The organism is Arthrobacter gengyunqii (assembly GCF_023022985.1).
GTDB classification, from domain to species: domain Bacteria; phylum Actinomycetota; class Actinomycetes; order Actinomycetales; family Micrococcaceae; genus Arthrobacter_B; species Arthrobacter_B gengyunqii.
The window spans coordinates 2,963,188-3,075,539 of sequence record NZ_CP095461.1; the positions used below are offsets into that span (position 1 = coordinate 2,963,188).

Below are 112,352 nucleotides of genomic sequence, written 5' to 3' on the forward strand. Positions count from 1 at the left end.
CGCGCAGCACCTCAGGGTACAGCCCGGCACCGGCGCCGTAGACGGGCAGCTCGGGGACCTGCGCGGGGTCACTTACGAACGGACCGGCCAGGAGTTCGGGCTTCCCTCCGGTGCTGCGGTAGTGCGCCCAGTAGACTTCCTTGCGCCGTGCGTCGGTGGCCACGACAAATTCATCGATGCCCAGCCGCCAGGCGTCCAGCGCGGCGTCCACAGCGATGGCGTCCAGGCTCATGACGCCATGCACGGGCTTGTTCCAGGCGAAGCCAAGGGTGCGGGCGGTTGCGATGCCGGAGCGCAGACCGGTGAACGGCCCGGGACCAACCCCCACCACGACGGCGTCGATGTCAGCAGCCGTGATGTCAGCGGCTTCCATCAGGTTCCGGATACCGGGTGCCAGTACTTCGGCATGGGAACGGGTGTCCTGCGTGGCAAACTCGGCCAGGGTCTCCCCTTCCCCGGTCAGCAGCGCCGCACTGGCAATGGCGGATGTATCTATGGAGAGAATAAGCACGGTGCCTATTTTACGTCTCCCCGGGGACCTGCGTTTTCGCGGCTGTTGCCGAGCACGTCAGGACAGCCTGTTGTCCTTCCACCGCGGTCCGTAGGCCGCGAACCTGATGACGCGTTCTTCGTCGGGGTCGTCGTCGTACTCGAAGCTCAGTCCGGCGGTTCCTTCAGGCTGCCCTTCCCCCTGTGCCCCCGCAGCGCCGGCACCCGTGGGACGCAGCAGCGTCACCTCCAGCCGGCTCTCCGAAAGGTGCTCCACGAGCCCACGCCCCCACTCGACCACGGTGACCGAAGTATCCATCGTGTTTTCCAGATCGATGTCATCAATCTCACCACTGGAACCGAGGCGATACGCATCAACATGCACCAGATCGGGTCCGTCAGTGAGGCTGGGATGGATGCGCACCAGCACGAAGGTCGGAGATATGATTCCCGGCCGGACACCGAGCCCGCGGCCCAGGCCCTGGGTGAAGGTGGTTTTCCCGGCACCGAGTTCACCGGTCAGCAGCAGGAGATCACCTGCAGCCAGCCGCCGTCCCAGCCGCTCGGCGACAGCCTGTGTCTGCAGGGCGTCCGTGGTGCGGATTTCTTCTTCCCACACGGGTTCGGCCGCAGCGCCGCCCGTCATATCTCCGTTCATTCTCCGGCCGCCTCGGAGTCGGTGTACTTCCGTTGCACGCGGGAGCTGATCCGGGTGATGATCTCGTAGTTGATGCTGCCGCAGGCATCCGCCCACTCATCCACTGAGGGCATCCCCACGCCGCCGAAGAGCACCGCTTCCCGGCCCACAAGGTCCTTCCCCGTTCCCGCAATGCCGGTGGCGTTGAGGTCGATGACCATTTGGTCCATGGCAATCCGGCCCACGACCGGATAGACGTTGCCGTCCACCCACACCGGACCGCCCGTGCCAACCCGGGGGACGCCGTCGGCATAGCCCAGCGGAACCAGCGCAAGCGTGGTGGGCTCCTGCGTGGTGTAGCGCAGCCCATAGGAAACGCCCTGCCCGGCAGGAACCTCCTTGCAGTTGGCGATGGTGGTCTTCAGTGTCATGGCCGGGCGCAGGCCCAGCTCGTCCGGGGACTGTCCGGGGAAGGGTGAGAGTCCGTACATGCCCAGACCCACCCGCACCATGTCGAAATGGGAATCAGGGCGGGAAAGTGCTGCGGGAGTGTTCGCGATGTGCCGCACTTCATGATCCACACCGGCATCTTCGGCAACAGCCACGGCAGTGCGGAACTTCGCCAGCTGCTTGTCGGTCTCCGGCCGGTCTGGTTCATCCGCCGCGGAGAAATGGGAGAAAATCCCGACAACGCGCAGGAGCCCTTCTTCCTGGTACGCAAGGGCGCGGCCCACGAAGGCCTCCCACTTGTCCTCCGGGCAGCCGTTGCGGCCCAGTCCGGTGTCGATTTTCAGGTGCACCCGTGCCGGAACCTGCAGTTCACGGGCAGCTGCCACGACGGATTCCAGTTCCCATCCCGACAATCCCAGGTCAACGTTTGCGGCCACTGCCTCGGCAAAGGGGCTGTCCACGGTATGCAGCCAGGCCAGGACCGGGGCTGAGATGCCGGCCCTTCGCAGCGCGAGTGCTTCGGTGATGTGGGCGACGCCGAGCCAGGAAGCTCCGGCTTCCAGTGCCGCGCGTGCCACCTGTTCCGCGCCGTGCCCGTAGGCATCAGCCTTGACGATTGCCATCACGCGGGCCGGGCTGGTGAGCCGTACGAAATGACGGACGTTGTGCCGCACGGCGGCCAGATCTATGAGGGCTAGGCGTTCTGCGGCGGGAGGTGCTTGTTGGTCGTTCACCAGACCATTCTTTCATTTCCCGCGCTGTACCGGCGCCGGTTGGTGTGCCTGGGGCTGCACCCGGTTGAACCGGGCGCAGCCCCACCCGTCAGGCGTCCAGGGCGGAGGCCCACAAATTAATGTTGGAATCCACCGCGTACTCGTCGATGCTTGCCAATTCCTCGGGGGTAAAGTCGAGGCGGTTTACTGCGGCAAGGCTGTCCTCAAGCTGCCGGACGCTGGAAGCGCCCACCAAGGCTGACGTGATGGCTCCGCCGCCGGCCTGCGGGCGCAGCACCCAGGCGATGGCCATCTGGGCCAGGGTCTGGCCACGGGATTCGGCTAGATCATTGAGAGCCCGGACCCGCCGGAGGTTGTCCTCCGACAGCTGGGACTTCTCCAGCGATTTTCCTGCTGCCGCCCGGGAATCTTCCGGCACACCGTTCAGGTACTTGCTGGTGAGCAGACCCTGCGCCAGCGGGCTGAAGGCGATGGAACCTGCTCCAACCTCTTCCAATGCGGAGAACAGGTTGGGATCCCCCTGCTCGACCCAGCGGTTCAGCATCGAGTAGGAGGGCTGGTGGATCAGCAGCGGAGTTCCCATTTCGCGCAGGATCCGCGCTGCTTCAACGGTCTTCTCCGGCGAGTAGGACGAGATGCCGGCGTACAGGGCACGTCCCGAGCGCACTGCGGTGTCCAGGGCGCCCATGGTCTCTTCCAGCGGCGTCTCGGGATCGGGACGGTGGCTGTAGAAAATGTCGACGTAGTCCAGCCCCATGCGTTCCAGGGACTGGTCCAAGCTCGCCAGCAGGTACTTGCGGGATCCCCAGTTGCCGTACGGCCCCGGCCACATGTCGTAGCCGGCCTTGGAAGAGATCACCAGTTCATCCCGGTAAGGCCGGAAATCGTCCTTGAAGTGGCGTCCAAAGTTGGTTTCGGCTGAACCGTACGGCGGGCCGTAATTGTTGGCCAGATCGAAATGGGTGACGCCCAGGTCGAAGGCCCGGCGCAGGATGGCACGCTGGACTTCGAAACTCTTGTCATCACCGAAGTTGTGCCAGAGGCCCAGGGACACAGCGGGCAGCTGCAGTCCGCTGCGCCCAACACGGCGGTAAGGCATCGAATCGTAGCGGGTTTCCGCGGCAATATAGGTCATGGGTTACATCCTGCCATTCGTTGCCGCCAGCACTGCAGCCCCGTAGGCCGGCAGCTGCACGCCGTCTTCATACAACTCCACGGGTGCCGTCTCCAGCAGCAGCTGCGGAGAGCTGATCGGAAGAGGAATCTCGCGGGAATCACCCGCGAAATTCAGGACGACGACGGTTTCTCCCCGCTGCAGGACCAGCCACCGTCCCACTTCATCGAAGTCCACGTTTACCTTGCGAAGGTCCGGATCCATGAGGTCGGGGCGGTCACGTCGAAGCGCCAGGAGCTGCCGGTAGAGGTCATGGAGCTTTGCATGGTCGCCTTCCCCCGCCTCGGACCAGTCCAGCTTTGAGTTGGTGAAGGTTGACGGATCCTGCGGGTTGGGCACCGTGTCCGGGTCCCAGCCCATGCGTTCGAACTCCCGCAACCGTCCTTCCGCTGTGGCCTTGCCCAGCTCCGGCTCGGGATGGGAGGTGAAGAACTGCCAAGGTGTGGATGCGCCGAACTCCTCGCCCATGAAGATCATCGGCGTAAACGGGGACATCAGGTTCAGCACTGCGCCAAGCGCCAGCTGCGGATAGCCCAGGCTCGCAGTGAGTCTGTCCCCTGCTGCACGGTTGCCGATCTGGTCGTGGTTTTGAATGCAGGTCACAAGCTGACTCGCGTTCACAGCCTCCTTGTTGAGCGGACGGCCATGGGCACGGCCCCGGAAGGAAGAGAACGTGCCGTCGTGGAAGAATCCGTCCCGAAGCACTTTCGCCAGCGCCGCCAGGGAATCGAAGTCCTCGTAGTACCCGCCGTTCTCGCCCGTGAGATTGGTATGTGCGGCATGGTGGAAGTCGTCCGACCACTGGCCGTCCAGGCCGTAGCCGTTCAGGCTCCGCGGGCTGATCAGCCTGGGATCGTTCAGGTCCGATTCGGCGATCAGGAACAGGGGCTTACCGAGTTCGCGCGCGCACTTTTCCGTCTCCTCCGCGATCTCTTCCAGGATGTGGACGGCCCGCTCGTCGTGCAGTGCATGCACGGCATCCAGGCGCAGTCCGTCCACGTGGTAGTCGCGGAACCACATCAGGACGTTGTCCACGATGTACTGCCGGACGGTGTCGGAAAGCGGCCCGTCCAGGTTCACCGAGTCGCCCCAGGTGTTGGCTTTTCCTTCGGTCAGGTACGGACCGAACAGCGGCAGGTAATTGCCGCTGGGCCCGAGGTGGTTGTAGACGACGTCCTGGATCACGCCAAGGCCGGCCTGGTGCGCAGCATCGACAAACCGCTGGTAGGCCTCGGGCCCGCCGTACGATTCCTGGACCGCGTACCAGAGCACACCGTCATAACCCCAGTTGTGGGTTCCGTTGAAAGCGTTCACCGGCAACAGCTCCACGAAGCGCACGCCCAGGTCCACCAGGTAGTCCAGCTTCCCGATGGCGGCGTCCAGCGTCCCCTCGGGCGTGAACGTGCCAATGTGCAGCTCGTAGATGGCACCGCCGTCCAGTCCGGGGGATTTCCAGTCCGCATCGTGCCACTGGTATTCGTCAGGGTCGAAAGTGCGCGACAACGCGTGGACACCCTCGGGCTGCCGCCGGGACCGGGGATCCGGAACCGGCGTCTGCGCGTCGTCGATGAGGTACCCATAGTCGATGTCACCGGTGAGTTCGGCGTGCTGGGCGTGCCACCAACCGTTTTCGCCGCGGGTCATGGACAGTTTGCGGCCGTCTGCCAGCAGGGTCATGGTGCTGGCTTTGGGCGCCCACACCTCGAAATTGGTCCTCATTCGCCGTCCTCCCGAACAAGCAGTGCCACCGGATAGGTGTCAAACAGATCAGCAGCAGCCAGCCGGCCGGTGCTCGTGCGGGTACGGCCCGTGAGCACGTCACGGTAGGTTCCGGCATCGAGCACGACGGCGGTGTCCCGCCATCCGCCCGCACGCTCGAGACCCACCGGAAGCCGGGTTACCGCGGTAACCGCTCCGCCCCGGTCGAAGGCGAAGAGGTGCTCTGCAGCCGGGCCCTCCGCCGCTGCCGGGACGTAGCCGCTGAACAGCTCCGGGCGCCCGCGTTTGAGCTGCAGCGCCCGCATGGTGACAAGCAGCTTGGCGGCCGCGTCTTCGTCAGCGTCCGGCGCTTCCGCTCCAGTGCCGTCCGTAAATGCCGCCGCCGTCTCCCGGCGCCGTGCGTAATCCACCTCGCGCCGGTTATCCGGATCCACCAGCGAACGGTCCCAGAATTCGGTTCCCTGATAAACGTCCGGTACCCCCGGCATGGTCAGCTGCAGGAGCTTGGCGGACAGCGAGTTCGAGTATCCGGCGTGACGGATCCGGTCCACCAGGGAAGTAATCAGGGCGTTCACTTCCGGGTTGTCGAACGCGGCGTCGACGGCAGCGTGCATCCTCGTCTCGAACTCGGTGTTGGGTGCAGTCCAGGTGGTGCTGCTTGACGCTTCCCGTGAAGCCTTCTCGGCGTAGGCGTGGGCCCGTTCCCGGCTGAGCGGCCAGGCACCGATGATCGCCTGCCAGAGCAGGTTGGCCATCGGCGCGTCTCCCATGGGGGCCAGTGCCTCCAGGGCAGTGAAGGCGTCACTCCACTCGTCGGGTATCTCCGAGAGGACCGAAATCCGGGCGCGGGTGTCTTCGCTGCGCTTGGTGTCATGCGTCGTCAGCGCGGTCATGGCGGCCGGCTGCTCCAGCTGCCGGCGGAGAAGCTTCGTATGAAGGTCAAACGGTGCCACGGCGAAATGCGCCGGGTCGGCACCCACTTCGTTCAGCGATGTCAGGCGGGAAAAGCGGTAGAACGCGGTGTCTTCCACGCCCTTGGCCATCACCATGCCGGAAGTCTGCTGGAAGCGCACCGCCAGCTCGCCAAGGTCCTGGAGCGAGACGGCGTCAGTTCCACCGGATTCCAACGGATTCAGCAGCTTGTGCAGGGTTGCCAGGGCAGCCGCCAGATCGGGCCGGCGGACCGTGGCAGCAATGACGGCATCGGTCAGATAATCCGCCCCTTCGGGGAGGTAGCTGCGGTAGACCGGAAAGCAGGCCAGGAGCTCGGCGAGCGCATCCGCGGCGGTCTGCGGGTCAAGTCCGGAGTCCGCCGGCAGCAGCCGCACCAGGCGCTGGACCTCGGAGTGCAGCAGGTGGTCGGCGATGCCGCGCTTGGTGCCGTGGATCATGTCCGCATACGGCTCCGTGGGCACCAGGGCGGTGAGCTGTTGCTCGCCGGCCGAATCCACGAAGAGGCGGTCAACGTCGGCCAGCGCGTCGTATCCGGTGGTTCCTTCTGTTTCCCAGTCCGCCGGCAGCTTTTCGCCGGGTTCCAGAATCTTTTCGACCAAGATGTACGCGCCGTTTGCGAGCTCGCGCAGCCGGGACAGGTAGCCCTTGGGATCAGCCAGCCCGTCCGGGTGGTCGATCCGCAGCCCGTCCACGAGTCCTTCATCAAACCAGCGCCGAACCTCGGCATGGGATTCGTCGAAGACCCAGGGCTCCTCCACCCGGATGCCGGCAAGGGTGTTCACGCCGAAGAAGCGGCGGTAGTTCAACTCGTTGTCCGCCCGCCGCCAGTTCACCAGTTCGTAGTGCTGGCGGGCGTGGACGTCCACGGCAGAATCGCCCTCGGACGCCGTTCCCGGCGCCACCGGGTATCGGTTGTCGTAGTAGTGCAGCTCGTCGTTGACCAGCTTCAGCTGCTCCAGTTCGTTGTCGCCGTCGCCCAGGACGGGCAGGCGCAGTTTTCCGCCTGCCGCATCCCAGTCGACGTCGAAAGCGTCGGCATAACGCGAGCGGCGCCCTTCCAGCAGAAGCGACCACCACCAGGCATTGCGCGACGGAGTGGCGACACCCATGTGGTTGGGCACGATGTCCACCAGCACGCCCATGCCGGCGGCGTGAGCGGCATCGGAGAGTGCTTTCAGCCCCTCGGCGCCGCCGCGGGCCGGATCCACCGCCGTCGGGTCAACCACGTCGTAGCCGTGGTCCGACCCCGGCTCAGCGGTCAGGATCGGTGAGAGGTACACCCAGTCGGCCCCCAGGTCCTTGAGGTACGGGACCAGTTCGGCGGCGTCAAACAGGGTGAATGACGGCCGAATCTGCAGGCGGTAGGTGGAAAGCGGGGTCCTCATACGGCCGCCTCGCCGCTGTGCTGCTTGGATCCGGCCAGGGCCGCGAGGGACGCTGCCACGGAGTGGTCGTGCTCCTCCTCCGCTTCATGTGCGCGCAGGACCACCATGGACTTGGCTGCGATGGTGATCTTTGCGTCTGCCGGAATGGAACCGGAATCGGCGAATTCACCGGCAGTGTCTATGACCTCGTCCCACATGGGGGCATACTCGCGCGGCGGAACGCTGACCTTGACTGCCTCGTCGTGGGCGTTGAAGTACAGCAGGAAGTTCACATCCGTGATCCGCTCTCCGCGGGCGTTGCGTCCGCGGATTCCCTGCCCGTTCAGGAACACTCCCAGGGAGCGGCTCACGGGGGCGTCCCAATCGTCCTGGGTCATCGGACTTCCGTCTTCGGCCAGCCAGACGATATCCGGCAGCGCTTCGCCTTCACCGCGGCGCACCGGCCTGCCGTCGAAGAAGCGGCGGCGCCGGAACGTGGGGTGCTCGGCGCGCAGGGTGTTGACCGCGGCTGTGAATTCGAGCAGCGGAGTGTCCATGTTCTCCCAGTCGATCCAGCTCAGCTCGGAGTCCTGGGCATAGGTGTTGTTGTTGCCCTCCTGGGTGCGGCCCAGCTCATCACCGTGCGCAATCATGGGAACTCCCTGCGAGAGCAGGAGCGTGGCAAGGAAGTTGCGCTGCTGTCGGGCGCGCAGGGACAGCACCTCGGGATCATCCGTGGGGCCTTCCACCCCGCAGTTCCACGAGCGGTTGTGTGATTCGCCGTCGTTGTTGTCTTCGCCGTTGGCCTCGTTGTGCTTCTCGTTGTAGGAGACAAGGTCGCGCAGCGTGAAGCCGTCGTGGGCGGTGACAAAGTTGATGGACGCCACCGGGCGGCGGGCCGAGGACTCGTAAAGGTCCGCGGATCCGGTGATGCGGGACGCAAACTCACCCAGGGTGGAGGGCTCGCCGCGCCAGAAATCGCGCACCGTGTCGCGGTACTTGCCGTTCCATTCAGTCCATTGCGGCGGGAAGTTGCCCACCTGATAACCGCCGGGTCCGATGTCCCAGGGCTCGGCTATCAGCTTCACCTGAGAAACCACCGGGTCCTGCTGCACCAGTTCGAAGAAGGTGGAGAGCTTGTCCACGTCGTAGAACTCGCGGGCCAGGGTGGACGCGAGGTCAAAGCGGAAACCGTCAACGTGCATTTCGGTGACCCAGTACCGCAGCGAATCCATGAGCAGCTGCAGCGAGTGCGGGTTTCCCACGTTCAGGGAGTTGCCGGTGCCCGTGTAGTCCATGTAGTAGCGCTTGTCGTCTTCGACAAGGCGGTAGTACGCCTGGTTGTCGATGCCGCGGAAGGACAGCGTGGGGCCCATGTGGTTGCCCTCTGCTGTGTGGTTGTAGACCACGTCGAGGATGACTTCGATACCGGCCAGGTGCAGGGCACGAACCATGCCCTTGAACTCCTGGACCTGCTGGCCGTCGTCACCGGTGGCGCTGTAGGTGTTCTGGGGCGCGAAGAATCCGATGGTGTTGTAACCCCAGTAGTTCGACAGACCCTTGTCCTGCAGGGTGGAGTCGTTGACGAACTGGTGCACCGGCATCAGTTCGATGGCGGTGACGCCCAGCTTCTGCAGGTGTGCAATCACGGCGGGGTGCGCGACGCCGGCATAGGTGCCGCGCTGTTCCTCGGGAACCTCGGGGTGACGCTCGGTGAGGCCCTTGACGTGGGCTTCATAGATGACCGACTGGTGGTACGGGATCTTGGGCTTGCGGTCGCCGTCCCAGTCGAAGAAGGGGTTGATGACGACACCCATCATCATGTGCGGCGCGGAGTCTTCGTCATTGCGTGAGTTTTCGTCGCCGAAGTTGTAGCCGAACAGCGCCTGGTCCCAGTCAATCTCGCCGGCTACGGCCTTCGCGTAGGGGTCCAGCAGCAGCTTGTTCGGGTTGCAGCGGTTGCCGTTCTCCGGATCATTGGGCCCGTCAACGCGGTAGCCGTACTTCTGCCCCGGCATGACCTGCGGCAGGTAGCAGTGCCACACATAAGCGTCCACCTCGGTGAGGCGCACGCAGGTCTCGGCGCCGTCGTCGTCGAACAGACACAGCGTGACGGACTCCGCCACCTCGCTGTACAACGCAAAGTTGGTGCCGTTTCCGTCGTAGGTAGCGCCCAGCGGATAGGCGTCTCCCGGCCAAACTTCCATGTAGAGCTCCTGACTAGTTCCAGATGACACAAGCAAAAAGTAGTATGTCTACTTACTTTTCTACCCCAGACCGGGCCAAGCATTAAACGGAGTCGATTACCACACCCTTTTTCAGCTCGCCGATCACGGTCCGGATGGCGGCCGGAAGCATTGAGGGTTCGACCGGCCCCGACTGTGCGGTGAGTGTTCCCGCCCTTCCATGGATGCTGGTTGCAGCTGCGGCCAGTTCGGCATAGTGGCCCGGCGCCGGCTCAGACGCGGTGTCCCGGCCGGACCGGTCGGTGGCCAGCAGGGAGCCCAGGATGCCTGAAAGCGTGTCCCCGGAACCGGCGGCGGCCAGCCAGGGAGTGGCCTCGGCCTGGCTGTAGGTTTCTCCCGTGGGTGCGGCGGTGATCGTGGCCCAGCCCTTGAGCAGCACGGTGGCTCCGGTCAGTTCTGCTGCGCGCCGGGCATATCGCAGCGGGTCGGCTTCAATTTGCTCCCGGGTGGCTGTTTCCCCCAGGCGGCCCAGGAGCGCCGTGAGCTCTCCGGCATGCGGGGTCAGGATCACCTGCGGTCCGAGGCCCGGTTCCACATGGGAAATGGCGTCCGCATCGATGACCGCGGGCAGTCCGGAAGCCATGGCCTCGAGCGCCCGGCGCCGCTGGTCTTCATCCGCTCCCGCTCCGGGGCCCGCCAGCCATGCCTGCACATGGACCAGGGATACGGTGCCGGTGGCGCAGACGGCTTCGGGATGGGAAGCATTGATCAACCGGCAGACGGATTCCGGGCCGAGGTAGCGGACCATGCCGACGCCGGTGGCCAGGGCCGCCCCAGTTGCCAGTACTGCGGCGCCGGGGTACGTTGCGGATCCCGCTGCTATGCCCAGAACCCCGCGGCTGTACTTCTGGTCCGTTTTCCGCGGAACCGGCAGCAGCTGCGCAACGTCGGCGGATTCGAGCCGGTAGAGGGCGGGCCCAGGAAGGGAACCCAGGCCAATGTCGATGCATTCAATGCGGCCCGCGGCCACCGCGCCGGGGCCGGCCATCAGTCCGGTTTTCACCGCCCCGAAGGTTACCGTGAGGTCCGCCGTGAAGTGCTCGCCGTCGGCCTGGCCCGTGTCTGCGTCCACACCGCTGGGGAGGTCGCAGGCAATCACCAGCGGCCGGCGGTCGATGCCGGATGCGCGGCCTGAGATGCGGCCGGTGAACGCCCGGGCCAGTTCCGCCGCGGGACCCCGCAGTCCGCCTTTGCCTCCTGTGCCCAGGATGCCGTCAATCACCAGATCGGACTCAGCACAAAGCCGTGCGCACTCGGCAACGGCCCGGGAAAGTTGGATGGTTCTGCCGCCGCGGGCGCGAAAGGCAGCCAAGGCTTCCGGATGGGGAGCCTCCGAGGTGAGGACAGCCGTGATTCCGGCGCCGCGGCCGGCCAGCCGCGCCCCGGCATAGAGGGCGTCACCGCCGTTGTTGCCGGATCCGGCCAGCACCGTGACGCGCGCTCCGTAGAGGGAACCGCGCCTGGCCAGCACCTCCCGGGCGCAGGCAGCGTACAGCCCGTACGCCGCCCGCTGCATCAGAGCGGGACCGAGGCCGGCGTCCAACAGCGGTTTTTCAGCGGCCCGCACAGCGGCGCCGGGGTAGGCACTGATCATGCCTACAGACTAACTCTCAGCAACCACCATGGCTGTGGCAACATCGCCGTCGTGGCTCAGCGACAGGTGCCAAACCCGCACGCCCTTGGCCTCGGCGGCCGCAGCCACCGTGCCCCGTACGCTCACGGCGGGGGCACCGGCGGCATCGAGATCCACCTGGCAGTCCTGCCAGTTCATCCCGGCCGGTGCTCCAAGGGCCTTGGCGACCGCTTCCTTGGCGGCGAAGCGCGCCGCCAGCGACCGCAGGTTCAGTTCGCGTTCGGCCGGGACAAACAGCCGGGCGCGCAGGCCCGGGGTCCGTTCCAGCTGGCGGCCGAAGCGCGGCACGTCCACAACGTCCACGCCGATGCCGATAATCACGGGTTATTCGACCGTGACGGACTTGGCGAGGTTGCGCGGCTGGTCAACGTCGTAGCCCTTGGCCGTGGCCAGGGCGCAGGCGAAGATCTGCAGCGGAACGGTGGTCAGCAGCGGCGCCAGCAGCGGCGGCGTCTCCGGCACATAGAAAACGTGCTCGGCGTACGCCTTCACGGCGTCGTCGCCCTCTTCGGCAATCACGATGGTCTTCGCGCCGCGGGCACGGATTTCCTGGATGTTGGAAACGACCTTGGCATGCAGCGAATCGCGGCCGCGCGGCGAGGGGACCACCACAAAGACCGGCTGGCCTTCTTCGATCAAGGCGATCGGGCCGTGCTTCAGCTCGCCTGCCGCGAAACCTTCAGCGTGGATGTACGCCAGTTCCTTCAGCTTCAGGGCACCTTCCATGGCCACCGGGAAGCCGACGTGGCGGCCCAGGAACAGCACCGACTTGGTGTCGGCCATGAGCTCGGCCAGTTCCTTGATCTGTCCTGAGTTGTCCAGCACCTGCTGGATCTTGGCGGGAACCTTGGCCAGGTCGGTCAGCAGGTCCTTGATCTCGCCCTGGAACTTGTCTCCGCGCAGCTGGGCAAGATACAGGCCCAGGAGATAGGCGGCGGTGATCTGCGCCAGGAAGGCTTTGGTGGAGGCGACGGCAATCTCGGGGCCGGCGTGCGTGTAAAGCACCGCATCGGACTCGCGCGGGATCGTAGAGCCGTTGGTGTTGCAGATGGCCAGCACCTTGGCGCCCTGCTCCTTGGCGTACCGCACGGCCATCAGCGTGTCCATGGTCTCGCCGGACTGGGAGATGGCCACGATGAGGGTGTGGTTGTCCACGATGGGATCGCGGTAGCGGAACTCGTGGCTGAGCTCCACCTCCACGGGGATCCGGCACCAGTGCTCAATGGCGTACTTGGCAACCTGGCCGGCGTACGCGGAGGTACCGCAGGCCAGCACCATGATCTTGTTGATGGCCTTGAGCTCTTCAGGATCGATGCGCAGCTCGTCCAGCGTCAGGCGGCCCTCGACATCGGAGCGGCCCAGGAGGGTGTCCCCCACAGCCTGCGGCTGATCGTTGATTTCCTTCTCCATGAAGGAGGGGTATCCGCCCTTTTCCGCGGCGGCGGCATCCCAGTTGACCTCGAATTCCGTGCCGGTGGCCGGGTTGCCGTAGAAGTCGGTGATTTCCACCGATTCCGGGGTGATGGTGACGATCTGGTCCTGTCCCAGTTCCACGGCACGGCGGGTGAAGTCGATGAAACCCGAAACGTCCGAGCCCAGGAAGTTTTCACCGTCACCGAGCCCAACGACGAGCGGGGAGTTGCGGCGCGCTGCGACAACGACGTCGGGCGAGTCAGCGTGGATGGCCAGAAGGGTGAAGGCACCTTCCAGACGGCGGCAGGCCAGCTGCATGGAAAGAGCCAGGTCTCCCCCGCCTTCACCGCGGTAAATGAGGGCCAGCAGCGCTGCAGCCACCTCGGTGTCGGTCTCGGAGAGGAAAACAGCTCCGGCATCGAGCAGTTCAGCCTTGAGTTCCGCGAAGTTCTCAATGATGCCGTTGTGGATCAGCGCTAGGCGGCCGTCATCAGCCAAGTGCGGGTGTGCGTTCTCATCGGTGGGTCCGCCGTGGGTTGCCCAGCGGGTGTGGCCGATGCCGGTGGTCGCCGCAGGCAGCGGTGCCGCTGCCAGTTCAGCGGTCAGGTTCGCAAGCTTGCCCGACTTTTTGCGGGAGTCGATCCCGTTGTCGGTCAGTACTGCCACACCGGCGGAATCGTAGCCGCGGTACTCCAGACGGCGCAGGCCTTCCATGACCACATCAAGGGCTCCGTGCCCATGGCTCTTGACCTGCTCTGCGGCGGCGGCACTGGGGCGGCGGCCTGCATATCCAACGATTCCACACATACGGCTAAGAGTACCGGGAAGTACGCCCACAACGCCAAAAACGGCTCAGGGCGCAGCGGCAGCGCGGCGGCTGCCCGGCGGCTGCCCGGCGGCACGGTCAACAGGGGCGGCACGGCCGCCCCGGACTCCGTTTTGGATTGGCTGCGCGGCAGGGCAGAATCATAAAGTGAGCGACCGTACATCAAACACAGGTCTGAATCCATCAACCAAGGGCTCTTCCGGGAACGGAGGAGACACCGGCTTCACGCCGTTCGTGGAACTGGACCGGCAGACTTGGTCCAGGCTTTCCAACGAGATCCGGTCGCCGTTGAACCAGGACGACATCCTGCGGCTGAGCGGTCTGGGCGAGAAACTCAACCTTGACGAAGTGCGCGAGGTATACCTGCCGCTGTCACGCCTGCTCAACCTCTACGTTGCAGCAGCCGGACGCCTGCACAGCGCCACCACCACCTTCCTGGGCGAAAAGACCACCCGGACTCCCTTTGTCATCGGGGTGGCCGGATCCGTGGCTGTTGGCAAGTCCACCACGGCACGCGTACTCCGGGAGATGCTTCGGCGCTGGCCGGACACACCGAATGTAGAGCTCATTACCACCGACGGTTTCCTGTACCCCAATGCTGAGCTCAAGAGGCGCGGGCTCATGGACCGCAAGGGTTTCCCCGAATCCTATGACCGGCGTGCGCTCCTGCGCTTTGTCAGCGCCATCAAGAGCGGGGCCGAGGAAGTGCGGGCACCGCGCTACTCACACCTGACCTACGACATCGTTCCGGGCGAGGAGATTGTTGTCCGCCGGCCGGACGTGCTGATTGTTGAGGGACTGAACGTTCTTGCACCGGCCCGGACACGTGCTGATGGCCGGGCAGGCCTTGCGCTGAGCGACTTTTTCGATTTCTCGATCTACGTCGACGCCCGGACTTCCTACATCGAAGAGTGGTACGTCCAGCGTTTCCAGTCTCTGCGCGGCGGAGCTTTTGCGGACCCGGAATCCTATTTCCACCGATACGCCGGTCTGACCGATGATGAGGCCCGGGCGACCGCCCTGGATATCTGGAAGCGGATCAACGAGCCGAACCTCATCACCAATGTGCTGCCAACGCGCGGACGCGCGCAGCTGGTGCTCACGAAGGATGCGGACCATTCGGTGACCCGCATGCTCCTGCGCAAGACCTAAGCGCGCGCGAACGGCTCCAGGGAGAGATTGTTCTCGACCGTTTCTGCGAGTTTGGCGGCAACTGAGGCGGCCGTTTCCATGTCGGCTGCTTCCACCATTACCCGTACCAGGGGCTCGGTGCCCGAGGGACGCAGCAGCACCCGGCCCGTTTCGCCAAGGACTGCCTGAGCGTCCACGATGGCCTGCCGAACCGTCTCGTTGCTGGACACGGCGGCTTTATCTACGCCCTTAACGTTGATCAGGACCTGGGGAAGCTTGGTCATGATGCCGGCAAGTTCCTTGAGCGTGCGGCCGGTCCGCTTTACCTGTGCGGCGAGCTGGAGGCCCGTCAGGACGCCGTCGCCCGTGGTTGCGTACTCGGAAAAGATAACGTGCCCGGACTGCTCGCCGCCCAGGCTGTAACCGCCGTCGCGCATGCCTTCCAGGACGTACCGGTCCCCCACGCCTGTCTCGCGGACGCTGATGCCTGCCTCACGCAGCGCAAGCTTCAGGCCAAGGTTGCTCATGACCGTCGCCACCAGGGTGTCATCCTTGAGCTTGCCCGCAGCCTTAAAGGCGACCGCCATGATGGCCATGATCTGGTCGCCGTCCACAACGATGCCCTCATGATCAACGGCAAGGCAGCGGTCTGCGTCGCCGTCGTGGGCAACGCCCAGATCCGCGCCGTGCTCCAGCACTGCCGCCTGAAGCTTCTCCAGGTGAGTGGACCCGCAGCCGTCGTTGATGTTGATGCCGTCGGGTTCGGCGCCGATAACAACCACTTCGGCGCCGGCGTCCGCAAAGACCTGCGGCGAGCAGCCGCTGGCGGCACCGTTGGCGCAGTCCAGCACCACCTTCAGGCCATCGAGCCGGTTTGGGAGTGTCTGCAGCAGGTGGATGACATAGCGGTCTTCGGCATCGGCGAAACGGTGGATACGCCCCACTTCGGCTCCGGTGGGACGCAGGTTCGGCTTGCCCATCTCGATTTCGATGGCGTCTTCGGCAGCGTCGTCGAGCTTCTGTCCGCCGCGTGCCAGGAACTTAATGCCGTTGTCCGGGGCCGCGTTGTGCGATGCGGAAATCATGACGCCAAAGTCTGCGTCCAGGTCTGCGATCAGGAAGGCAGCCGCCGGGGTGGGAAGCACACCGGCGTCAAAGACGTCCACGCCTGAGCTTGCCAGTCCGGCTTCCACTGCCGCCGAGATAAAGTCGCCGCTGATGCGCGGGTCCCGGGCCACTACCGCCACCGGCCGGCGCCCGCCCTCCACCCGCCTGTGCCCCAAAACGACGGCGGCCGCCTGTGCCAGGCCCAGGGCCACTTCGGCAGTGATCAGGCCATTGGCCAGGCCACGGACGCCGTCGGTTCCAAACAATCTAGTCATCGCACATAATCCTCAAGCAGGGGGCAGGGCAGGAGGCCTCCGTACAGGAGGCCCACTGGGCTATTGTGCCACTCCGCGGGCGTGCTCGACTAAGCAGGTACGCGTACATGGCAAGTAAGTAGGTGGTTTCCGCGTTGAAGATCACGCCGAAAACGACCAAAGGCCGCCCGCAGATGCGGACGGCCTTTGGAACAAACGCCTGTTAGCGCTTGTGGACCCAAGCGCCAAAAGACGCCGAGGGCCCCTGGCTGCTGACGCGCAGCGGCAGCAGCCAGGGTAGGCGCTTTTTTAGCGCTTGGAGTACTGCGGTGCCTTGCGGGCCTTCTTGAGACCGGCCTTCTTGCGCTCGATGACGCGTGCGTCACGAGTCAGGAAGCCAGCCTTCTTCAGGGTCGCGCGGTTGTTGTCGCGGTCGATCTCGTTCAGCGAGCGGGCTACGCCAAGGCGCAGTGCGCCGGCCTGGCCGGAGGCGCCGCCGCCGTGGATGCGGGCGATAACGTCGTAGGCGCCGTCGAGATCAAGGATCTTGAACGGTTCGTTGACGTCCTGCTGGTGCAGCTTGTTCGGGAAGTAAGCGGCCAGGTCGCGGCCGTTTACCAGCCACTTGCCGGAACCGGGAACAACGCGCACGCGGGCAATAGCCTGCTTGCGGCGGCCGACAGCCGAACCGGCGACGGTCAGTGCCGGGCGTTCCTTGACGGCAGCCTCAGCTGCGTCAGGGGTTTCCGAGGTGTAGCTGGAAAGCTCCTCGGTTGTTTCATTGAGCTCTTCAGTGTTCTGAGCCACGATTCTCCTTGAATTAATTCTTTAGTTAGGCGGGGCCAGAACTACTGGGCGACCTGGGTGATTTCGAAGGTCTTGGGCTGCTGGGCTCCATGCGGGTGCTCTGCACCGCGGTAGACCTTGAGCTTGCTGATCTGCTGGGCAGCCAGGGAGTTCTTGGGCAGCATGCCGCGGATGGCCTTCTCAACTGCACGTACCGGATTCGACTCCAGCAGTTCTGCGTAGTTGACGGAGGACAGGCCGCCCGGGTAACCCGAGTGGCGGTAGGCACGCTTCTGTTCGAGCTTGGCGCCGGTGAGGGCAACCTTCTCAGCGTTGATGATGATGACGAAATCGCCCATATCCATGTGGGGAGCGAAGGTCGGCTTGTGCTTTCCGCGCAGCAGTGTTGCGGTCTGGCTGGCAAGACGGCCTAGGACAACGTCGGTGGCGTCAATGACGTGCCACTGGCGGTTGATGTCGCCGGGCTTCGGGGTGTACGTACGCACGGTGTTTGCCTTCGTTTCTTCTTCTTAGGTGGCGCGGCTCATATGGATGCCATATGTGCCACAGCTTCTCTATGCGTTTACCGGATGGTCAGGTGAGGACTGATGTAACCAGTGGTCCTGATGTACTCGGCTATTTCCCCGGGGCCAGGTGGCTCTGCAACTGAGCCGCTCCCGTGGGCATAGACCTATCGAGGTAGGACACGCACAACGACTATAAACAATAGCTTGCTTCCTGGGCCAGGTCAAAAGCTAGGGGCGGTGCGCTTGGCACGTGTGTTCTCGGCCCGCCGCTCCATTTCCCCGTCCGGCGGATACCGAACTTCTTCGAGGATGAGCGGATGCGGCGAGGCCAGCAGCGAGTCGGAGTCCCTGACCCTTGCCTGGAGTCTGGTGCCCAGCCATTCGGGGGTCCGCTCCCCCGCTCCCACGAGGATAGCCCCGCCCACGAGGGACCGGACCATGTTGTGGCAGAAGGCATCAGCACGCAGATGCGCCTCGATCACGCCGTCCGGCCGCCGGAGGAAGGAAAACTCCTGAAGCTCCCGGACCGTGGTGGCACCGGTGCGTGGTTTGCAGAAGGAAAGGAAGTCCTTCACTCCCAGAACCGCATCGGCAGCGGAATTCATCCGGTGCACGTCGAGGGCGAAGTCATGCCACAGGGTTACCCCCCTGGTCAACGGATCCCGGCTGGCTTCCCGGTCTGCGATTCGGTAGCTGTAGCGCCGCCAAAGGGCGGAAAACCGCGCATCGAAGCCGGAGGGTGCCAAGGAAGCCGAATGGACCGTAATGGCCCCCTCCATGGCGTGGATGACCCGCTTCGGGGCTTTCGCCTTGCGCAGGGGCATGGTGAGGTCCTTGTTCAGGATTCCCCGCATGCGCCGGATCAGTGCCTCTTCCGGCGTGAGTGCGGCTCCGCGTGACAATCCGTTCCATTCCGGACCCGTCAGGTCGAAATGGACCACCTGGCCGCGGGCATGGACGCCGGAATCCGTCCGGCCGGCGACCGTCAGCCGCACGGGCCGCCTAATCAGGACTTCCAGGGCCGCCTCGAGGCTGCCCTGGATCGTGGGCAGATCATCCTGGCATGCCCAGCCGTAGAACGGAGCCCCGTCGTAGGACAGATCCATCCGGACACGAAAAAGCCCGCCGTCCGGTGAAGGTACGGCGGGCCTCTCGTTACTCATGCCCTCAATATTAAGGGACTAAGTGCAGAAGAGAAAATTACTTCTTCTCTTCGGTTTCCACTGCTTCGTCAGCGGAATCAGCCGAGTCGGCAGACTCAGCGGAATCGGCGGACTCAGCGGAGTCGGCCGATTCGGCGGACTCTGCAGATTCAGCGGACTCGACCGGAGCGGAAACAGCGGCAGCGGTCTCAGCCTCGGCCACTACGGCCTGCTTGGCGGAGAGCGGTTCAAGAACCAGCTCGATGACAGCCATGGGAGCGTTGTCGCCCTTGCGGTTGCCAATCTTGGTGATGCGGGTGTAGCCGCCGTCGCGCTTCTCGACTGCCGGAGCAATGTCGGTGAAGAGCTCGTGGACAATACCCTTGTCCGAGATCAGGCCCAGGACGCGGCGGCGGGAAGACAGGTCTCCGCGCTTTGCGAACGTGATCAGACGCTCGGCGTAGGGACGCAGGCGCTTGGCCTTCGTCACCGTGGTGGTGATCTGCTTGTGCTCGAACAGCTGGGCAGCCAGGTTCGCCAGCATCAGGCGCTGGTGGGCCGGGCTGCCTCCGAGGCGCTTACCCTTGGTGGGTGTAGGCATTACATTTTCTCCTCAAACGGTGCCGCACGGAGCTCTTATGGCCCGGACGGCAATATTTTGCGTGTGTTAGAGCTCGTCGTCCGAGTATTCGGACTCGTCCTCTTCAATAGCTGCGGCACGGGCGGCCAGATCAAACCCGGGAGGGGAATCCTTCAGGGACAGACCCAGCTCGACCAGCTTTGCCTTTACCTCATCAATGGACTTTGCACCGAAGTTGCGAATGTCCATCAGGTCAGCCTCGGAGCGGGCAACGAGTTCACCCACAGTGTGGATGCCTTCACGCTTGAGGCAGTTGTAGGAACGCACGGTCAGCTCAAGGTCTTCGATCGGCAGAGCCATGTCGGCGGCCAGTGCGGCATCCGTGGGGCTCGGGCCGATTTCAATACCTTCAGCAGCGCTGTTCAGTTCACGGGCCAGGCCGAACAGTTCAACCAGGGTGGTACCGGCAGAGGCGACGGCGTCGCGCGGTGCAATGGCATCCTTGGTTTCAACGTCAACGATCAGGCGATCGAAGTCGGTGCGCTGTTCAACACGGGTGGCCTCCACGCGGAAGGTCACCTTCAGAACCGGCGAGTAGATGGAGTCAACCGGGATACGGCCGATCTCCTGGTCACCGGACTTGTTCTGGCTGGCGGAAACGTAGCCGCGTCCGCGTTCGATGGTGAGTTCGAGTTCGAACTTGCCCTTCGAATTCAGAGTGGCAATGTGCAGATCCGGGTTGTGGAACTCCACGCCGGCCGGCGGAGCAATGTCCGCAGCCGTCACGACGCCGGGACCCTGCTTGCGCAGGTAGGCGACAACGGGCTCGTCGTGCTCGGAGGAGACCGACAGGTTCTTGACGTTCAGGATGATCTCGGTGACATCTTCCTTCACGCCCGGAACCGTGGTGAACTCGTGCAGCACGCCGTCGATCCGAATGCTGGTTACTGCAGCACCGGGGATCGAGGACAGGAGCGTACGACGGAGGGAGTTACCCAGGGTGTAGCCGAAACCGGGTTCCAGCGGCTCGATGATGAACCGTGAACGGTTGTCGGCTACGACTTCTTCGGTGAGGGTGGGGCGCTGTGCAATGAGCACTTGCATTTCCTTTCAGCGAGCGTCCGCTATATGACGCAACACAAATGGTGGAAACGACGACGACGGGTCTTCCGCGGGCGTCTTGGACGGCTTAACAGCCACGTGCCCGGAGCCGGAGGCGTCCGATGGGCGGCCCGCCCCAAAGGGTGGACCGCCCGCCGGATATTACCGGAACCGCAAGTGCTGCTTAGACGCGGCGGCGCTTCGGGGGACGGCAGCCGTTGTGCGCGCTCGGGGTGACATCCGAAATGGAGCCAACCTCCAGGCCGGTGGCCTGGAGCGAGCGGATAGCGGTTTCGCGGCCGGATCCCGGACCCTTAACGAAGACGTCGACCTTGCGGACGCCGTGCTCCTGGGCGCGCTTTGCAGCAGCTTCGGCAGCCATCTGTGCAGCGAACGGGGTGGACTTGCGAGAGCCCTTGAAGCCAACCTCACCGGCGGAAGCCCATGAGATAACAGCACCGGACGGGTCCGTGATGGACACGATGGTGTTGTTGAACGTGCTCTTGATATGCGCCTGGCCCAGCGCGATATTCTTCTTATCCTTGCGACGCGGTTTGCGGACCGCTCCACGAGTCTTCGGGGGCATTGCTTCTCCTACAAAGAGTTTGGTTTTGGTGGCCCGCTAAGGGGCCGTGGCCTCACACCGCCAGGTTTAGCGGGCGGCCTTCTTCTTACCGGCAACCGTACGCTTCGGGCCCTTGCGGGTGCGAGCGTTGGTCTTCGTGCGCTGGCCGTGAACGGGCATGCCACGACGGTGGCGGATACCCTGGTAGCTGCCGATTTCAACCTTGCGGCGAATGTCAGCGGCTACCTCGCGGCGGAGGTCACCCTCAACCTTGAAGTTGCCCTCGATGTAGTCACGCAGCTGAACGAGTTCAGCATCCGTGAGGTCCTTGACGCGAGTGTCCGGGCTGATGCCGGTCTCTGCCAGGGTCTGGTCTGCACGGGTCTTGCCCACGCCGTAGATATAGGTAAGCGCAATCACTACCCGCTTTTCGCGGGGAATGTCAACGCCAGCGAGACGTGCCATATCGGCGGTTCTCCTCTTGTTTCACCGGAGGTCTGAAGCAGTGCGTCCCTGTTGCCAGGTCCCCGGCCTCCGTGCCGGGGGTATGCGTTACGCGTATCAACGCTGCACTGCCATATTCAAAGTACTACTACTACGCGTGGGCCGTCCCTGAGAGCAGGAAATTAGCCCTGGCGCTGCTTGTGGCGCGGGTTCTCGCAGATCACCATGACTCGACCATTACGGCGAATCACCTTGCACTTATCGCAGATCTGCTTGACGCTCGGCTGGACCTTCATGGTTATCCTTTGCGTGGTTGCAGGGTTTGGCCGCTGGCGGCGGGCATTCCAACTGTCCGGAACGCCTGCTGTCTGCGGCGGTTTTTACTTGTAGCGGTAGACGATACGGCCCCGGGTGAGGTCGTACGGGCTAAGTTCCACCACAACGCGGTCTCCGGGGAGGATGCGAATGTAGTGTTGACGCATCTTTCCCGAGATGTGTGCGAGCACAATGTGGCCGTTGGCCAGCTCAACGCGGAACATCGCGTTGGGCAGGGCTTCGTTGACCGAGCCCTCAATCTCAATGACGCCGTCTTTCTTGGCCATATCCTCCGCTAACGTCTGTGTCCGTGCGCATACACGCAGGACGGTTTATGTCTTTGGTTCCCTCACCGGTGCTTCCTGCCCCGCCAACTGGCGGAGTCCGCGTCACAGACAGTTTGAGACTGCCTGTGTGCTCAGAAAAGGGCACGAAGGTAGAGACAACCAACAGATAACTCTACTCGACAAGGCGGATTAAGTTAAATCCCCTGCCGGCTGCCGCCCGAGGTCCCCACAACTAGGGCCCGGGCCGTGCAGTCAGTTTTCGGGGATCGGCACCGGTGTCACACCCAGCGGAGCCAGCTTTGCGGCTCCCCCGTCGGGCGAGGTCAGGACCCAGATCCCCTTGTCATGGATTGCCACGGAATGCTCCCACTGCGAGGCGCGGGACTTATCAGTGGTGACCACCGTCCAGTCGTCCTCGAGGGTAACGGTCTCGATCTGTCCGCGGACCAGCATCGGCTCAATCGCCAGGCACAGCCCGGGGCGCAGTTTGGGACCGTTGTGCGACGTCCGGTAGTTGAGGACGTCCGGAGCCTGGTGCATTTCGGTGCCGATGCCGTGACCAACGTAGTCCTCCAGGATTCCGAGCGGCTTGCCAGGAACCGAGGACACGTAGTCGTCGATGGCTGCACCGATGTCACCAACGAACCGGCCCTTGGCAGCAGCAGCGATGCCGTGCCACATGGCCTGCTCGGTGACGTCGGACAGCCTCTGGTCTTCGGGATCCGCAGTGCCCACGATGACGGTGCGCGCCGAGTCCGAATGCCACCCGTTCACCACGGCTCCGCCGTCGATGGACAGAATGTCCCCGTCTGCCAGGACCCTCTCCCCCGGGATGCCGTGGACAACTTCTTCATTCACCGACACGCAAACGGTTGCCGGGTAGCCGTGGTAGCCAAGGAAGTTCGAGGTTGCCCCCGCATCCTTCAGCACCGCGGCAAACGCGGCGTCGATGTCTGCGGTGGTTGCCCCCGGCACCGCAGACCCGACAGCCGCATCGAGTGCCCGGATCAGCACGAGGCCGGCCTCGCGCATGGTGCGCATCTGCGCATTGGTTTTGTATTGAATCCTGGGCTGGCCAAACATATCTCTTCTAACTCTTTAGCGAATATCCTTGAGGGCTTCCATGACGCGCTCGGTGACATCGTCGATGCCGCCAAGCCCGTCCACCCGTGCCACGATGCCGCGGTTGTCGTAGCTGGCAACGACGTCGGCTGTCTGGGCCTTGTAGAGGTCCAGGCGGTGCCGGATGACGTCCTCGTTGTCGTCGGCGCGGCCTTCAAGTTCAGCGCGCTTGAGCAGGCGCTGAACCAGCTCCTCGTCGTCGGCCGTCAGCTGCAGGACGACGTCGAGCTTCTGGCCTTTCCCGGCCAGGATGTCGTCCAGCTCTTCAACCTGCGCAGCGGTGCGCGGGTAGCCGTCCAGCAGGAATCCGTCGGTTACGTCGTCTTCCTGCAGCCGCGCCCGGACCATTTCATTCGTGACGGAGTCGGGAACAAAGTTGCCGGCGTCGATGTACTTCTTGGCTTCGACGCCAAGGGGCGTTTCATTCTTGACGTTGGCGCGGAAGATGTCGCCGGTGGAGATTGCAGTGACTCCAAGCCGCTCCGAGATCCGGGCCGCCTGTGTGCCTTTGCCGGCGCCGGGAGGACCGATAATGAGCATTCTTGTCATCGCAATAACCCTTCGTAGTGACGCTGCTGGAGCTGCGCGTCAATTTGTTTGACTGTTTCGAGTCCCACACCAACCATGATGAGGATCGAGGTTCCGCCGAACGGGAAGTTCGCGTTGGCTCCGACCAGCACCAGAGCAATCAGCGGAATAAGGGCAACAAAACCCAGGTAGAGGGCGCCGGGCAGCGTGATGCGCGAGAGCACGTACTGCAGGTATTCGGCGGTGGGACGGCCGGCCCGGATGCCGGGGATGAAGCCGCCGTACTTCTTCATGTTTTCCGAGACTTCCTCCGGGTTGAAGGTGATCGACACGTAGAAGTAGGTGAAGAACACGATCAGCAGGAAGTAGACGGCCATGTAGAACGGATGGTCGCCGCTGGTGAGGTAATTGTTGATCCAGACGACCCACTCCGGCGGCGCACCTGAGGCGGGGGTGTTGAACTGGGCAATCAGCGACGGCAGGTACAGCATGGAGGACGCGAAGATCACGGGGATCACGCCGGCCATGTTCACCTTGATGGGAATGTAGGTGTTCGTTCCGCCGACGGTGCGGCGGCCCACCATGCGCTTGGCGTACTGCACCGGTATGCGGCGCTGTGACTGCTCCACGAAGATGACAAGGGCAACCACTACGACGCCGACGGCGAGGACACCCAGGAAGACCGTCCAGCCCTGCGCGTTGAGGATGGCTCCGAGCGAGCTCGGGAAGCCGGCGGCAATCGAGGTGAAGATCAGGAGGGACATGCCGTTGCCGACACCCTTTTCCGTGACCAGTTCACCCATCCACATGATGAGGCCGGTGCCGGCCGTCAGCGTGATGATCAGCAGCAGGATGGTGATGATGTTGTCATCGGGGATGATCGGCACGGAGCAGGCGTTGTTGAACAGCGCTCCGGTGCGGGCCAGGGAAACAACTGTCGTGGCGTTGAGCAGGCCCAGGGCGATGGTCAGGTAACGCGTGTACTGCGTCAGCTTCGACTGTCCCTGTGCGCCTTCCTCATAGAGCGCCTGGAAGTGCGGAATCACAACGCGCAGCAGCTGAACAATGATGCTGGCGGTGATGTACGGCATGATGCCCAGGGCAAAGATAGAGACCTGCAGCAGGGCGCCGCCGCTAAAAAGGTTAACGAATTCGTAGAGGCCACCCGAAGTGGCACCCAAAGCCAAGCACTGCTGCACATTGCCGTAGTCAACACCCGGGGCCGGGATAAAAGCACCCATGCGGAAGATAGTGATGATTCCCAGCGTAAACAACAGCTTGCGTCGCAGGTCTGGCGTCCGGAAAGCCCGGCCAATAGCGCTAAGCAAGCGTCCTCCTGAATGAGATCTGAAGTAGATGAAGTCCAATTGGACTGGTAACAAAAACAGAGTCTATCCGCTCATGCCCCGTAGAACGTTAACGAGGCCCGCGGCGTTGCAGTGCCTTAAACAAAACTAAACCCCCGGCGGGCCGCAGGGCGGCCCGCCAAGAGTTTAGTCGTAGTCCTGCCAACCGCACAGACGACGGCCGGTGGCCGGTTTCCCGGCCACCCGACGTCGCTTGTGCGAAATGGACACAGTGCTTAGAGCGCCGTGATCGATCCGCCTGCAGCAGCAATCTTCTCTGCCGCACTGGCGGAGAAGGCATCTGCCGTGACATTTACCTTGACGGTGATGTCGCCGGAGCCCAGGACCTTGACGGGCTGGTTCTTGCGAACGGCGCCCTTGGCAACCAGATCAGCAACCGTGATCTCGCCGCCTTCGGGGAACAGTTCCGAGATCTTGTCCAGGTTTACAACCTGGAACTCGACGCGGAACGGGTTCTTGAAGCCGCGCAGCTTCGGCAGACGCATGTGCAGCGGCAGCTGCCCGCCAGCGAAACCGGCCTTGACCTGGTAACGGGCCTTGGTGCCCTTCATACCGCGGCCTGCGGTCTTACCCTTGGAACCTTCACCGCGGCCAACACGGGTCTTGGCCGTCTTGGCACCGGGTGCCGGACGCAGGTGGTGAACCTTGAGCGCGTGCTCGTTGTTGTTTTCTTCGGCCATGTTAATTCGCCTCCTCAACCTTCACGAGGTGCGGAACCGTGTTGATCATGCCAACGGTCACGGCGTCTGCGGTACGAACGGTGGTAGCACCGATGTGTCGCAGGCCCAATGAGCGCAGCGTGTCCTTCTGATTCTGCTTACCACCGATGGTGGACTTGATCTGAGTAATCTTCAGTGTTGCCGTGCTGACGGCAACGTTCTTCGGAGTAGTCATCAGGCACCTGCCTTCTGCATATTGCGGAGCATCGCAGCAGGCACAACCTCGTCCAGCGGCAGGCCGCGGCGGGCTGCCACTGCCTGAGGCTCTTCGAGGCGCTTCAGTGCATCAACCGTGGCGTGCACGATGTTGATGGCGTTGGAGGACCCGAGCGACTTGGACAGTACGTCGTGGATGCCGGCGCATTCGAGAATGGCGCGGACCGGACCACCGGCGATAACACCGGTACCCGGGGAAGCCGGACGCAGCAGGACAACGCCTGCAGCTGCTTCACCCTGGACGAGGTGGGGAATGGTTCCACCGATGCGCGGGACGCGGAAGAAAGTCTTCTTGGCTTCTTCAACGGCCTTCGCGATAGCAGAGGGAACTTCCTTGGCCTTGCCGTAACCAACACCGACCATGCCGTTGCCGTCACCGACAACAACCAGAGCGGTGAAGCTGAAGCGACGACCACCCTTGACAACCTTGGCAACGCGGTTGATGGTCACGACGCGTTCAATGAACTTGTCCTTCTCATCGTTGCGTCCGCCGTCGCGGCCACCGCGGCCACCGCGTTCGCCGCGGCCTCCACGGTCGGAGCGCTGCTCGCCCTTGCGGCCGCCGCGGCGGTCGTCAGTGGCGGGAGCTGCGGCGTCCTTGGTCTCAGTTGCCTCAGCAGCTGTAGCTTCAGTCACCTGATTTTCCTTTTCCTTGTTAACCTCGGTCACAGTGACAGCCCACCTTCGCGTGCGCCGTCTGCAACGGCCGCAATGCGGCCGTGGTAGCGGTTGCCACCGCGGTCGAAGACAACGGCTTCAACGCCGGCAGCCTTGGCACGCTCGGCAACGAGCTCACCGACGCGCTTGGACTTGGCGGTCTTGTCGCCCTCCAGTGCACGCAGGTCAGCTTCCATGGTGGAAGCCGAAGCCACGGTTACGCCGCGGGTGTCATCGACAACCTGGACGAATACGTGGCGGGCCGAGCGGTTAACCACCAGGCGCGGACGAGCCGCGGTTCCGGAGATCCGCTTGCGGATGCGCAGCTGGCGGCGGTTACGCGCAGCCGACTTGCTCTTGGAATTGCGCTTCTTATTAATGCTGATGGCCATGGTTACTTACCAGCCTTTCCGACCTTGCGGCGGACAATTTCGCCGGCATAACGTATACCCTTGCCCTTGTAGGGATCGGGCTTGCGCAGCTTGCGGATGTTGGCCGAAACCTCGCCCACCTGCTGCTTGTCGATGCCGGACACTGTGACCTTCGTGGGGCCCACGACGGTAAGCGTGATGCCCTCGGGTGCCGTGACCGGAACCGGGTGGCTGTAGCCCAGGGCGAACTCGAGGTCCGAGCCCTTGGCCACTACGCGGTAACCGGTACCGACGATTTCCAGGTCCTTCTTGTAGCCTTCGGTCACACCGGTGATCATGTTGGCGATCAGGGTGCGGGTCAGGCCGTGAAGGGCACGGGATTCGCGCTCGTCGTTCGGGCGGGCAACGGTGATGGTGCTGTCGTCCAGAGTGACGGTGATCGGGCTGGGCACAGTGTGGCTCAGCTCGCCCTTGGCACCCTTGACGGATACCAAGTTGCCGTCAACGGAAATTTCAACTCCGGCAGGAACCGGGATGGGCAGACGTCCAATACGTGACATTTTTCTTTCCCTTCCCTGCTACCAGACGTAGGCGAGGACTTCCCCACCTACGCCCTTCTTGGCGGCCTGGCGGTCGGTCAGGAGACCTGACGACGTCGACAGGATTGCGATTCCCAGACCACCGAGAACACGCGGCAGGTTGGTGGACTTTGCGTATACGCGCAGACCGGGCTTGGAGATACGACGCACGCCGGCGATGGAACGCTCGCGGTTCGGACCGAATTTGAGATCAAGGGTCAGCTTCTTGCCGACGACGGCCTCTTCTTCCTTCCAGCCGGCGATGTAGCCCTCGGCCTTCAGGATGTCAGCAACGCGTGCCTTGAGCTTGCTGTAAGGCATGGACACGGAATCGTGATATGCCGAGTTTGCATTGCGCAGACGCGTAAGCATGTCTGCGACAGGATCTGTCATTGTCATTGGGCTCTTGCCCTCCCTCGTAACGGTTTCCTGCGGAATTCCAGCTCAGGCGCACCTGGCCGGGGGTCCGTCGGACCTGTTACGTAGTAATTAATCTTCGGATGTAAACGGGAAGCCGAGCGCCTTCAGCAGCGCGCGTCCCTCGTCATCGGTCTTTGCGGTGGTAACCACGGTGATGTCCATGCCGCGTACGCGGTCGATCTTGTCCTGATCGATTTCGTGGAACATCGACTGTTCGGTCAGACCGAACGTGTAGTTGCCGTTGCCGTCGAACTGCTTGCCGTTCAGGCCGCGGAAGTCGCGGATACGCGGCAGGGCCAGGGTAACCAGGCGGTCAACGAATTCCCACATGCGGTCTCCACGCAGAGTTGCGTGGCAGCCGATGGGCATGCCTTCGCGCAGCTTGAACTGTGCGATCGACTTGCGGGCCTTCGTAACCTGCGGCTTCTGACCCGTGATCTGGGTCAGGTCCTTGACTGCACCGTCAATGAGCTTGGAGTCCTTGGCGGCATCTCCAACACCCATGTTCACAACCACCTTGACGAGGCGGGGAACCTGGTTGACGTTTGCGTAGCTGAACTCGTCCTGCAGGGTCTGCTTGATCTCCGCTGCGTAGCGGGTCTTCAGACGGGGGACGGTCTTGGTGACGGTCTCAGTCATTAGAGGTCCTTCCCAGAGCCCTTGGCGACGCGGATACGCACAGTGCGCTCACGGCCGTCTTTTTCGACGATTTCCTGGCGGTAGCCAACGCGGGTCGGCTTCTTCGTTTCCGGGTCAACGACTGCGACGTTGGAAACGTGGATGGGAGCCTCAACAGTTTCGATGCCACCGGTCTTGGAGCCCTTGGAGGACTGTCCAACCTTGGTGTGCTTCTTGACAGTGTTGATTCCTTCAACCAGAACGCGGTTGGTGTCGGTGTAAACCTTCAGAACCTTGCCCTGCTTGCCGCGGTCGCCGCCGCGGTCAGCCTTTGCACCGGTGATGACCTGAACCAGGTCACCCTTTTTGATTTTTGCCATGGACTACAGCACCTCCGGAGCCAGCGAAATGATCTTCATGAACTTCTTGTCGCGAAGCTCGCGGCCGACCGGGCCGAAGATGCGGGTACCGCGGGGGTCTCCGTCATTCTTCAAGATCACTGCAGCGTTCTCATCGAACTTGATGTAGGAACCGTCCTGGCGGCGGCGTTCCTTCTTGGTACGAACGATGACGGCCTTGACCACATCGCCCTTCTTGACGTTGCCGCCGGGAATTGCATCCTTGACGGTGGCAACAATGGTGTCGCCAATGCCTGCGTAGCGACGGCCGGATCCACCGAGAACGCGGATGGTCAAGATTTCCTTGGCACCCGTGTTGTCGGCGACCTTCAGTCGCGACTCCTGCTGAATCACTTATTACTCCTGTCGTCGCGCCGGTTCTCAAACTGAGCCTTGCGGAACGGATATGGGTGGACCCCGTAATACTGGTACTCAGCACTTCCCCGCCAGGGGTGCACCGCGGCTGGGCCGCGGCAAAGTGCCGAACAAGATTATCGGGCTTTTGTCTCATACGGCGGTGAGGAAACTCCGTCCAAAACTGGACACACTTCCGCACCGCACAGACAAGATTTCAAGTTTACCGCGAAAGGGCCCCGGAAGCGAAATCGAATGAGATCGCGGCCGGGGCCCTGTCGCCGGATGGCGGTTGCCGGCGGGCTCATCCCCAGGGGATCAGTCCACCGGCGGCCGGCCGGATGTACTTCTTTTGTTACTTGGCCTTTTCGAGGATCTCGACCAGGCGCCACCGCTTCGTAGCGGAGAGCGGCCGGGTTTCCGAGACCAGCACGAGGTCTCCAACGCCGGCAGCATTCTGCTCGTCGTGGGCCTTGAGCTTCGAAGTGCGGCGAAGCACCTTGCCGTACAGTGCGTGCTTCACACGGTCTTCAACCTGGACAACGATGGTCTTATCCATCTTGTCCGAGACCACGTAGCCGCGTGCGGTCTTCCGGTACCCGCGGGCATCGGCTCCGTTTGCGTCAGTTGTCACTGCTGCCTCATTCTTGTTTTCACTCATTTGGCATCATCCTCAGCGACCTCGGCCGGAGCTTCAGACTCAGTAGCCTTCTTCTTGGACTTCTTCGCTGCCTTTTCAGGGGCTGCTTCCTCAACCGGAGCAACAACCTCGGGACGAATCCCCAGCTCGCGCTCACGCAGCACGGTGTAGATGCGTGCAATGTCGCGCTTCACTACGCGCAGACGGCCGTGGCTTTCCAGCTGACCGGTTGCGGACTGGAAGCGGAGGTTGAACAGCTCTTCCTTGGCCTTGCGAAGTTCCTCGACGAGACGGTCCTTGTCGAAGCCGTCAAGCTGCTTCGATGCCAGTTCCTTTGAACCAATTGCCATTTCTATTCACCACCCTCGCGACGCACAATGCGTGCCTTCAACGGCAGCTTATGGATCGCCAGGCGCAGTGCCTCACGAGCTACCTCTTCATTAACACCGGAGATCTCAAAGAGAACCCGACCCGGCTTCACGTTTGCGACCCACCACTCCGGAGAACCCTTACCGGAACCCATGCGGGTTTCGGCCGGCTTCTTCGTCAACGGACGGTCAGGGTAGATGTTGATCCAGACCTTACCGCCGCGCTTGATGTGGCGCGTCATGGCAATACGTGCAGCTTCGATCTGACGGTTGGTGACGTATGCAGGCGTCAGAGCCTGAATACCCCACTCGCCAAAGCTGACTGCGGTGCCGCCGGTTGCAGCGCCGGAACGACCCGGGTGGTGCTGCTTGCGGAACTTGACTCGACGTGGGATAAGCATTTAAGCCTGTCCTCCTTCTGCTGCGGGAGCGGCTGCCTCAGCGGCCGGAGCCTCTGCAGCAGCAGGCGCGGCGGCCTTGTCGGCACGCTCGGGACGACGACGGCGGTCGCCGCCACGGTCTCCGCGATCGGCCGGGCCGCGGCCCGGACGGTCGCTGGAACGTCCGCGGGACGGTGCAGCAGCCTGCTGTGCAGCCAGTTCCTTGGCGGTAACGTCACCCTTGTAGATCCAAACCTTCACACCGATACGGCCGAAGGTGGTCTTGGCTTCGAAGAAGCCGTAGTCGATCTGCGCGCGGAGGGTGTGCAGGGGCACACGGCCTTCGCGGTAGAACTCCGAACGGCTCATTTCAGCGCCGCCCAGACGGCCGGAGCACTGGATACGGATACCCTTTGCACCTGCACGCTGTGCGGACTGGATAGCCTTCTTCATTGCACGGCGGAATGCCACGCGGGAAGAGAGCTGCTCAGCAACGCCCTGGGCAACAAGCTGTGCTTCCATCTCGGGGTTCTTGACCTCGAGGATGTTCAGCTGAACCTGCTTGCCCGTGAGCTTCTCCAGCTCGCCGCGGATGCGGTCTGCTTCGGCGCCGCGGCGACCGATCACGATACCGGGACGAGCCGTGTGGATATCCACGCGGACACGGTCACGGGTGCGCTCGATCTCAACCTTGGCGATGCCGGCGCGGTCCATGCCGGTGGACATCAGCTGACGGATCTTGATGTCCTCGCGGACGAAGTCCTTGTAGCGCTGTCCCGGCTTGTTGCTGTCAGCAAACCAGTGCGATACATGGTCAGTGGTAATGCCGAGTCGGAACCCGTGCGGGTTAACCTTCTGTCCCACTTAGCGTTCCTCCTCGATTTTGGGGGTTGCGACAACCACAGTGACGTGGCTGGTCCGCTTGTTGATGCGGTACGCGCGGCCCTGTGCACGGGGCTGGAACCGCTTCATGGTGGGCCCTTCGTCAACGAATGCTTCGCTGATGAAGAGGTCACCCTCGTCGAAGGCCACACCGTCACGGTCCGCGAGGACACGTGCGTTGGCCATGGCCGACTGAACTACCTTGAATACCGGCTCCGAAGCTGCCTGGGGGGCAAACTTCAGAATTGCCAGAGCCTCATTCGCTTGCTTGCCACGAACAAGGTTGACGACGCGCCGGGCCTTCATAGGCGTTACGCGGATATGACGCGCAATTGCCTTGGCTTCCATTGCTTTCCTTCTCTCGTCTTCTGCCGAAAAGAGCAGCGCCTAGCGGCGCTTGCCCTTGCGGTCGTCCTTCACATGGCCGCGGAATGTCCGCGTCAGAGCGAATTCGCCGAGCTTGTGCCCGACCATCGACTCGGTGACAAACACCGGAATGTGCTTACGTCCATCGTGTACGGCGATCGTGTGCCCGAGCATGTCGGGGATGATCATCGAACGACGGGACCACGTCTTGATGACGTTCTTGGTGCCCTTTTCGTTTTCGGCCGCTACCTTAAGGAACAGGTGCTGGTCGACGAAGGGGCCTTTCTTCAGGCTGCGTGGCATGTTTCCAGGCTCCTATCGCTTGTTCTTGCCGGAACGACGGCGACGCACAATGAGGTTGTCGCTCTCTTTATTGGGGCGGCGTGTGCGGCCTTCGCGCTTACCGTTCGGGTTGACCGGGTGGCGTCCACCGGAGGTCTTACCTTCACCACCACCGTGCGGGTGGTCGACCGGGTTCATGGCGACACCGCGGACGGTCGGGCGTACGCCCTTCCAGCGCATACGGCCGGCCTTACCCCAGTTGATGTTGGACTGCTCGGCGTTGCCGACCTCGCCGACCGTTGCGCGGCAACGGGCGTCGACGTTGCGGATTTCGCCGGAAGGCAGACGCAGCTGGGCGAAGCGGCCTTCCTTGGCAACAAGCTGAACCGATGCACCGGCGGAGCGGGCCATCTTGGCACCGCCGCCCGGACGCAGCTCAACTGCGTGGATGGTGGTACCCACGGGGATGTTGCGCAGGGGCAGGTTGTTGCCGGGCTTGATATCAGCGCCGGCGCCGGCCTCTACGTGGTCGCCCTGCTTGAGCTTGTTCGGAGCAATGATGTAACGCTTGGTGCCATCAACGTAGTGCAGCAGCGCAATGCGGGCGGTACGGTTCGGATCGTATTCGATCTCGGCAACGCGAGCGTCGACGCCGTCCTTGTCGTGGCGGCGGAAGTCGATCAGACGGTACTGACGCTTGTGCCCACCACCCTTGTGCCTGGTCGTGATCTTACCGGTGTTGTTACGACCGCCCTTTTTGGGCAGCGGGCGTACCAACGACTTTTCCGGCGTCGACCGCGTGATTTCGGTGAAGTCGGCTACGCTCGAGCCGCGACGGCCCGGGGTAGTCGGCTTGTATTTACGGATTCCCATTATTTATTCCTCGTTAAAGTGGTCTCCGCCCTAGCTGAGCGGACCGCCGAAGATGTCGATTGTGCCGTCCTTCAGGGTGACAATGGCGCGCTTGGTGTTCTTGCGCTGTCCCCATCCGAACTTGGTCCGCTTGCGCTTACCGGCACGGTTGATGGTGTTGATCGAGTCGACCTTGACGGAGAAGATTTTCTCCACGGCCAGCTTGATCTCGGTCTTGTTGGAGCGGGGGTCGACCAGGAAGGTGTACTTACCTTCGTCGATCAGGCCGTAGCTCTTTTCCGAAACGACGGGTGCAAGCACTACGTCGCGAGGGTCCTTAGCGGTGGTCGCGCTCATTTGGCGTCCTCCTTGACAGTGTTCTTGCCGACGAACTCGTCGTAGGCAGCCTTGGTGAAGACCACGTCGTCGGCAACCAGCACGTCGTACGTGTTCAGCTGATCTACATAGATCACGTGAACAGCGGTGAGGTTGCGCACGGACAGTGCAGCAACATCGTTGGCGCGCTCGATAACAACGAGCATGTTCTTGCGTTCGGTCAGCGAACGCAGGGACTCACGCGCGGCCTTGGTGGACGGCGTGTCGCCGGCTACCAGGGTTTCCAGCACGTGGATGCGGCCGTTGCGTGCCCGGTCCGAGAGTGCACCGCGGAGTGCGGCGGCAATCATCTTCTTGGGGGTGCGCTGGCTGTAGTCGCGGGGCGTCGGTCCGTGAACCACGCCACCACCGGTCATGTGAGGAGCACGGATGGAACCCTGACGGGCGCGGCCGGTACCCTTCTGCTTGAACGGCTTGCGGCCTGCACCGGAGACCTCTGCGCGGGTCTTCGTCTTGTGCGTACCCTGGCGGGCAGCTGCAAGCTGAGCCACTACAACCTGGTGCAGAAGCGGAACGTTCGTCTGAACGTCGAAGAGTGCTGCGGGGAATTCAACAGTGGTTTCGTTAGCCATGAGACTAAGCTCCCTTCACGGCGGTGCGTACGAGGACGACCTGGCCGCGGGCGCCGGGAATGGCACCCTTGATCAGCAGGAGCGACTTCTCGGCGTCCACACCGTGAACCGTGAGGTTCATCGTGGTGTGGCGGACAGCGCCCATGCGGCCTGCCATCCGAACGCCCTTGAAGACGCGGCCCGGGGTGGATGCGCCACCGATGGAACCGGGCTTACGGTGGTTCTTGTGTGCACCGTGGGAGGCACCGACGCCGTGGAAGCCGTGACGCTTCATAACACCGGCGAAGCCCTTGCCCTTGGAGGTTCCGGTGACGTCGACCTTCTGGCCGGCTTCGAAAATCTCAACAGAGAGTTCCTGGCCCAGCTCGTAGGTGTCGGCGTCTGCGGTGCGCAGTTCAACAACGTGGCGGCGAGGCGTGACGCCTGCCTTTTCAAAGTGGCCGGCCAGCGGCTTGGTCACCTTGCGCGGGTCGATCTGGCCGTAGCCGATCTGAACGGCGGTGTAGCCGTCCTTATCCGCGTTGCGCAGCTGCGTAACAACGTTTGAGTCAGCCTGGACAACGGTCACGGGGATGAGCTTGTTGTTCTCGTCCCAGACCTGAGTCATGCCCAGCTTGGTGCCCAGAAGGCCCTTGACCTGGCGTGTAAGTGAAGTAGACATATGTATCTGCTCCCCCCCTACAGCTTGATTTCGATGTTCACGTCTGCAGGCAGGTCAAGACGCATCAGCGAGTCAACGGCCTTAGGCGTGGGGTCAATGATGTCGATCAGACGCTTGTGCGTGCGCATTTCAAAGTGCTCGCGGCTGTCCTTGTACTTGTGCGGCGAACGGATAACGCAGTACACGTTCTTCTCCGTGGGCAGCGGCACGGGGCCTACTACCGTTGCGCCTGCACGCGTGACCGTCTCAACGATCTTCCGTGCTGATACGTCGATGACCTCATGGTCATACGACTTCAGCCGGATGCGGATTTTTTGTCCCGCCATGGCGTCGTGCCTCTTTCTTCGAGTATTGCTCTCTGTACAGTTTTTGTACCTAGCTGCCTTTACGGCCTGGCACTCCTCCAACAGACTGAATCCGGATAAATCCGGGTTCCTCACCCTGCCGAGGCTCCGACCCCCGCGCTCGGGCGTGTCGCGGATGTTGCATCTGCGACGCCCTGGCAAGAATGGGGGCGGGTTATATATGGGCTTTTCCCTAAAGGACTCGACCCTGCATCAGGCATTATCCTGATCGGGACGCAATCTCATCACGCACTTCCACAGATCTCTTCAGACCGGACGGGCGCATGCGGGTATAAAAGCGCTTGAACAACTTCTCCAGTCTGCCAGAACGGCGGCGAATGCGCCAATCGGAGCGTCCGCTGCCCGACAGACCTGCCGCGATCCTCCGCGGCCCCTTTTGCAAGTCAACGTTCCCCAGTTTAGCGCAGGCCGGGGCCGGCAAAAAACCCGGGCTCAGGGCTTGCGGTTGGAACGGCGGATGCGCTTGCCCCGGTCGATTTCGCGGCGGAACGTGCGGCGGCCCCATGCGACGCCGCCGACGACGGCCACAACAACGGCAAGGATTATCAGTAGTTCCATCTGTCGATACTAAACCAGCCGGGGCCAGCCCCCTAGGGAACCGACCCGCCCGCTGTGTCCGATCGCACCCGGTTCAGCCTCCAAACGGCGAGGGCGATCAGAGCCGCGGCCAGCAGCGCAAGCAGCAGGAATGTGTAGCCGCGCAGGTACCACAGCACGGCAACGGCCACTCCGGCGGCACCCCAGACTGTGAACAGCCTCCGGCTGGCCAGGACGCCGAAGGCAAGCAGGCCGGCATGTGCCACCAGCGCCCACACCTGCTCTGCAACGTCCGCGCTGACTACTGTGGTCAGGCCCGTGCAGGACAGCAGCGCCGCGGAGGCTGACAGGACAATGCCTCCTCGCCGGCCGCGCTGTCGATAGAACTCGTAGGCGGCCAGCACTGCCAGGACCACCACCCAAAATTGCACCGACCAGAACCACGCGGTGTCATCTGCGAAGAACCAGATGATGCGCTGCAGAGCCAGCGCAGCCACGAGGGCAGCGGCTTCGCCCGCATCCTCCCGCCGCGTGGGCGGTACCTCAAAGACTGCGGCCGCCAGTGCACAGATGAGGACCACGGAACCGTACACCGCCGAGGCATTGTCGGTGGACATGGCAGCAACGCCCGCCCCTGCGGCGATGACGGACGCGCTGGAACCGAAAATGCGCTGGCGCAGCTCGGCGTCGGGATTCCGCGGCAGGACGGAGGACATCCAGCGCATCGCATACAGCGCCAGGGCCGCTGCAAAGCCCGGCCACAGCTGCGCGGCGCCGGGCATGGAAGCGGTCTCCAGAATGTCGCGGAGGATCCATCCGTAGAGCAGAAAGGAAGCGGCCAGGACCGCCGCGGATGTTGCAGCAGCGAGCCACGGAAGCGTCCGGGTGAAAGAAACGCAGAGAAGCCCCGCGGCCAGCAGCAACAGAGCCAACCCGCCAAACAACCTCAGGCCCTCCCACGCGGCCATCGCCAACACCAGCACGGAATATCCGTCGGCTGCAACAAGGAAGGGATTGCGGACACTGAGCCCGGCATCTTTGCGGCACTCGCCGAAGAGCGCTGCTGCTCCCAGCACCAAGAGGGTCACGCAGGCGCCGGCCAGTGAAAGGGGTGACTCTGCGGCACCGGGCCCTCCGCCCAGGATTCCCCCGCTGCTGAACCCCAAAACAGGGGCGAGCACAACGGGCAGCACTCCGAGGGCATAGACGCCGGCGTAGAGTGCGCTGCCGTTCCGGTACTTGCTGTAGGCCGCCAGGGACACGCTGAGGAGCAGCACCAGCGAGAGCGCCACAACGTGCCGCTGAATCCCTCTGCCGGCCATCAGGTAGTAGGCGAGGGGCAGCAGGGCCAGCACCGCGACACTCCCCCACTGAGCCGCCAACACCAGCTGACCCAATCCAACACCGGCGAATCGGTCCTGGAACACCGTTCGCGCCAGCTGCTGAACGGCCACCGAAACAGCCACGGCAACAAACACGCCATGCACACTCAAATCCAGGTCCGCAACGATCAACGCCGTCAGGACAGTCAGCAGCACCTGAGCTGCCAGCACGTACCGCCCCCGCATTTCGACCCGCGCCCAGCGCAGCGCCATAAACCCGCAGTACAGCAAAGCCGCGCCAACCAGCACCTCGTACCCGCGCAGGCCCAGCAACCCGGCACCGATCACGGCAGCAGCGGCAAACCCACCAGGGCCAACCCATTCCAACCAGGACCTGGAGGCAAAGAACCCCCGCAGCACCACGGACGTCAGCACATTCACTGCCAGCGCAGCGAACAACACGCACAACGTGAGCACGGTCCCCGGCTCCTCCACGAACCGCAGCCACACCGTGAGTACCGGCACCAACCCGAAGGCAACACCCAGCGTGGCACCCGCAAACCGAACCGGACGGCCGGCAACCAGCCCAGTCCCCGTTGCTGCCTGCACGAAGAGCGCCATCCCCACTGCGATTCCTATCAGCAGCAGGTAGGTGGCGGTTTGGCGCGGCACCGCAATTTGGGCGTAGGCGAGGGGCAGCAGGGCCAGCACCGCGACACTCCCCCACTGAGCCGCCAGCACCAGCTGACCCAATCCAACACCGGCAAACCGGTCCTGGAACACCGTTCGCGCCAGCTGCTGAACGGCCACCGAAACAGCCACGGCAACAAACACGCCATGCACACTCAAATCCAGGTCCGCAACGATCAACGCCGTCAGGACAGTCAGCAGCACCTGAGCTGCCAGCACGTAGCGGCCCCGCATTTCGACCCGTGCCCAGCGCAGCGCCATAAACCCGCAGTACAGCAAAGCCGCGCCAACCAGCACCTCGTACCCGCGCAGGCCCAGCAACCCGGCACCGATCACGGCAGCAGCGGCAAACCCACCAGGGCCAACCCATTCCAACCAGGACCTGGAGGCAAAGAACCCCCGCAGCACCACGGACGTCAGCACATTCACTGCCGGCGCAGCGAACAACACGCACAACGTGAGCACGGTCCCCGGCTCCTCCACGAACCGCAGCCACACCGTGAGTACCGGCACCAACCCGAAGGCAACACCCAGCGTGGCACCCGCAAACCGAACCGGACGGCCGGCAACCAGCTGGACCACGGACAGCATCTGGTTCACCAGCACAGCGGCCGCGGACAATGCCAGGGCCCAGGTCCAGACGGTCTGTGCCCCCAGTCCGGCGGCTTCCATTGCTGCAACGGAAAGCACGGGCACCAGGCCAGTGGCGGCAAGCCGTCCGCCGAGGATAAAGTCCTGCCGCGCCCCTCCGGTTGCAGAGACGGCGCGTACTGCGAGGAAGGCAACGAGGAGGACGCCCAGCAGGACAGCCGTCCACAGCGATCCACTCTCAGGATCAAACATCCGGGGAATAAAGCCGGGAAGGACCACGGCTGCGACGGTTACGGCTGGAACGAACTGCACCTTCACGACCGCGGCCATGAAAGTCATCAGAACCAGCACGGCCGTGATGGTGAATACGGCCAAGCCGGCGGCGTCCCCCGAGACGGACGCCTCGATTCCGGCAGCAACCCCGGCCGCTGCCTGAAGGCACAGCAGGAGAATCAGGTCCGCGCCGAAGAATCGCTTTCCTCCGACAGCGTCATAATGGCGGCGCCACGCCAGCAGCCCGGCTGTTTGGAACAGGAGGAGCAGGGAAACGACAAGGATCGAGATTCCGGCATCATCGCTGAGTTTGTAGCCCAGCACGGCCAGGCCCGCCGTGGCCGAGATCCGGAACCCGTAGCTGTTCATCAGGCGTTCCCGCCGCGGACTCTGCAGGAACACAACAGCGTAGTAGCCGGCGAAGGACAGGAACAGGATGGAGAACTGCCACCCGCCCAGTTCGGCGGCGGTGACGACAGCCACGGCTCCCGTGGCCGGAACCAGGAAACGGTGGGAGCGGACGAAGGCATCGAGGTACAGGTTGTTCAGCCACGAAGGGCGGCGAATGGCCAGCAGCGAAATCCCTGTTGCCAGCAGGACGGTGCAGAGGAAGTACCAGACAATTCCGGAGCGCAGGGCTGCCCCGGAGGCCAGCGCCGTGGAGAGCAGGAAGGTCATGGACAGATAGGCAACAACCCTGCTGTCCAGCTTCGCAGCTGCGTAGGCAAACGCTGCGGTTCCGACAATGGACGTCGCCAGCCAGGCCAGAGGCCCATCGCGGAGCACAAAGTTGTTCAGCGCCAGACCCACCACGGGAATGAGAGCCAAACCGGTCCCGGTAAAGGCAACACCGGCGGGCCGCAGCCGGCGGATGCGCGCATGCACTGCCAGCCCTCCGGCGTAGAAAATGCCTGCAACCGCTGTTACGCCCGCAAATCGTGCCGTCTCGGGTATCGCAAGGCCGATGAACAGTGAGGCGGCGGCAAGCAGGAGCAGGCACGCAGCGTAGAGGGTGATGTTGATGTTGCGCAGATCCCGGCGTTGTTTGCCGGCTTCTTCAGCGGCCCTCAGAACCGCTAGTTCCTGGGGGTCCGAGGGCACACCGGCAGGAATCACGGGCTCCGCGTGGGTGGGCCGCGCCGACAGGGGGCGGGCGGGATGCGTTGGCAGGGGGCGGGCGGGCTCCGCGACGGCTGACGGCGATGCGAACTCCGGGGAAAGCACCGGCTGGCTGGAAACGCGCTCTGATTCAGGCGGCGGCCCGGGCAGGCGGGGCGTCCGCGGTGGTTCGGCGGTCCCCGGGGCTGCTGAACTCCGGAGGGCGTCAGCGCCGGCTTCGCAGGCCGCCGGCTCGGGCACGGAAGCAACCGGAGGCTGAAAACCGCCGCGGCAGAACCAACCCAGGGCGAAGCCCATGCCCAGGAGCGCCAGAGCCGCCCCGACAACTAATACCATTGCTCGTCAACCCCCATTAAGCGATGCAAATCTGCTTCACATCATAGGGCCGCGGCGACTGACTCCGGACATCCGCGACTCGCGGCTGGGATAACCGTCTCCTCCGCACCGGCTCTGTGACCGGTTTTAAAGCAAGATGTCCCCGCTGCCTGGGCAGCGGGGACATCTTTTCAGTTCGTATCCATGCCCGGAGGCAGGATCCTCACCGAAGATTCAGCAAGTAAGGAAATTACTTGATGATCTTGGTGACACGGCCTGAACCAACGGTGCGGCCGCCTTCGCGGATAGCGAAGCCGAGGCCTTCTTCCATGGCGATGGGCTGGATGAGCTCAACGGTCATCTCAGTGTTGTCGCCGGGCATAACCATTTCCGTGCCCTCAGGCAGGGTGATAACGCCGGTTACGTCCGTGGTGCGGAAGTAGAACTGCGGGCGGTAGTTCGAGTAGAACGGGTTGTGGCGTCCGCCTTCATCCTTGGACAGGATGTAGACGTTGGCCTCGAAGTCGGTGTGCGGGGTAATGGAACCCGGCTTCACGATGACCTGGCCGCGCTCTACGTCTTCGCGCTTGATGCCGCGGAGCAGGAGACCACAGTTCTCGCCTGCCCATGCTTCGTCAAGCTGCTTGTGGAACATCTCGATACCGGTAACCGTGGTCTTCTGGACCGGACGGATGCCGACGATCTCGACCTCGGAGTTGATGGCAAGGGTACCGCGCTCGGCGCGGCCCGTGACAACAGTTCCACGACCGGTGATCGTGAAGACGTCCTCGATCGGCATCAGGAACGGCTTGTCCTTGTCGCGGATCGGGTCCGGCACGTTGTTGTCAACGGCATCCATGAGCTCTTCGACGGAAGCAACCCACTTCGGGTCGCCTTCCAGAGCCTTGAGGCCGGAGACGCGCACGACGGGAGCGTTGTCCCCGTCGAATTCCTGGGAGCTCAGCAGTTCGCGAACTTCCATTTCAACGAGGTCCAGCAGTTCCTCATCGTCGACCATGTCGGACTTGTTCAGTGCGACCAGCAGGTAGGGAACGCCAACCTGGCGGGCGAGCAGAACGTGCTCGCGGGTCTGGGCCATCGGACCGTCGGTAGCGGCAACCACGAGGATTGCGCCGTCCATCTGAGCTGCACCGGTGATCATGTTCTTGATGTAGTCAGCGTGACCGGGGGCGTCTACGTGTGCGTAGTGGCGCTTCTCGGTCTGGTACTCGATGTGCGAGATGTTGATGGTGATACCGCGCTGGCGCTCTTCAGGTGCAGAGTCGATAGCAGCGAAATCGCGCTTTTCATTCAGATCAGGGTACTTGTCAGCAAGCACCTTCGAAATGGCAGCGGTCAACGTCGTCTTTCCATGGTCAACGTGACCAATGGTGCCGATGTTGACGTGCGGCTTAGTCCGCTCGAACTTTGCCTTCGCCACGGGTTCCTCCTAGAAAGGTTGAAGACTCAATCTCCAACAGCGCTTCTCGCTGCTGAAACTGATGTAAGTCTACTGGGGGCTGTTTATTTGATGAAATTGCCGTATATCCGCAGCAGCCTGGCGAGGCCGCTCAGTCTGGCTATGCAGCGGGCTTCCGGCCGGAGCCTTGGCCCGCTGCACACAGCTGGTGTTCCGAAGTTGCCCCCGGAACACCAACCAGGGTTTTATTCGCCGCGCACCTTCTGGATGATCTCGTCGGCTACTGCCTTCGGGACCTCTGCGTAGCTGTTGAACGACATGGAGTACACGGCGCGGCCCTGCGTCTTGGAACGCAGGTCGCCGATGTACCCGAACATGCCGGACAGCGGCACGTGGGCGCGGATGACCTTGACGCCTGCGGCGTCTTCCATGGACTGCATCTGCCCGCGGCGGGAGTTGATGTCACCGATAACTTCACCCATGTATTCCTCAGGGGTGCGGACTTCAACATCCATCAGCGGTTCGAGCAGTACAGGGTTCGCCAGGCGGGCGGCTTCCTTGAAAGCCTGTCGTCCGGCGATCTTGAACGCCATTTCCGAGGAGTCAACATCGTGGTAGGCACCGTCAAGCAGGCTTGCCTTGACACCGACCACGGGGTAACCGGCGAGCACACCTTCGGTGAGGGCGCTCTGGATACCCTGGTCAACGCTGGGGATGTATTCGCGGGGAATACGGCCACCGGTGACCTTATTGTCGAACTCGTAGAACACGCCTTCCGACGTATCCATCGGCTCGATCGCGATCTGGACCTTTGCGAACTGGCCCGAACCACCGGTCTGCTTCTTGTGCGTGTAGTCATGCTTGGCCACAGCGCGCTTGATGGTTTCGCGGTAGGCAACCTGGGGCTTGCCCACGTTTGCCTCGACGCGGAATTCGCGGCGCATGCGGTCAACCAGGATGTCCAGGTGCAGCTCGCCCATACCGGCGATGATCGTCTGGTTGGTGTCTTCGTCGAGGGAGACCTGGAAGGTCGGATCCTCTTCGGAGAGCTTCTGGATGGCCGTGGAGAGCTTCTCCTGGTCACCCTTGGTCTTCGGTTCGATGGCCACGGAAATCACGGGCTCCGGGAAGCTCATGGATTCCAGCACGATCGGGTTCTGAAGGTCGCACAGGGTGTCACCCGTGGTGGTGTCCTTCAGGCCGATGGCAGCGTAGATGTGACCGGTGGTGATCTCGTCTACCGGGTTTTCCTTGTTGGCGTGCATCTGGAAGAGCTTTCCGATGCGCTCCTTCTTCTGCTTGGTCGCATTCATGACCTGGGCGCCGGAAGCAGCGTGACCGGAGTACACGCGGATGTAGGTCAGACGGCCGAAGAACGGGTGCGTCACAACCTTGAACGCCAGTGCCGAGAACGGGGCGTTGGCATCAGCGGCGCGTTCGAGGATGACCTCTTCGTCGCGGATGTCGTGGCCCTTGATGTTCGGGACGTCAAGCGGGTTCGGCAGGTACGCGACGACGGCGTCAAGCATCGGCTGGACGCCGCGGTTCTTGAACGCGGAACCGCACAGCACCGGGTAGACCAGCGAGTTGATGGTCAGGTGGCGGATGCCGGCCTTGATTTCCTCGGTGGTGAATTCTTCACCCTCGAGGTACTTGTTCATCATTTCGTCGCTGGCTTCAGCAACGGTTTCGATGAGCGCAGCACGGTACTCTTCGGCCTTTTCGGCCAGATCGGCCGGGATGGGCTCGACCTCGTACTTGGCGCCCATGGTGACATCACCCTTGGAGTCGCCGCGCCACGTCAGTGCACGCATTTCGACGAGGTCGACAACGCCTTCGAACTCGCTCTCGGCACCGATGGGCAGCTGGATAACCAGCGGCTTGGCACCAAGGCGGTTGATGATGGTGTCCACTGTGAAGTAGAAGTCAGCGCCGAGCTTGTCCATCTTGTTGACGAAGCAGATGCGCGGAACGTTGTACTTGTCAGCCTGGCGCCAAACAGTCTCGGACTGCGGCTCCACGCCTTCCTTGCCGTCGAAGACGGCTACTGCGCCGTCAAGCACGCGCAGGGACCGCTCAACCTCGACAGTGAAGTCCACGTGACCCGGGGTGTCAATGATGTTGATCTGGTTGTTGTCCCAGTAGCAGGTGGTGGCTGCGGAGGTGATGGTGATGCCCCGCTCCTGCTCCTGTGCCATCCAGTCCATGGTGGAGGCGCCGTCGTGCGTCTCACCAATCTTGTGGTTGACACCCGTGTAGAACAGGATGCGCTCGGTGGTGGTTGTCTTACCGGCATCAATGTGGGCCATGATGCCGATGTTGCGGACCTTGTTCAGGTCGGTAAGCACGTCAAGTGCCACGGTTTCTCCCTTTGTTGGTTTTTTGCCGGTTCGACTGCGTTTATCTGCTTCGGGCCCTGCACCCCGCCGGAGCGGGATACAGGGCCTTCAGGAGTGGCCGCCGTCGGCCTGGCTTATTACCAGCGGTAGTGTGCGAAGGCCTTGTTGGATTCGGCCATCTTGTGGGTGTCTTCGCGGCGCTTGACTGCTGCACCGAGACCGTTGGACGCGTCCAGGATCTCGTTGCGCAGACGCTCGGTCATGGTCTTCTCGCGGCGGGCCTTGGAGTAGCCAACCAGCCAGCGCAGAGCCAGTGCGGTTGCACGGCCCGGCTTGACCTCAACGGGAACCTGGTAGGTGGCGCCGCCGACGCGGCGGGACTTGACCTCAAGGCTCGGCTTGATGTTGTCCATGGCCTTCTTCAGGGCTGCAACGGGGTCTCCCCCGGTCTTCTCCTGAGCGCCTGCGAGTGCACCGTAAACAATGCGCTCTGCGGTGGACTTCTTGCCGTCAACGAGAACCTTGTTGATCAGCTGAGTGACCAACGGGGAGCCGTAAACGGGATCCAGTACGAGCGGCCGCTTGGGGGCCGGACCCTTGCGGGGCATATTACTTCTTCTCCATCTTCGCGCCGTAACGGCTGCGAGCCTGCTTGCGGTTCTTGACACCCTGGGTGTCAAGTGCGCCGCGAACGATCTTGTAACGAACACCGGGCAGGTCCTTCACACGACCACCGCGAACGAGGACGATGGAGTGTTCCTGCAGGTTGTGACCCACACCGGGGATGTAGGCCGTAACCTCGATGCCGCCGTTGAGGCGCACGCGGGCAACCTTACGGAGCGCAGAGTTCGGCTTCTTCGGGGTGGTGGTGTAAACGCGGGTGCAAACACCACGGCGCATCGGGCTGCCCTGGAGGGCAGGAGCCTTGGTCTTGGAGACCTTGGGTGACCGGCCCTTGCGGACCAGCTGCTGAATCGTAGGCACTTTCGTGTTCTCCGTTTTTTCTCGAGATAAGTTCTCTTGGTTGCTCCGCCCCGCTGTCAGCTGTGACAACAGCCGAGGCGACGCGCTTTAAGTCGTCATTTCCGCAATGCCTCGAGAAGCTCCGATTTTCTCGCGAAAGCGACCGTAGGCGTGCAAAAGTGTGGCATTCGTTGCACAGGAACCCTGCAACCCGGAAACAGGCCCGCTACGCTGAGCGTCCTTCATCCACTGCCACACAAACAATTGATTATTAGTCTAACAGACTTAAGCTTCCCTGCCCGACGGTGCGGCAGGAATCACATCTTTGATGCCGGCTTCCGCACCCGGGCGCTAACTTCCGGCGACCAGGGCGGCGGTAATCTTCGCCGACGTCTGCTGCAGATGCGGCAGCACGGCCGCAACGGCTTCCTCCAGCGTACTCCCGCCGGCCCCCAGTGCCTGCATGGACGTGTTGATGGCGGCAATCACTTCTCCGTCCGGGCCAAAGACCGGAACGGCAACGGAACGCAGCCCCGCTTCCAGTTCCTGGTCCACCACTGCCCAGCCCGCTTCACGCACCCGGCTGATCTCTTCGCGGAGGGCGGGGACTGTGGTGACGGTCCGCTCCGTCAGCGGCTCCGGCCGTACGTCGGCCAGGTACTGATCCAGTGCAGGGACCGGCAGTCCTGCCAGCAGAACCCGTCCCATGGACGTGGCATAGGCCGGGAAGCGGGTGCCGACGGCGATGCCCACCCGCATCAGCCTCCGGGTGTGAATCCTGGCGACATAGACAATTTCCTGTCCGTCAAGGATGGACGCGGACGTTGACTCCGAGATGGTGCGGGACAGGTCTTCCAGCAGGGGCTGCGCCAGCTGCGGCAGCGTCTGACCCGAGAGATAGGAGTACCCCAGGGCCAGCACCAGGGCGGTTAGCTCAAAGTTGCGGCCGTCGGTGCGCATGTACCCCAAATCCACCAGTGTCAGCAGAAACCGGCGGGCAGTGGCGCGGGTCAGTCCGGTCCGGCGGGAGACCTCGCTCAGCGTCATGCTGACGTGGTCGGCGTCAAAGGCGCGGATCACGCTCAGGCCGCGCGCCAGCGACTGGACGTGCTGGCCGCTGGCAGCGGAGGTCTCGCTCATGTCTCCCTTACGGATAACGGTCCCGGCTTAGCCTCAGTTGCAGGCCGGATCACGGATCAGCGGAACATCCATCACGGCTGCCAGCTCCTCAAAGCGGATGCCGTGGGTTTCACGCACGTGCACGCCGTCCTCCTTCAGCAGGAAGACCGCTTCATTAGTGTAGACGCGGGTTACGCATCCCACTCCCGTCAGGGGGTAAGTGCACTCCCGGACGAGTTTGCTCATCCCCTCCCGGGTGAACAGGGACATCATGACGTAGACGTCCTTGGCCCCCGTTGCCAGATCCATGGCTCCGCCCACGGCAGGGATCGCATCGGCTGCGCCGGTGTGCCAGTTGGCCAGGTCGCCGGAGGCTGAGACCTGGAATGCGCCCAGCACGCAGACGTCCAGATGCCCGCCGCGCATCATGGCGAAGGAGTCTGCGTGATGGAAGTACGCTGCCCCGGGCAGCTCCGTGACCGGGATCTTTCCGGCGTTGATGAGGTCGCCGTCAATCTCGCTCCCCTGCGCTTCCGGACCCATCCCCAGCATTCCGTTTTCCGTGTGCAGGGTGATTTTCTGGTCCGGCACCAGATAGTTGGACACCAGGGTGGGCTGGCCGATCCCCAGATTGACGTAGGAGCCGGGTGCGATATCCCCCGCCACCAGTTCCGCGAGCTGAAATTTATCCAAGCGTGCACCGGTGTCCGTTACGACTGCCGTGCCTTCAGTTGCCCGGTCTCCCGTTGATGTGTTCATGCTGCTGCCGGCTCCTGTTCCTGTTCCACGCGCACCACGGTGTTGACGTAAATGCCCGGTGTGACAACGTTCTCGGGATCGATGTCCCCTGCGTCCACGACCTCGCGCACCTGGACAATGGCGTTGGCCGCCGCGGCGGCCATGATGGGACCGAAGTTACGGGCGGTCTTGCGGTAGACGAGGTTCCCTTCCCGGTCGGCACGCAGTGCCTTGACCAGCGCAAAGTCCGCGGAGAGCGGGGATTCGAAAACGTAGCCCCGGCCGTCGATGATCCGGGTCTCCTTGCCCTCAGCGAGCATCGTTCCGTACCCGGTTGGCGTGAAGAACCCGCCGATGCCCGCCCCGGCGGCACGGATCCGCTCTGCAAGGTTGCCCTGCGGCACCAGCTCGAGTTCGATGTCCCCGGCCCGGAACTTCGCGTCGAAGATCTGCGAATCAGACTGGCGCGGGAAGGAACAGATGATCTTCTTCACCCTGCCTGCGCCAATAAGGGCGGCCAGGCCGTGTTCGCCGTTGCCTGCGTTGTTGTTCACCACCGTCAGGTCCGAAGCTCCCTGGCGGAGCAGCGCCTCGATCAGCTCCACCGGTTGTCCGGCCCTGCCGAATCCGCCGATCATTACGGTGGCCCCGTCGGTGATGGGCGCAACGGCCTCGTCGACGTCCTGCACAATGTTGAGCACAGTTTTCCCCTAGTTCCCGGTGTTGGTTGAGTTTTCGAGCACTACGGCCAGGCCCTGCCCGACGCCGATGCAGATCGCGGCAACACCCCATCGCTCTCCGGAGGCTTGGAGCCGGCGTGCCAGCGTCCCCAGAATCCGGGTGCCGGAGGCACCGAGGGGGTGCCCGATGGACACTGCCCCGCCCCACGCGTTGACGATGTCCGGGTCAATGTCCCAGGCATCGAGGCAGGCCAGGGACTGGGCCGCGAAGGCTTCGTTGAGTTCCACGGCGCCGACATCTCCCCAGCCGATCCCGGCACGCTTGAGGGCCAGGTTGGCGGCTTCGACCGGCGCATAGCCGAAGTACTGCGGTTCGTTGGCGGCGGCGCCGCGCCCGGCGATGCGGGCCAGCGGAGGCAGCCCCAGAAGGCCTTCGGCTGCCTCGCTCCCCAGCCAGGCCGCCGAAGCGCCGTCGTTCAGCGGCGAAGCATTGCCCGCGGTTACCGTGCCGCCCGCGGCGTCGTCTCCGGCGGGGCGGAACACGGTGGCGAGGGTGGACAGTTTCTCCACCGTCGACCCGGCACGGATGGATTCATCCCGGTCCAGGACAACACCGTCGACGGCGACGGTCAGGTTGGCGTAGTTGCCTTCGTCCCAGGCCTTGGCGGCCAGCACATGGGACTTTGCCGCAAACTCGTCCTGGCGGTCCCGGGTGATGTTGTACTTTTCGCGCAGCTGCTCGGTCGCTTCGCCCAGCGACACGGTCCATTCCGCGGGCATGGCGGGGTTCACGAGCCGCCAGCCCAGCGTGGTGGAGGCGAGCGTCTGGTTCCCTGCGGGATAGGCCTTCTCGTTTTTCGGGAGCACCCAGGGCGCACGGCTCATGGACTCCACGCCGCCGACGAGCATTAGGTCAGCTTCCCCGGTGTTGATCTGCCGGGACGCGATGATCGCGGCATCAAGGGAAGAGCCGCAGAGCCGGTTCACCGTGGTTCCCGGGACCGACGTGGGCAGGGAAGCCAGCAGCGACGACATCCTGGCGACGTTGCGGTTCTCCTCGCCGGCGCCGTTGGCGTTGCCGAACACCACTTCGTCGACGGCCGCAGGGTCCAGGCCGGGGGCGCGGTCGACGGCGGCACGGATGACCTGCGCTCCCAGGTCATCCGGCCGGACTCCGGCCAGCGCTCCGCCGAACTTTCCGAACGGCGTGCGGACTGCGTCGTATATGTATGCCTGATTCATCGGATCTCCACCCCGTCGAGCTCTGCGAATACCTGCTGCGCCGTTTTGAAGGCGGAGTTGGCGGCGGGAACGCCGCAATAGATGGCGGACTGCAGGATGATCTCCTTGATTTCGTCCCGGGTCAGCCCGTTGGTCAGGGCCGACCGGACATGCATGGCGAACTCCTCCAGGTGCCCGTGGGCGATCAGCGCGGTGAGCGTGATCGCACTGCGCATGGTCCGGGGCAGGCCGGGCCTGGTCCAGATGCTCCCCCATGCGTATTTGGTGATCAGATCCTGGAAGTCAGCCGTGAACTCGTCCTTGGCGGCGTTCGCCCGGTCCACATGGGCCGCGCCGAGCACCTCGCGGCGGACGGCCATCCCCTCGTCATAAACATCCTGCTGGGTCTTGCCTGCATCCTCGATCACGGGTTCTACAGTCCTTCCTGATATGCCGCGCCAAAGAAGCGGCGCAGCAGTTCTGCGGTTTCTTTCGGCTTCTCGGCCGGAAGCAGGTGGGCCGCTCCGTCAACGGCGGCGCTGGTGCCGTTGGGGGTGCGTACGGCAATGAATTCAGCGTCCGACGGCGGGGTGACCGCGTCCTGTTCGCCCGCCAGGGCGAGCAGGGGCAGGGTGATGTCGCCGAGGCGTTCCCTCACATCGAATCCGGCCAGGGCCTCGCAGCAGAAGGCGTAGGAGAACCGGTCCGCGTCCTGGAGGGAGTGCAGCAGTGCAGTCGCGGCGGCCGGTTCCCGCTCGATGAAGCCGGGTGCAAACCAGCGTTCGGCGGAGCCGCTCAGCACCGCCGGAGTTCCTTGGTTCCGCACCGTTTCGGCGCGTTCGGCCCAGCCTTCGGGGCTGCCGACCTTAGCGCCGGAGCACAGGATCGACAGTCCCTCGAAGTCCGAAGCGTGGTCCAGTCCCAGCTGCAGTCCAACGGCGCCGCCCAGGGAGACTCCGGCGTAGTACACGCTCTGCTGGTCGGTGATGTCTCCTCCGGCACGTGCTGCGGCGACGAGGCCCGCAACGGAGTCCCCCAGATCCGAAATGCTGAACGCCTCAGTGGCCGCGGGGCTGACTCCGTGTCCGGGCAGATCCCAGGCGATCACGGTGAAGTGCTCCAGGGCCGCTGCTGCGGCGGACCACAGTGCTGCGGCCGAGGTGCCCAGCGACGGTCCGGCAATCAGGACGGGAGCATCCGGGCCGGCATCACTGAGCAGGCTGGCTTTGAGTACGGGCTGGCTCACCGGGAGCTCCTTACGGGATAGGCGGCAACAACGGGATAGGCGGCAACAATGCGGTCAATCAGGGCGGACGCCTCGCCCACGTAATTGGCCGGATCCAGCTGGGCTGAAAGCTCGGCATCGGACATGACGTCAGCAGGCAGTGCCTGCCGCAGCAGTTCTGCCAGGGAGTTTCCCGTGGCCAGCGAGGTGGAGACGAGCTCCTGCAGGCGGGTTTTCCCGGTGCCGGGTCCGCCGTCGGCGTCCAGCAGCGGAGCGACGGTGGACATCAGGCGTTCGCTGACCACCAGCGGCCCTGCGGCATCGAGGTTTTCGCGCAGCGTGCCGGTGTTCACGGTGAGGCCTTCGGTCAGTTCGGCAAGTTTCGCTGCTGCGCCGGAGGCCAGCCGCAGCAGGGAACGCAGCGCCTGCCACTCGGTGTGCCACGAGCCGCCGGGGCGCTCGTCATCGGCGGCGCCGGCGGCCGTCTGGAGCTGCACTCCGTAACCGGGGCCGGCCAGGGCTGCGCTGCGGATCAGCACGGACAGCACCGGGTTCCGTTTCTGCGGCATCGCCGAGGAACCCCCGCGCCCGGCGGCACGGGGTTCGGACACCTCGCCCACCTCGGGCCGGCTCATCAGCAGGATGTCGTTGGCGATCTTGCCGGCAGCGGACAGCAGGTCCTGCAGCGCGGCACCGACTGCCGTGACGGGCAGCCGGTTTCCCTGCCACGGTGCAGGGGGTGCAGCCAGTCCCAGCCGGGCGGCCAGTTGATCGGCAAGATCCAGGGGCGCAGCCGCTGATCCGCTGGCATCCACAACGTTGCGCAGGGCCGCAAGCGTTCCCGAGCCGCCGCCCCATTGCAGGGGCAGGCGGGCTGCAGCGGCCTCCAGGGCTTCAGCCGCCTGGCCAACCCCGTGCAGCCACTGGGCGGCGCGGAGTCCGAACGTCGAAGGAAGGGAATGCTGGGTGAGGGTCCGGGCCACGCACAGGGTGCCCCGGTGCTCGACGGCGAGGCCGGCCAGTGCTGCCATTGTGCGCCCGGCGTCGGCGGCAATGCCTGCCAGGGTGTCCGCGGTGACCAGCATCAGCGCCGTGTCCAGGATGTCCTGGCTGGTGGCGGCAGTGTGCACAGCGTCCGCCGCGGCGGGTGCGGTTTCGCGCACCTTGGCGCGCAGGTCCGACAGCAGGGGGATCACCGGGTTGCCGCCGCCGGCGGACCGGGCGGCCAGGGACGCCGGGTCGTAAAGGTCCGCTTGGCAGGCCGGTGCGGCGTCGCCGGGCACCTGCGGCGCTATCACGCCTGCGTCGGCGAGGACCCGCAGCCAGGCCAGTTCGACGTCGAGCAGTGCTTGGATAATCCGGCGGTCTCCGGTTTGCGCCGCGCCGTCCGTGCCGGCCCACACCGGTGACAGCAGCCCGTAATCGGCTGCATCAGTGAATTCAGCCATCCGCTAGGCCCCGGGGAAGGACAGGAACACGGTTTCGTTCGCCCCCTGCAGCGAGATGTCGAACCGCAGTCCTCCGTCGGCTTCGCGCTCCGCGATCAGGGTGGAGCGGCGCTCCGGCGGAAGGGATGCCAGCAGCCGGTCGCGGGCCAGCGCATCTTCGTTCTCCGGGAGGTAGATCCGGGTGTGCAGCTTGTTCGTGAGTCCGCGCCCGAAGATCAGCAGTGAAATGAACGGCGCTGCCCCTTCCTCGGTGGCGCCGGGATTGACGGTGGTAAACGTGTAGTTCCCTGCTCCGTCAACGGCGGCGCGGCCCCATCCGGTGAAGGTGTAGCCGTCGCGCACCAGTGACCCCGGCTCCTGCGGAACGTTGCCGGCGGCATCAGCCTGCCAGATTTCCAGGAGGGCGTCCGGGATCGGTTCCCCGTCGCCGTCGCGCACCGTGCCGTGCAGGCGGATGGTCCCGGGCAGCCCGGGAGCCAGCAGCTGGCTGTCCCTGTCAAAGGGCAGGGCGTACCCGTAGAACGGACCGATGGTCTGGGCCGGGGTGGGCTGGAGTTTCTGCTCGGGTGTCACTCTGCGTCCTCGTCTTCCATCCAGGTGCGGTTGCTGCCGCTGAGCACAATGTCCCAGGTGTAGCCGGTGGCCCATTCGTGGGCTGTCACGCTGTGGTCGTAGGTGGCGACGAGCGCGTCCCGTGCCCTGGCATCGGTGATCGTTTGATAGATCGGATCCAGGGAGAAGAGAGGATCCCCGGGGAAGTACATCTGGGTCACCAGGCGCTGCGTGAAATCCGTGCCGAACAGGGAAAAGTGGATGTGGGCCGGACGCCAGGCGTTGTAGTGGTTCTTCCAGGGATACGGTCCGGGCTTGATGGTGGTGAACTCGTAGCTGCCGTCATCAGAGGTAAGGCAGCGGCCGACGCCGGTGAAATTCGGGTCGATCGGTGCGGGGTGCTGGTCCCGCTTGTGGATGTACCGGCCTGCGGAGTTGGCCTGCCAGATTTCCACGAGCTGGTTGCGCACGGGGCGGCCGGCGCCGTCCAGGACGCGACCCTTCACGATGATGCGCTCTCCCAGCGGTTCGCCGTTGTGCTGGATGGTGAGGTCGCTTTCCAGCGCGTGGACGTCCTGGTGCCCGAAGGCCGGGGACCAGAGCTCAATGGTCTCCGGATCCGCGTGGTGCAGGTCCTTGGTCGGATGGCGCAGGATCGAGCTCCGGTAGGGAGCGAAGTCCCGCCGCGGCTGCGTTTCCTGCGGCAGGCCGTCCTCGATGCCCTTGCGGTAGGAGGAATGAATCTCCCGAATCTCAGACGAGATTTCATCCTGGGAAGCCTGGGCGGAGTCCGGGCCCTCGATGACGTGGCTGTCCTGGAACAGGCCTTCTTCCATTTCCATGGTTCTCCCTTGTCGAATGTTCCTGATCTGCCCGTACCGCTGCTGAGCATCCCGAGAATGAAACCACCCTACTCGAATGTTCACCTAGAGTACAGGTGTTCACTATGCGAACTTAACTTGGCCATCCCGTGTAGCCCTCCGCCAAATAGGCGCTTCCGTGCCGGGAGGCGACGACGCCGGCCAGCTCCCCCAGGGCGCGTTTGCGCTCGAAGGGGCCTGCGTCCGCACGGGTGTGGAGCATGGAGGTCATCCAATAGGAAAAGTTCTGCGCCCGCCAGACCCGCGCCAGCGCCTGGTCGCTGTATCCATCCAGCAGGTCCTTCTCGGAAGTGGCATAGAACGATTCAATGGCTTCAAACAGAACCTGGACATCAGCCAGCGCGAGGTTCAGCCCCTTGGCCCCGGTGGGCGGCACGGTGTGCCCTGCATCGCCGGCGAGAAACAGGCCGCCGTAGCGCAGCGGCTCACAGACATAGCTGCGGAACTTCAGCAGGGTTTTTTCGAAGATCGGGCCGCGTTTGAGCTCAAAACCGTCGGGGCCGTCCACCCGCAGCTGGAGCTCCTCCCAGATTTGCTCCTCGGTCCAGTCGTCGGGATTCTCGGTCGGGTCGGCCTGGAAATACATCCGCTGGATGGTGTCGTTGCGCTGGCTGATCAGGGCGAATCCGCGGTCGGAATTGGCGTAAACCAGCTCAGGGGCGCTCGGCGGCGCCTCGGTGAGGATGCCGAACCATGCGAAGGGGTACTCAATGAAGTTTTCCCGGCGCTGTTCTGCGGGAATCGCACGCCGGCAGACGCCCTGCGAGCCGTCCGCTCCCACAAGGATGTCGCAGTGGATCTCGATACCGGCACCTTCAGCATCAGTGAAGCGGATTTTGGGAGTGTCGGTGGTGAGGTCCAGGACCTCGGTGCCTGACACTGCCCACCGGACGTCGCCGCCGTCGCGCGCCCTGGCAGCAGCAAGGTCCACGAACACCTCATTCTGCGGATAGAGCCAGACGGACTCCCCCACCAGGTCCTGGAAATCTATCCGGTGGCTGATGCCCCCGAAGCGCAGGTCAATCCCTTCATGCCGGTGCCCGTCGGTGAGGACCCGGTTGCTGACGCCGCCGTCGGTGAGCATCTTCACCGAACCATGCTCCAGGATGCCGGCGCGGTGAGTAGTGCGGATGGTCTCGTAGTCCCGCTTCTCCACCACGATGCTCTCGATGCCTGCTCCCGCCAGCAGATGCGAGAGCATCAGTCCCGCGGGACCGCCGCCCACAATGCCGACCTTGGTTTTCAGAACGGTGCGCGCTGCGCCCATGCGGTACTCCTTGACAGCTGTTGCAGGTATAACGTGCCTCCAGTGTGGTCCGGATCACCCGATGGCAGCCAAGCGATTCTCATTGAATGGGAAAGCAGACCTCCGGCTTTGCGCCCAGGCCGCGGGAGATCCCGCGTGCCGCCGTCATCAGTGCCGGGACCGTAGCCGCGGGATTTTCGGACCCGGTGGGAACCACCACCCCAATGGCGGCGGCGGCGGACCCGGACGCGTCGAAAATCGGCACCGCGATGCCCGTGGTCTCGGCAACGACGGTTCCGGGAAGGCTCGCGAAACCGGACTGCCGCATGTGGGCCCACTGCCGCCGCAGATCCTCCGCAGCGGGCCGGTCAATGCCTGAGGACTGCTCTGCACGGGCCAGGAAGGCAGCCTGCACGTGGTGGGGCGAGTGTGCCATCAGAACCATTCCGGAAGAGGAAACGTGCAGCGGCAGCCGGCCAGCCACCTTGGCGTGGTTCAGGACGGAACCTCGGCTGGAAAGCCGTTCGATGAAAAGCACCTCGTCATCCTGGAGCACCGACAGCTGGGTGTGCTGGCGGACCACGGCTTGGAGATCCTCCATGAAGGGCATGGCAACGGATTTGAGGTCCAGGGCGGCCGAGCTGCGGCTGGCCAGTTCCCACAGGCGCAGTCCCAGCCGGATTTCTCCGCTGCGGTCGCGCTGCAGCAGCCCGTGCCCCGCGAGTTCCGCCACCAGGCGGTGGGTCGTGGACAGCGGGAGGTTCGCCCGGCGTGCCAGCGCTGCCACAGGCAGTGAAGGGCGGGTTTCATCGAAGGCACTGATGATTCGCACGATCCGGCTGGTCATCGTGTCTCCCGAGCGGGAATTGGCCATTCCCAGAGTCTGGCACAAACGCGAAAGGTCCCGCACCAAACGGTGCGGGACCTTTCCTTACTGCGGCATGCCGTGTGGCGGGCCGCAGCGTTGCAGGTTAGCGGAAGTCGCTGCCCATGTCGTAGTCATCCAGCGGGATGGCATGGAACTCGGGGCTCAGGCCGCCGTCCACTCCGGCGTAGTCGAAGTCGCTGAAGGCGCTCGGGCCGGTAAACAGGTTGGCCTTTGCTTCTTCGGTCGGCTCGACGGTGACCTCGGTGTAACGGGGAAGGCCCGTTCCGGCCGGGATCAGCTTACCGATGATGACGTTTTCCTTGAGGCCGAGCAGCGGATCGCTCTTGCCTTCCATGGCCGCCTGCGTCAGGACGCGGGTGGTTTCCTGGAAGGAAGCAGCGGACAGCCAGGACTCGGTTGCCAGCGACGCCTTGGTGATACCCATGAGCTCGGGACGGCCGGAGGCCGGCTTCTTGCCCTCGGATACCACGCGGCGGTTCTCGTTCTCGAAGCGGCGGCGCTCGGCCAGCTCACCCGGGAGCAGATCCGAATCGCCGGACTCGATCACGGTCACGCGGCGCAGCATCTGGCGGACGATGACTTCCACGTGCTTGTCGTGGATGCCTACACCCTGGCTGCGGTACACGCGCTGGACTTCGTCCACCAGGAATTCCTGTGCCTTGCGCGGGCCGAGGATACGGAGGATCTGCTTGGGATCCACCGCACCGAAGACCAGCTGCTGGCCAACCTCAACGTGGTCGCCGTCGGCAACCAGCAGGCGGGCACGGCGCAGGACCGGGTACGCGATTTCTTCGGAGCCGTCATCGGGAGTGACAACCAGACGCATCTGGCGGTCGGTCTCTTCGATGGTGACCCGACCCGCGGTCTCGGAGATCGGAGCAACACCCTTGGGGGTACGTGCTTCGAAGAGCTCCTGGATACGGGGCAGACCCTGGGTGATATCTTCCGCGGAAGCAACACCACCGGTGTGGAAGGTACGCATGGTCAGCTGGGTACCCGGCTCACCAATGGACTGTGCGGCGATGATGCCCACGGCCTCGCCGATGTCCACGGTCTTACCCGTGGCCAGGGAGCGGCCGTAGCAGAGTGCACAGGTACCGACGGCGGACTCACAGGTGAGTACGGAGCGGACCTTGATGTCGGTGACACCGGCTTCGAACAGCTTCGCGATGAGGACGTCGCCCACATCGTCGCCGCCCTTGGCCAGGACATTGCCCTGGGGGTCGACGACGTCGGTGGCCAGCGTACGTGCGTACGCCGAGTTCTCGACCTCTTCGTGCAGCTGCAGTTCGCCCTTGGAGTCCGGCACTGCGATGGTGACGTTCAGGCCGCGCTCGGTGCCGCAGTCTTCCTCGCGGACAATGACGTCCTGGGAGACGTCCACCAGACGACGGGTCAGGTAACCCGAGTTGGCGGTACGCAGAGCGGTATCGGCAAGACCCTTACGGGCACCGTGGGTGGCGATGAAGTATTCCAGCACCGACAGACCCTCGCGGTACGAGGACTTGATCGGGCGGGGAATGATCTCACCCTTAGGGTTGGCCACCAGGCCACGGATACCGGCAATCTGGCGAACCTGCAGCCAGTTACCACGGGCACCGGAAGACACCATGCGGTTGATGTTGTTTTCCTTGGGCATGTTCGCACGCATGGCCGCAGCAACTTCGTTCGTTGCCTTGTTCCAGATGTCGATGAGCTCCTGACGGCGCTCGTCTTCTGCGATCAGGCCCTTGCCGTACTGGCTCTCGACCTTGGCGGCCTGTGCTTCGTAAACCTCCATGATGGCCGGCTTGTCGATCGGCGCGGAGATGTCCGAGATGGCAACGGTGACGCCTGAGCGGGTGGCCCAGTAGAAACCGGCGTCCTTCAGGTTATCCAGCGTCGCCGCCGTCATGACCTTCGGGTAGCGCTCTGCCAAGTCGTTCACGATCGTGGACAGCTGGCCCTTGTCTGCAACCTTCTCAACCCACGGGTAATCCGCCGGCAGGGTCTGGTTGAAGATGACCTGGCCCAGGGAGGTCTGGATGAGGGCAGGAGTGCCTTCTTCCCAGCCTTCCGGAGCCGGACGGTCGGCGGAGGGCACAAAGCCTTCCAGACGCATGCTGACCTGAGCGTTCAGGTCCAGCTCACCGAGGTCGTACGCCATCAGGGCTTCGGACGGTGTCGTGAAGAACCGGCCCTCGCCTGCTGCGCCTTCCTTCTTGGTGGTCAGGTGGTGCAGGCCGATGATCATATCCTGCGAAGGCAGGGTCACCGGACGGCCGTCCGAGGGCTTCAGGATGTTGTTCGAGGACAGCATCAGGATGCGTGCCTCGGCCTGGGCCTCCGGGCTCAGCGGCAGGTGAACTGCCATCTGGTCACCGTCGAAGTCAGCGTTGAACGCGCCACAGACGAGCGGGTGCAGCTGAAGGGCCTTGCCTTCAACGAGCTGCGGCTCGAACGCCTGGATACCCAGGCGGTGCAGGGTGGGTGCACGGTTGAGCAGCACCGGGTGTTCGGTGATGATCTCTTCCAGCACGTCCCAGACCTGCGGGCGGAAACGCTCGACCATGCGCTTGGCGCTCTTGATGTTCTGGGCGTGGTTGAGGTCAACCAGGCGCTTCATCACGAACGGCTTGAAGAGCTCCAGGGCCATCTGCTTGGGCAGACCGCACTGGTGCAGCTTCAGCTGCGGACCAACAACGATGACGGAACGGCCGGAGTAGTCAACGCGCTTACCCAGAAGGTTCTGGCGGAAACGTCCCTGCTTGCCCTTGAGCATGTCAGAGAGCGACTTCAGCGGGCGGTTACCCGGTCCGGTGACCGGACGGCCGCGGCGGCCGTTGTCGAACAGGGAGTCAACAGCTTCCTGGAGCATGCGCTTTTCGTTGTTCACGATGATCTCGGGGGCACCGAGATCCAGCAGGCGCTTCAGGCGGTTGTTGCGGTTGATCACACGGCGGTACAGGTCGTTGAGGTCGGACGTCGCGAAACGGCCGCCGTCGAGCTGGACCATCGGGCGCAGTTCCGGCGGGATGACCGGGACAGCGTCCAGGACCATGCCCAGCGGGCTGTTGGTGGTGGTCAGGAATGCGTTGACAACCTTCAGGCGCTTCAGGGCACGCGTCTTGCGCTGGCCCTTGCCGTTCTGGATGATGTCGCGCAGCAGCTCGGACTCAGCCTGCATGTCGAAGTCCTCAAGGCGCTGCTTGATGGCTTCGGCACCCATGGAGCCTTCGAAGTACAGGCCGTAGCGGTCACGCAGTTCGCGGTACAGGCCTTCATCGCCCTCGAGGTCGCCGACCTTGAGGTTCTTGAAGCGTTCCCAAACCTGCTCGAGGCGCTCGATGTTGTTGTCGGCGTCGCGGCGGACCTTGGCCATCTGGCGGTCGGCGGAGTCGCGGGCCTTCTTCTTGTCTGCTGCCTTGGCGCCTTCGCCCTCGAGGCGTGCAATTTCGCCCTCAAGATCCTTGGCGATGGCGGCAATGTCAGAGTCGCGCTGGTCGACGAGGTGCTTGCGCTCCAGGTCGTGCTCGGCCTGCAGGTTCGGAAGTTCCGCGTGGCGGTTTTCTTCGTCCACCGAGGTGATCATGTAGGCAGCGAAGTAGATGACCTTTTCGAGATCCTTCGGAGCCAGGTCCAGCAGGTAGCCCAGACGGGACGGAACACCCTTGAAGTACCAGATGTGAGTCACGGGAGCGGCAAGCTCAATGTGGCCCATGCGCTCGCGGCGCACCTTGGCACGGGTGACCTCGACGCCGCAGCGCTCACAGATGATGCCCTTGAAGCGAACTCGCTTGTACTTACCGCAGTAGCATTCCCAGTCGCGGGAAGGACCGAAGATCTTTTCGCAGAAAAGACCGTCCTTCTCCGGCTTCAGGGTTCGGTAGTTGATGGTTTCCGGCTTCTTGACCTCGCCGTAAGACCAACCGCGGATTTCGTCCGCGGTGGCAAGGCCGATTCGCATAAGGCCGAACGTGGAATCGTTGGACATGGGTCCCTGTTCTCTCTTGTTCTCTAAATCTGAATGTCTCGGGTACGGGAAGGGGCTGCCGGAGGCCGGCCCGCGCAGGCGGGCCGGCCGGCTCGACTAAACCTCTTCTACGGAGCTGGGCTCTGCGCGGGACAGATCGATACCCAGTTCTTCCGCGGCCCGGAAGACTTCTTCATCCGAGTCACGCATTTCAATCGTGTTGCCCTCGGTGGAGAGTACTTCCACATTCAGGCAGAGCGACTGCATTTCCTTGATGAGCACCTTGAAGGACTCCGGAACACCCGGCTCCGGGATGTTCTCGCCCTTGACGATGGCTTCGTAGACCTTCACGCGGCCATGGATGTCATCGGACTTGATCGTGAGCAGTTCCTGCAGCGTGTAGGCGGCGCCGTACGCTTCCAGGGCCCAGACTTCCATTTCACCGAAGCGCTGGCCACCGAACTGTGCCTTACCACCCAGCGGCTGCTGCGTGATCATGGAGTACGGGCCGGTGGAGCGTGCGTGGATCTTGTCGTCAACAAGGTGGTGCAGCTTCAGGATGTACATGTAGCCCACGGAGATGGGCTCCGGGAACGGCTGGCCGGAGCGGCCGTCGTACATCTTTGCCTTGCCGGAAGCACCGATCAGGCGGTTGCCGTCACGGGTCACGTTGGTGGAATCGAGCAGTCCGGTGATTTCATCTTCACTGGCACCGTCGAACACCGGGGTGGCGACCGTGGTGGGACCGGATTCGCGCGGCAATTCCGGCAGGTTCTTGACCCAGTCGGGGTTACCGTCGATCTTCCAGCCCTGCTTGGCGGCCCAGCCCAGGTGGATTTCCAGGACCTGGCCGACGTTCATTCGACCCGGAACACCCAGCGGGTTCAGGACGATGTCCACGGGGGTGCCGTCTTCCATGAACGGCATGTCCTCGATCGGCAGGATCTTGGAGATGACGCCCTTGTTGCCGTGGCGGCCGGCCAGCTTGTCGCCGTCCGTGATCTTGCGCTTGTGCGCCACGTAGACACGGACCAGCTGGTTCACGCCCGGGGGCAGCTCGTCGTCGTTGTCACGGTCGAAGATGCGGACGCCGATGACGGTGCCGGACTCGCCGTGGGGAACCTTCAGGGAAGTGTCGCGGACTTCGCGGCTCTTCTCACCGAAGATGGCGCGCAGCAGGCGCTCTTCCGGGGTCAGTTCCGTTTCACCCTTGGGGGTGACGCGGCCAACCAGGATGTCGCCGGCTTCAACCTCGGCACCAATGTGGATGATGCCGCGCTCGTCCAGCTGGGAGAGCACTTCCTCGGACACGTTGGGGATGTCACGGGTGATTTCCTCGGCACCAAGCTTGGTGTCGCGGGCATCGACTTCGTGCTCCTCGATGTGGATGGAGGTCAGGACGTCGTCGGAGACCATGCGCTGCGAGAGGATGATGGCATCTTCGTAGTTGTGGCCTTCCCATGACATGAATGCCACGAGCAGGTTCTTACCCAGAGCCAGTTCGCCCTGGTCCGTGGAGGGACCGTCGGCGATGATGCTGTTTACCTCGACGCGTGCGCCTTCGGAGACCAGTACCCGCTGGTTGTACGCGTTGCCCTGGTTGGAGCGCGCGAACTTCATGATCGGGTAGTTGGACTCGGTGCCGTCGTCGTTCATGACGGTAACGAGTTCAGCGGAGACCTCGGTGACGACACCGGGCTTGACGGCGGTAACGGAGTCACCGGCGTCAACGGCAGCGTACTTCTCCATGCCGGTACCCACAACGGGGCGCTCGGAACGGAGCAGCGGCACGGCCTGGCGCTGCATGTTCGCACCCATGAGGGCGCGGTTGGCGTCATCGTGTTCCAGGAACGGAATCAGGGCCGTGGCCACCGACACCATCTGGCGCGGGGAAACGTCCATGTATTCCACACCGTTGGGCTCAACGAGAACCGGCTCGCCGGAACCGCCGCGGGCACGGACGAGGACGAGGTCCTCGGCGAAGTGCTGGTCTTCGCGCAGCGGAGCGTTTGCCTGGGCAATGGTGCGCTCAACTTCGTCGTCGGCGGTCAGGTAATCAACCTGGTCGGTGACAACGCCGTCGATGACCTTGCGGTACGGGGTTTCGATGAAACCGAACGCGTTGATCCGGGCGTAGGACGCCAGCGAACCGATGAGGCCAATGTTCGGGCCTTCAGGGGTTTCGATGGGGCACATACGGCCGTAGTGCGAGGGGTGAACGTCTCGGACTTCCATGCCTGCACGGTCACGGGACAGACCACCCGGGCCCAGCGCGGACAGGCGGCGCTTGTGCGTCAGTCCGGCGAGCGGGTTGTTCTGGTCCATGAACTGCGAGAGCTGGGAGGTTCCGAAGAACTCCTTGATCGCTGCCACGACGGGGCGGATGTTGATCAGCGTCTGCGGCGTGATGGCCTCGACGTCCTGGGTGGTCATGCGCTCACGGACAACGCGCTCCATGCGGGACAGGCCCGTACGGATCTGGTTTTCAATGAGTTCGCCGACGGCGCGGATACGGCGGTTGCCGAAGTGGTCGATGTCATCAACCTCAACGCGGATGTCAACATCCTCGCCGTTGCGCTTGCCCGGGACGGTCTTCTCGCCGGCGTGCAGGGCAACGAGGAACTTGATCATGGCAACGATGTCATCGTTGTTCAGGACCGAAGCGTCGGAATCCGTCAGCGGCTTGTCGATGCCCAGCTTGCGGTTGATCTTGTAGCGGCCAACCTTGGCCAGATCGTAGCGCTTGGGGTTGAAGTACAGGTTGTCCAGCAGGGTCTGGGCAGCCTCGACCGTGGGCGGCTCGCCCGGACGGAGCTTGCGGTAGATGTCCAGCAGGGCATCTTCGCGGGTTTCCGTGGGGTCCTTCTCCAGGGTGGCACGGATGGAGTCATACTCGCCGAAGGTTTCCAGGATCTGGCCTTCGGTCCAGCCCAGTGCCTTGAGCAGCACGGTGACGGACTGCTTGCGCTTGCGGTCCAGGCGGACACCCACCTGGTCGCGCTTGTCGATTTCCAGTTCGAACCATGCACCGCGGGAAGGAATGATCTTCGCGGTGTAGATGTCCTTGTCACTGGTCTTGTCGGCGGTGCGCTCAAAGTAGGCGCCCGGTGAACGGACCAGCTGGGAAACCACGACACGCTCGGTGCCGTTGATGACGAACGTTCCCTTGTCTGTCATGAGGGGGAAGTCGCCCATGAACACGGTCTGCTGCTTGATTTCGCCCGTGTTGTTGTTCATGAATTCGGCTTTAACGTACAGAGGAGCCGAGTACGTGGCGTCCCGGTCCTTGCACTCAGCCATGGTGTACTTCGGGTCGGCAAACTCCGGCTCCGAGAAGCTCAGGGACATGGTGCCCTGGAAGTCCTCGATCGGGGAGATTTCCTCGAAGATGTCGGCCAGGCCGGAGGTGGTGGCAATGCCCTGTTCCCCGGTCTGCTTGGCCTCTTCTACGCGCGCTTTCCAGCGCTCGTTGCCGACAAGCCAGTCAAAGCTGTCGGTCTGCAGGGCAAGAAGATTGGGAACATCAAGCGGTTCGTGAATCTTTGCGAATGAAATCCGGGGAGCGATGTTCTCCGGGATGTTAGCGGTTGCATTATTAGAGGTGCTCGAGGCGACCAAGAGGGATCCTTCCACAGACCTTCAGGCGTGTTTCGCGCCTCCTTCTCTGCACAGAACGGACCTGGTCCGCGTGCGTCCTTGCATCCGGCCGGGCGCGCAAAACGCTGCCTGGCACAGGACGAAGCCCACCGCTATATGAAGGCTGAAGGTTAAGAGAGGGAAGCAAATATCCACTATAGGGCATTGTGGGCAGACAAGTCTACCCGGTCCCAGAACCCTGCGTGGCTCAACCCGCCGGACAAAGCTGGAAACCATCTTCCAGCCGGCCGCTTATGCGGGGAGCTACAGGCAACACCGGCGCACCGCTGACGCATCGGATACAGATACCTTACCGCACGTCACCCCAATTGCGTGCGCCGGGGCCGGACCCGCCCCGAAGGGCACTGTGACTCTTCTCTCTCCCGCCGTGGTCTTTGGCGTACCCTTGTTCAAGCGTGGTCAGCATCACGGGCCAACGCGCAGATTTCGACGACGAAAGTGACTATTCCGCCATGAGCAACCGTCCAGACCAAGCCGCAGCCATGACCGAGGTGGTCATTGTGGGCGGCGCACGCACACCGCAGGGCCGCCTGAACGGGCAGCTCGCCCCCTTTACAGCCGTTGAACTGGGAGCGTTCGCCATAGCCGGCGCACTGGAGAAGGCGCGCGTACCGGCCGCCGACGTCCACGCAGTCATCATGGGTCATGTGGTGCAGGCAGGCAGCGGGCAGAACCCTGCGCGGCAGTCCTCCATCAAGGCGGGCATCGGCTGGGATGTCCCCACGGTCACCCTCAACAAGGTCTGCCTCTCCGGCCTGGCCGCGGTCATCGACGCCGCCCGGCTGATCCGCGGAGGCGAAGCCACGGTGGTGGTGGCCGGCGGCCAGGAATCCATGACCAACGGCCCTCACCTGTTGCCGGGCTCCCGTCAGGGATGGAACTACGGCAACATCAGCGCGCTGGATTCAGTGGCCCACGACGGACTGACCGACGCTTTTGACCATGACTCCATGGGCATCTCGACCGAACGCGGCAACACCAAACTGGCCATCAAGCGGCTGGAACAGGACGAAGTGGCCGCGGCTTCACACCGGCGCGCTGCCGCAGCCATGGCATCCGGCGTGTTCGACGCCGAGATTGTGCCCGTCACTGTTCCGCAGCGCCGGGGCGAGCCGCTCATCCTCACGGCCGACGAGGGTGTCCGCCCTGCCACGACAACCGAAACGCTGGCCGGCCTGCGCCCTGCCTTTGATCCCGAAGGGACCATCACCGCCGGCAATTCATCACCGCTCTCCGACGGAGCCGCAGCACTGATTCTCACCACCCGTGCCTACGCGCAGGACAACGGCCTCGACATCCTGGCAGTGGTCGGCGCCCCGGGGCAGGTTGCCGGACCTGACAATACTCTTCACTCGCAGCCCTCCAACGCCATTTTTGCCGCGCTGGACCGGGCTGGATGGACCACCTCGGACCTGGACTTCATTGAGATCAACGAAGCCTTCGGGGCGGTTGCCGTGCAGTCGCTGAATGAGCTGGGCATGGATCTGGAGCAGTGCAACCTGTACGGCGGAGCCATTGCGCTTGGACACCCGATCGGTGCCTCCGGTGCCCGGCTGGCGCTTACTGCGGCATTCGAGCTGCAGCGCCGCGGTACCGGCAAGGCTGCTGTTGCCCTGTGCGGCGGCGGCGGACAGGGGGAAGCACTGCTGCTGTTCCGCGACGAGGCCTGATAAGTCTCTGTCCCGCCCGGGATGCTCAGCACTTAAGCCGGAAAGACCCCGTCCCAAGGGACGGGGTCTTTCTGGCAGCGCGGCCGAAGCCGCGGAGGGAAAATCTACTACTTGACGGTAACCGTGGCGCCGGCAGCCTCGAGGGCTTCCTTTGCCTTCTCTGCGGCTTCCTTCGTAGCGCCTTCCAGGACAGCCTTCGGGGCGCTGTCTACAACGTCCTTGGCTTCCTTCAGGCCCAGGGAAGTCAGGGCACGAACTTCCTTGATGACTGCGATCTTCTTGTCGCCGGCAGCTTCGAGGATGACGTCGAATTCAGTCTTCTCGTCCTCGGCCTCGGCAGCACCGGCGGCGGGACCGGCAACTGCAACAGCAGCAGCGGTAACGTCGAAGGTCTCTTCGAAGAGCTTCACGAAGTCGGAGAGCTCGATGATGGACAGTTCCTTGAAGGCTTCAATGAGCTCTTCGTTGGTCAGCTTCGCCATGGTGTGGCGTCCTTCCTATAAGTGGTGCGCGGGCACCTTAGTGGTGCGTCGGCACCGGAGTGTGGATTGGAAGAGCGATTACTCTTCGGTGGCTGCTTCTGCGGCCGGAGCTTCTTCTGCGGCGGCCGGAGCCTCTTCCGCGGCGGGAGCAGCTTCGCTTCCCTCTTCAAGCTTTACGCGCAGAGCCTCAACCGAGCGTGCCAGCATGGACATCGGTGCCTTGAGGACACCGGCGACGCGTGCAAGCTGGAGCTCACGGGATTCAAGGGCAGCCAGAGCGGCAACACCGGATGCGTCCAGGGCATTGCCCTCGAAGACACCGGTCTTGATGATCAGCTGCGGGTTGGTCTTGGCAAAATCCGTCAGGCTCTTTGCAGCTGCAACTGCGTCACCCTTGATGAAGGCAATTGCAGTGGGGCCGGCAAGCTGGCCGTCGAACGCGTCGATGCCGGCTTCCTTGGCTGCAATGCCAGTCAGGGTGTTCTTGACGACCGAGTACTTGGTGTCCTGGCCGAGCGAACGACGCAGCTCCTTGAGCTGTGCAACGGTGAGCCCGCGGTATTCGGTTAGGACAGCAGCGGTTGATTCCTTGAAATCGGTGGTGATTTCTTCAACTGCCGTTACCTTTGTTGGCGTTGCCATAACCCTCCTTCCGGGGAATAGTGCCGGTGGATCGGGTCCCGAACATAAAAAACGCCCCGGGCAGATGCACGGGGCTTAGCAGCAGGCACGCAGTAACACGCGCCGTTTAGCTGAGTTCGTTCACCTGCGCAGGCCGCCCTGTGAAGGGACTTTCGGATGTCCGATCAACCGGAGTCCACCCGCGGTCCCGGAGATCCAGGATGAGAGTGGGATTGAAAGCACATCGACCGACGGTCTTTGGTAGTTACAAGCGTACGGGAGATTCCCGGACAGGCCAAATCGGCGCGGATCAGCCTTCAGGGAGAATCTTCTGCCACTCCCCCGAGTACCCCACCGGTTCAAAGCCCAGCTCTTCGTTGATGGCCAGCATGTGGACGTTCTCGGCGGCGTTCCAGGTCCAGACCCGGGCGGCGTCCGGAAGCTCCCGCCGCAGCCGCATCAGGTTTGCGGCCTTGAGCACCCTGCCAAGTCCGTGCCCCCGGTGCTGCTTCAGAACCAGGGTGTCGTCCTGGAACGCCACCACAGGGTTGCTGTTAAAGACCATCAGCACCGTGTGCCCGGCCAGCTGTCCGCTGGGAACATGGCGGACGGCGCTCACCAGCTCCTCGGCATCCATGTCACGCACCTTCGCCTCGCCTTCACGGACGCGTCCGGCATCCCACCGCTCCTCCTCGACGTCAAGGCCGGCCATGGGGGCATCCGTGCTCATTTTCTGCCGCAGCAGCGCATAGTCATCCACGAGGTGTTCCGGGCAGGCTCCCTGCCAGAATTCGAGGACATAGTCCGTCCCGGCAGCTGCCGCGGCAGATGCCAGCTTCTCCCGCCAGTCAACGCCGTCCGTCAGATCAAGGAGGCTGATCCGCTCCACCTGTTCCAGGTCGAAATTCCGGTCGGCGGCGAAGCGCGCGGCACTGTCCGCAGGGATGGTGCCGATCCCGCTTTCCGGTGCCACTACCGGGCCCGAGTCAGCGCCGGGCCGCACCGGATGGTCCGTTTCACCCAGGAGGGTTCGGCGCCCGTCGGCCAATGCAGCCTGCTCGACTGCCGCATACAGGCGGCTTCCCAGCCCGGCCCTTCTGGCGCCCGGAGCCACTGCCACATGCACCCAGGCCGAGTGGATGTTGTCCAGCATCGGCAGCTTGAGCGTGGCCACGCCCACGAGCTCGCCACCAATCCGCGCACCAAGCAGGATCCGCCGGCGCATCGACGAAGGCCGGAAACCGGCCAGCAGTGTCTGGGGTGCGTCCCGGAAGTCATCATTGCCCCACGTCTCGCGCAGGGTGCCGTTCAGGAGCTCAACCGCAGCGATGAAATCTGCTGCCGCGGGATCAGTTGACTCCAGGCTCACGGGGATGGGCAGCGGAGCGATAACCGCGGAATCAAGTGTCATGGCTCACATCCTGCCGCAACCGCGGGCAGGGTACAAAAAAAGCGGCCGCAGCGAAACGCTGCGGCCGCCCTCAAGCAGATCCGGGACGGTGAGGCCCCTGAGCCGAATTATGCGTCGGCAAGAACCTTGGTGACGTTCGGGTCCACGGCGATGCCGGGGCCGAACGTGGTGGAGACGGTTGCCTTCTGGATGTAGCGGCCCTTGGAAGCGGACGGCTTCAGACGCAGGACTTCCTCCAGAGCTGCGGCGTAGTTCTCTGCCAGCTTCTGCTGGTCAAAGGACACCTTGCCGATGATGAAGTGCAGGTTGGAGTGCTTGTCGACGCGGAAGTCGATCTTGCCGCCCTTGATGTCGGTGACAGCCTTGGCGACGTTCGGGGTAACCGTGCCGGTCTTCGGGTTCGGCATCAGGTTACGCGGGCCGAGGACGCGGCCCAGGCGGCCAACCTTGCCCATCATGTCCGGGGTGGCAACGGCGGCGTCGAAGTCGACCCAGCCTGCTGCAACCTTTTCGATCATGTCATCGGAACCTACGAAGTCGGCGCCGGCTGCAATAGCCTGCTCTGCCTTCTCGCCCGTTGCGAAAACCAGGACGCGTGCGGTCTTACCCGTACCGTGGGGCAGGTTAACCGTGCCGCGGACCATCTGGTCGGCCTTGCGGGGGTCAACGCCCAGTCGGAATGCAACCTCAACGGTCGCATCAAACTTGGAGGGGTTGGTTTCCTTCGCCAGCTCTACAGCCTCAACCGGTGCGTACAGCTTGTCCGCATCGATCTTGGCTACAGCTGCTTCATATGCTTTGCTGCGCTTTGCCATCTGCTTTTTCTCCTTGTGCAGTTGTGGTCTGTCGGACCGCGCTCGGCCCTGCCACACGCCGTCGTACCCTATGGCACGAGCAGCTTTTTGAGTGTAAATGTTTGTTCGGCGGGCGGACCCGCGTCACGGAAAAGGCGTTATTAGCCTTCTACGGTGATACCCATGGAGCGGGCGGTGCCGGCGATGATCTTGGCAGCAGCCTTGACGTCGTTGGCGTTGAGGTCTTCCATCTTCATGGTGGCGATCTCTTCGACCTGAGCCTGGGTCAGGTTGGCAACCTTGGCGGTGTGCGGGGTTGCAGAACCCTTGGCAACGCCGGCAGCCTTCTTGATCAGCTGTGCAGCCGGAGGAGTCTTCGTGATGAAGGTGAACGAACGGTCTTCGTAAACGGTGATTTCAACCGGGATAACGTTGCCGCGCTGGGATTCCGTTGCAGCGTTGTACGCCTTGCAGAATTCCATGATGTTGACACCGTGCTGGCCAAGTGCCGGACCAATCGGAGGAGCCGGGTTGGCGGCACCTGCGTTGATCTGCAGCTTGATGAGGCCGGTGACCTTTTTCTTGGGGGCCATGAAAGGGTCCTTCTCTAAATTATGTTCCCGGGGAACAGGAGCGTCCGTCCGGGTTGGTGGCCGCCATGGCGTGGCGGCCGGACGCTGCCGGCAGGGTAAAGCGGACCTGCAGACAACGAAGTCTTTGTACTACTGCAGCTTGGTGACCTGACCGAAGCCAAGGGTCACCGGAGTCTCGCGCTCGAAGATGGTCACCAGGACCACCAGCTGCTGGGATTCCGGCTTGATTTCGGAGATCGTGGCCTGGAGCGTCTCGAACGGTCCTTCGTTGACCGTAACGGGCTCGCCGACCTCGAAGTCCACTGCGTAGTTCGAAGATTCCTGCGCGGGCTTGCCGGCTTCGATCTTCGGGGAAACCACTGTGTGTTCCAGCATGGAGTAAACCTCTTTGAGGCTCAGCGGCACCGGGTTGTGGGCGTTGCCCACGAATCCGGTCACGCCGGGAGTGTGACGCACAACGCCCCACGAGGCGTCGGTCAGTTCCATGCGGACCAGCACGTAACCGGGAATGCGAACCCGGTTGACGATCTTGCGCGTGGTGTTCTTGATCTCGACGACTTCCTCCATCGGGACCTGGATTTCGAAGATGTTATCTTCCATGTCCATGGTCTGGATGCGGGTCTCGAGGTTTACCTTTACGCGGTTCTCGTAGCCGGCGTAGGAGTGGATGACGTACCAGTCACCCTCCTGGCGGCGCAGCTTGGCCTTGAAGGCTTCTGCGGGATCTTCCTCGGGCTCTTCTGCTGAGTCTTCGGAGTCTGCGGAATCAGAGTTCACGGCCTCATCGGCGGCGTCGGCATCCTCTGCCGGAACGTCACCCTCAGCGGGCGCCTCGGCGACGTCTGCTGCGGTCGTTTCATCCTCGGCATCCAGATCAGCGGCATTGTCATTGATCTGTGATTCGAGTTCTTGCTCGGACACGTAGATTCCTGCTTTCTTCTTCAGAGCTCTATAGGGTTTGTCACTAGCTCCAGCTCAAAGGCCTGAGGTTCCTGCCCTTGGGGCGGACCACAGGGAAGGCGCTAGCTCTCGCCGCTGCCCGAACCGAAGATCCACAGTGCTCCTGCACCAAAGACAAAATCCAGAACTGTCACGATAATTATCATCACGACCACGAAGGCCAGGACTACGAGGGTGTATCTCAGCAGTTCCTTGCGGGTGGGGGTGACCACCTTTTTCAGTTCTGCAATAACCTGACGCAGGAAGAGCGCAATAGCCGCGAAGAAGCCGCGCTTCTTGGGCCCGCTGGAGGGGTGTCCCTTGGAGCTGCCGGCAGCTGTCTCGGTCACCATCGCCTCACTCATCTGTTCGGTTCACAGCCGCAGCAAGTGCTGGGACTGCTGCTTCATGAAGGACTGCTGAGCTGCCGTGATGACAGCCGTGCGCAGGGCAGACAGGACTCGAACCTGCAACCTGCGGTTTTGGAGACCGCTGCGCTACCAATTGCGCCACTACCCTATGGAGGAAACCACTCTACCGGTAATAACCCTCGTCAGCGAACCGGCGACAGGCACAGACCAGTGTTGGGACTTCAACACGAAGATCAAGTCTACTCAATGTTTGCGGTTCCGTCGAACCGGCCTCCGGGCAGGGTGCCGGCAGACGCTCTCCGGCCCTCCCGATGCGTGCTCTGTCCCGGGTCTTTCGGCCGCCGCGCCGTAAGAAAGGGCGTGCATCCGCACCTGCACCTAAACTGGGAACCGGCGGCAATTGCCAACGGCAGCCGGGAATCCGGCGGCCGAGCACGCCACAAGTCCCTTTCGGGAATTCCACCGCAACCACAGACGGGAACGCCATGTCTTCCACCGGCCGAATTTCAGAGCGCATCGCCTCCATCGCGGAGTCCGCGACACTTGCCGTAGATGCCAAGGCGAAGGCCCTCAAGGCCGCCGGCCGGCCGGTGATCGGCTTCGGCGCGGGTGAGCCGGATTTCCCGACGCCGGCCTACATTGTTGACGCCGCCGTCGAGGCCGCCCGCAACCCGCGTTTCCACCGCTACTCCCCCGCCGCCGGCCTGCCGGAGCTGAAGAAGGCCATCGCCGAGAAGACGCTGCGTGATTCCGGCTATGCCGTGGACTCGAGCCAAATCCTGGTGACCAACGGCGGCAAGCAGGCCGTCTACGAGGCGTTCGCCACCCTGTTGAATCCCGGTGACGAGGTTTTGCTGCCCGCTCCCTACTGGACCACGTATCCGGAAGCCATCCGCCTGGCCGGCGGTGTTCCCGTGGAGGTGTTTGCCGGTCCCGAGCAGGGGTACATGGTCACCGTGGAGCAGCTCGAGGCAGCCCGCACCGACAAGACCAAGCTCCTGCTGTTCTGCTCCCCCTCCAACCCCACCGGCGCTGTTTATCCGGCGGAGAAGGTGGCCGAGATCGGCCGCTGGGCCGCTTCCCGCGGGCTCTGGGTCGTCACCGACGAGATTTATGAGCACCTGACGTACGACGGCGTGGAGTTCACTTCCATCGCGACGGCGGCTCCCGAGCTTGGTGACAAGGTGGTGGTGCTCAACGGCGTGGCCAAGACCTATGCCATGACCGGCTGGCGGGTAGGTTGGATGATCGCCGCGGCCGATGTCATCAAGGCGGCCACCAACCTGCAGTCGCACCTGTCCTCCAACGTGTCCAATGTTTCCCAGATGGCCGCCCTGGCCGCCGTCTCCGGTCCGCTGACCGCCGTTGAGGAAATGAAGACCGCGTTTGACCGCCGCCGCAAGGCCATGGTGGCGGCACTGAACTCAGTGGAGGGCGTCGAATGCCCGATGCCTGAGGGCGCCTTCTACGCCTATGCCGACGTCCGGGGGCTGCTCGGCAAGGAGTTCCCGGGTGCCGACGGCCCGGTCCGGCCGCAGACCTCCGCCGAGCTGGCGGCGCTCATCCTGGAGACCGTGGAGGTGGCAGTGGTTCCCGGCGAGGCATTTGGACCCTCCGGCTATCTCCGTCTCTCCTACGCACTGGGCGATGAGGACCTGGCCGAGGGCATGTCCCGCCTGACGGAGTTCCTCGGCCGCGCCCAGTAGGGCCGCAGGGTCCTCCTCCCGGCCGCCAGCGCCCGGGAGGAGGATGCCGGATGGCTTAGAGCAGCCTGCGGTCAGCGGCCCACCGGCTGATCTCATGCCTGCTGGACAGCTGGAGCTTGCGCAGCACCGCGGAGACGTGGGTTTCAACCGTCTTGACGGAGATAAAGAGTTCCCGCGCCACTTCCTTATAGCTGTAGCCGCGGGCTATCAGCCGCATCACTTCCAGTTCCCGGGCCGACAGCCGGTCCAACTCGTCGTCGACTGCCGCCACGGTTCCGGTGCCGAAGGCGTCAAGGACGAATCCCGCCAGCCGCGGTGAGAACACGGCGTCTCCGCCGGCAACCCGGACCACGGCGTCGGAGATCTCAGCCCCCGAAATGGTTTTGGTGACGTAGCCGCGGGCACCGGCACGGATGACAGTCACCACGTCTTCCGCCGAGTCCGAAACGCTGAGTGCAAGGAAGCGGGTGCTGCCCAGCAGATCCCGGCAGCCGGCGATCACTTCCGCGCCGCCGCCGCCAACACCGCCGGGCAGGTGCACGTCCAGGAGGACGACGGCGGGGCGGTGGGCGCGGATGGCGGCGACGGCCGATTCCACGGTGTCGGCCTCGGCAACCACCCGCAGCCTGCCGTCCAGGTCCGCTTTCAGTCCGGACCGGAAGATGGCGTGGTCGTCGACGACCACAACGTTGATGCCGTCGTCGCTGGTGGTGGTGCCGCTTGTCATGGGTGCTCCGATGTCTGGTTGGTGTTTGTGCCCGCTTCCGCCCCGGCCCGGGACAGCGGCAGTCCCAGCCGCACTTCAGTCCCCTCCGGTCCGCTGCGGATGACGGCGGTGCCGCCGTTGCGCCTCATGCGTCCCACAATGGACTCGCGGACGCCGAGCCGGTCCGGGGGCACCGTGTCCGGATCAAAACCGGTCCCGCGGTCGCGTATGAAAATCTCTGCGCGGTCCGCAGTGCACTCCACGTAAACGGAGACCGGTCCCCCGGCGTGCTGGGCTGCGTTAACAAGTGCGGCCCGCGCGGCCTGGGTCATAGCTTCGGCGGCCGCGTCCAGTGGCGCATCCCCCACCGTCACCACCTCCACCGGATATCCGTATTCATCCTCGACCTGGGCTGCCACCGCGGCGATGGAATCGGATAGCTGTCCGGGCGCGCGGGGGTCGTCGGCGTAAAGCCAGCGCCGCAGTTCCCGTTCCTGAGCACGGGCCAGGCGCACCACGTCCTGCTCGGAACCGGCGCGGTTTTGGATCAGTGCCAGGGTCTGCAGGACGGAATCGTGCAGGTGGGCGGCTATTTCGGCGCGCTCGCGTTCGCGGATCCGGCCGGCTCTTTCCGTCTCCAGTTCGCGCCAGTACTTGACGGCCCAGGGCGCGAAGACAAGGGCGACGCCGGCCAGGACGGCGCTGGCAGCGAGCAGGCCCGCAAACAGCACATCCCAGGCGAACGCTCCGGAGACCATCAGCAGCACTCCGACAACCACCAGCAGCAACCCTGCGGCCAAGCGCAGGAGACCGGACCGGCGGTCGGCGCCGGCGCGGCTGAGCAGTCCTGCCCGGCGGACTTCATCCAGCTGGGACCAAGCCAGAACGGCACCGGCCACAATCGCGCCAAGGGGGAACAGGACCCGCCAGTTTATGTCGGCGCCGAACCGCTGGGCGATGAAGACTGCGGCGACAGCCAGCAGTGCAAGCCCGGACAGCACGTCCCTGCCGGCCGCGGCTTCGATCCAGCCCCGCTTGGTGGACGGACTCTCCGGGGCGGGGGTTCCGGAGCTGTGTCCGGCGAAGTTCTGTGCAACGCTCCGGGGATTGCGCCCGGCATCGGCGCTGTCCGCCGCCTCCCCCGCCGTCGGGACCAGGATCCACAGCCAGGCGTAGAGCACCAGTCCCGCACCACCGGACACGGCCAGCAGCACCATTAAGGCGCGCACCAGGTTCACGGACCAGCCCAGGTGTCCGGCGAGCCCGGAACAGACGCCCGCAACCAGGCGGTCCTCAGGTCGGAGCAGTGGTGCCTTCATGCCTTTATCCAAGCACGTTCCCGCGCCTCACGACGGCCTGAACCGGCCTCCGGACACCTTTTCAGGGCTGACTCAGGGTTGCCTCAGGGGAGTCCCCGATTCTTTCCCGCCGGTTGGCCGACAGAATGGAACCATGACCCCGCTCCCCTCAGAACCCGACCCGGCCGGAAAAGACCGGCTGCCCCCCGCCGGAACCTTCGGCGGCGCACCCACCGAACCATTGCCCTCCAACGATGCCCCCACCCGGCCCCTGCCACCGCACGCAACCACTGCCGGGTCGCACCGGATCCCGGGAGCTGACGAACCAAATCCCGGCGCCGGGGCGGAACAACGACCCAACGGATTCTTTACCTGGCTGCGCTCCCTCGGCATTGTCCGCGGCGGTGACCGCTGGATCGGCGGCGTAGCCTCCGGCACCGCATCCCGCCTCGGGCTGGACCCCGTACTGGTCCGTGGCCTGTTTGTCGTCCTGGCCCTGTTTGGAGTCGGACTGCTGCTGTACGGGCTGGCCTGGGCCCTCCTTCCGGAACCGGACGGCCGCATCCACGCGGAGGAAGCCCTGCGCGGCACCTGGACTTCGGGAACCACCGGTGCCTTGACGGCCACCATCCTGGGCACCGGACCAACCATTTGGTGGGCTGACGACGGATGGTTCGGCGGCTTCTTCTTCTGGCCGCTCTTCTGGTTGGGGGGCGTGGGCCTGCTGATCTATTGGCTGGCCACCCGTTCCGGGAGCAGCGGCACCGGCGGTGCCGGCGTCCCGGCCGGGGGTCAGGCCCCGGGCGACTTCCACGCTGCACGCTATCCGGCAGCGTCGGGTTCCGGTTCGGCCGGTTCGTCCCCGGCTGGTGCCGTCCCCCCATACCCGGCGGGTACGTCGGCTCGAACCATGCCCGGCACTCCGGGATCGCCGGTCGGGCACGGGTTTGCGGCGCCGGACCCGGCACCGCGGCCATCCCCGGTTCACCGGCGGACAAGCCCCCGGGGCGCCGAGGTTGCCCTCGTTCTGGGCGCCGTCCTGCTCACCGCGGGGACGGTCCTGACGCTGGACTACACCGCCCTGATCGATGTGGACTCGCCCGTCGCCGTGGCGCTGGCCGCAGCAGCGGTGGTCAACGGCCTGGCCATCGTGGTGCTCGGCGCCCTCGGCCGTTCCTCAGGCATTCTGGGCCTGACCGCCGCGGCTGCCGTGGTGTCGGCCGCTGCCACCGGGATCGGCATCGGCATCGGCAGCTACGCCAACGTCGTCGTCGCCAATCAAGCGGACTGGACCCCGGACAGGACCCTTCCCGCGACCGGCGGCTACGCGCTCACCGCCGCCGATGGAGAGCTTGACCTGCGGTATCTGTCGGACGAAGACAGACCCTCCGTGGAAGTACCGGTGAGCGTCGCGGCAAGCGATCTCACCATTCTGGTGCCGAACGATCTACCGGTCCTGATCCGCACCGACATGCTGGCCGGCAACGTGGTAATCGACGACGGCGACTCTGTCACCGAGTCCGGCGGCATGTGGCGGAGTTCGGAGCGGAAACTGAACGGAACAGGCTCAGACCCGCTTGTGGTGCATGTGAAGGGATTCGCCAGCAACGTGCTGGTGACAGTGAATGAAAGCGACCTCGAACGATGAACACATCGCCCGCATCCGATGCCGGCTTCGACGCCGCCGAAGAAGGACGGCGCCCGGCCCGCACCAGCACCATCGTATGGGGCCTGCTCCTCACCGCCGCCGGAGTTCTGATCCTCGTCTGGCTGCTGACGGATATCACGCTCGATCCGCTGGCGGTCCTGCTCGGACTGACGCTCGGCACCGGCGCCGCTCTGCTCGTCGGTGGCGGGGTTTCCGCCCTGGGCGCGCGGAAGCATTTCACCCGGGGCGGAAATGCCCACCCAACCACCACCGAACAGGCAAGCTGAAATCATGAACCGTTTCTTTGACATTCTGCGTTCCTCCCCCATCCGCCGGACCCGCGGCTGGGCCGGCGGCGTGTGCGCCGGGCTGGCCATGCGTTACGGCTGGGACGTCTCAGTGGTGCGCATCGCCGTCCTGCTCAGCTTCCTCCTGCCCTTTGTCGGCGTGTGGACCTACTTCGCCGCCTGGCTCCTGCTGCCCAAGGTTGACGGCACCATCGCCCTGGAACGCCTGGTCGGCAACCGCTAAGCCGTTTCAGGCCCTCATTTGCCTCCTGCGGGGCCGACGGGAACCGCCGCGCGGTGGCTTGGAGCCCTGCCGTGGCTAGAATCGAGGCTGAGGATCCACCAGCCGCACAACCGAACCAAGAGGTTTTAATAATGAAGATCGGTATCCTGACCAGTGGGGGCGACTGCCCCGGACTCAATGCGGTCATCCGCGGAGCCGTCCTCAAGGGCATCAAGATCCACAACCAGGAGTTTGTCGGTTTCCTGGACGGCTGGCGCGGCGTGGTGGACGGCGACATTATTGACCTTCCCCGAACCAGCGTCCGCGGCATCTCCAAACAGGGCGGAACCATTCTGGGGACATCGCGCACCAATCCGTTTGAGGGACCAAACGGCGGCCCGGAGAAAATCAAGGCCACCATGGACCGGCTCGGAGTGGATGCCATCATCGCGATCGGAGGCGAGGGCACACTGGCCGCCGCGCAGCGCCTCACCGATGCCGGCCTGAACATTGTGGGCGTTCCCAAAACGGTGGACAACGATCTGGATGCCACCGACTACACCTTCGGTTTTGACACGGCCGTCCAGATCGCCACCGAGGCCATTGACCGGCTGCGGACGACAGGCGAATCCCACCACCGCTGCATGGTGGCCGAAGTCATGGGACGCCACGTCGGCTGGATTGCCCTGCATTCGGGAATGGCTGCCGGCGCGCACGCCATCCTGATTCCGGAAAACCCGCAGAGCCTGGATCAGATTGCCGAATGGGTCACCCAGGCCCGCGACCGCGGCCGTGCCCCGCTTGTCGTCGTAGCCGAAGGATTCGTCACCACCGATATGGAGTCCCCGCACTCGGAACGCGGACTGGATGCCTTCGGCCGGCCGCGGCTGGGCGGCATCGGAGAGCTGCTGGCCCCGGAGATCGAAGCCCGGACCGGCATCGAAACCCGTGCCACCGTTTTGGGACACATCCAGCGCGGCGGTGTTCCCACCGCTTATGACCGCGTACTGGCCACCCGGCTGGGCATGGCCGCCATTGATTCCGTGATTGACGGACTCTGGGGGACCATGGTGGCCCTCAACGGCACGGACATTGTGCACGTGGGCTTCGAAAAGGCGCTGGACAACCTCAAGACCGTGCCGCAGCACCGCTACGACGAAGCGTCCATTCTGTTCGGTTAGGACCGAGAACCACAGACGGGACCGGGTATAGGTTGAAGCGTATGAATTTGGATCCGGGAACGATTGCGATCATTCAGCTCGCGTGGTCCCGGCGCCTGGGACTGGCGGACGATGCGCTGGCGGGAGCCGGGGACAGCAAGCGAATCTACAGCGTGCAGGACGACTCGCGCAGCGTCTCCTTCCTGCGTCTCTTTGGCAGGGAAGTCTTCTGCGGACCGGAGTGGGCGGTCCGGCGTGCCCACGGCAAGAGCGCGGCGGAACTCAGCCGCCATTCCGCCCTGGCCAGTCTCTCGGTGGAGTACGGCGGACGGACGGTCGGATCCGAACACCTGTGTTTTGCCGACGTTTTCCCGGAACCGGTGGAGCCGGAGGATGAACTGGCTGTCTCCGAGGACCCGGCCGTTGCCGTCCAGCTGGAGCGGCTGTGCCCGCCCGACGACGTCGCTGAAGCAGGCCTGGCGGGCAAGGAGTCGCTGTTCATCGTGGTGGATGACACCGCAGAAACTCCGGTTCCGCTGGCGGGCGCCGGTTACAGCATCCGGGACGGCATCCTGGCCGACATCTCAACGCTCACCGCGCCGGCCAACCGCCGGCACGGGCTGGGACGTTACGCCACGTCCATCGCCGTGGAAGAGTCCATGGCGGCAGGCCTGATCCCGCAGTTCCGCACACCGCTGGACAACGTTGGAGCAGCACGGACCGCTGCCGGTGCAGGTTTCCTCGCCGTTGGGATCCGTTCCGAAGTCCAGCTGACCGCTTAGCTTTCCGGACCCGGCTCCGGCCCTTAGTTAGGGGCCGGTGCTAGTTCGGGGCCGGTGTTAGCCCAGCAGGTCCAGCATTTCCTGCCGCTTGAAGAATCCCGCCGTATCCCGCGCGCTGGGCGAGCCTGCATCGGGGTCCGCTCCGCCTTCAAGCAGGATGCGGAAGATGCCGGTGTGGCCCTTGAAGACGGCACCCGCCAGCGGGGTCTGGCCCCGGTCATTCTGCGTGTTGACGTCCGCGCCCCGCTCCACCAGCAGGGCGGTCAGGTTCTCGTGGCCGTGGTAGGACGCCAGCATCACGAGCGTGTCGCCGGAGCCGTTGGTCAGGTTCACGGGCACTCCAGCATCCAGGTAACCGCGGATCCCCTCCGTATCACCGGCGCGCGCAGCGTCGAACACCAAACCGGCCAATTCGATGATGTCGTCGTCAATCTCTGGGCGGGGTTCCGGGGTGCTCATGGATTTCCTTTCAAGGGATGTTTCGGTCTGTCCTCTTCGGCGCTGGATACGGCTATGCCCGGGGCGGGCGCAGGAATCCGCCGGCACGGCCCACAACCTGGCCGGCGTCGGGGGCAACAATGATTTCCTGCGCGGCTGCGTAAGGCTCGCCGTCGTCGTCCACCACCAGCTCCGCCGCGGGATCCACGGAGCGTTTGATGACAGCCAGGGCCACCGCGCCCATCTCGTAGTGCTGAGCGACTGACGTAACCGTACCGACCTTCCGCTCGCCCAGCAGCACAGAGCTGCCGGCGGCGGGAAGGGTGTGCTGGGAGCCGTCCAGCTGCAGGAACACGAGCCGGCGGGGAGGATGCCCCAGGTTGTGCACGCGGGCCACTGTTTCCTGGCCTTTGTAGCAGCCCTTGGCGAGGTGGACGGCCGTCCGGATCAGGTCCAGCTCGTGCGGAATGGTCTTGTCGTCGGTCTCGGCACCCAGCCGCGGGCGCCAGGCGGCGATGCGCAGGGCTTCGGATGCCATGGTGCCGGCAAGGGTGCGGCCGGAGCCCTCGATGGCCTGTTCCAGCTCAGCTGCCGGAATCAAGTATTCGTGCCAGGGGCGGTCGCGTCCGGGATGGGAATCCTCAGGGACACCGGTGTAGGCGAAACCGCCGGCACCGATGTTTGGCCAGGGATCGGTCCAGGCGGAAAAGCGGTCCCAGGCGGCCACCGGCGTAACCGAGCCGACAACGGCCCAGTCGGCGCTGACGTCCGCCACCTGGACCCGGAGCATGAACTTCATCCGTTCCAGGAACTGGGCCAGGACAGGCGCCTCAGCCGCTTCCACTATCAGCCAGGCAGTGGTCCCGTCGTCCAGGATCCGTGCGTCGTGCTCAATCCGTCCCTGGACGCTGAGCAGCAGCAGCTCCGAACTTGTGCCGGGCTGCAGCCCGCTCACGCTCTGGGACGACAGGGTGTTCAGCCAGCTCAGGCGGTCGGGTCCGCTGACCGTGACGACGCCGCGGTGGGACAGGTCCGTGACCGCGTTGCCGCGCGCCAACTCCCGCTGCTCCCGCAGGGGATCACCGTAATGGGCTGCAACGCCGGCATCGAGGCCACCGGCTTCCACCGCACCGTGGCGGGACAGGAGGGGGCTCAGATAAGTCATAACGGGTGCAACGTCCTTGAAGGGGCGGCTATTCCGGGTTCACTCCGCACGGGGATGACAGCGTGGAGCGAGCGGGGAGACAACGGCGGAGCGGTCAGGAAGTCTTCTTCAGGATGGCGGACGCGTGTGCTTCCAGGGCGTTGCCGCCGGCAGCCACGTCCCAGCGCCAGTACAAGTCGCCGTTGACCAGGCCAAAGATGCGTGTGGCGGCGGTGTACTCCTTGGAGTTCACGCCCCGCATCACCAAATCGGTGCTCAGCTGGATCTGCGGTCCCTTGATCTGGCCGTAGTAGAGTTCCGCGATGCCGCCGGGATGGACGATGGTGGCGGTGATGTCGAAACCGCCGCTGTCATTGCGGAGCTTTTCAACTTCGTCTGCGCTGCGCAAGGCTGGGACAATGTCCGCGGGCGTCAGGCCGGGACCGCCGTCGGCGTCGTTCAGCGGACGGTCCAGCGCCCAGAAACCCGTCTCAACGGCGAGCGGGCGCAGCACTGTGCCCTCTTCATCGGTGAGCCAGCTTTCGGCCTCGTACTTCAGGTACGGCAGGCCGTTCTGGCTGAAGGTGACGCGCTGGGTGAAGTGCTCGGACTCCGCCTCGCCCTCCCCCAGCCTGCCGGAGCCTTCCCAGACGCCAAGCAGCCAGGACAGCGGCACGAGTTCAGGGGTCAGATCTGTGGGGATCTCCATGGGCATGGCGCTGACCTGTTCCTTTGGTTGCTCTTCGGTGGGCTACTTCTGCCCTTTGTAGAGGCGGCTGATGACCAGGCCGGCGAATGCGGCCATGCCGACGCCGGTGATGCCAAGCAGGACGATAAAGAAGATTTCAAGGGCTACAAGCGAATCCATAGCTACATCCTAACCCGGAGCGGGCGACGTTTCCTTCCATGACCTTCCGGTGGGGATCCGGAAGGATCAGGGAACGAGCAGGGTGGCCAGGAAATAGACGACGGAGCCCAGCGCAACAATGGGCGCCAGGGCCAGGGCCAGCCTGCCGCGGCGGTTGGGGATGTCTTCGCGGGAGAGGATCAGACGGCGAACCGCCATGACCACGGCAGCACCCGCGGCGCCCATGAGCGCAGCGGCAGCGGCATGGACGCCGGCTTCCGGCTGCAGCACCCCGGCCAGCGCTCCGGCCAGGGCGCCCACGGCCACGCCCAGCGGGGCGGCAATCCTGTCGGGCAGGGGAATAAGGGATACGGCCAGAGCTGCGAGGATGCCGGCGGCTCCAATGGTCAGACCGGCCGGGCTGCCGTCAGCACCGGCAAGCCGGTCCGCCGCCACCCAGCCCGAACCCATGACCGTGAGGAGGACTCCGGCAATGTTGCCGATGGTTGACTCCAGCCGGTGTGCCTGGCCGGTTCCGCGGAGCAGCTGGATCAGGAAGATCACTCCCACGCCAACCGCCGCCGCGGCGGGCAGCCACGTCAGCAGGGCGGTGGGCGGGGCAACCATTGCAGCAGCACAGGCAGCTGCACCGGCTAGTGCCAACACCGCGCCCTGCGTCTTCTTGGCGGGGACATCCAAGAGGTGCGGCCAGCCGATCCCCACCACGACGCAAAAAATGCCGGTAACCACGGCCACGGCCGCCACGGACCAGTACGAAGCACCGACGATGCAAATCAGGGCGGCTGCCGCCAGCACCGCTACGCTCCAAAGTTTCACTTAAGCCATCCTGCCTTATTACGCAGTACAGATGAAAGCTACGGTCCAGGCGGGGACCCGTGGGTATACTTTCAACACCTTCGCCCCGCCTGCGGACGCGGCCCAGCTTGTGCCCGATGATGTGCGCCCAACTTTGGAGGATCCATGTCGCACATTTTGCTGCTGACCAACAGTCCGGGACCCTCGGTCGAGGTCCTGCCGGCCCTCGGCCTGCTCAATCATAAAGTCCAGGTTGTTCCCGCCGAGCCCACCGCTCTACTGGACACCGATCCCAGCGATGTGGTGCTCATTGATGCCCGCAAAGACTTGGTCGGCGCCCGTTCCCTCACTCAGCTGTTGAAGGCGACCGGGCTCGACACCCCGCTGATCCTTATCCTGACCGAAGGCGGAATGGCTGCCGTGGCGGCCAACTGGCGTGCCGACGACGTCATCCTCGATTCCGCCGGGCCGGCTGAGCTGGAGGCCCGGCTGCGGCTGATGTCTGCCCGGATCAATTCCTCGTCCGAGAGCGCCAGCACAGAGATCCGAGCATCCGGCGTCGTCATCGATGAGGCCAGCTACACCGCACGGGTCAACGGCGCCGCACTGAACCTGACTTACAAGGAGTTCGAGCTGCTGAAGTACCTGGCGCAGCATCCCGGACGTGTTTTCACCCGCGACCAGCTGCTGCACGAGGTGTGGGGTTACGACTATTACGGGGGCACCCGAACTGTGGATGTCCACGTCCGGCGCCTGCGGGCCAAGCTTGGCCCGGACCATGAAAACCTGATCGGCACCGTCCGCAACGTGGGCTACCGCTTCACGCGGTCCCGCGTCGCCGGAGATGCGGCACAGCCCGCGAGCCAGGACGCCTGACCCCGGACTGCAGACAGCGGACCCCGGACCGCGCCCGGCCGTTCAAGTTTGAGCGCCTCCGCTTGCCCGCTGCCTTCCGGGCGCTAGGCTTCTTCAATGAGAGACGAACGCGTAATGCCCTGGCCCGTCACAGTTACCAAGGGAACCCCGGAACCGGATGAGCTGGCCCGGATTCGCGAGCTGGCCGATGCCGCCGCCGATGCCGACGGCAACCCTCCGCTCTCCGAACAGACGCTCGTGGACCTCCGTTCCGCCGGAACTGATCCTGATTCGCTGCAGGTTTTTGCCACCTACGCCAATGACGAGTCCTCGGATCCCTCGGCAACCCAGGCCCTGGCGGGGGTCGCCGTGCTGATGGGTGAAAGGCAGGAGGAGCCGGGCGTGCTGGAACTGGTGGTCCATCCGGCGTACCGCGAGAAGGGCGTGGGCACCGCACTGGCATCATCGGTGCGGGAGCATGTTCGTGCCGGTTCCGTTCCCGCCCCCCAGGCGTGGTCGCACGGCGACCATGATGCCGCCGTCGAACTGGCTCAGCGTTTTGGCTACCGTCCGGTCCGTGAACTCCTGCGCCTGCGGCTGAGCCGGGGCGCCGGCGACGCCGGGATGCCGGCAGCCGAGCTGCCCGCCGGCGTTTCCCTGCGCGCTTTCCGGCCCGGAGCTGACGAGGACGCCTGGCTGGCCGCCAACGCCGCCGCCTTCGCCCACCATCCGGAGCAGGGCGGCATGACCCGGGCCGACCTTGACGCGCGCATGGCGGAGGACTGGTTCGATCCCGAAGGGTTCCTGCTGGCCGTGCGGGATGAGGACGGCGCCGTCCTCGGCTTCCACTGGACCAAAGTCCATCCCGGCACCGGCGGGCATCCGCCGCTCGGCGAGGTGTACGTGGTGGGCGTGGTTCCCGAAGCGCAGGGCATGGGACTGGGCAAGACCCTGACGATTGCCGGCATCCGGCACCTGCAGGACAGCGGGCTGCAGGCCATCATGCTCTACGTGGACGCAGACAATGCCCCGGCCATGGCCCTCTACCAGCGGCTGGGGTTTGTCCGGTGGGACGCGGATGTGATGTACGCAGCCGGTTGAGCCGGAACTGCTTGTAATGTTGATTTGACGGCACTGCTTGCCCGGACTTCCGGGCAGGCACCGCCTGAACCGCCGCCATACTGCAGGGAGACACCATGGGATCCGATACCGCCGCCGAGCCGCACTACACCTTCGGGTCGGCTGAGTCCATGTCTGCGCCCCGGGCCACTGAGGACCGGATCGACATACCGGACTTCGGGCCCGCACTGGTTCCCGAGGGGGACATCAGCCCGGAGCGTTTCCTGGACCGCGAAATCAGCTGGCTCCACTTCAACGCGCGGGTCCTTGAACTCGCTGAGGACCCGGACCTCTACCTGCTGGAGCGGGTCAGCTTCCTGTCCATCTTTGCGTCCAACCTGGACGAGTTCTTCATGGTCCGGGTTGCGGGCCTCAAGCGCCGGATCGCCACCGGACTGGCGGTTCCCTCCGCTGCCGGCCTGAGCCCGATCGAACAGCTGGAACACATCGTGGAGGCCGGCTACCGGCTGCAGCAGCGCCACGCTGAGGTTTTCGCCAGCCAGATTCGCCCGGCACTGGCCGAGGAGCAGATTTTCCTGGTGGGCTGGGACGAACTCGACGACGCGTCCAAGGCCTACCTGCACCGCCAGTTCGCGTCCAAGGTGTTTCCCATCCTCACCCCGCTGGCGGTGGATCCGGCCCATCCCTTCCCCTACATTTCCGGACTCTCGCTGAACCTGGCGGTGGTGGTGCGCAACCCCGTCAGCGGCAAGGAGTTCTTTGCCCGCGTCAAGGTCCCGGACCAGCTGCCCCGCCTCATCTCGGTGGACGGGCCGCGGGCAGGCAATGTTGCCGGCCGGGTGGCGCGCTTCATTCCGCTCGAGGACGTCATTGCCGAGCACCTGGACCAGCTCTTCCCCGGTATGGACGTCATGGAGCACCATGCCTTCCGGGTGACCCGCAACGAGGACCTGGAGGTGGAGGAGGACGACGCCGAGAACCTGCTGCAGGCGCTCGAAAAGGAGCTGCTGCGCCGCCGGTTCGGTCCGCCCGTCCGCCTCGAAGTCACCACTGACATCAATCCCAGCATCCGTGAGCTGCTGGTGCGCGAACTCGGCGTGGAAGAAGACGAGGTGTATGCGCTGCCGGCGCCGCTGGACCTGCGCGGGCTGGCCGGCATCAGCCGCATCGACCGCACGGACCTGCACTATCCCAAGCAGGTGCCCCACACATCCCTGCACCTGAAGGAATCCGAAACCTCCAAACCGGCCGACGTGTTTGCCGCGATGCGCCGCCGCGACATCCTGCTGCACCACCCGTACGATTCCTTCTCCACGTCCGTTCAGGCCTTCCTGGAGCAGGCCGCCGCAGACCCGCGGGTCCAGGCCATCAAGCAGACCCTGTACCGCACGTCCGGAGACTCCCCCATTGTCGATGCGCTGATTGATGCCGCCGAGTCCGGCAAACAGGTGCTGGCCCTGGTGGAAATCAAGGCACGCTTCGATGAGCAGGCCAATATTTCCTGGGCCCGCAAGCTGGAGCAGGCCGGCGTGCACGTGGTGTACGGCATCGTCGGATTGAAGACTCACTGCAAGTTGTCCCTGGTGGTCCGCCAGGAAGTGGACGGGCTGCGGCGCTACTGCCATATCGGCACCGGAAACTACCACCCGCGCACCGCCCGCTATTACGAGGACCTGGGGCTGCTGACGTCCAACGAGCAGGTGGGCGAAGACCTCACGAAGCTCTTCAATCAGCTCTCCGGATACGCCCCGAAGTCCACGTTCAAGCGGCTGCTCGTGGCTCCCCGGTCGGTGCGGTCAGGTCTGATTGACCGGATTGAACGGGAAATCGCCAATAAGAAGGCCGGTCTGGCCGCCCGGGTGATCATTAAGGTCAACTCGATGGTGGACGAGGCGATCATCGATTCCCTCTACCGCGCCTCACAGGCCGGTGTCCGGGTGGACGTGATTGTTCGCGGCATCTGCTCGGTCCGCCCGGGGGTCCCCGGCCTGAGCGAGAACATTACCGTCCGCTCCATCCTGGGCCGGTTCCTGGAGCATTCACGCGTCTTTGCCTTCGCCAACGCCGGAGACCCGGTCATCTTCATCGGTTCGGCCGACATGATGCACCGCAACCTGGACCGCCGGGTGGAGGCCCTGGTCCAGCTGGCTTCCCGCGAGGACATTGCGGACCTCATCGCTCTGATGGACCGCTACATGGACCCGGCCACTGCCAGCTGGCACCTCGAGTCGGACGGCATCTGGAACCGGCACCACAAGAATGAGGAAGGGGAACCGCTTTTGGACGTGCAGTCCTGGCTGCTCGCTTCCCGGTCCCGGCAGCGCGCCGCCGTCCGCCGTTGATGCCCATGTCCCCCGAACCTGAAACTGCCCTGGGCGAACAAACGACCCTCCCCCGCGACAACCGCGGGGGCGGGTCCGAAGACGTCGCCCCGTCAGACATCAAGGTGGTGGCGGCGGGAGCGCTGTGCTGGCGCACCCGCAACGGTGAACTCGAAGTCCTCATGATTCACCGCCCCCGGTACAAGGACTGGTCCTGGCCCAAGGGAAAACTCGATTCCGGCGAGACCACCCCCGAATGCGCAGTGCGCGAAGTGCAGGAGGAGGCCGGTGTGCGTATCCGGCTCGGCATTCCGCTGCCGGCCACCGTGTACCCGGTGGCTTCCGGAATGAAGATTGTCCATTATTGGGCGGCGCGCATCGAGGACGGCAAGCCGCATCCGGACGGCAAAGAAGTGGACGGGGTCCGCTGGTGCACTCCGGCCGAAGCCCATGCAGAGCTCAGCAATCCTTCGGACCGGCTGCCTCTGCGCACTTTGGAGGAGGCGCATGCCGAGGGTCGGCTCAGGACGTGGCCGCTGATCGTAGTGAGGCATGCCAAGGCCAAGCCGCGGTCATCGTGGACCCGGGCGGAAGGGGACCGCCCGCTGGCGGCAACCGGCCTGCGTCAGGCCCAAGCCGTGTCGCGGCTGCTCGCTGCCTGGCTGCCGGACCGGGTGGTTTCCAGTCCCTGGGTCCGGTGCGTGCAGACTGTGCGCCCGTATGTGAAGGCGCGGGCCGTGAAATTCAAAACCGTGGATGCCATTACCGAGCACAGCGCCAAACGCAAGCCCGGCAAGGCCCGCAATGCGGTGGAAGCACTGTTTGACAAGGCCAAACCTGTGGCCCTGTGCACCCACCGGCCGGTTTTGCCCCTGACGTTTGAGGTGCTGTCACAACACATGCCGGCCGGACTGTCCATGGGATTGCCCGACAAGGATCCTTATCTGGCGCCGGGCGAGGCGGTCATCTGTCAGGTCTCCTCCGCTGATGACAGTCGGATCGTGTCCCTGGAGCGCTTCCGGGCCTTCGATGACTGAAGCTGTCCTGCAGTGATTCCTGCCGGATAGCTAAGCCTAACCGTGCTTTTATCGGCCCCCGCTCCGGCCTAGGGTGGGGGCCATGACTACCTTTACAGAGCTCCTTGAAGCCCAGATCGGCCACGAATTCAACGCCTCGCAGCAGTACGTTGCAATGGCGGTGTTCTTCGACGGCGAAGATCTCCCGCAGCTGGCCCGCCACTTCTACGCCCAGTCGGTGGAGGAACGCAACCACGCCATGATGCTGGTGCAGTACATGCTGGACCGGGACATGCCCGTGCGGATCCCCGGCGTCGCCGCCGTACGCAATGACTTCACCACCGTGGTGGAACCCATCGCCTTGGCACTGGAACAGGAACAGCAGGTCACCCGGCAGATTGAGGCCCTCTTCGCTGCCGCGCGCGCCGAGGGCGACGCCCTGGGTGAGCAGTTCATGCTGTGGTTCCTCAAGGAACAGGTGGAGGAAGTCGCTTCCATGTCCACGCTCCTCACAGTGGCCCGGCGCGCCGACAACCTCTTCGACCTGGAGAACTTCATGGCCCGGGAACAGGTTGGCGACGGCGGCGGGCACGACTCCGGCGCTCCCGAGGCTGCCGGCGGTGCACTCTAGGGAGAACCCCTGCCGGGCAGCGGACGAACTAGACTGGAGCCGTGACTATCCCTACGCCTTATGAAGACCTGCTCCGCGACGTGATGGCCCACGGAACGCAGAAATCCGACCGGACCGGTACCGGTACCCGCAGCGTTTTCGGCCGCCAGATGCGCTTTGACCTGAGCAGTTCCTTTCCGCTGATCACCACCAAGCGGGTGCATTTCAAGTCCGTCGCCCTGGAGCTGCTGTGGTTCCTGCGCGGGGATTCCAACGTGCGGTGGCTGCAGGAGCGCGGCGTGAGCATCTGGAATGAGTGGGCAGACGACGACGGCGAACTCGGCCCGGTCTACGGTGTCCAGTGGCGCTCGTGGCCGGCGCCGGACGGCGGGCAGATCGACCAGATCGCGAAGGTGGTCGAGAGTATCCGCACCAACCCGGACTCCCGCCGGCACATCGTCACGGCCTGGAATCCGGCCGAAGTGGACAACATGGCGCTGCCGCCGTGCCACGCCATGTTCCAGTTCTATGTGGCGGACGGGAAACTGTCCTGCCAGCTGTACCAGCGCTCCGCGGATCTGTTCCTCGGCGTGCCCTTCAACATTGCCTCCTATGCTCTGCTGACGCTCATGGTGGCGCAGCAGACGGGGCTGGAGCCGGGAGAATTCGTTTGGACCGGCGGCGACGTCCATATTTATGACAATCACGTGGACCAGGTCCGCGAACAGCTCAGCCGCGCACCTTACCCGTACCCGCAGCTGCGGCTCGCCCGCAAACCCGAGTCGATCTTCGACTACGCCCTGGAGGATTTCGAGGTGCTGGATTACCTCCACCATCCCGGCATCAAAGCTCCGATTGCCGTCTGAAAGGCATCCGTTGTGAGTGAATCTGCAGCAGGCGTCCGCTATTTCCCCGCGGGCGGCGGCAAGGACAGCGGCGACAACAGCGCTGCTCCCGCCGGCAAAGACCTGACGGCGGCGCTGGCTGCCGCATTCCCCGCCGGACCGCCGCAGCCGCTGGTGGGCATGATCTGGGCCCAAACGGTGGACGGCGTCATTGGCAGGGACGGCGGCATGCCCTGGCACCTGCCCGAGGACCTGGCACATTTCAAGAACACCACCGCCGGGCACCCGGTGATCATGGGCCGGCGCACCTGGGAGTCCTTTCCCGCCGCTTTCCGCCCGCTGCCGGGCCGCACCAACATTGTGGTGAGCTCCAGCGACACACTGGCCGCCGAGATTTCCCCGGCCGGCGCCGTCGTCGTCCGTTCCTTGGAGCAGGCGCTGGACACCGCCCGGCACAGCCCCGGCGGAGAGCAGGTCTGGATTGTCGGCGGCGCGCAGCTTTATGAGGCGGCGGCGCCTTTGGCGGACGCCGCAGTGGTGACCGTCATTGACATAAGCACAGAGGGCGACACGAACGCCCCGCACCTCGGCCCCGACTGGACCTTCGCCGCGCTCAGCCCTGCCGAGGGCTGGAATACCGCGGCCAACGGCACCTCCTACCGGATTGCCCTCTGGACGCGTACGGGGGATGTCGGGAGCGGCGTCACCAACCAGCCCGAAGAGACCGTCCTGCCCTAAACTGGGAAGCATGACTTTCGCAGCTACCTCCGTACCCACCGCGGGCTTCATCGGCTGGCGGGGCATGGTCGGTTCCGTCCTGATGCAGCGCATGCAGGATGAGGGCGACTTTGACCTGATCAACCCCGTGTTCTTCTCCACTTCCAACGCCGGGGGCTCCGCACCGTCCTTCGCTGAAGGTGCCGGCCCCCTCCAGGACGCGTACGACGTCGAAGCGCTGGCCAAGCTGCCGATCATCGTCACGGCGCAGGGCGGGGGTTACACCTCCGAGGTGTACCCCAAGCTGCGCGATGCGGGCTGGGACGGCCTGTGGATTGATGCCGCCTCCACGCTGCGGATGGAACAGGACTCGATCATCGTGCTGGATCCGGTGAACCGTGACGTCATCGACGCCGGCCTGGCGCGAGGCGTGAAGAACTTTGTCGGCGGCAACTGCACGGTGTCCTGCATGCTCATGGGCCTGGGCGGACTGTTCCGCAACGGCCTGGTGGAGTGGGGCACCTCCATGACCTACCAGGCTGCCTCCGGCGGCGGGGCCCGGCACATGCGCGAACTGCTCAACCAGTTCGGCTCCCTGAACTCCGTGGTGGCGGACCAGCTTGCAGATCCGGCTTCGGCCATCCTGGACATCGACCGCGCAGTGCTGGCGCAGCAGCGGAATCCGGAAATGGATGCGTCCCGGTTCGGCGTGCCGCTGGCCGGTTCGGTCATTCCCTGGATTGATGCGGATCTGGGCAACGGGCAGTCCAAGGAAGAGTGGAAGGCCGGGGCGGAAACCAACAAGATCCTGGGCCTGGACGCTGACGGCCGGATTCCCTTCGACGGGCTGTGTGTCCGCATCGGCGCCATGCGCTCGCATTCCCAGGCCCTGACGCTGAAGCTCACCGAGGACCTGTCGGTAGCCGAGATTGAACGCATCATCGACGCTGACAACGAATGGGCGAAGGTGGTGCCCAACACCAAGGAGGCCACCATGGCCCAGCTGACCCCCGTGGCGGTCAGCGGCACACTGGACATTCCAGTGGGCCGGATCCGCAAGCTGGAGATGGGTCCGGAGTACATCAGCGCCTTCACCATCGGCGACCAGCTGCTCTGGGGTGCCGCCGAGCCGCTGCGGCGCATGCTGAAGATCGCCACCGGCACCCTCTAGGAACGCGGGGACCGGATCCGCTCCGGGCGTCCCTCTTTTCGTACCCACCGGCGTCGAAAACGGATGATCAGGACAAGGAGAGCCGTCCCCGCGGCGAATACCAGCACGGCCAGCGGCCACGGAACTCCGCCGTCAAACATCCGGAAGGCCCCCCATCCCAGGAGCATTCCGGCGATGACGCCGCACATGGACCACAAACGTCGTTCCATTGATCTTCCTCTCTGTGGCACCGGGGCAGCGGCCTGCGCCGACGGTAGAGCTTGAGGCTACGCCTCCCGCCCAGTGTCGGTGGCAGGTGGGACGGTGTTCCCATGGAGCAGAAACCGGCAGGCCAGCAACCCATGGAATCCATAGATTCCGTCCTCGACAGCTTTTTTGCGTCCAGCTGCATCGGCAAACAGATACCCACCGGGGTGCGGTATCTGCGGGTGGGGACGCATCTGCGGAAGTACCTCGAAACGGACGGCGAGCGGATCCTCTGCCCCAAAGACGCCGTGCTCCTGGACCTGGAACGCTCCCTGGAGCCGGACTCAGCCTTTGCGCGGCTCTTCGGTGCCGAGGTGCTCGCCTATGCCCTCAGCGGTTTCCTTGAACCGGAGTGGCTGCTGCCGGATCTGCAGGACCGCAGGACGCAGGTCAGCCTGACGCCGCGGCTGATCCAATGGCTGTGCAACTGCCACCTCCTGGATCCGCGCCGGGACCGTGCGGCCATCCACAGCACCCGGGCGGCAGCAGCATGGGCGCGGCGCGGGCCGGCCCATGGAGGGCCGCGTTAGGCAGTCAGAGGCTGCAGTTGATCAGCAACGGCTCGGGGTGCAGCCGGATGCCGAAGGCATCCTCCACACCGTCCGCGACGGCCCTCGCTACGGCCAGCAGATCCTCCGCGGAGGCGTTGCCGCGGTTGGTCACGGCCAGCGTGTGCTTGGTGGACAGCGAGGCCCGTCCTCCCGCCAGTTCCGTGCCCTGGCCGGTTTCCGGCAGGCCGAAGCCTTTGGGGAAACCGGAACGGTCTATCAGCCAGGCGGCGCTGAGCTTGACCATGCCCGGCTGCGCGACCGGGTACCGGGGCGCTTCGGGCGGCAGGTGGGCGGCTTCAGCCTCGGGGAGCACGGGATTGGTGAAGAAAGAGCCGGTGCTCCAGGTGTCGGGATCCGCGGAATCAAGCACCATCCCTTTGCCCGCGCGCAGCCTCAGAACCTCACGGCGCACGTCGTCGGCCGCGGCCCGCTCCCCCACTTCCACGCCCAGCGCACGGGCCAGCTCGGCGTACCGCACCGGGGCGCTCTCCATGCCCCGGGTCAGGCCGAAGTCCACGGTCAGGACAACGTAGCGCGGGGAACCGTTCACCGTGGCGCGCTTGAGCACCGAGTCCCGGTAGCCGAACTGCAGGTCTTCGTTGCTGAAGGACACTGTGGCCCGGTTCTGCCGGTCCCAGGCGCGGACCAGCGTGATGCTGTGCGAAACATCGGCACCGTAGGCGCCCACGTTCTGCACCGGCGTCGCACCGGCCAGGCCGGGAATGCCCGACAGCGCTTCCAGCCCGGAGCAGCCCTCTCGCAGGGTCTGGGCCACGAGCTCGTCCCAGGGATGACCGGCCTGTGCGCGGACGGTGACAGTGTTCCTGTCCTCGGTGAATTCCAGTCCGCGGGTGGCGACGTGGACCACCGCGCCGTCAAAACCGTCGTCGGAAATCACCAGATTGGAGCCGCCGCCAACAATCAGCAGCGGTTCCTTCGCTTCATCGGCGGCACGGACCGCACCGATGAGCTCGTCCTCGGTTTCCGCATTGATGTAGCGGCGGGCAGGTCCGCCCACCCGGGAGGTGGTCAGGGAGGACAGCGGCAAAGAGGTCAGTGCGCTCACCAGATCCGTACAACCGCCTGTGCCTTGACCAGCACCTTCTGGCCGTTGAACGTAACGGTGAGGTCCACGCGTGCGGTGGAGTTGTCGGCGTCAAGCGCGCCGATAACCCCGGTGACCTCGACGACGGCCCCGGCTTCCCCTTCCATGTCCTCCACCGGCACCGGCCGGGTGAAACGCGTCTGATAGTCAATGACGGCGCCGGGATCGCCGATCCAGTCGGTCACCAGCTGGACAGCCGCGCCCATGGTGAACATGCCGTGGGCGATGACCCCGGGCAGGTCCACGCTGCGCGCAAACCGCTCGTTCCAGTGGATGGGGTTGAAGTCTCCGGAGGCTCCGGCATAGCGGACCAGATCGGCGCGGGAGATCTCCAGCGTGGCCGAACCGATTCTTTCTCCGGCAGCGAGTTCGCTCAATGCAATCGACACGGCGTTACTGCCCTTCTCCTCGGACGAGGATGGATGACACGGCAGTGGCGACTTTTTCGCCCTCCGTGGTGGAGATTTCCGAGCGGGTGGTGAGCAGGGCGCCGTCGCCCATGGCCCGGACGGAATCCACATGAAGTTCCGCGATCAGTTCGTCGCCGGCGACGATCGGCCGGTGGTGGGTGAAGCGCTGGTCCGCGTGGACCACACGGGTGAAGTCGATGCCGGCCTCCGGATCGGAGATCAGCTGGGCATCAGCGCGCTGCGCCACGATGACGGCGAAGGTGGGCGGGGCCACCAGGTCTGCGTAGCCCAGCCGTTCAGCTTCCGCCAGGTCATAGTGCGCGGCGTGGCCGGCCTTGACGGCGCGGGCAAACTCACGGATCTTCTCACGGCCCACCTGGTAGGGCTCGCTGGCGGGATAGCTGCGCCCCTGCAGTTCGGGATTGATGCTCATTTGGTTCCCTTCATCCGGCGCCGGGCGTCCCGGGCTCGAACCACCATACCGCCCAAATGCAGGCACATACCCACCACGATCACGGGGGCGGCGATGTACATCAGCAGCGGAGAATCTCCGACCGCACCGAAAACGACCATCAGCACGCCGGCGCCGGAAACCACCAGGGCGGACACCACCAGCTTGCGGTACAGGGCGGAACCGGTTTCCCACGGGGTGTTTAGCATGCCCCCAGAATACAGGCGGGGCGCCTCCGGCCGCGAAACGGGGCGCCGGGCCGGAGGCCTCCGCCCGGACCCTAGAACAGAGCCGTCTGCAGGGCAGGAAGCCGGGTGGAGTAGGAGCCCAGGTGCAGGCGGCGGCCCTTCAGCCGGGCCAGGTCGGCGAGGAACGGCGTATCGGACCCTTCCACCGTCACCAGCGCCGCTGCACCCACCATGGCTTCGATAACCATGGCGTGCTCGCCGGTCCCCGGGTCCAGCGGATAGGCGACGACCCCGGAGGCGCCCAGCACGGCCCGGGCCTGGTCCGGGCGGTGGAAGGTTTCAGCCTCCACGGCGAATCCGGAGATGTCCAACCCGGTCAGCAGTTCCCGGACCCTCGCCGCGTGCCGGGAGTTGATCCGGTCCAGGTCCGCCTCAGCCAGCGGCTGCGCCAAAGCAGCCGCCTTGGTGCCGGCGCGCACCGCCTGTACCAGTCCCGCTTCGGCTGTGACCAGGTCTTCCAGGATGCGCACCACCCGGCCATCGTCTGCGCGGGCAACATAGCGCGCGGCCACCGCACCCTGTTCGACGAGGCGCAGCCGTTTCCTTCCGTCCGCGGCGGTGCCCACTTTGCTGGTGCCGTCCGCAAAGGTGGCGATGTACAGCCAATGCGGCTGATCCAGGTACAGCTTGAGTCCCGGCGGTGCGATCCCGGACCGGTGGACATTGTGCACCAGTCGCCAGTCGTCGCGGGCGAAGCAGGACCCGCACTGGTAACCGCGTTCTGCTGCTGAATGCACCGGGCAGGGCTCGGCGATGCGGGTGTACCGGTCCTGCACCTTCACAGAACCCAGGCAATGCCGCAGCGCCCCGTCGTCGCCGGGAAGAATCCGATAGGACAGAACGGTTCCGGCGTCGAGCCGCACTTGCCGGGACGTGCCTTCGGGAGCGCGCAGCGCAAGGTACGGACCGGCGTCGTCCCAGGAGACTCCGGCGCTGAGGTAGCGGCCGGCGGCAATCGTCACGAGTGGAACTCCAATGGCAGCAGCGGGTTCGGGCAGGACATACAGAAAGGGCGGAGAGACGCTTTTCGCGTTTCTCCGCCCCATTATCCCTTGACCGTCAGGCGTGCTGGCCCTCATGCTCGCCCTCGGCGATTTCCTCGAGCAGCTTGTCATTGAAGGCCGGCAGATCGTCCGGGTTGCGGCTGGTGACCAGGCCCTGATCCACCACCACTTCCTCGTCGCTCCAGTTGGCGCCGGCGTTCTTGAGGTCCGTGGCCAGCGTGTGGTACGAGGTCAGGTCACGGCCCTTGACGACGCCGGCCTCGATCAGCAGCCACGGACCGTGGCAGATGGATGCCACCGGCTTGTGCGCTTCGAAGAACGCGCGGGTGAAGGCCTGCGCGTCCTTGTCCACACGCAGGAAGTCAGCGTTGACCACGCCGCCGGGGAGGACCAGGGCGTCGAAATCCTCGGCGTTGGCGTCTGCCACGGCCAGGTCAACGGTGAATGTCTCGCCCTTGTCCATGCCGTCGAAGCCCTGGACCGTGCCACTGGACGGTGAGACCAGGGTGGGGACGCCACCTGCGGCCTTCACCGCCTCCCAGGGGCTCGTGAGCTCGATCTGTTCCACACCGTCGGTGAGGAGAAAAGCGACCTTCTTGCCGGAAATATCATGTTCAGCCATGTTGCCTCCGTTTCGCAGACTTCTAGGGGCGGTATCCGCCTGGAATCGAACGATTCCGTTGCCCCCACCCTAGGAAAAACCGGCAACAATAAGCAAGCTGACTAAATGGCCTCAGCTGACAGACAGGCCCTCGGCGACTGCGGCAGCAGCTGCCAGCCAGGCTCGCTGGGTGGCCGGGCGCAGTGAACCGTAGCGGATCTGGCCCTTGCGCAGCGCCGCATCGTAGGGAATGGTCACCGTGGCGCGCGCCAGCGGTTCAAATCCGCCGGCGACGGCCCGAACCTGGGCATCCGTTCCGTTGCGGTCCGACTGGCTGACGATGACGACGGCGTTGGTGGCGAGTTCGGCGAACATGCCGCCCCGGTCCTGGAGGGCTTCGAGCAGGAGCGCCCCGGCCTCCGCGTGTTCCTCAACCGTGGTGGTGGCAATGACGAGCTGGTCAGTGTGGTGGATCATCCGCAGCCAGCGCTCTGCGCTTTCGTCATTGCCCGAGTCCACCAGGTTGAGCCGAAAGTACTTCGAAGCCACCTCATGCAGGGCGTCGAAGTCCGCCATGGTGATTTTCTGCTCGGAGGCCAGAACGTCGGGCTTGGAGCGCAGGACGTCGAACTTGTCCTCCGTCTGATGATGCACAAAACGGGCCAGCAGGGCTGACTGGGCCGACGGCGACAGCAGGTTGCCGGTGTTTGGCAGCAGGTCCATGACCGTGGAGTCATGCGGCCCCTGCTCGGTCCGCCAGCCCAGGGTGCCGCGGGTTTCGTTGTTGTCCCAGGCCAGAACCGGGCCGCCGCCGTTGCGGGCGAACACGGCCGCCAGCATCACTGTGGTGGGTGTTTTGTTGGCACCGCCCTTGCCGTTGACCACGGAGATGGTCCTGGGGCCGGGCCAGTGCTGGCTGACGGCCCGGACGTCGCGTCGCTCGGCCTGCTCGGACTCGGACGGTGCCATCCGGATGCCCACGCTGCTGAGCAGGCCGCGGAAGCCGCGGGCGGCCGGGATGCGGGCGGTCTGGGTATCCAGGAAGGAGGCACGGCGCCTGGCCGTGGCACGGGTTTCGGGTTCCGCGGGTTCCCCGATGACGCTGTTCCAGTCCGGGATAGGGGCCGCTTCAGCGGCAGGCAGGGGTTCGTCCTCCCAGACCCGGGCCGGTGGCTGGGACGGGGGCTGCGCCGGCGGAACGGGAGCGGACACGGCCGTGGTGCGGTCTTCGGTCCCCCGCCGGCTGCGCCTTGTCATCATCAGCGGGGTCTCTGCCCCACGGTCTGCGGGCTCTCCGGTGAAATCTTCTGAGGTGAATTGATCCTGGGCAGCGGGGTATTCGGGACTGGGCTCGCGCATGTCTTCGTCTTTCGTTCCGGGCTGTGCGATGGGCTGGGCTCGGGACGCGGGCAGCCCCACCTGCGGCTCCTGCTCCCCGATTCCGCTCCCCCCGGCGAATCTATGGCCTTTCCAACCCTACAGAAGGCCCTGCGCGGCCGGTTGTCAGATGCGATCTTCGCCACATTCTTATCCAAATGACGAAGAACCGGCTTTTCTCCTGAAAACCCAGAGGTTAAAGAGAAGCAGGCCGGAGACAGTGTCTCCGGCCTGCGAATCTGGTAGCGGTGGGGAGGCTCGATCTCCCGACCTCACGATTATGAGTCGTGCGCTCTAACCAACTGAGCTACACCGCCACTAAATGAGTGAAGCCCGTGTCCCTAAATGGCCTCTGCAAAAACAAACAGCCTTAGCAACACGGGCCCTCTCATTGAGAGCCCCGACCGGGAATCGATCCCGGGACCTCCATCTTACCAAGATGGCGCTCTACCACTGAGCTATCGGGGCAACGAGTAAATACTTTACCAGTACTTTTGGAGAACATGAAATCGAGCAAAAACCGCGCCGGCAAGGTGATGCAGGCCACTGTGTCCATGGAGAAAACCGCCGCCCGAAACGGCACCTGCGGGCCGGTGTGAGCAGGCTCCGGAAGCAACGTTTGGCACCGTTAATCAGTATGCTTAGGGAACTAGAAAGTAGGTCTGCGTGACAGATTCACCGCAACACCCGGACGGTGCCCTTCTTGGCGGACGGTACCGGCTGGAAAACCAAATCGGCGCCGGGTCCATGGGCACCGTTTATCGTGCCCGAGACGAATTCCTGGGCCGCGACGTAGCCGTCAAGGTGGTCCGCACCGCGGCGGCCACAGCAGAAGAGCAACAACAGGCAGATGCCGAGTCTAAAATTCTGGCGCGGTTGAACCACCACAGTCTGGTGACCCTGCTGGATGCAGGAACCCATCTCAGCGGCCCAGGCATCCAGCAGCTGTACCTGGTGATGGAACTGGTGGAGGGTGCGGATCTTCGGCTGCGGCTCCAGGACGGCCCGCTGGCCCCGCGCAAGGTCGCCCAGCTGGGCTATGACCTCGCTGTGGGCCTGGATTACATGCACGACGCCGGAGTTGTGCACCGGGACGTCAAGCCGGCCAACATCATGCTCTTTGACTACCGCGGCGACGACGCCCGGCTGCGGGCAAAGCTCACTGATTTTGGCGTGGCACTGATTGCCCGCGAGCCGCAGTTGCAAACCGGAACTTTCACGGGCACAGCTGCGTACATGAGTCCTGAGCAGGCCCGCGGCCACAACGTGGGAACGGAATCGGACATCTATTCGCTGGGGCTGGTGCTGCTGCAGTGCCTCACCGGCGTACCGGCATACCCGGGGCCGGCCTTGGAGAGTGCCGTGGCGCGCCTTCTGCGGGCCCCTGCGATCCCCGAGAGCATGGAGGCGGGCTTCCGGGTCCTGCTCCAAGCCATGACAGCCCTGGAGCCGCAGGACCGGCCCTCCGCACACGAAGTTTCCCTCGCCCTCTACGAACTCGCAGTGACTCCCCGTGCCCGCCACCGGATGAACCAGCCGCTGATACCCGCAGATGAAGCCGAGCGCATCGCGGCTGTCCGGCGCTACAACCTGCTGGACACTCCGCCGGACGGCGCTTTTGACCGCATCACGGCCCTGGCAGCGCGGCTGTTCTCTGTGCCCGTGGCGATTGTGAGCGTGGTGGACACGGACCGGATCTGGTTTAAGTCCCATCATGGAACTGATGTCGAGCAGATCGGGCGGGACCCGGGGCTGTGCGCCTCCGCAATCCTGCAGGACGAGGCCTGGGTGGTCCCTGACGCACGGGTGGATCCGCGAACCCTGACCAATCCCCTGGTGGCAGGCGAGTTTGGCCTGCAGTTCTATGCCGGCGTTCCCCTGCACACCCGCGACGGCTACAACCTGGGGACCCTGTGCGTCCTGGACAGGGAGCCCCGGGAATTCACCCGGGATGAAGTCCGGACGTTGGAGGACCTCGCGGCCATCATCATGAATGACCTGGAAATGCGGCTGGAGAACCAGCGCACGCTCGCTTCCTGACCTGCCGGACAGGTCCTTGCGCGGCGGACCCCTTGCGCCACAGGCCACGATTGTCGCTGACAGACAAAAGGAAAGGCACCTCCGATAATTCGGAGGTGCCTTTCCTTTTGCGTCAGGTTCTTATGTCGGAGCGGCGCCCCTCGGCGCCGCCCCTCCCATAATCCCGGTGCTTAGTCGCGGAAACGCGGTGCGCGGGTACCGGCCGGCTTGAAGCCGCCGCGGTCCCCTTCGCGCTTCTTGAAGCCGCCGCGGTCACTGCCGCTGCGGTCACCGAAGCTGCGCTCGCCGTCGCGCTTCTTGAAATCCTTCTTGAAGCCGCCGCGGTCGCCGCGGTCGTTGAAGCCGCCGCTTTCGCGTTCGCGGGCCGGCTTGCGGCCGTTGTCCAGCTCGAGGTGGATCAGCTCGCCGCCGATCCGGGTGCGGGACAGGGCGCGCAGCTGGTCCTGGCTGAGGTCAGCCGGGAGTTCGACGAGCGTGTGGTCGGCGCGGATGTCGATGCCGCCGATCTGCGCGGAGGACAGTCCGCCTTCGTTGGCAATGGCGCCAACGATGGAGCCGGGCATGACGCGCTGGCGGCGGCCGACGGCGATGCGGTACGTTGCATTGCCTTCGGTCAGCGGGCGTGTCGGGCCGCGGGATCCGTTGCCGTCGTTACGGCCTTCGGAGCGCTCGCGCTGGCGGGCCGGAGCCTGCGGAATTTCTTCCATCAGCAGCGGGCGGCCGCCCTGTGCCATAACGGCCAGTGCAGCGGCAACTTCCTCGGCGGTGACGTCGTGGTCAGCCAGGTAGGTCGTGACCAGGTCGCGGAACACCGAAACGTCTTCGGACGCCAGGGTTTCGGTGATCTGCTCGGAGAACTTCGCCAGGCGCTTGTTGTTCACGATGTCGATGCTCGGGAGCTGCATGTGCTCAACGGGCTGGCGGGTGGCCTTTTCGATGGCCCGCAGCAGGTACTTCTCGCGGGGGGTCATGAAGAGGATCGCGTCGCCGGTGCGTCCTGCACGGCCGGTGCGGCCGATGCGGTGGACGTAGGACTCCGTGTCGTGCGGGATGTCGTAGTTGATGACATGGCTGATGCGCTCAACGTCAAGGCCGCGGGCGGCGACGTCGGTGGCAACCAGGATGTCGATCTTGCCGCTGCGCAGGGCCTCGACGGTGCGCTCGCGCTGCTGCTGCGGGATGTCACCGTTGATTGCTGCGGCCAGGTAACCGCGAGCCTTGAGCTTGTCAGCCAGGTCCTCGGTAGCCATCTTGGTGCGGACGAAGGCGATAACGCCGTCGTAGTCTTCGCTTTCCAGGATGCGGGTCATGGCGTCCAGCTTGTGCGGGCCCATGACCTGCACGTAGCGCTGGCGGGTGTTCGCACCGGTGGTCGTCTTGGACTTGACCGTGATTTCCGCCGGGTTGTTCAGGTACTTCTTGGCGATCTTGCGGATTGCGCCGGGCATGGTGGCGGAGAACAGTGCCACCTGCTTGTCGGCGGGCGTGGTCGCCAGGATCTGCTCAACGTCTTCGGCGAAGCCCATGCGGAGCATTTCGTCGGCTTCGTCCAGAACCAGGTACTGCAGGTTGGACAGGTCCAGGGAGCCCTTGGAGATGTGGTCGATGACTCGGCCCGGGGTACCGACAACAACCTGGGCGCCGCGGCGCAGGCCGGCCAGCTGGGGGCCGTAAGCGGAGCCGCCGTAGACGGGCAGGACGGTGAAGTTGTCCATGTGCTTGGCGTAGGAAGCGAAGGCTTCAGCGGACTGGAGGGCCAGTTCGCGGGTCGGTGCCAGCACCAGGATCTGGGTGTCCTTGGTGGCGGGCAGGCCAGCCATCAGGGACAGGGCGGGAACGGCAAACGCGGCAGTCTTGCCGGTACCGGTCTGCGCCAGGCCGACGACGTCGCGGCCTTCAAGGAGGAGGGGAATGGTGGCTGCCTGGATGGGGGACGGCTTTTCGTAGCCTACGTCAACCAGGGCCTGCAGCACGCGGGCATCAAGACCGAAATCGGAGAAGAGAACCTGGTTCTCTTCAGCTGCTTCGGGAGCGGCGGTTGCTGCGGTGTCAGTGTTTTCTACAGTGTCAAGCAAAAGAAATAATCCTCATTCATTGGGACCGCGCGGCCAATTTCGGCCGCAGGACGTAAGTCCGGCGCTGTTGCAATCCCATGGCAGGACTTTCCGTCACAGCTGTAGGCCAATTTCACTGGATTGTGAGGCGTGACCGGTGTGACGATTTCTTTGCCGGCGCTCCCAAAAATATGAATCTGCCCGCATTCGAAAACGCGAGCCCCAACACAACGTGCCAAACGGTCAGAAACCGCAGGAAAATAAGGGAATACCGGAGTGGGGGATGTTTCAAGTGTACGGCATGCCGGGGGCGGCCCGTCCATACTTGCCGGTGAGCTTGGGCACACGGGCACATATTCAGCCGTTTCCGCCGGCCTGCGAAGCGTTGGTTCGCTGGTTTGACGGGGTTTTCGCCGGACTTCGTAATTTATCGGGTGGCGGCCACGCTTTCCTGGTCCTGCCGGATTTTCAGGGTGCGCAGGACCTTCTGTATTTCCGGAGACAGCGCCAGGTCTCCCGAGGCCTCCGCGTCGGCCAGCAGCCGGGCCTGCTCTGCCGAGGCTCCGCGGAAAACGTCTCCGGACGTCACCCCGTGATCCGGACGCCGGATCACGGTCACCGGGTCGCCTGCGCTGATGCTGCCGTTGCGGACAACGCGCAGATAGGTTCCCACCCGGCCTGCCGCCGCGAACCGCCTAACCCAGCCGGGCTGCTTCATCCAAGCAGCAAAGTTCCGGCACGGCGTGCGGGGGCAGGTCACTTCCAGGACGGTGCCGTCCCCGATCTGCCAGCGCTCACCGATCACGGCCTCGGACACCGGAAGGCCCGCGATCCGCAGGTTCTCCCCGAAGAGCCCTGGCTGAATGTCCGTCCCCAGTTCAGCTGCCCAGTAGTCGGCGTCGTCCTGCGAATAGGCGTAAATGGCCTTGGACACCCCGCCGTGGTGCTTGCGGCTGGCCTGGATGTCCCCGTTCAGCCCCAGACCGTGAACCTTCACGGGCCCGACGACGGGACGCTTGTCGATCGCCGTCACTCCCGTGGAGTCGGTGGTGGGCAGGAGTTGGTGAACGCGGCACACGGCCAGCAGGGTTCCCGAGGTCATGCCGATCATCCTACGAGGCTGGTTTCCGTTTCGCACGGCTTTCACCGTCGACGAGCAGGTGCCTGACTTACGGGTGGACGTTCTTTAGGGGAGCCAGCGGGACCTGCTCCGAAACGGGCTGCTTCCACCAACGCTGCGGCCGGCTCTTCCAGAGCGCAACCAGCCACCAGGCCATCAGGCCCAGCCCCCAGAAAACTCCGATGCTGGACGCCATGAGCCACGCCTCGGGGATCTGGGAATCCAGGTTGGGAGCTCCCATGAGCCAGCCGATGGCCTTGGGCGACAGCAGGAAAACCACGAAAGACGAGACCAGCAGGACCAGGCCCCAGCGGCGCACCGCGCTGCCCTTTTGCATGAAGTCGGTGATGTTGCGCCAGAGCACCGGGATGAAGAGGGCCACCCACACCCAGTGATGGGACCAGGAAACCGGTGAAATCAGCAGCATCAGGAGTGCGGCCGCGGCCAGGGCAGTGATCAGGTCGCCGCGGTTACCGGCCAGCCGGATGATCACGGCCGCGGCGGCGACGGCCAGCAGGGACAGCAGCAGCCAGGGCAGGTCCACGGGGAAGTCCGGTCCCGTGAAGTGCAGAATGGCACCCTTAATGCCCAGGTTGTCCACGTATCCGGCACCGCCGATCCGGGAGGTGTCCGGCAGCAGTTCGGCCCAGTAGGTGCGTGATTCTCGCGGCAGGATCAGGAATCCCAGTCCGAACGTGGCCAGGAAGCCAAAGGCCATGTTGCGCAGGCCGCGCCAGTCGCCGCGCGCCAGGAAATAGAGCCCGAACACCAGCGGCGTGAGTTTCAGCCCGGCGGCCACGCCCGTCAGCAGGCCCGTGGGCCAGGTGTCCCGCTTGATCAGGAAGTCCGCCATGATCAGCCCGAACAGCAGGATGTTGATCTGCCCGAACGCCAGTGTTTCCCGCCAGGGCCCCAGCAGGATCACCAAGCCGATGCAGGCCAGGGCCAGCGGACGCAGCCACTGATGCCTCAAAACGGCGCGCACGCCGGGCTGGCGGAAGGCGTAGCCGACGCCCAGCACAGCAGTGGCCGCGGCGATCAGCAGCGAGATGGCGGTGAAGATATTCAGCCCCAGGCTCTGTCCGAACGGTGCAAGGACCGCAAAGAGGAGCGCGGAGAACGGCGGATAGGTGAAGAGGAGGCTGCTTCCCTCGCGGTAGCGCAGTTCCTTGGTGTAGAGCCCGCCCCCGGCGTCGAGCACGCTCTGCCCGCCGGTCAGATACACACTGAAATCCAGGCCGTGGCGCGGTGAGATCACGAACGCGGCAGTGATCATGAGGGCTGCCGCGAGAAGCGCCGCCAGGGTTACTGCCAGCCGGGCCATTCCGGATCGGGTCTTCGGGCCCATTGATTCTCCCTGCGCTGCGCCAACTAAGGTATTACCGCTCGCAAGTCTACCGGGGGCCGGTGAATCCGTGGACTGTCCGGGCTGCAGGATAGGCTGGGCGCAGTCAATCCACCTTTGGAAGGTTGCTCATGTCCGCACCGCTTTTGGCCATCGTTAATGCCCGCGTCGTCCCCGTCACTGCGCCGCCGTTTGACGGCACCGTGGTGCTGGCGGACGGGAAGATTCGCGAGCTCGGCGCCGACGTCACGGTTCCGGAAGGTGCGCAGGTGATCGATGCCGGCGGCCAGTGGCTGCTGCCCGGCCTGGTCGACGCGCACACGCACCTTGGCGTGCATGAAGAGGGCGAGGGCTGGGCGGGCAACGACACCAACGAGATGACGGATCCCGTCATGGCCGGGGTCCGCGCCATCGACGGCGTCAACCCGCACGATCTGGGCTTTGATGATGCACTGACCGGCGGGGTCACCGCAGTGAACATCAACCCCGGCTCGGGCAACCCCATCGGAGGCCTGGCCGTGGCCCTGCACACGCACGGGCGGTACGTGGAGGAAATGGTCCTCCGCTCCCCCAGCGGGCTGAAGTCGGCCCTCGGTGAGAATCCCAAACGCGTCTACAGCGACAAGAAGCAGACTCCGTCCACCCGGCTGGGCACGGCGCTGGTAATCCGCAAGGCGTTCATGGATGCGCAGAACCACATGGGAAAGAACGACGACGACGACCGCGACCCCCAGCTCGAGGCCCTCGCCATGGTGCTGCGCCGGGAAATCCCGTGGCGCCAGCACGCCCACCGCGCCGACGACATCGGCACGGCCCTGCGGCTGGCCGACGAATTCGGCTACGACCTGGTCCTGGACCACGGCACCGAGGCCCACCTGCTGGCGGACGTACTGGCCGAACGCGGGGTTCCGGTGCTGATCGGCCCTCTGTTCACCACCCGGTCCAAGGTGGAGCTGCGCCAGCGGAGCATGGAAAACCCGGGCAAGCTGGCCGCTGCCGGCGTGGAGATCTCCATCATCACCGACCATCCCGTGGTGCCGATCAACTTCCTGATCTATCAGGCTGCGCTGGCGGTAAAGGAAGGGCTGGATCCCGAGACGGCGCTGCGTGCCGTCACCATCAACCCCGCCAAGGTGCTGGGCCTGGCGGACCGCATCGGTTCCCTGGAGCCCGGCAAGGACGCGGACGTTGTGCTGTGGAGCGGAAATCCGCTGGACGTCATGCAGCGGGCGCTGACCGTATGGATCGGCGGCCGGGAGGTCTACCGCTATGACACCGAGACCCGGACGCCAGTGGTGGCCGGACGCCAGTGACCAGACCCGCATCCCGCAGGCCCGCACCGAACAGTCCCCGAGCTCCCCTGCCCGGGATTATCCGCGCCGCATTCGCAGCCTGGCTGGCGGCGGCCATCTTGGTGGCCGTGGCCGGGATTTCCTTCATCACGTCAGCGCAGACCCAGCAGCGCGACGGCGCCGCGCTCACCAGCCTGGGGGCTGTGACCCTCGCGGTGGCGTTTATCATCGCGTTTTACGCGCTGCGGCTGCGGACCGGAAAACGCAGCGCCCGCGAGACGCTCACCACGGTCGGCATGATCGCGGGGATCCCGTTGCTCTTCCGCGGCCCCGCCCTGATCGCCGTCGGCGCCGTCCTGCTGGTGTGTGTGCTGCTGCTGTGGCTGCCGCAAAGCAGCCGCTTCTTCCAGGAACGTGACCCCAAGGCCCGCCGGGGACTTTTTGGCCGCCGGCGGCCTTAGGAACGGACCGGGCTTCCTACAACTGGCTCAGAGCCTGATCCAGATCGGCAATCAGGTCTTCCAAGTCCTCGATGCCCACGGAGAGCCGCAGCAGATTCTCCGGAACCGCCAGCTCGGTGCCCTTCACCGAGGCGTGCGTCATCTCGGACGGGTAGTTCATCAGTGACTCCACGCCGCCCAGGGACTCGGCCAGGGTGAACACGCGGGTGGACTCGGCCACCTTCCGGGCCGCTGCCTCGCCGCCCTTGAAGGACACCGAGACCATCCCGCCAAAGTCCTTCATCTGGGCCTTGGCGAGATCATGTCCGGGGTGGTCTGCCAATCCCGGATAGAGCACGTTCTCCACTGCCGGCTGGTCCTGCAGCCACTTGGCCACGGCCATGGCGTTGGAGGAGTGCCGGTCCATCCGCACGCCCAGGGTCTTCAGCCCGCGGGTGGTCAGCCAGGCTTCCATCGGTGCTGACACCGCGCCGACAGCGAACTGGATGAAGCCGATCTTCTCGGCGGCGTCGTCGTCGTTCAGGATGACCGCGCCGCCCACCGCGTCGGAATGCCCGCCAATGTACTTGGTGGTGGAGTGCACCACGATGTCAGCACCCAGCGCCAGCGGCTGCTGCAGATACGGGGAGGCGAAGGTGTTGTCGACGACCAGCCAGGCCCCGGCGTCGTGCGCTGCCTGCGCGACGGCGGCAATGTCGGAAATCTTCATCATGGGGTTCGAGGGCGTCTCCAGCCACACCATCTTGGTGTTGCCGGCCGCGATGGCGGTGGTGAGGGCGCCGATGTCGGACATGTCCACCGCGGCGTTGGTGATGCCCCAGGCGGAAAGAACCTTGTTGATCAGCCGGTAGGTTCCGCCGTACGCGTCGTTGCCCAGCACAATGTGGTCCCCGGGTGCCAGCAGTGCCCGGATGAGAGCATCTTCAGCGGCCAGGCCGGAGCTGAAGGAGTACGCATGGGCGCCGCCTTCCAGTGCGGCCAACTGGTCCTGCAGCGCGTCGCGGGTGGGGTTGGTGCCGCGGCCGTACTCATAGCCGTTGCGCAGTCCGCCAATGCCGTCCTGGGCGTAGGTGGTGCTCTGGTACAGCGGCGGAATGACCGCTCCGGTGGTCGGGTCGGGGGTTTGGCCCGCGTGGATGGCGCGGGTGTTAAAGCCTTCGCTCATGGTGTGCTCCTCTGCTTCAGGATGGATTGCGGTTAGACGCTCATGTAGGACAGCAGGTCATGCCGCGTGAGTATTCCCACCGGCGCACCCTCGGAGGTCACCATGACGGCGTCGTTCTCCTGCAGCTTTTCCTTGGCGGCAGCCACGGAATCTCCCGCGCCGACCATCCCCAGCCGCGGTCCCATGTGTTCGCTGATGCTGTCGGTGGGCTTGGCCTCGCCACGGAACAGCTTCTCTGTCAGCGAGCGCTCGTCGACGGCGCCGAGGACCTCGCCGATCCGCACCGGAGGTTCCTGCGACAGGACCGGGATACTGGAAACGCCGTATTCATTCAGGATGTTGATGACGTCCCGGACCGACTCATTCGGGTGGGTGTGCACCAGATCCGGCAGCGACCCGTCCTTGGTTGCGAGAACGTCGCTGACGGCGGCTTCCTGCTCGGTTCCATGCAGGAAGCCGTAGGAGCGCATCCACTCATCGTTGAAGATCTTGCCCATGTAGCCGCGGCCACTGTCCGGCAGCACCACCACAACGACGTCGTCCGGGCCCAGATCGCGGGCCGCGCGCAGTGCCGCCACCACGGCCATTCCGGAGGAGCCACCCACCAGCAGGCCTTCCTCACGGGCCAGCCGGCGGGTCATGGCGAAGGACTCGGCGTCATTTACGGCAATCACTTCGTCCGGAACGGACGGGTCATAGTTGCCCGGCCACATGTCCTCGCCCACGCCCTCCACGAAATAGGGACGACCGGTGCCGCCGGAGTACACCGAGCCCTCGGGATCGGCGGCAATAATGCGCACCGGGCCTGTTGGACGGTCCGCGGAGATTTCCTTGAGGTAGCGGCCGGTGCCCGTGATGGTGCCGCCGGTGCCCGCGCCGGCCACGAAATGGGTCACCGTGCCGTCAGTATCCGTCCAAATCTCCGGTCCCGTCGACTCATAGTGGCTGACCGGGGCGGAGGGGTTGGAGAACTGGTCCGGCTTGTAGGCGCCCGGGATCTCGCGGACCAGGCGGTCGGAGACACCGTAGTAGGAATCGGGGCTGTCGGGGGCGACGGCGGTGGGCGTCACCACCACTTCGGCGCCGTAGGCACGCAGCACGTCGCGTTTCTCCACCCCCACCTTGTCCGGAGTGACGAAGATGCAGCGATATCCCTTTTGCTGTGCCACCAGGGCCAGGCCGACGCCGGTGTTTCCGCTGGTGGGTTCGATGATGGTGCCGCCGGGCTTCAGCTTGCCCTCCCGTTCAGCGGTCTCGATCATCCGCACCGCGATGCGGTCCTTGATGGAGCCGCCCGGGTTCAGATATTCCAGCTTCACGAGCACCGTGGCTGCGATGCCATCGGTAACGTGGTGCAGCTTCACCAGCGGGGTCTTGCCGATCAGGTCCAGGACAGTATCTGCAAACTTCATGTGGAACACGTTACTTGTTCGATTCCACGGGTCCAGCCTTCCCCGGAACCCGGCGTAGCAAATGCCACACCGCCCGGTCCCCTTTCCACGGCGCGGCCGTCACAGGTGCGTGCAACGATGGAGTTATGTCCCTCTCCGTGCCGGTCTCACTCGCGTCGGGAACCGGAGCTGCCTCCGGCGCCGCTCCCGGAGCCGGGGCGGTTTCCGTCCTCTGGGAGTCGGACCGTCCGTATCGTCTGGACCTGTCGCTGGGAGTCCTCGCCCATGGCAGGAAGGATCCGTCCGTGCGGATCGGCCCCGGTGTTGCCTGGCTGGCGTTTTCGACGCCGGAGGGCAACGCCACCCTTGCCCTGACCGAGCAGCCCGCCCCGGCCCCGGGTGCCCGTGTGCTGGCCCGGGCCTGGGGCCCCGGAGCGGAGTTCGCGCTGGCGGGCGTTCCGGCGCTGCTCGGGGACTCCGATGACTGGAGCGCCTTCGACCAGCCCGCTTTCACCGCCACCCTCCCCGCCGCACTGGCGGAAACCCGGCGGCGGAACCCCGGGCTGCGGCTGCCCAGCACGGGCCGGATGCTGGACAGCATTGTTCCCGTCATCCTGGAGCAGAAGGTCACGGCCATGGAGGCCTACTACGCGTGGCGGTACCTGGTGACCAAATACGGGGCCGACGCTCCCGGACCGGCGCCGGCCGGTTTGAAAGTTCCGCCAAGCGCCGAAGCCTGGCGCCGGGTTCCCAGCTGGGAGTGGCACCGTGCCCGGGTGGATTTCCACCGGTCGGGCACCATCCTCCGGGCCTGCGGGGCGGCCTCGGCGTTGGAACGGCTGTCCGAGGTTCCGCTCGGCACGGATTTGACGGCGCGGCTGTGCTCGATTCCCGGCATCGGCCCGTGGAGCGCCGCCGAGATTACCCAACGCACGCACGGTGCCCCGGACTCCGTCTCCGTGGGCGATTACCATCTGTCGGCCTTCGTGGGTGAGGCGCTGACCGGGCGCCGGACGGACGACGCCGGGATGCTGGCGCTGCTGGAGCCCTGGCGGGGCCATCGGCAGCGGGTGGTGCGGCTGCTGGTGCTGAGCGGTTTCCGCAAGCAGGCCTTCGGGCCCCGGCTGGCACCGGAGGACCACCGCGGCCGCTAGGGCGCGGAAGGCACGGAGGGTTCCTCGGGGAGCTGCGGAACTTTCGAGACCGAGCCCAAATGCTCCATCACTTCTTCGCGCATCTGCACTTTCCGGATCTTTCCCGACACCGTCATGGGAAAGCTGCCCCGTACCTGCACAAAACGGGGAATCTTGTAATGGGCCAGCCTGCCCCGGCAAAACTCGGCGATGGACGCGGCATCCGGCTCCGGTGCACCGGGAACCGCGATGATGCAGGCCATCAGTTCCTCACCGTAGCGCTCGTCGGGAATACCGATGACCTGGACATCGGAGATGGACGGATGGGAATAGAGGAACTCTTCGATCTCGCGCGGATAGATGTTCTCTCCCCCGCGGATGACCATGTCCTTGATCCGGCCCTCGATGCTGACGTAGCCCTCCTCATCCATCCGGGCCAGGTCCCCGGTATGCATCCACCCCTCGGCGTCGATCGCCTCCGCGGTCTTGTCCGGTTCATCCCAGTACCCCGCCATCACGCTGTAGCCGCGGGTACACAGCTCACCGATTTCCCCGAACGGCACCGGCTGCCCGGTGCCCGGATCCACCACCTGGTTCTCCAGATGCGGCATGGTCCGTCCCACGGTCCGGGTCCGGCGTTCCAGCGAATCGCCGCGGCGGGTCATGGTGGACACCGGGGAGGTTTCCGTCATTCCGTAGCAAATGGCCACCTCTGACATGTTCATGTCCCGGATAACGCGCTTCATAATTTCCTCGGGGCAGGGAGACCCGGCCATGACGCCGGTGCGCAGCGTGGAGAGGTCATAGCGGTTGAAGTCCTCCAGCCCCAGTTCGGCAATGAACATGGTGGGAACCCCGTAGAGGGAAGTGGCCTGCCGGCTCTGGACGGCTTCGAGCGCCGCGGCGGCATCGAAGGTCCGGGAGGGAATGATGGTGGCGGCCCCGTGGGACAAAGCCGCCAGATTTCCAATGACCATCCCGAAGCAGTGGTAGAACGGCACCGGAAGCACCACGCGGTCCTTGTCGGTGTAGCCGAGGAGCTCACCGATAAAGTATCCGTTGTTCAGGATGTTGGAGTGCGTCAGCGTGGCCCCCTTGGGAAATCCCGTGGTTCCGGAGGTGTACTGAATGTTGATGGGATCCCCGGGCCGAAGGCTGGCCATCCGCTCGGCCACTGCCCCGGCTCCGGCCGGTGCCCCGGAAGCTGCAGCCGCCCGGCGGCCGTCCGCCGAGAGCGCGGCGAACCCGTTGCTGTCCTCCCCTGCCAGGAAAACGAGGTCAAGGGAACCGGCCTGCTGCTGCGCCTCGCGCGCCATGACCTCATAATCGTTGCGGGGATCCCCGGGCGCCGTGAACAACATCCGCATGCCGCTCTGCTTCACGACAAAATCCAGTTCGCTCTGCCGGTATGCCGGGTTCACGGTGACCAGGACGGCTCCTGCCTTCGCCGTCGCATATTGGACGAGGGTCCACTCGGCGCAGTTCGGGGACCAGATTCCCACCCGGTCCCCCGCCCGGATGCCCCGTTCCAGAAGCCCCGCAGCGAGATCATCGACGTCGCGGTTGAACTCCGCGTACGTCCAGGACCGCCCGGTGGGAACATCAATCAGCGCTGCGGCATCCGGAAAGCGGAGGACGTTCCGCTCCAGATTGACCCCGATGGTTTCATCCAGGAGCGGGGTGGGAGAGGGCGAAGAGGCGTAAGAGGGCAAAGCACAGACTCCTTCGGCTGCGGGCAACGGTTGCCCCGAACGCTACCAAGACTTGCGCCGCCTGCGAAGGGTCAACCCGCCGTGCCTCCGGTTCGTGCCGGACCATCAATAGGGGGTGATGGCCAGCCGGTAGATGGATGACGGTTCAGCCCCGAAGCGCTTCAGCACTGCCACCACGGCCTCCTCATGCTCGCTGTCAACGGCAACCTGTGCACGCAGCCGATCCTCGAAATCCATTTTCCGTGTGTCGCCGCGGAAGTTCTGCGTTCGGGTCCTGCCGGAGTACACCGCGGAGTCGGACAGTTCCAATGATCTGGCACCGGCGAGCAGCAGCGCGTCGCGCAGGCCGTCGATGCGGTCGGTGTTCACCACCGCGCTGATCAAATGGTCTGGTACGCTCACGCGGCCCTCGCTCCCGGCGCCGGCAGGGCTGCCTGCTTCGGAACCGGGTTCTGAACCGCGCCCGCTGGTGGTCGGCCGCGACGTGATCCCGCTGAGTGCGTAGGCTGCGGCGCCTTGCTGGACCTCGTCCAGGTCATCCTGTTCCGGGCCGGGTTCGCGCAGTCCCATGGTCCGGCTGATGATCGCGGCGATCACCCAGCTCAGGATGAAGGAGAACAGGACCACGCAGACAATGGCAACCACCTGGTGCCAGAGCAGCAGTCCCCCGCCGCCGTTGAAGAGTCCGTCGTCGCTCGTTGCGTTCACCGAGCTGTCAGCGAAGAATCCCAACAGGAAAGATCCCAGGACACCGCCGATGAAGTGGACGGCGATGACGTCCAGGGCGTCGTCGTAGCGCAGCACGTGCTTGAGCCCCACCGCAAAACAGCAGACACAGCCCGCAATCAGACCGATCAGCAGCGCTCCCCCGGTGCTGACAAAACCGGCGCACGGGGTGATGGTGGCCAGCCCGGCGACGGCCCCGGAGACTGCCCCGACAAGCGTGGAGTGGCCGCTGGTCAGCCGTTCCACAAGCAGCCAGGTCAGCATGGCCGCACCGCCGGCCACGTGCGTGTTGATCAGTGCCTGGGCTGCGATGTCGTTGGCCTGGAGACCGTCACCGGCGTTGAACCCGAACCAGCCGAACCACAGGATGCCGCCGCCCACGAGCATGAGCGGCAGGTTGTTGGGCGAAGTTTTGAGGTTCGGCCAGCCACGGCGTCGGCCCACCACCAGCAGCACGGCGACGGCGGCGGCCCCAGCCGAAGCATGCACCACCATCCCCCCGGCCCAGTCCTGAGCACCCAGCTGTACCAGCCATCCCGAGGGATGCCAGAGCCAGCGGGCCACCTGGGGATAAACGAGAATGGACCACGCCGCCAGGAAGACAGTCCACCCGGCGAACTTCAGCCGTCCCGCCGTCGCCCCGGTCAGCAGCGCCGGGGTAATGATGGCAAACATCATTTGGTAGGCCACAAAGGCGAGCGCGGGGATGGTTACTCCCGCGGCCACGGTGTGGAACTGGGGGGTGTCCACGTCGATGAGGGCAAACGCGTCGAACTCCCCCACCAGAGAGTTTCCGTTGTTGCTGAACGCCAGGGTGTAGCCCACCAGCACCCAAGTGACGGTGATGATGCCCAGCGGAATGATGTTCTGCATCATCATGGTCAGGACGTTGCGGACCGGGACCATGCCTCCGTAGAACAGTGCCAGCCCGGGAACCATGAAAAGCACCAGTCCTGCGCAGATGAGCACCCAGGCGGTATCCGCGCCGTTCACGGCCGGCCGTCCTGGAGGAAGATTCCGGGGACCCGTTTTTCCCGAAATATGGGTCGACGCTGGAGGGTGAATCGAGCAGCAAGCTTGTAAGTGGACATGACATCCCCGTTTCCGGCTCTGCGGCAGGTGAATGATGCGTCCCGGCGCCGCGGACACAGCGGGCCACCGGAGCTACGAGCTTACTTCCGCAGCTAAACCGAGAAGAAGACAACAGGCCTTCACACGCGTTCAAAGGGCCGAAACCGTTTCCGGTTCCGGCCCTTTGACCCTCCGCCCGCACTGGGTCAGGAGTGGTGGCTGCCCACCATGCCGTGCGGGTCGATGACGTACTTGCGCGCCACCCCGGAGTCGAAGTCACGGTAGGACTCCGCAGCCTGGTCCAGGCTGATCGTCGTGGCGTTGACTGCCTTGGCGATCTGGACCTTGTCATGCAGGATGGCCATCATCAGGTCCCGGTTGTACTTCATCACCGGACACTGTCCCGTCGTGAAGGACAGTGACTTCGCCCAGCCCGTCCCCAGGCTCAGGGACAGCGAGCCCACTTTGGCGGCCTCGTCCACGCCGCCCGGATCTCCGGTGACGTACAGCCCGGGAATACCCAAGGCACCGCCGGCTGCCGTGATGTCCATGAGGGAGTTCAGCACGGTTGCCGGAGCCTCCGTGGACGAGCCATGGCCATGGCCGCGGGCTTCAAACCCCACGGCATCCACCGCACAGTCCACCTCGGGAACCCCGAGCAGCTGCTCAATCTGGTCCTTGGGGTCTCCCTTTGACACGTCCACCGTCTCGCAGCCGAAGCTGCGGGCCTGGGCCAGGCGTTCCTCGTTGAGGTCAGCGACAATGACGACGGCGGCGCCCAGCAGCTGTGCTCCGGCGGCGGCAGCGAGTCCCACCGGCCCGGCACCGGCGATGTAGACAGTGGATCCCACATGCACCCCCGCGGTGACCGCTCCGTGGTAACCCGTAGGAAAAATGTCCGAAAGCATGGTCAGGTCCAGGATCTTCTCCATCGCCTGGTCCTTGTCCGGAAAACGCAGCAGGTTCCAGTCAGCGTACGGAACCAGCACATATTCGGCCTGGCCACCCACCCAGCCGCCCATGTCCACGTACCCGTAGGCGCTGCCGGGGCGGTCCGGGTTAACGTTCAGGCAGATGCCCGTCTTCCGCTCCTTGCAGTTCTTGCAGCGGCCGCAGGAAATGTTGAACGGTACGGACACCAGGTCTCCCACGGAATGGAATTCCACGTCCGGTCCAATTTCCACAATTTCCCCGGTGATTTCATGTCCCAAGATCAGGTTGGGCGGGGCGGTGGTGCGGCCGCGGACCATGTGCTGGTCAGACCCGCAGATATTGGACGTCACCACCTTGAGGATGGCCCCGTGGGGCACTTTGCGTCCCACATTGGCCGGATTGACGCCGGGGCCGTCCCGGAGTTCGAAGGTTGGATAGTCGATGTCCTGCACTTCCACGACACCGGGTTCCAAATAGGCAACTCCACGGTTTGAGCTCATAGGTTTTTCGCCTCGCCTTATCGTCGTTGACACGGATCCGGGCTTCGCCGTCGTACGCCGTAGTACCGAACGGGCGCAGCCGCGGGGATGTCCGACCCTAGCTCTGGAGAGCGGCCGGCGCCAGAGTAACCGCGTCCCGCAGCGCAGGCTCGGGCTGCCGAAAGCACCGTTTAACGCACACTGCGGAGGTTCCCGTGGGGGAACCTCCGCAGTGGAAGTCTGTGCCGCGAACCTGGGCGGCGGAAGAGGTAGGGCTAGTTGGCCTGTCCGTCGGAACCGGCGGCTGCCTGCCCGCTTTCCTGTGCCGCGATCTGCTCGTGGACGGCCTTCATGTCCAGTCCCTTAACCGCATCCACCAGTTCGCTGAACTGGGAGGCGTTGAGGGCGCCGGGCTGGGAGAAGACCAGGACCTTTTCGCGGAAAGCCATCAGCGTGGGGATGGAAGTGATGCCGGCAGCGGCCGCCAGGCCCTGCTCTTTTTCGGTGTCCACCTTCGCGAAGGTGATGTCGTCATGCTTCTGGGAGACGGCATCGTACACCGGCGCGAACTGCTTGCACGGGCCGCACCAGTCCGCCCAGAAGTCCACGAACACAATGTCGTTTTCCTCAATGGTCTCGGGGAACGTTGCCTCGGTGATGTCGATAGTTGCCATCCCACAACGCTATCTGCCCGGTGTGGAGATGTCTCTAGCTGTTCG

The 112,352-nt window shown here is 64.4% G+C and carries 113 protein-coding genes and 3 tRNA genes (1 of these 116 running past the window's edge); 21 read left to right on the top strand and 95 right to left on the bottom strand.

Annotation, left to right across the window (positions count from 1 at the left end; all coding sequences use genetic code 11):
* From tsaB to glmS, 10 genes are all read right to left on the bottom strand, one after another.
* On the bottom strand, positions 1 to 511 hold the 5' portion of the coding sequence (gene tsaB / locus MUG94_RS13550) for a tRNA (adenosine(37)-N6)-threonylcarbamoyltransferase complex dimerization subunit type 1 TsaB (protein WP_227906626.1). It extends 158 nt beyond the left edge of the window; 511 of the gene's 669 nt are visible here — the first part of the coding sequence; its start codon is at positions 509 to 511; its stop codon lies off the left edge, out of view.
* Positions 512 to 568: 57 nt separating this feature from the next.
* A complete protein-coding gene (gene tsaE / locus MUG94_RS13555) occupies positions 569 to 1,147 on the bottom strand; it encodes a tRNA (adenosine(37)-N6)-threonylcarbamoyltransferase complex ATPase subunit type 1 TsaE (RefSeq protein WP_227906627.1) in 579 nt (192 codons plus the stop codon).
* Positions 1,144 to 2,310, bottom strand: coding sequence for an alanine racemase (gene alr / locus MUG94_RS13560; protein ID WP_227892293.1), 1,167 nt, complete (start codon positions 2,308 to 2,310; stop codon positions 1,144 to 1,146). Before alr ends, tsaE begins: the two co-directional genes overlap by 4 nt.
* A gap of 88 nt (positions 2,311 to 2,398) precedes the next feature.
* A complete protein-coding gene (mgrA, locus tag MUG94_RS13565) occupies positions 2,399 to 3,445 on the bottom strand; it encodes an L-glyceraldehyde 3-phosphate reductase (RefSeq protein WP_227906628.1) in 1,047 nt (348 codons plus the stop codon).
* Between the two features lie 3 nt (positions 3,446 to 3,448).
* Positions 3,449 to 5,203 carry a malto-oligosyltrehalose trehalohydrolase gene (treZ, locus tag MUG94_RS13570; RefSeq protein WP_227906630.1) on the bottom strand — a complete coding sequence of 585 codons (1,755 nt, stop codon included), beginning with the start codon at positions 5,201 to 5,203 and terminating at the stop codon, positions 3,449 to 3,451.
* Positions 5,200 to 7,542, bottom strand: a complete 2,343-nt coding sequence (treY, locus tag MUG94_RS13575) for a malto-oligosyltrehalose synthase (RefSeq protein ID WP_227906632.1) — start codon at positions 7,540 to 7,542, stop codon at positions 5,200 to 5,202. The genes treZ and treY overlap by 4 nt, the downstream gene beginning before the upstream one ends.
* Positions 7,539 to 9,728, bottom strand: coding sequence for a glycogen debranching protein GlgX (gene glgX, locus MUG94_RS13580; protein ID WP_227906634.1), 2,190 nt, complete (start codon positions 9,726 to 9,728; stop codon positions 7,539 to 7,541). Before glgX ends, treY begins: the two co-directional genes overlap by 4 nt.
* An 82-nt stretch (positions 9,729 to 9,810) precedes the next feature.
* On the bottom strand, positions 9,811 to 11,361 hold the full coding sequence (locus MUG94_RS13585) for a bifunctional ADP-dependent NAD(P)H-hydrate dehydratase/NAD(P)H-hydrate epimerase (RefSeq protein WP_227906637.1): 1,551 nt from the start codon (positions 11,359 to 11,361) through the stop codon (positions 9,811 to 9,813).
* 9 nt (positions 11,362 to 11,370) lie between these two features.
* Entirely contained in the window at positions 11,371 to 11,721 is a 351-nt protein-coding gene (locus tag MUG94_RS13590; protein WP_227892303.1) for a holo-ACP synthase, read from the bottom strand.
* A 3-nt stretch (positions 11,722 to 11,724) separates the two neighbouring features.
* On the bottom strand, positions 11,725 to 13,620 hold the full coding sequence (glmS, locus tag MUG94_RS13595; protein ID WP_227906639.1) for a glutamine--fructose-6-phosphate transaminase (isomerizing): 1,896 nt from the start codon (positions 13,618 to 13,620) through the stop codon (positions 11,725 to 11,727).
* A 193-nt stretch (positions 13,621 to 13,813) separates the two neighbouring features.
* Here glmS and coaA point away from each other — a divergent pair, with 193 nt between their 5' ends.
* Positions 13,814 to 14,791 carry a type I pantothenate kinase gene (gene coaA / locus MUG94_RS13600; RefSeq protein WP_227892383.1) on the top strand — a complete coding sequence of 326 codons (978 nt, stop codon included), beginning with the start codon at positions 13,814 to 13,816 and terminating at the stop codon, positions 14,789 to 14,791.
* Here the strand turns inward: coaA and glmM are convergent.
* From glmM to rpoB, 52 genes are all read right to left on the bottom strand, one after another.
* On the bottom strand, positions 14,788 to 16,152 hold the full coding sequence (gene glmM / locus MUG94_RS13605; RefSeq protein ID WP_227906641.1) for a phosphoglucosamine mutase: 1,365 nt from the start codon (positions 16,150 to 16,152) through the stop codon (positions 14,788 to 14,790). The genes coaA and glmM overlap by 4 nt on opposite strands.
* Positions 16,153 to 16,440: 288 nt before the next feature.
* Entirely contained in the window at positions 16,441 to 16,938 is a 498-nt protein-coding gene (gene rpsI, locus MUG94_RS13610) for a 30S ribosomal protein S9 (protein WP_227892306.1), read from the bottom strand.
* A 41-nt stretch (positions 16,939 to 16,979) separates the two neighbouring features.
* Positions 16,980 to 17,423 (bottom strand): 50S ribosomal protein L13, encoded by a 444-nt coding sequence (rplM, locus tag MUG94_RS13615; protein ID WP_104052711.1) that lies wholly within the window; start codon positions 17,421 to 17,423, stop codon positions 16,980 to 16,982.
* A gap of 242 nt (positions 17,424 to 17,665) precedes the next feature.
* Positions 17,666 to 18,607 (bottom strand): tRNA pseudouridine synthase A, encoded by a 942-nt coding sequence (locus tag MUG94_RS13620; protein WP_227906642.1) that lies wholly within the window; start codon positions 18,605 to 18,607, stop codon positions 17,666 to 17,668.
* Positions 18,608 to 18,644: 37 nt separating this feature from the next.
* Complete coding sequence (gene rplQ / locus MUG94_RS13625; RefSeq protein ID WP_104160437.1) at positions 18,645 to 19,187, bottom strand: 50S ribosomal protein L17; 543 nt, start codon at positions 19,185 to 19,187, stop codon at positions 18,645 to 18,647.
* Between the two features lie 66 nt (positions 19,188 to 19,253).
* On the bottom strand, positions 19,254 to 20,264 hold the full coding sequence (locus tag MUG94_RS13630) for a DNA-directed RNA polymerase subunit alpha (protein ID WP_104052714.1): 1,011 nt from the start codon (positions 20,262 to 20,264) through the stop codon (positions 19,254 to 19,256).
* Positions 20,265 to 20,451: 187 nt separating this feature from the next.
* On the bottom strand, positions 20,452 to 20,853 hold the full coding sequence (gene rpsK / locus MUG94_RS13635; RefSeq protein WP_104052715.1) for a 30S ribosomal protein S11: 402 nt from the start codon (positions 20,851 to 20,853) through the stop codon (positions 20,452 to 20,454).
* A gap of 66 nt (positions 20,854 to 20,919) precedes the next feature.
* Positions 20,920 to 21,297 carry a 30S ribosomal protein S13 gene (rpsM, locus tag MUG94_RS13640; RefSeq protein WP_104052716.1) on the bottom strand — a complete coding sequence of 126 codons (378 nt, stop codon included), beginning with the start codon at positions 21,295 to 21,297 and terminating at the stop codon, positions 20,920 to 20,922.
* Between the two features lie 161 nt (positions 21,298 to 21,458).
* The gene (gene rpmJ, locus MUG94_RS13645; protein ID WP_012397712.1) at positions 21,459 to 21,572 is read right to left on the bottom strand and encodes a 50S ribosomal protein L36; all 114 of its coding nucleotides are present in this window, start codon (positions 21,570 to 21,572) and stop codon (positions 21,459 to 21,461) included.
* A gap of 84 nt (positions 21,573 to 21,656) precedes the next feature.
* Positions 21,657 to 21,878 carry a translation initiation factor IF-1 gene (gene infA, locus MUG94_RS13650; protein WP_055239372.1) on the bottom strand — a complete coding sequence of 74 codons (222 nt, stop codon included), beginning with the start codon at positions 21,876 to 21,878 and terminating at the stop codon, positions 21,657 to 21,659.
* 252 nt (positions 21,879 to 22,130) lie between these two features.
* Positions 22,131 to 22,961: a type I methionyl aminopeptidase gene (gene map, locus MUG94_RS13655; protein WP_227906644.1), complete on the bottom strand. Its 831-nt coding sequence runs from the start codon at positions 22,959 to 22,961 to the stop codon at positions 22,131 to 22,133.
* 15 nt (positions 22,962 to 22,976) lie between these two features.
* Entirely contained in the window at positions 22,977 to 23,549 is a 573-nt protein-coding gene (locus MUG94_RS13660) for an adenylate kinase (RefSeq protein WP_227892309.1), read from the bottom strand.
* Complete coding sequence (gene secY, locus MUG94_RS13665) at positions 23,546 to 24,856, bottom strand: preprotein translocase subunit SecY (RefSeq protein WP_227892310.1); 1,311 nt, start codon at positions 24,854 to 24,856, stop codon at positions 23,546 to 23,548. Before secY ends, MUG94_RS13660 begins: the two co-directional genes overlap by 4 nt.
* Before the next feature lie 254 nt (positions 24,857 to 25,110).
* Complete coding sequence (gene rplO / locus MUG94_RS13670; protein ID WP_227892311.1) at positions 25,111 to 25,575, bottom strand: 50S ribosomal protein L15; 465 nt, start codon at positions 25,573 to 25,575, stop codon at positions 25,111 to 25,113.
* Position 25,576: 1 nt separating this feature from the next.
* A complete protein-coding gene (gene rpmD, locus MUG94_RS13675; RefSeq protein ID WP_104052721.1) occupies positions 25,577 to 25,789 on the bottom strand; it encodes a 50S ribosomal protein L30 in 213 nt (70 codons plus the stop codon).
* On the bottom strand, positions 25,789 to 26,466 hold the full coding sequence (gene rpsE, locus MUG94_RS13680) for a 30S ribosomal protein S5 (protein ID WP_181032224.1): 678 nt from the start codon (positions 26,464 to 26,466) through the stop codon (positions 25,789 to 25,791). Before rpsE ends, rpmD begins: the two co-directional genes overlap by 1 nt.
* Before the next feature lie 29 nt (positions 26,467 to 26,495).
* Positions 26,496 to 26,879 (bottom strand): 50S ribosomal protein L18, encoded by a 384-nt coding sequence (rplR, locus tag MUG94_RS13685; RefSeq protein ID WP_227892312.1) that lies wholly within the window; start codon positions 26,877 to 26,879, stop codon positions 26,496 to 26,498.
* Positions 26,880 to 26,881: 2 nt separating this feature from the next.
* Positions 26,882 to 27,418, bottom strand: coding sequence for a 50S ribosomal protein L6 (gene rplF / locus MUG94_RS13690; RefSeq protein ID WP_227892313.1), 537 nt, complete (start codon positions 27,416 to 27,418; stop codon positions 26,882 to 26,884).
* Positions 27,419 to 27,436: 18 nt separating this feature from the next.
* Complete coding sequence (rpsH, locus tag MUG94_RS13695; RefSeq protein WP_104052725.1) at positions 27,437 to 27,835, bottom strand: 30S ribosomal protein S8; 399 nt, start codon at positions 27,833 to 27,835, stop codon at positions 27,437 to 27,439.
* A 90-nt stretch (positions 27,836 to 27,925) separates the two neighbouring features.
* Positions 27,926 to 28,495: a 50S ribosomal protein L5 gene (rplE, locus tag MUG94_RS13700; protein ID WP_227892315.1), complete on the bottom strand. Its 570-nt coding sequence runs from the start codon at positions 28,493 to 28,495 to the stop codon at positions 27,926 to 27,928.
* Positions 28,495 to 28,854: a 50S ribosomal protein L24 gene (gene rplX, locus MUG94_RS13705; RefSeq protein WP_104052728.1), complete on the bottom strand. Its 360-nt coding sequence runs from the start codon at positions 28,852 to 28,854 to the stop codon at positions 28,495 to 28,497. Before rplX ends, rplE begins: the two co-directional genes overlap by 1 nt.
* Positions 28,855 to 28,857: 3 nt before the next feature.
* Complete coding sequence (rplN, locus tag MUG94_RS13710; protein ID WP_055239356.1) at positions 28,858 to 29,226, bottom strand: 50S ribosomal protein L14; 369 nt, start codon at positions 29,224 to 29,226, stop codon at positions 28,858 to 28,860.
* A 355-nt stretch (positions 29,227 to 29,581) separates the two neighbouring features.
* Positions 29,582 to 29,887 (bottom strand): 30S ribosomal protein S17, encoded by a 306-nt coding sequence (gene rpsQ, locus MUG94_RS13715; protein ID WP_104052729.1) that lies wholly within the window; start codon positions 29,885 to 29,887, stop codon positions 29,582 to 29,584.
* Positions 29,884 to 30,216: a 50S ribosomal protein L29 gene (rpmC, locus tag MUG94_RS13720; protein ID WP_227892316.1), complete on the bottom strand. Its 333-nt coding sequence runs from the start codon at positions 30,214 to 30,216 to the stop codon at positions 29,884 to 29,886. The genes rpsQ and rpmC overlap by 4 nt, the downstream gene beginning before the upstream one ends.
* Before the next feature lie 2 nt (positions 30,217 to 30,218).
* A complete protein-coding gene (gene rplP / locus MUG94_RS13725) occupies positions 30,219 to 30,635 on the bottom strand; it encodes a 50S ribosomal protein L16 (protein WP_104052731.1) in 417 nt (138 codons plus the stop codon).
* Entirely contained in the window at positions 30,636 to 31,478 is an 843-nt protein-coding gene (gene rpsC / locus MUG94_RS13730) for a 30S ribosomal protein S3 (RefSeq protein WP_104052732.1), read from the bottom strand.
* On the bottom strand, positions 31,479 to 31,844 hold the full coding sequence (gene rplV, locus MUG94_RS13735) for a 50S ribosomal protein L22 (protein ID WP_104052733.1): 366 nt from the start codon (positions 31,842 to 31,844) through the stop codon (positions 31,479 to 31,481).
* Positions 31,845 to 31,883: 39 nt separating this feature from the next.
* On the bottom strand, positions 31,884 to 32,165 hold the full coding sequence (gene rpsS, locus MUG94_RS13740) for a 30S ribosomal protein S19 (protein ID WP_104052734.1): 282 nt from the start codon (positions 32,163 to 32,165) through the stop codon (positions 31,884 to 31,886).
* 12 nt (positions 32,166 to 32,177) lie between these two features.
* Positions 32,178 to 33,017, bottom strand: coding sequence for a 50S ribosomal protein L2 (rplB, locus tag MUG94_RS13745; RefSeq protein WP_104052735.1), 840 nt, complete (start codon positions 33,015 to 33,017; stop codon positions 32,178 to 32,180).
* Positions 33,018 to 33,047: 30 nt separating this feature from the next.
* Positions 33,048 to 33,353, bottom strand: a complete 306-nt coding sequence (gene rplW, locus MUG94_RS13750) for a 50S ribosomal protein L23 (protein WP_104052736.1) — start codon at positions 33,351 to 33,353, stop codon at positions 33,048 to 33,050.
* Positions 33,350 to 33,964, bottom strand: a complete 615-nt coding sequence (rplD, locus tag MUG94_RS13755; RefSeq protein ID WP_227892317.1) for a 50S ribosomal protein L4 — start codon at positions 33,962 to 33,964, stop codon at positions 33,350 to 33,352. Before rplD ends, rplW begins: the two co-directional genes overlap by 4 nt.
* Positions 33,965 to 33,968: 4 nt before the next feature.
* The gene (gene rplC / locus MUG94_RS13760) at positions 33,969 to 34,625 is read right to left on the bottom strand and encodes a 50S ribosomal protein L3 (RefSeq protein ID WP_104052738.1); all 657 of its coding nucleotides are present in this window, start codon (positions 34,623 to 34,625) and stop codon (positions 33,969 to 33,971) included.
* Positions 34,626 to 34,642: 17 nt separating this feature from the next.
* Positions 34,643 to 34,951, bottom strand: coding sequence for a 30S ribosomal protein S10 (rpsJ, locus tag MUG94_RS13765; protein WP_003803825.1), 309 nt, complete (start codon positions 34,949 to 34,951; stop codon positions 34,643 to 34,645).
* Between the two features lie 471 nt (positions 34,952 to 35,422).
* On the bottom strand, positions 35,423 to 35,548 hold the full coding sequence (locus tag MUG94_RS17245; RefSeq protein ID WP_269436971.1) for a hypothetical protein: 126 nt from the start codon (positions 35,546 to 35,548) through the stop codon (positions 35,423 to 35,425).
* Positions 35,549 to 35,580: 32 nt separating this feature from the next.
* Positions 35,581 to 39,858: a YML083C domain-containing protein gene (locus tag MUG94_RS13770; protein ID WP_227906646.1), complete on the bottom strand. Its 4,278-nt coding sequence runs from the start codon at positions 39,856 to 39,858 to the stop codon at positions 35,581 to 35,583.
* A 229-nt stretch (positions 39,859 to 40,087) separates the two neighbouring features.
* Complete coding sequence (gene tuf / locus MUG94_RS13775; RefSeq protein WP_227892319.1) at positions 40,088 to 41,278, bottom strand: elongation factor Tu; 1,191 nt, start codon at positions 41,276 to 41,278, stop codon at positions 40,088 to 40,090.
* Positions 41,279 to 41,502: 224 nt separating this feature from the next.
* A complete protein-coding gene (gene fusA / locus MUG94_RS13780) occupies positions 41,503 to 43,617 on the bottom strand; it encodes an elongation factor G (protein WP_227892320.1) in 2,115 nt (704 codons plus the stop codon).
* 116 nt (positions 43,618 to 43,733) lie between these two features.
* A complete protein-coding gene (gene rpsG, locus MUG94_RS13785; RefSeq protein WP_104052741.1) occupies positions 43,734 to 44,204 on the bottom strand; it encodes a 30S ribosomal protein S7 in 471 nt (156 codons plus the stop codon).
* A gap of 1 nt (position 44,205) precedes the next feature.
* Positions 44,206 to 44,580 (bottom strand): 30S ribosomal protein S12, encoded by a 375-nt coding sequence (rpsL, locus tag MUG94_RS13790; RefSeq protein ID WP_104052742.1) that lies wholly within the window; start codon positions 44,578 to 44,580, stop codon positions 44,206 to 44,208.
* A 330-nt stretch (positions 44,581 to 44,910) separates the two neighbouring features.
* Positions 44,911 to 45,699, bottom strand: coding sequence for an IclR family transcriptional regulator domain-containing protein (locus MUG94_RS13795; protein ID WP_227906647.1), 789 nt, complete (start codon positions 45,697 to 45,699; stop codon positions 44,911 to 44,913).
* Positions 45,700 to 45,732: 33 nt separating this feature from the next.
* The gene (locus MUG94_RS13800; protein WP_227906655.1) at positions 45,733 to 46,437 is read right to left on the bottom strand and encodes a 3-oxoacid CoA-transferase subunit B; all 705 of its coding nucleotides are present in this window, start codon (positions 46,435 to 46,437) and stop codon (positions 45,733 to 45,735) included.
* Positions 46,434 to 47,117: a 3-oxoacid CoA-transferase subunit A gene (locus MUG94_RS13805; RefSeq protein ID WP_227892323.1), complete on the bottom strand. Its 684-nt coding sequence runs from the start codon at positions 47,115 to 47,117 to the stop codon at positions 46,434 to 46,436. The genes MUG94_RS13800 and MUG94_RS13805 overlap by 4 nt, the downstream gene beginning before the upstream one ends.
* A 9-nt stretch (positions 47,118 to 47,126) precedes the next feature.
* Positions 47,127 to 48,338 carry a thiolase family protein gene (locus MUG94_RS13810; protein ID WP_227906657.1) on the bottom strand — a complete coding sequence of 404 codons (1,212 nt, stop codon included), beginning with the start codon at positions 48,336 to 48,338 and terminating at the stop codon, positions 47,127 to 47,129.
* Complete coding sequence (gene pcaC / locus MUG94_RS13815; RefSeq protein WP_341481666.1) at positions 48,335 to 48,745, bottom strand: 4-carboxymuconolactone decarboxylase; 411 nt, start codon at positions 48,743 to 48,745, stop codon at positions 48,335 to 48,337. The genes MUG94_RS13810 and pcaC overlap by 4 nt, the downstream gene beginning before the upstream one ends.
* A gap of 5 nt (positions 48,746 to 48,750) precedes the next feature.
* A complete protein-coding gene (locus tag MUG94_RS13820) occupies positions 48,751 to 49,563 on the bottom strand; it encodes an alpha/beta fold hydrolase (protein WP_227906658.1) in 813 nt (270 codons plus the stop codon).
* Positions 49,560 to 50,990, bottom strand: coding sequence for a lyase family protein (locus tag MUG94_RS13825; RefSeq protein ID WP_227906660.1), 1,431 nt, complete (start codon positions 50,988 to 50,990; stop codon positions 49,560 to 49,562). The genes MUG94_RS13820 and MUG94_RS13825 overlap by 4 nt, the downstream gene beginning before the upstream one ends.
* Before the next feature lie 3 nt (positions 50,991 to 50,993).
* Positions 50,994 to 51,563 carry a protocatechuate 3,4-dioxygenase subunit alpha gene (gene pcaG, locus MUG94_RS13830; protein ID WP_227906662.1) on the bottom strand — a complete coding sequence of 190 codons (570 nt, stop codon included), beginning with the start codon at positions 51,561 to 51,563 and terminating at the stop codon, positions 50,994 to 50,996.
* The gene (pcaH, locus tag MUG94_RS13835; RefSeq protein ID WP_227892385.1) at positions 51,560 to 52,378 is read right to left on the bottom strand and encodes a protocatechuate 3,4-dioxygenase subunit beta; all 819 of its coding nucleotides are present in this window, start codon (positions 52,376 to 52,378) and stop codon (positions 51,560 to 51,562) included. Before pcaH ends, pcaG begins: the two co-directional genes overlap by 4 nt.
* Positions 52,379 to 52,496: 118 nt before the next feature.
* Positions 52,497 to 53,690 carry a 4-hydroxybenzoate 3-monooxygenase gene (locus tag MUG94_RS13840; protein ID WP_227906663.1) on the bottom strand — a complete coding sequence of 398 codons (1,194 nt, stop codon included), beginning with the start codon at positions 53,688 to 53,690 and terminating at the stop codon, positions 52,497 to 52,499.
* 79 nt (positions 53,691 to 53,769) lie between these two features.
* Positions 53,770 to 54,543, bottom strand: coding sequence for an IclR family transcriptional regulator (locus MUG94_RS13845; protein ID WP_227892329.1), 774 nt, complete (start codon positions 54,541 to 54,543; stop codon positions 53,770 to 53,772).
* A gap of 97 nt (positions 54,544 to 54,640) precedes the next feature.
* The gene (locus tag MUG94_RS13850) at positions 54,641 to 58,531 is read right to left on the bottom strand and encodes a DNA-directed RNA polymerase subunit beta' (protein WP_227892331.1); all 3,891 of its coding nucleotides are present in this window, start codon (positions 58,529 to 58,531) and stop codon (positions 54,641 to 54,643) included.
* A gap of 96 nt (positions 58,532 to 58,627) precedes the next feature.
* Positions 58,628 to 62,128 (bottom strand): DNA-directed RNA polymerase subunit beta, encoded by a 3,501-nt coding sequence (rpoB, locus tag MUG94_RS13855; RefSeq protein WP_227906665.1) that lies wholly within the window; start codon positions 62,126 to 62,128, stop codon positions 58,628 to 58,630.
* A gap of 491 nt (positions 62,129 to 62,619) precedes the next feature.
* On the opposite strand from rpoB, the gene MUG94_RS13860 reads away from it, so the two are divergent.
* On the top strand, positions 62,620 to 63,837 hold the full coding sequence (locus MUG94_RS13860; RefSeq protein ID WP_227892333.1) for an acetyl-CoA C-acetyltransferase: 1,218 nt from the start codon (positions 62,620 to 62,622) through the stop codon (positions 63,835 to 63,837).
* 107 nt (positions 63,838 to 63,944) lie between these two features.
* On the opposite strand, the gene rplL is transcribed toward MUG94_RS13860, so the two are convergent.
* The 8 genes from rplL to MUG94_RS13900 all read right to left on the bottom strand — a co-directional run bounded on the left by rplL (position 63,945) and on the right by MUG94_RS13900 (position 69,196).
* Complete coding sequence (gene rplL, locus MUG94_RS13865; RefSeq protein WP_104052754.1) at positions 63,945 to 64,319, bottom strand: 50S ribosomal protein L7/L12; 375 nt, start codon at positions 64,317 to 64,319, stop codon at positions 63,945 to 63,947.
* A 78-nt stretch (positions 64,320 to 64,397) separates the two neighbouring features.
* The gene (gene rplJ, locus MUG94_RS13870; RefSeq protein WP_227892334.1) at positions 64,398 to 64,961 is read right to left on the bottom strand and encodes a 50S ribosomal protein L10; all 564 of its coding nucleotides are present in this window, start codon (positions 64,959 to 64,961) and stop codon (positions 64,398 to 64,400) included.
* A gap of 289 nt (positions 64,962 to 65,250) precedes the next feature.
* On the bottom strand, positions 65,251 to 66,351 hold the full coding sequence (locus MUG94_RS13875; protein WP_227892335.1) for a GNAT family N-acetyltransferase: 1,101 nt from the start codon (positions 66,349 to 66,351) through the stop codon (positions 65,251 to 65,253).
* A 107-nt stretch (positions 66,352 to 66,458) separates the two neighbouring features.
* Positions 66,459 to 67,166, bottom strand: a complete 708-nt coding sequence (rplA, locus tag MUG94_RS13880; RefSeq protein ID WP_227892336.1) for a 50S ribosomal protein L1 — start codon at positions 67,164 to 67,166, stop codon at positions 66,459 to 66,461.
* A 140-nt stretch (positions 67,167 to 67,306) separates the two neighbouring features.
* Positions 67,307 to 67,738, bottom strand: coding sequence for a 50S ribosomal protein L11 (gene rplK, locus MUG94_RS13885; protein ID WP_104052758.1), 432 nt, complete (start codon positions 67,736 to 67,738; stop codon positions 67,307 to 67,309).
* 129 nt (positions 67,739 to 67,867) lie between these two features.
* A complete protein-coding gene (gene nusG, locus MUG94_RS13890; protein ID WP_227892337.1) occupies positions 67,868 to 68,659 on the bottom strand; it encodes a transcription termination/antitermination protein NusG in 792 nt (263 codons plus the stop codon).
* 101 nt (positions 68,660 to 68,760) lie between these two features.
* Positions 68,761 to 69,042, bottom strand: a complete 282-nt coding sequence (gene secE, locus MUG94_RS13895) for a preprotein translocase subunit SecE (protein ID WP_227892338.1) — start codon at positions 69,040 to 69,042, stop codon at positions 68,761 to 68,763.
* Between the two features lie 81 nt (positions 69,043 to 69,123).
* Positions 69,124 to 69,196: transfer RNA gene (locus MUG94_RS13900), tRNA-Trp, on the bottom strand.
* Between the two features lie 337 nt (positions 69,197 to 69,533).
* Here MUG94_RS13900 and MUG94_RS13905 point away from each other — a divergent pair.
* On the top strand, positions 69,534 to 70,754 hold the full coding sequence (locus tag MUG94_RS13905; protein WP_227906666.1) for a pyridoxal phosphate-dependent aminotransferase: 1,221 nt from the start codon (positions 69,534 to 69,536) through the stop codon (positions 70,752 to 70,754).
* Positions 70,755 to 70,809: 55 nt separating this feature from the next.
* Here MUG94_RS13905 and MUG94_RS13910 read toward each other — a convergent pair whose 3' ends face one another.
* Both MUG94_RS13910 and MUG94_RS13915 read right to left on the bottom strand, forming a co-directional pair.
* Positions 70,810 to 71,481, bottom strand: coding sequence for a LuxR C-terminal-related transcriptional regulator (locus MUG94_RS13910; RefSeq protein ID WP_227906669.1), 672 nt, complete (start codon positions 71,479 to 71,481; stop codon positions 70,810 to 70,812).
* The gene (locus tag MUG94_RS13915) at positions 71,478 to 72,779 is read right to left on the bottom strand and encodes an ATP-binding protein (RefSeq protein ID WP_227906670.1); all 1,302 of its coding nucleotides are present in this window, start codon (positions 72,777 to 72,779) and stop codon (positions 71,478 to 71,480) included. The genes MUG94_RS13910 and MUG94_RS13915 overlap by 4 nt, the downstream gene beginning before the upstream one ends.
* 133 nt (positions 72,780 to 72,912) lie before the next feature.
* On the opposite strand from MUG94_RS13915, the gene MUG94_RS13920 reads away from it, so the two are divergent.
* The 5 genes from MUG94_RS13920 to MUG94_RS13940 all read left to right on the top strand — a co-directional run bounded on the left by MUG94_RS13920 (position 72,913) and on the right by MUG94_RS13940 (position 76,858).
* Entirely contained in the window at positions 72,913 to 74,406 is a 1,494-nt protein-coding gene (locus MUG94_RS13920; protein WP_227906671.1) for a PspC domain-containing protein, read from the top strand.
* Positions 74,403 to 74,693, top strand: coding sequence for a hypothetical protein (locus MUG94_RS13925; RefSeq protein WP_227906672.1), 291 nt, complete (start codon positions 74,403 to 74,405; stop codon positions 74,691 to 74,693). The genes MUG94_RS13920 and MUG94_RS13925 overlap by 4 nt, the downstream gene beginning before the upstream one ends.
* A 4-nt stretch (positions 74,694 to 74,697) precedes the next feature.
* Positions 74,698 to 74,937 carry a PspC domain-containing protein gene (locus tag MUG94_RS13930; RefSeq protein WP_227892348.1) on the top strand — a complete coding sequence of 80 codons (240 nt, stop codon included), beginning with the start codon at positions 74,698 to 74,700 and terminating at the stop codon, positions 74,935 to 74,937.
* A gap of 131 nt (positions 74,938 to 75,068) precedes the next feature.
* A complete protein-coding gene (locus MUG94_RS13935; protein WP_227892349.1) occupies positions 75,069 to 76,097 on the top strand; it encodes a 6-phosphofructokinase in 1,029 nt (342 codons plus the stop codon).
* A 41-nt stretch (positions 76,098 to 76,138) separates the two neighbouring features.
* Positions 76,139 to 76,858, top strand: a complete 720-nt coding sequence (locus tag MUG94_RS13940) for a GNAT family N-acetyltransferase (protein ID WP_227892351.1) — start codon at positions 76,139 to 76,141, stop codon at positions 76,856 to 76,858.
* Positions 76,859 to 76,915: 57 nt separating this feature from the next.
* Here MUG94_RS13940 and MUG94_RS13945 read toward each other — a convergent pair whose 3' ends face one another.
* The 4 genes from MUG94_RS13945 to MUG94_RS13960 all read right to left on the bottom strand — a co-directional run bounded on the left by MUG94_RS13945 (position 76,916) and on the right by MUG94_RS13960 (position 80,124).
* Entirely contained in the window at positions 76,916 to 77,317 is a 402-nt protein-coding gene (locus MUG94_RS13945; RefSeq protein WP_227906673.1) for an ankyrin repeat domain-containing protein, read from the bottom strand.
* 52 nt (positions 77,318 to 77,369) lie between these two features.
* A complete protein-coding gene (gene ygfZ, locus MUG94_RS13950; RefSeq protein ID WP_227906674.1) occupies positions 77,370 to 78,461 on the bottom strand; it encodes a CAF17-like 4Fe-4S cluster assembly/insertion protein YgfZ in 1,092 nt (363 codons plus the stop codon).
* 94 nt (positions 78,462 to 78,555) lie between these two features.
* The gene (locus tag MUG94_RS13955) at positions 78,556 to 79,155 is read right to left on the bottom strand and encodes a heme-binding beta-barrel domain-containing protein (protein WP_227892355.1); all 600 of its coding nucleotides are present in this window, start codon (positions 79,153 to 79,155) and stop codon (positions 78,556 to 78,558) included.
* 219 nt (positions 79,156 to 79,374) lie between these two features.
* Entirely contained in the window at positions 79,375 to 80,124 is a 750-nt protein-coding gene (locus MUG94_RS13960) for a hypothetical protein (RefSeq protein ID WP_227906675.1), read from the bottom strand.
* Positions 80,125 to 80,268: 144 nt separating this feature from the next.
* Between MUG94_RS13960 and MUG94_RS13965 the strand changes: the two genes are divergently transcribed.
* From MUG94_RS13965 to asd, 8 genes are all read left to right on the top strand, one after another.
* Positions 80,269 to 80,979, top strand: a complete 711-nt coding sequence (locus MUG94_RS13965) for a winged helix-turn-helix transcriptional regulator (RefSeq protein ID WP_227892357.1) — start codon at positions 80,269 to 80,271, stop codon at positions 80,977 to 80,979.
* A gap of 96 nt (positions 80,980 to 81,075) precedes the next feature.
* Positions 81,076 to 82,059: a mycothiol synthase gene (gene mshD, locus MUG94_RS13970; protein ID WP_423724272.1), complete on the top strand. Its 984-nt coding sequence runs from the start codon at positions 81,076 to 81,078 to the stop codon at positions 82,057 to 82,059.
* 95 nt (positions 82,060 to 82,154) lie between these two features.
* The gene (locus MUG94_RS13975; RefSeq protein WP_227892358.1) at positions 82,155 to 84,380 is read left to right on the top strand and encodes an RNA degradosome polyphosphate kinase; all 2,226 of its coding nucleotides are present in this window, start codon (positions 82,155 to 82,157) and stop codon (positions 84,378 to 84,380) included.
* Positions 84,380 to 85,396 (top strand): NUDIX hydrolase, encoded by a 1,017-nt coding sequence (locus tag MUG94_RS13980; RefSeq protein WP_423724273.1) that lies wholly within the window; start codon positions 84,380 to 84,382, stop codon positions 85,394 to 85,396. The genes MUG94_RS13975 and MUG94_RS13980 overlap by 1 nt, the downstream gene beginning before the upstream one ends.
* A gap of 82 nt (positions 85,397 to 85,478) precedes the next feature.
* On the top strand, positions 85,479 to 86,006 hold the full coding sequence (locus MUG94_RS13985; protein ID WP_227892360.1) for a ferritin: 528 nt from the start codon (positions 85,479 to 85,481) through the stop codon (positions 86,004 to 86,006).
* Between the two features lie 41 nt (positions 86,007 to 86,047).
* Complete coding sequence (locus tag MUG94_RS13990) at positions 86,048 to 86,851, top strand: thymidylate synthase (RefSeq protein ID WP_227892361.1); 804 nt, start codon at positions 86,048 to 86,050, stop codon at positions 86,849 to 86,851.
* 12 nt (positions 86,852 to 86,863) lie between these two features.
* Positions 86,864 to 87,568, top strand: a complete 705-nt coding sequence (locus MUG94_RS13995) for a dihydrofolate reductase (RefSeq protein WP_227906677.1) — start codon at positions 86,864 to 86,866, stop codon at positions 87,566 to 87,568.
* A gap of 10 nt (positions 87,569 to 87,578) precedes the next feature.
* Positions 87,579 to 88,718: an aspartate-semialdehyde dehydrogenase gene (gene asd / locus MUG94_RS14000; RefSeq protein WP_227906678.1), complete on the top strand. Its 1,140-nt coding sequence runs from the start codon at positions 87,579 to 87,581 to the stop codon at positions 88,716 to 88,718.
* On the opposite strand, the gene MUG94_RS14005 is transcribed toward asd, so the two are convergent.
* Positions 88,715 to 88,948 carry an FUSC family protein gene (locus MUG94_RS14005; protein ID WP_227906679.1) on the bottom strand — a complete coding sequence of 78 codons (234 nt, stop codon included), beginning with the start codon at positions 88,946 to 88,948 and terminating at the stop codon, positions 88,715 to 88,717. The genes asd and MUG94_RS14005 overlap by 4 nt on opposite strands.
* A gap of 81 nt (positions 88,949 to 89,029) precedes the next feature.
* Here MUG94_RS14005 and MUG94_RS14010 point away from each other — a divergent pair, with 81 nt between their 5' ends.
* Entirely contained in the window at positions 89,030 to 89,494 is a 465-nt protein-coding gene (locus tag MUG94_RS14010; RefSeq protein ID WP_247098818.1) for a hypothetical protein, read from the top strand.
* Between the two features lie 4 nt (positions 89,495 to 89,498).
* Here the strand turns inward: MUG94_RS14010 and MUG94_RS14015 are convergent, their stop codons facing one another.
* The 9 genes from MUG94_RS14015 to MUG94_RS14055 all read right to left on the bottom strand — a co-directional run bounded on the left by MUG94_RS14015 (position 89,499) and on the right by MUG94_RS14055 (position 95,179).
* Complete coding sequence (locus MUG94_RS14015) at positions 89,499 to 90,572, bottom strand: UDP-N-acetylmuramate dehydrogenase (RefSeq protein WP_227906971.1); 1,074 nt, start codon at positions 90,570 to 90,572, stop codon at positions 89,499 to 89,501.
* Between the two features lie 5 nt (positions 90,573 to 90,577).
* Positions 90,578 to 91,009, bottom strand: a complete 432-nt coding sequence (locus MUG94_RS14020; protein WP_227906681.1) for a MaoC family dehydratase — start codon at positions 91,007 to 91,009, stop codon at positions 90,578 to 90,580.
* A gap of 4 nt (positions 91,010 to 91,013) precedes the next feature.
* A complete protein-coding gene (locus tag MUG94_RS14025; protein WP_227906682.1) occupies positions 91,014 to 91,463 on the bottom strand; it encodes an FAS1-like dehydratase domain-containing protein in 450 nt (149 codons plus the stop codon).
* On the bottom strand, positions 91,460 to 91,690 hold the full coding sequence (locus MUG94_RS14030; protein WP_227906683.1) for a hypothetical protein: 231 nt from the start codon (positions 91,688 to 91,690) through the stop codon (positions 91,460 to 91,462). The genes MUG94_RS14025 and MUG94_RS14030 overlap by 4 nt, the downstream gene beginning before the upstream one ends.
* A 71-nt stretch (positions 91,691 to 91,761) precedes the next feature.
* Positions 91,762 to 92,691 (bottom strand): DUF2797 domain-containing protein, encoded by a 930-nt coding sequence (locus tag MUG94_RS14035; RefSeq protein ID WP_227906686.1) that lies wholly within the window; start codon positions 92,689 to 92,691, stop codon positions 91,762 to 91,764.
* A 97-nt stretch (positions 92,692 to 92,788) separates the two neighbouring features.
* A complete protein-coding gene (locus MUG94_RS14040) occupies positions 92,789 to 93,355 on the bottom strand; it encodes a type 1 glutamine amidotransferase domain-containing protein (protein WP_227906688.1) in 567 nt (188 codons plus the stop codon).
* A gap of 111 nt (positions 93,356 to 93,466) precedes the next feature.
* The gene (locus MUG94_RS14045; RefSeq protein ID WP_227906691.1) at positions 93,467 to 94,693 is read right to left on the bottom strand and encodes a MinD/ParA family ATP-binding protein; all 1,227 of its coding nucleotides are present in this window, start codon (positions 94,691 to 94,693) and stop codon (positions 93,467 to 93,469) included.
* A gap of 258 nt (positions 94,694 to 94,951) precedes the next feature.
* Positions 94,952 to 95,028 (bottom strand) — tRNA-Met (locus tag MUG94_RS14050).
* Positions 95,029 to 95,107: 79 nt separating this feature from the next.
* Positions 95,108 to 95,179, bottom strand: a tRNA-Thr gene (locus MUG94_RS14055).
* A gap of 198 nt (positions 95,180 to 95,377) precedes the next feature.
* Here MUG94_RS14055 and MUG94_RS14060 point away from each other — a divergent pair.
* Positions 95,378 to 96,751 (top strand): protein kinase domain-containing protein, encoded by a 1,374-nt coding sequence (locus MUG94_RS14060; protein ID WP_227906692.1) that lies wholly within the window; start codon positions 95,378 to 95,380, stop codon positions 96,749 to 96,751.
* Positions 96,752 to 96,921: 170 nt separating this feature from the next.
* Here the strand turns inward: MUG94_RS14060 and MUG94_RS14065 are convergent, their stop codons facing one another.
* The 3 genes from MUG94_RS14065 to MUG94_RS14075 all read right to left on the bottom strand — a co-directional run bounded on the left by MUG94_RS14065 (position 96,922) and on the right by MUG94_RS14075 (position 101,273).
* On the bottom strand, positions 96,922 to 98,826 hold the full coding sequence (locus tag MUG94_RS14065) for a DEAD/DEAH box helicase (protein ID WP_227890347.1): 1,905 nt from the start codon (positions 98,824 to 98,826) through the stop codon (positions 96,922 to 96,924).
* A gap of 406 nt (positions 98,827 to 99,232) precedes the next feature.
* Complete coding sequence (locus MUG94_RS14070; RefSeq protein ID WP_227906693.1) at positions 99,233 to 99,907, bottom strand: MOSC domain-containing protein; 675 nt, start codon at positions 99,905 to 99,907, stop codon at positions 99,233 to 99,235.
* Positions 99,908 to 99,974: 67 nt separating this feature from the next.
* On the bottom strand, positions 99,975 to 101,273 hold the full coding sequence (locus MUG94_RS14075) for a glycosyltransferase 87 family protein (RefSeq protein ID WP_227906695.1): 1,299 nt from the start codon (positions 101,271 to 101,273) through the stop codon (positions 99,975 to 99,977).
* A gap of 128 nt (positions 101,274 to 101,401) precedes the next feature.
* Here MUG94_RS14075 and MUG94_RS14080 point away from each other — a divergent pair, with 128 nt between their 5' ends.
* Positions 101,402 to 102,583, top strand: coding sequence for an amidohydrolase (locus MUG94_RS14080; RefSeq protein ID WP_227890350.1), 1,182 nt, complete (start codon positions 101,402 to 101,404; stop codon positions 102,581 to 102,583).
* The gene (locus MUG94_RS14085; RefSeq protein WP_227906697.1) at positions 102,580 to 103,023 is read left to right on the top strand and encodes a hypothetical protein; all 444 of its coding nucleotides are present in this window, start codon (positions 102,580 to 102,582) and stop codon (positions 103,021 to 103,023) included. The genes MUG94_RS14080 and MUG94_RS14085 overlap by 4 nt, the downstream gene beginning before the upstream one ends.
* Positions 103,024 to 103,039: 16 nt before the next feature.
* Here the strand turns inward: MUG94_RS14085 and MUG94_RS14090 are convergent, their stop codons facing one another.
* Together MUG94_RS14090 and MUG94_RS14095 are read right to left on the bottom strand one after the other, a co-directional pair.
* Positions 103,040 to 104,215: a cystathionine gamma-synthase gene (locus tag MUG94_RS14090; RefSeq protein ID WP_279324707.1), complete on the bottom strand. Its 1,176-nt coding sequence runs from the start codon at positions 104,213 to 104,215 to the stop codon at positions 103,040 to 103,042.
* 5 nt (positions 104,216 to 104,220) lie between these two features.
* Positions 104,221 to 105,600, bottom strand: coding sequence for a cystathionine beta-synthase (locus tag MUG94_RS14095; protein WP_227890353.1), 1,380 nt, complete (start codon positions 105,598 to 105,600; stop codon positions 104,221 to 104,223).
* A 125-nt stretch (positions 105,601 to 105,725) separates the two neighbouring features.
* On the opposite strand from MUG94_RS14095, the gene MUG94_RS14100 reads away from it, so the two are divergent.
* The gene (locus MUG94_RS14100; RefSeq protein WP_227906701.1) at positions 105,726 to 106,733 is read left to right on the top strand and encodes a DNA-3-methyladenine glycosylase family protein; all 1,008 of its coding nucleotides are present in this window, start codon (positions 105,726 to 105,728) and stop codon (positions 106,731 to 106,733) included.
* Here MUG94_RS14100 and MUG94_RS14105 read toward each other — a convergent pair.
* From MUG94_RS14105 to trxA, 4 genes are all read right to left on the bottom strand, one after another.
* Complete coding sequence (locus MUG94_RS14105) at positions 106,730 to 108,424, bottom strand: AMP-binding protein (protein ID WP_227906702.1); 1,695 nt, start codon at positions 108,422 to 108,424, stop codon at positions 106,730 to 106,732. The two genes, MUG94_RS14100 and MUG94_RS14105, sit on opposite strands and share 4 nt — an antisense overlap.
* 105 nt (positions 108,425 to 108,529) lie before the next feature.
* Positions 108,530 to 110,143, bottom strand: coding sequence for an ammonium transporter (gene amt / locus MUG94_RS14110; protein WP_227906705.1), 1,614 nt, complete (start codon positions 110,141 to 110,143; stop codon positions 108,530 to 108,532).
* Positions 110,144 to 110,427: 284 nt separating this feature from the next.
* Entirely contained in the window at positions 110,428 to 111,654 is a 1,227-nt protein-coding gene (gene fdhA / locus MUG94_RS14115) for a formaldehyde dehydrogenase, glutathione-independent (RefSeq protein ID WP_227890357.1), read from the bottom strand.
* 254 nt (positions 111,655 to 111,908) lie between these two features.
* Complete coding sequence (trxA, locus tag MUG94_RS14120; protein ID WP_104052859.1) at positions 111,909 to 112,307, bottom strand: thioredoxin; 399 nt, start codon at positions 112,305 to 112,307, stop codon at positions 111,909 to 111,911.
* Positions 112,308 to 112,352: the final 45 nt, after the last annotated feature.

Excerpts from the sequence above, each read along its gene's own strand:
- MUG94_RS14100 (WP_227906701.1), top strand. The coding sequence starts at position 105,726 with ATGTCCCTCTCCGTGCCGGTCTCACTCGCGTCGGGAACCGGAGCTGCC.
- glmM (WP_227906641.1), bottom strand. The coding sequence starts at position 16,152 with ATGACTAGATTGTTTGGAACCGACGGCGTCCGTGGCCTGGCCAATGGC.
- rpsJ (WP_003803825.1), bottom strand. The coding sequence starts at position 34,951 with ATGGCGGGACAAAAAATCCGCATCCGGCTGAAGTCGTATGACCATGAG.
- glmS (WP_227906639.1), bottom strand. The coding sequence starts at position 13,620 with ATGTGTGGAATCGTTGGATATGCAGGCCGCCGCCCCAGTGCCGCCGCC.
- trxA (WP_104052859.1), bottom strand. The coding sequence starts at position 112,307 with ATGGCAACTATCGACATCACCGAGGCAACGTTCCCCGAGACCATTGAG.
- rpmJ (WP_012397712.1), bottom strand. The coding sequence starts at position 21,572 with ATGAAGGTCCAGCCGAGCGTCAAGCAGATCTGCGATAAGTGCAAGGTG.
- rplO (WP_227892311.1), bottom strand. The coding sequence starts at position 25,575 with ATGGCCGAAGAAAACAACAACGAGCACGCGCTCAAGGTTCACCACCTG.
- MUG94_RS13770 (WP_227906646.1), bottom strand. The coding sequence starts at position 39,858 with ATGGTATTAGTTGTCGGGGCGGCTCTGGCGCTCCTGGGCATGGGCTTC.
- MUG94_RS13940 (WP_227892351.1), top strand. The coding sequence starts at position 76,139 with ATGAATTTGGATCCGGGAACGATTGCGATCATTCAGCTCGCGTGGTCC.
- MUG94_RS13860 (WP_227892333.1), top strand. The coding sequence starts at position 62,620 with ATGAGCAACCGTCCAGACCAAGCCGCAGCCATGACCGAGGTGGTCATT.
- MUG94_RS14025 (WP_227906682.1), bottom strand. The coding sequence starts at position 91,463 with ATGAGCATCAATCCCGAACTGCAGGGGCGCAGCTATCCCGCCAGCGAG.
- rplE (WP_227892315.1), bottom strand. The coding sequence starts at position 28,495 with ATGACTGAGACCGTCACCAAGACCGTCCCCCGTCTGAAGACCCGCTAC.
- glgX (WP_227906634.1), bottom strand. The coding sequence starts at position 9,728 with ATGGAAGTTTGGCCGGGAGACGCCTATCCGCTGGGCGCTACCTACGAC.
- MUG94_RS14075 (WP_227906695.1), bottom strand. The coding sequence starts at position 101,273 with ATGGGCCCGAAGACCCGATCCGGAATGGCCCGGCTGGCAGTAACCCTG.
- rplQ (WP_104160437.1), bottom strand. The coding sequence starts at position 19,187 with ATGCCTACACCCACCAAGGGTAAGCGCCTCGGAGGCAGCCCGGCCCAC.
- rplD (WP_227892317.1), bottom strand. The coding sequence starts at position 33,964 with ATGGCTAACGAAACCACTGTTGAATTCCCCGCAGCACTCTTCGACGTT.
- rpsS (WP_104052734.1), bottom strand. The coding sequence starts at position 32,165 with ATGCCACGCAGCCTGAAGAAAGGCCCCTTCGTCGACCAGCACCTGTTC.
- rpmD (WP_104052721.1), bottom strand. The coding sequence starts at position 25,789 with ATGACTACTCCGAAGAACGTTGCCGTCAGCACGGCAACACTGAAGATT.
- MUG94_RS13985 (WP_227892360.1), top strand. The coding sequence starts at position 85,479 with ATGACTACCTTTACAGAGCTCCTTGAAGCCCAGATCGGCCACGAATTC.
- MUG94_RS13980 (WP_423724273.1), top strand. The coding sequence starts at position 84,380 with ATGCCCATGTCCCCCGAACCTGAAACTGCCCTGGGCGAACAAACGACC.
- MUG94_RS13585 (WP_227906637.1), bottom strand. The coding sequence starts at position 11,361 with ATGATCAGTGCCTACCCCGGCGCCGCTGTGCGGGCCGCTGAAAAACCG.
- mgrA (WP_227906628.1), bottom strand. The coding sequence starts at position 3,445 with ATGACCTATATTGCCGCGGAAACCCGCTACGATTCGATGCCTTACCGC.
- MUG94_RS14010 (WP_247098818.1), top strand. The coding sequence starts at position 89,030 with ATGGAGCAGAAACCGGCAGGCCAGCAACCCATGGAATCCATAGATTCC.
- MUG94_RS13875 (WP_227892335.1), bottom strand. The coding sequence starts at position 66,351 with ATGACACTTGATTCCGCGGTTATCGCTCCGCTGCCCATCCCCGTGAGC.
- rplW (WP_104052736.1), bottom strand. The coding sequence starts at position 33,353 with ATGAGCGCGACCACCGCTAAGGACCCTCGCGACGTAGTGCTTGCACCC.
- rplX (WP_104052728.1), bottom strand. The coding sequence starts at position 28,854 with ATGGCAAAAATCAAAAAGGGTGACCTGGTTCAGGTCATCACCGGTGCA.
- rpsQ (WP_104052729.1), bottom strand. The coding sequence starts at position 29,887 with ATGAGTGAAAACAAGAATGAGGCAGCAGTGACAACTGACGCAAACGGA.
- treZ (WP_227906630.1), bottom strand. The coding sequence starts at position 5,203 with ATGAGGACCAATTTCGAGGTGTGGGCGCCCAAAGCCAGCACCATGACC.
- map (WP_227906644.1), bottom strand. The coding sequence starts at position 22,961 with ATGTTTGGCCAGCCCAGGATTCAATACAAAACCAATGCGCAGATGCGC.
- MUG94_RS13850 (WP_227892331.1), bottom strand. The coding sequence starts at position 58,531 with ATGTCCAACGATTCCACGTTCGGCCTTATGCGAATCGGCCTTGCCACC.
- MUG94_RS13975 (WP_227892358.1), top strand. The coding sequence starts at position 82,155 with ATGGGATCCGATACCGCCGCCGAGCCGCACTACACCTTCGGGTCGGCT.
- ygfZ (WP_227906674.1), bottom strand. The coding sequence starts at position 78,461 with ATGACTTATCTGAGCCCCCTCCTGTCCCGCCACGGTGCGGTGGAAGCC.
- rplP (WP_104052731.1), bottom strand. The coding sequence starts at position 30,635 with ATGCTTATCCCACGTCGAGTCAAGTTCCGCAAGCAGCACCACCCGGGT.
- MUG94_RS14070 (WP_227906693.1), bottom strand. The coding sequence starts at position 99,907 with ATGACCTCGGGAACCCTGCTGGCCGTGTGCCGCGTTCACCAACTCCTG.
- infA (WP_055239372.1), bottom strand. The coding sequence starts at position 21,878 with ATGGCCAAGAAAGACGGCGTCATTGAGATTGAGGGCTCGGTCAACGAA.
- tsaE (WP_227906627.1), bottom strand. The coding sequence starts at position 1,147 with ATGAACGGAGATATGACGGGCGGCGCTGCGGCCGAACCCGTGTGGGAA.
- MUG94_RS13945 (WP_227906673.1), bottom strand. The coding sequence starts at position 77,317 with ATGAGCACCCCGGAACCCCGCCCAGAGATTGACGACGACATCATCGAA.
- rpsK (WP_104052715.1), bottom strand. The coding sequence starts at position 20,853 with ATGCCCCCGAAGACTCGTGGAGCGGTCCGCAAACCGCGTCGCAAGGAT.
- MUG94_RS13800 (WP_227906655.1), bottom strand. The coding sequence starts at position 46,437 with ATGAACACATCAACGGGAGACCGGGCAACTGAAGGCACGGCAGTCGTA.
- MUG94_RS14045 (WP_227906691.1), bottom strand. The coding sequence starts at position 94,693 with ATGCGCGAGCCCAGTCCCGAATACCCCGCTGCCCAGGATCAATTCACC.
- rplV (WP_104052733.1), bottom strand. The coding sequence starts at position 31,844 with ATGGAAGCCAAGGCAATTGCGCGTCATATCCGCGTAACGCCTATGAAG.
- MUG94_RS13810 (WP_227906657.1), bottom strand. The coding sequence starts at position 48,338 with ATGAATCAGGCATACATATACGACGCAGTCCGCACGCCGTTCGGAAAG.
- MUG94_RS14030 (WP_227906683.1), bottom strand. The coding sequence starts at position 91,690 with ATGCTAAACACCCCGTGGGAAACCGGTTCCGCCCTGTACCGCAAGCTG.
- rplK (WP_104052758.1), bottom strand. The coding sequence starts at position 67,738 with ATGGCCCCCAAGAAAAAGGTCACCGGCCTCATCAAGCTGCAGATCAAC.
- MUG94_RS17245 (WP_269436971.1), bottom strand. The coding sequence starts at position 35,548 with ATGGAACTACTGATAATCCTTGCCGTTGTTGTGGCCGTCGTCGGCGGC.
- mshD (WP_423724272.1), top strand. The coding sequence starts at position 81,076 with ATGAGAGACGAACGCGTAATGCCCTGGCCCGTCACAGTTACCAAGGGA.
- MUG94_RS13910 (WP_227906669.1), bottom strand. The coding sequence starts at position 71,481 with ATGACAAGCGGCACCACCACCAGCGACGACGGCATCAACGTTGTGGTC.
- rpsH (WP_104052725.1), bottom strand. The coding sequence starts at position 27,835 with ATGACAATGACAGATCCTGTCGCAGACATGCTTACGCGTCTGCGCAAT.
- pcaH (WP_227892385.1), bottom strand. The coding sequence starts at position 52,378 with ATGGAAGAAGGCCTGTTCCAGGACAGCCACGTCATCGAGGGCCCGGAC.
- rplA (WP_227892336.1), bottom strand. The coding sequence starts at position 67,166 with ATGGCAAAGCGCAGCAAAGCATATGAAGCAGCTGTAGCCAAGATCGAT.
- rpsM (WP_104052716.1), bottom strand. The coding sequence starts at position 21,297 with ATGGCACGTCTCGCTGGCGTTGACATTCCCCGCGAAAAGCGGGTAGTG.
- MUG94_RS13620 (WP_227906642.1), bottom strand. The coding sequence starts at position 18,607 with ATGAGTAACGAGAGGCCCGCCGTACCTTCACCGGACGGCGGGCTTTTT.
- asd (WP_227906678.1), top strand. The coding sequence starts at position 87,579 with ATGACTTTCGCAGCTACCTCCGTACCCACCGCGGGCTTCATCGGCTGG.
- MUG94_RS13935 (WP_227892349.1), top strand. The coding sequence starts at position 75,069 with ATGAAGATCGGTATCCTGACCAGTGGGGGCGACTGCCCCGGACTCAAT.
- MUG94_RS14080 (WP_227890350.1), top strand. The coding sequence starts at position 101,402 with ATGTCCGCACCGCTTTTGGCCATCGTTAATGCCCGCGTCGTCCCCGTC.
- rpmC (WP_227892316.1), bottom strand. The coding sequence starts at position 30,216 with ATGGCAATTGGTTCAAAGGAACTGGCATCGAAGCAGCTTGACGGCTTC.
- rplF (WP_227892313.1), bottom strand. The coding sequence starts at position 27,418 with ATGTCACGTATTGGACGTCTGCCCATCCCGGTTCCTGCCGGAGTTGAA.
- MUG94_RS13840 (WP_227906663.1), bottom strand. The coding sequence starts at position 53,690 with ATGGGCGCAGCGCGCACCGTTCTGAAAACCAAGGTCGGCATTGTGGGC.
- MUG94_RS14040 (WP_227906688.1), bottom strand. The coding sequence starts at position 93,355 with ATGGCTGAACATGATATTTCCGGCAAGAAGGTCGCTTTTCTCCTCACC.
- MUG94_RS13905 (WP_227906666.1), top strand. The coding sequence starts at position 69,534 with ATGTCTTCCACCGGCCGAATTTCAGAGCGCATCGCCTCCATCGCGGAG.
- rplJ (WP_227892334.1), bottom strand. The coding sequence starts at position 64,961 with ATGGCAACGCCAACAAAGGTAACGGCAGTTGAAGAAATCACCACCGAT.
- MUG94_RS13795 (WP_227906647.1), bottom strand. The coding sequence starts at position 45,699 with ATGAGCGAGACCTCCGCTGCCAGCGGCCAGCACGTCCAGTCGCTGGCG.
- rpsG (WP_104052741.1), bottom strand. The coding sequence starts at position 44,204 with ATGCCCCGCAAGGGTCCGGCCCCCAAGCGGCCGCTCGTACTGGATCCC.
- rplR (WP_227892312.1), bottom strand. The coding sequence starts at position 26,879 with ATGGCCATCAGCATTAATAAGAAGCGCAATTCCAAGAGCAAGTCGGCT.
- fdhA (WP_227890357.1), bottom strand. The coding sequence starts at position 111,654 with ATGAGCTCAAACCGTGGAGTTGCCTATTTGGAACCCGGTGTCGTGGAA.
- rplL (WP_104052754.1), bottom strand. The coding sequence starts at position 64,319 with ATGGCGAAGCTGACCAACGAAGAGCTCATTGAAGCCTTCAAGGAACTG.
- MUG94_RS13930 (WP_227892348.1), top strand. The coding sequence starts at position 74,698 with ATGAACCGTTTCTTTGACATTCTGCGTTCCTCCCCCATCCGCCGGACC.
- MUG94_RS13915 (WP_227906670.1), bottom strand. The coding sequence starts at position 72,779 with ATGAAGGCACCACTGCTCCGACCTGAGGACCGCCTGGTTGCGGGCGTC.
- MUG94_RS13825 (WP_227906660.1), bottom strand. The coding sequence starts at position 50,990 with ATGGCTGAATTCACTGATGCAGCCGATTACGGGCTGCTGTCACCGGTG.
- rplB (WP_104052735.1), bottom strand. The coding sequence starts at position 33,017 with ATGGGAATCCGTAAATACAAGCCGACTACCCCGGGCCGTCGCGGCTCG.
- MUG94_RS13965 (WP_227892357.1), top strand. The coding sequence starts at position 80,269 with ATGTCGCACATTTTGCTGCTGACCAACAGTCCGGGACCCTCGGTCGAG.
- MUG94_RS13925 (WP_227906672.1), top strand. The coding sequence starts at position 74,403 with ATGAACACATCGCCCGCATCCGATGCCGGCTTCGACGCCGCCGAAGAA.
- MUG94_RS14095 (WP_227890353.1), bottom strand. The coding sequence starts at position 105,600 with ATGAAGTTTGCAGATACTGTCCTGGACCTGATCGGCAAGACCCCGCTG.
- MUG94_RS13955 (WP_227892355.1), bottom strand. The coding sequence starts at position 79,155 with ATGCCCATGGAGATCCCCACAGATCTGACCCCTGAACTCGTGCCGCTG.
- secE (WP_227892338.1), bottom strand. The coding sequence starts at position 69,042 with ATGAGTGAGGCGATGGTGACCGAGACAGCTGCCGGCAGCTCCAAGGGA.
- treY (WP_227906632.1), bottom strand. The coding sequence starts at position 7,542 with ATGAGGACCCCGCTTTCCACCTACCGCCTGCAGATTCGGCCGTCATTC.
- MUG94_RS13920 (WP_227906671.1), top strand. The coding sequence starts at position 72,913 with ATGACCCCGCTCCCCTCAGAACCCGACCCGGCCGGAAAAGACCGGCTG.
- rplC (WP_104052738.1), bottom strand. The coding sequence starts at position 34,625 with ATGTCTACTTCACTTACACGCCAGGTCAAGGGCCTTCTGGGCACCAAG.
- MUG94_RS13660 (WP_227892309.1), bottom strand. The coding sequence starts at position 23,549 with ATGACAAGAATGCTCATTATCGGTCCTCCCGGCGCCGGCAAAGGCACA.
- MUG94_RS13845 (WP_227892329.1), bottom strand. The coding sequence starts at position 54,543 with ATGGCCAATTCCCGCTCGGGAGACACGATGACCAGCCGGATCGTGCGA.